The sequence below is a fragment of the Streptomyces sp. NPDC100445 genome (assembly GCF_044759735.1).
In the GTDB taxonomy this organism is placed as follows: Bacteria; Actinomycetota; Actinomycetes; order Streptomycetales; family Streptomycetaceae; genus Streptomyces.
The window spans coordinates 1-115,343 of record NZ_JBIVZV010000001.1; the positions used below are offsets into that span (position 1 = coordinate 1).

A 115,343-nucleotide genomic window follows, 5' to 3' on the forward strand; every position below is an offset into this window, starting at 1 on the left:
GGGGCGGAGAGCCTGAAGGCTCTCAAGTTGGCCTGGCGGCCAACTACGGGCCTGACGGCCCGTTAGGTTGCTGTCGCCGTGCCTGACGGCACGGCTGTATTGTCGGTATCGAGTTGGCCCTGGCGGGCCAACTCGATTAGTTTCCGGGGACGTTGGCGGGCCTGACGGCCCGCTCACCAAAAGAGAGAATGTTCTGCCTGACGGCAGAACAGACACCTGGTGATGCACCCTCCCCTGGCGGGGAGGGGAAGTTGACTGGGCTCAGGTGTCGGCGCCTATCGGCGCCGTAATGTCATAGCGAGGTTGTTGCACAGTTATCTGGGTTGCCTACGCTCCCCTGCCGGAGAGCTGCGATGAGTGTTCCAGCTGACGCCTGACGGCGCGCTGGTTAGTCGGCCTGGCGGGCTTGGCAGGATGCCGGAGTGCCCTCGGTAGCGTCCGAAAGCGTGAGCAATGCCGGCCTTTCCGGAAATGGGACGAGGATGCTACCGGTGCCGCGTGGCGGGCGAGGAGCCTGCGTTGGATCCTGCTCAGGTGTGAGAGCCCGAGGAGCCGCTGAGAAATACGGCGAGCGGGCGGAGAGCCGCCTGTCGACGGCTGTGCGTGCAGGCGTACACCACGGGGTTCCTGCATGCTGGTGTCCAGTAGTTGCACACCGTCCTGGAAGGTGTAGAGACCGACCGATTCCCACAGGGCGGCGATCTTCGCGGCATCGGATCGTGAGCGGTTGGACGGATGGGCCACCACATGAAAATCGGCCGCTTCTTCGAGATTCCGCGCACATGTCTGAGGTGAGGCGGCCTAGTGTCAGTGGGCGCTGCCAAGCTGATCGCGCTCGGCCGGAGCCAGGGCCGAGAGCGGAAGTTGACTCGCAGTGCGGGTGGAAGGGACGTGCGGCGTGGCCTTGAGCGCGACGGCTGAACAGGAGGCGGCCCGGGAGGTGTTCGGCGCGGGCCAGGACGTGGCCTTGGTGGCAGGTGCCGGAACGGGCAAGACGTCCACGCTGGTGATGATGGGCTCGGCGACGCGACGGAGGGGCCTGTACGTGGCCTTCAACAGACCGATCGCGGACGAGGCCAAGGGCCGGTTCGGGACAAACGTGGAATGCCGTACGTCGCATTCGCTGGCGCATCGCGCGGTGGGCCGCCGGTTCCAGGGTCGTCTCGACGCCTCTCGTCATATGCCGCTCAAGCGCACGGCGCAGTTGCTGGGGCTGGACCGGGAGCTGGCGGTGGGCAAGCGGCGGCTGAAGCCGACGACGCTGGCCCGGCTCGTGATGGAGATGGTCCGGCGATTTTGTTACAGCACGGATGAGCAGGTGGCGGCCCGGCACCTGGGGCCGGTGAACGGGCTGGATGAGCAGGGCGCGCAGTATCTGGCGGAGGTGCTGCTGAAGCGGGCACGGTGGGCGTGGGAGGACATCTGCTCCCCTGCGGGAAACCTGCCTTTCCAGCACGACCACTACCTGAAGATGTGGGCGTTGACGCGGCCGAGGCTGCGGGCGGACTTCATCCTGCTGGACGAGGCGCAGGACACCAACCCGGTCCTGGAGGAGATCTTTCTGGCGCAGGACGCGCAGCGGGTGTGTGTCGGGGATCCCGCGCAGCAGATCTATGAGTGGCGGCACGCCAAGGACATCATGAGCGGTTTCCCGGGCCAGCGGCTGGAGTTGACGCAGTCGTTCCGGTTCGGGCCGGCGATCGCGGAAGTGGCGAATCGGTGGCTGCGGGCCGCCGGGTCGACGATGCAGCTGACCGGACACGCCCGCGAGGTATCCGGGCTGGGACGGGTGGAGGTCCCTGATGCGGTGCTGTGCCGGGGCAACGCGGACGCCCTCGCCGAGGTGCTGCGCTTCCTCGACCAGGGTGTGCCGGTGGCGCTGGCCGGAGGCGGCAAGCCTCTGCTGAAGATCGCTGAGGCGGCGATCGATCTGCAGGCCGGCCGGCGGACCTCCCATCACGAGCTGTTCCTGTTCTCGTCCTGGGGCGAGGTGCAGGAGTACGCCGAACAGGACTCGGCGGCCGCCGACTTGAAGGCGATCGTGGAACTCGTCGACGCTTATGGGCCGCAGCAGATCATCGCGGCTGTGCAGCAGATGGTCGACGAGGAGCGGGCGCGGGTGGTGGTCTCCACCGTTCACAAAGCCAAGGGACGTGAGTGGCAGCGGGTGCGGATCGGCGACGGATTCACCCCGGAGTCGGATGCACCAAATACCCGCGGCGTGCATCCGGCGGAGGCACGGCTGATCTACGTAGCGGTGACGCGGGCACGCCAGGTGCTGGACGCCACGGGGATCCAATGGGCCGAAGCCCAGATCCGGCAGGCCTCGCGCGGGTCGGTGACGAAAACAGCGGACGGTGTGCCCCTGGCCGCGCTGTCCCTGACCGGCCAGCTGGAGTACCCGCGCTCGCCGATGTCCCTGTTCCTGGCCCGGCATCTGCCCCGGATGGACCGGCTCGTCAGCACGTATCTGCACTGGGCGCAGGGGCTGGGGCCTGCGGTGCAGCCGATGGATGAGCGCCGCCCCGACTACGCGGCTCTGGGACACACCATCGACTACCGGCTGCGGATCAGCCTCGGCCACGGCCCGGGAGACGCAGTGACCACCGGTGTCCGGCTGCTGGGCAGTGCTCTCCCGCTGGCCGGCGCCCCGGCGGCCGAGACCCGCACCGCCCTGTATGGGGCGGGCATCCAACTGCTCGCCCGGCTCGACGCCCACCTGTCGGGCACGTGCCCGCTGGACGAGCAGGACCTGACCCGGCTGTGTCACGTGGCCGGCTTCTACGAGGCCGTCTACCGCAACGGTGTCTTCTCCCGGCGCCGTAACCTGCTTGCCCAAGCGGATGAACGCACCACCCTGGACCAGCTCACCGCGGCGGTACCGGTGTACGTGCTGGAAGACATCGCCGAGCAGATGAAGCTCGCCGAGCAGCCTTTCACACCGTTGAGGCAACTGCCGAAGCAGCAGCGGGTGTGTGGACCGGTGTTCGCCGGCAGCCGCGACCTCGGCGGGGCCGACGCGGACTTCATCACAGGCGGCATGCTGATCGACTGCAAGGCCACCACCCGCGCCCGCACCCTGCACCGATCCGCGGTACACCAGCTCGCCGGATACCTGCTGCTCGACTACGACGACGCATACGCCATCGACCGGGTCGGCCTCTACCTGTCCCGCCACGGCGCCCTGATCTCATGGACGGTCCAGGAGTTCCTCGATGCCCTGGAGGCCAGGCTTCCTCTGCCCGAGCTGCGCGCTTTGCTGCGCGGGCACCTTCGCCAGGCGCAACGTACGGCGCGGTCCGGGAATGCTTGATCAAACGCCTCGTTGGTGTCATAAGAGCGGGCCCGTCAGGCGCGTCGGCCCCGGTGCGGGGCGGCTTTGAGGCATCAGCTGCAGAAGCAGACCGTCCTCGCCGGTTGCACTTCACACCTGGCTGGTAGCCGCTCACGTGGGCGGGCTGTTCGGTTGCTTCGGGCGTGCGATCTGCGTCTCACGCTGCGGTGTGCGAAGACGCGGGGCGCCGGCCAGTCCCGGTCCGGCTCCCTTCGGGGAGGCGGACCGGGGCCGTGACGTTTTCGCGTGGGAAGAAGCGGGCGGTGATGTCCTGGGCGTGAGCACATGCCCGTGTGGGGGGAGTGGGTGTCAGGAGCCGAACCACTTGGCATCGTCGGCTGCGTCGGCCAGGTAGGCGTCAGCGTCGCCGCGTGCCGCCTTGTCCGCTTCGAGCACGAAAGACATGGGGTAGTCGAACGGGGAGGCGAGAACGGCGGTGCCGGTCTCGGGGGCAAGGCGGGGTACCAGATGTCCTGCCGAGGCGTGGGGGCCGTGTGCTTTGAGCGCGGCCAGGGTCTCGGGCGTGGGGTTGAGGGTCATACGTGCGGTGAGTGCGAAATGAGCGGGCCAGGCCGTTGCGGAATAGGCAGCCATGTCCGCCAGGACGGCATCGGGAAGAGGCTGCAATTGCGCTTCCCGGAGATGTTGTTCGGGGTGAGCAACATAGTGAGCAACTGCGAGGGTGGTGCACGGGGCGAGGGCTGCGGCGGGAGAAAGGGCGTCTGGGGACAGGCGGCGGGCGAGCGTGGCGCCCAGCCGGCTTGAGCTCATGAGGAGGGCGTGGCGTGCGTCCCTGGGAAGGGTCTGGAGGACCTTGTCGATGCGGGGCAGGTGTGCGGTGAGGACGCTTTCGTCGGCAATGGCGAGCAGTCCCAGCGCCCAGGTGGCGCGGGAGAGTGGATCGGTGTGGGCGGTGTACTGCTGGCTCCACCAAGCGGTGCTGGTGCGATTGCTGCGCAGTTCCTGCAGCAGACGGCCATAGTCGGGATCGGGGCCGAGGGGCTGCGAGTTCACGGTGATGTCACCGCCGGTGGTGAAGTTGGTTGCTGCGGCGCCGATCACGGTGATCTCTGCTGCCAGCCAGCACGGACCCAGCAGGGCAGCCAGAGCCCGGGCCGCGTTGCTCCAGGGCGAGGTGGTGCTTTTTTGGCCCTTGCGGAAGGCGAGAGCGGTCTGCAGGGCGTCGAAACGCGCATCGCGTTCTTTCAAGCGGGTCAGGGCGGGCTGGCGCTGCTGGCCGAGCAGTTCAGGGTCGTGGTGACCGACGAGTTCCAGGAGCAGCGGGGTGGAGGTGCCGACCGCCATACGCAGGAAGTTCTGTGGTCGCAGGATACGCAGGAGATCAGCCGCGTAGGTGGGGGTGGAGCAGCTGGCCTCGCTGGCATGGCCGTTGAGGACTGCCTGCACGAGTCGCTGTTCGTGGCGGGAGCCGGGCTCCGGGGCCAGGCCGGCGTGCAGGGCTGCTGCGGCTGCGGTGTCGTCGGCGAGGGCCAGGCGCTTGAGGTCGGCTCCGCTGAGCTGGCCGGCGCAGTGGAACGGAGTGCCGAGGTTGAGCCAGGCTGCCTCCTGGCTGGTGCCTAGCGCCGTCTGCATCTGCGGGTACCACCAGGCGTGGAAGGCATGGGAGTCGTCCAGCAGGATAACGGCGAGCTGTAGGCGCTCGGCGGCCGCCAGGGAGGCGGGGTCGTTCGCCACCTGTTCCAGGATCTCGTCGGCGAGGTGCTGGGCGCCGCGGTCGGCGGTGGGCACGGGCAGGTCGTCGTTGGTGGTCAATTCGTGGTGGATGAAGCGGACGCTGAGGTCGTCGAGGAAGAGTTCGGCGGCGCGGCGCTGGGTGCGGGGGCGGCCGCTGAAGACGCCGTCGGCGAGCAGGACCCAGGCGGAAAGGCGCAGTTGACGCGGGCGGGTGCCCTCGTCGCGTTCTTCCTCCAGGGTCTCTACCAGTCCTGCCAGCTCGTTGGGTTTGGCGAAACCCGCGAAGAAGCGGCTGGTATTGAGCCAGTAGCCTCGGCGCACCAGCTCGCGCAGGACGTCCGCGCGGTCGAAGCCGCGCTGGTCCGCGCCGGCGAAGTCATACAGGTAACGGGCGGCGAAGTACTCTCTCAGCGGCTGCACGTCGAACTCGAAGGTGCCCTGCACCTTGCTCGTCAGCGCCCACACGCGGTCGGTGACCGCGGTGAAGAGGTCATCGACCAGGGTGACGTTCTTGTCGACGCTGAACAGGTAGTTCAGGATCGCCCGCTGCAGTTCGCGGGTGGGTAGTTGGCCGTTGCCGCCGTCCCTTTCCGCGCGGGCCTGAAGGTGCCAGCCCAGGTAGGCGGTGACCTCTTCCAGGTCGTTGCGGTGCTCGTCGACCGCGGCGGTCTTCTCCGCCTCCCGGTCCAGGAAGGTCTCCATGTAGGAGGTGTAGAGGTCGGTGCGGTTGGCGGGCACCGAATTGCCGCGCTTGTGCAACAAGTACAGCAGGATGGTCAGCTGCATGGGGTTGTCGGCGAGCTGAGAGATGTGTGGTTCCGCAGAACGCTGGCGGAAGATCCGTTCCAGCGTGCGGTGCTCTCGGTCCGGGATGGCCCGCGCCCGCGCCCACTTGTGCAGGTAGGTGATGCGCAGTGTCTCGCCTAGCCGGTTCAGAGCGATCGTCTCGAAACGCTCGGGGGTCGGTTCTGCCAGCCCCGCTACATTGGGGCGCGTGGTGACGATCATCTGGGGCCGGCAGGCCGTGCGCAACCGCGCCGTGAAGCGGTCAATCTCCTCGACGACCCGAGCGCGGGTCTCGGGGCGTGCGACTTCGTCCAGGCCGTCGAGGACGATGAGGACGGGCAGTCGCTCGATGATGTCGTTGACCGTGGCGACGGTCGCGGGCAGGCCACCGCTGCGGGCGGTGAGCAGATACGCGATGAAGGACTCCATCGAGCCCTGTTTGCGCAGCACGGTGCGGGCGGGACGGTCCTGGTCACCGAAGGGATCGGCACCGGAGAGCCAGGAGGCGTAGTCCCGCAGGTCGATCCTCAGCGGCAGCCGGGGCTCGGTGAGCGGCGCCCGGCCAAGGGCTGATCTCGGGGTGGTGGCGGGGTGTTCATCGCTGAGGTAGGCGGCGCGGTGGAGCTGGCACAGGTACTGACCGAGGGTCGACTTGCCCTGGCCGGGCTCGCCCCGGACCAGGGTGAAGGGCTGTTGCGTGGTCAGCAGGTAGTCGGCGGCCGCACCCAGGGCATCACTCTGCAAGGTCGGGATGCGGGCCCGGCGCACGGCCGTCGGCATCGCCACCCGCACTGCTTCGACGTCGATGAACAGGTCTTCCAGACGGTGAGAGGTCAGCTCGACCTGCTTGAACTTGACCTTGGCGTCCTCGTCCCACTGGGTGGCGATGACCTTCATCGCCAGGGTACGCAGAGCATGATCGTGAGCGGCCTGCCCCGCCCCATCGATCAGATATCGCACCAGGTCCTGCCCGGCGAGCATGTCCGAGTACGCCCACTTCAGTTCGGTGGGTGCCCCGTCCACGCGGGCATCGATGTCGGCCCGCCACCAGATGCGCATGGGGATGCCGAACTGGGCAGCGTACTTGGCCAGAACAACGTCCACCGTGTCCATGGAGCCGCGCTGCGGAACGGCTGTACCGGCGACTGAGGTCAGCAGGTAGTAGGCCTTGGCGCCCTCTTTCACCAGGCGACGGATGTTGTCAGCCTCGCCGTTGATCGCGGCTTTCAGCCAGGTGACCGGGTTCTGCTGCGGCTTGCTGGTCCACTTGACCTGGTAGATGACGAGTCGGCCAGCGTCTTGCCGGGTGGCGTCGCGGCCGCCATCAGAGTGCCCCACCGGGTAGCAGCGGGTGTCGCTGAAGGTGTGCGCGAGCACGGCGTTGCACAGCCGCTGGAATGTCTTCTCCCCCAGCCGTTCATAGAGGTACCGCCCCTCCGGCGCAGCCTCCGGACCGTGCTCTGCTTGTCTGCCCAACGTCCCTGCCCCCTCCCGAGTGCTCTGATGAGCGGTGCCACTGTATGTCGCGCCACTGACATCGCCGTACCCGGTGCGTTTTCCGGCCCACTCCTGACAAAGTGCCGTTGTGTCACGCCGTGGTGTGAGCCCGGACATGGGGCCACGCAGGTCGGGTCATTGCGGGAGCTCGCATTGTGCCAGGGGTAGTCGTCGCTCTCCCGTCGCCCTGACACACTCCGGTCCACATCTGGCGGGCGGTCCTGGAGCTCACTCGGGCATGGTGCGTCACGGGTGGGGCAGAGCAGAGCGGTCCTGGACGGTGATGTGGAGGGTGTGCAGGGGCTGGGTCCGTGTGGGGCGGATGACTTCGAACCAGTCGGTGCCTTCCTGCGGGTGTTGGGAGATACGGCGGTAGTGGCTCCAGCCGAATCCGATGCCGGTCTGCTACGTGGTGTCGCTGTAGCGGCTGCCGATGACCGCTCCCCCGTGCAGGTAGACGGAGTCGAGGGGGCAGGATGCGGCTTCGAGGTGGGCGAGGGCGGCTGCCGCGGCGCGGGGTCAGTACGCTGCGCGCGTAGGAGCTGAAGACGAGGATCTCGTCGACGATGTCCAGCGGCCAGCCTCCCTCCTCCAGCCGGTCGAGCATCTCGTTCAGGAGGGTGGTGGCGCGCTCGCGTTTCACGGACAACCTCCGCTGGTCGATTCGGATGCCGGCGTCTTGGGCCTGTGGTTTCAGCCGATCTGCCCTGGGACGGCGGGGGCCCGGGAGATGATCGTGCTGAGGGTGCCGGTGTAGGTGGTGCCCAGTTCGGTCACGGTCCCCGGGAAGGGTCCCGAGCCGTGGCGCAGGGCGCTGACGTAGTTCTCGGGCAGGAGTACACGGTCGCCGACTTCGAGCGTGCCGGGGCCCTTCCAGCGGTATCCGTAACCGTCGACGGTGACGGCTTGGTCGCCATCCACCTCGAAGCGGCGGTTCTTGGCGTCGAGTTCTTCCCGCAGGGTCTGTATCTGGCGCTCGAGGTGTTCAACCCGGGCGGCCTGGGCGCGCCGGCTCCACTGTCTTTCCTTCGCCCGGCCGGTCTCAAGTCCCTGCTGGTAGGCGTCCACGAGGGCTCTTTCGTGGTCGGTGGTGTGCAGTTTGCAGGCGAAGCTCGGACCGGAGAACTGCGCACGGCAGGGAGCGCCGGACTTGGTGGGGCGCCCGCAAGGCCGGTGATGTACCTCTTCGAACACGGGAGTTCCTCACATGGTGGTGGAGTGGCGACAGGGGGTAGCGTCCTACGAAGTGGTCGGCTGGGAGATGGCCTGCGGGATGCAGGCGGCGGCAGTGTGGCCCGCCTGGGTGCAGGCTGTTCGAAGCGCTGGAGTGTGGCGTGCTTGATACCCAGGTGGCCGACGGCGTCGTGAAGATCGAGTCCTGCGGCTTCGCGGGCTTCCCGGAGGGATTCGGCGTTGTCGTGCCAGACCTGCGGCGCCCCCTCGACGGTGTCCCGGGCGACGCCGGCCCGGGCTGCGGCAAGGGCGGCCTGGATTCGGTCGGCACGGGGTCCGAGCAGGAACCGGGCCAGCCGGGCAGCGTCGGCCTCGCGGTCGACGCCCTCACTCCAGGGCTGGGAGATCTCTTCGAACACGCGGCCTCGGGCCGTGGCACAGTCCTCGCGCTCACCGGGGCCGGCACCGTAGGTGCCGTGCCGGTCACTGGTACCGGCCAGCGTGCTGTCCCTTCGCGAGGTCCATGGCGCGGGCCTCGTCGTCGTCGGTCTCGATCCCGTCGATGACCGCCCGCACCTGCTGGCGTTCCTGTGGGGACAGGACGCTCGCGAGTGCCTCCCCAGCCGCCTGGGCTTCGGGAGCTTCGAAGGTGTGCGGGCTCCAGGCGTGCATCATCAGGATGATTTCCTGCAGGGCGCGCTGGGCGCGCCGAGCGGCTCCACCAGGGCGCATTCAGGCCATTGACTTGAACCTCTCGCTTCATGTCGGCTGATGGCGTCAACCGGTCCTCCTTCGAGGAAGTGAGGTCGGTGTTTACAGGCCGAGTTCGGACAGCGCTGCTTGCCTGTGTGGGCTGAGGCTAGAGCGGCGGCGGCGCAGGTTGCTCAGCCATTGGCCCAGGCGCACGGGGCCACCTTCGGTCTTCTCGACGTGGCGCTGGGGGACGTTGAGATGGCCTTCTCGTTCTCGGAATGCCCGTGCGGCGGCCAGCCCGCGCTGGAAGGCGCGCTCGCGCGTCGGCAGGTGGCTCTCCCCCGCCGGGGATGCGGACGTGCCGGGCAGGTCCGCGAGTCCCAGCTCCTTCAGCAGGCCCTTCTGTTCGGGGTGAAGGCGGTCGGATTGAGCGCGTTGGACCTCAAGCCACTTCTGTTCGTGGGAAGCCGTCTCGTTGTGCTCCAGGCTCTGACGGGCGGCATGGTAGGCCCGTTGCCAGGTGATCGGCCAGGGCGGGTTCCACCACCGGTCCAGGGCAGCGAGGGCAGCGGCGCGCTGCTCGGTAAGGCTCTCGGCGCGTGTGCGCTGGGTGGCCAGCCAGCGGCCGAGGGGGAAGCCATCATGGACTTCCTCGACGGGGGCGGCGAGGTGGCCGTGACGGGCGGCGTAGGCGGCTGCGTGGGCCAGTGCCCGGTCGAAGGCTTGCTGGCGGGGGTCCCAGATGATGCCGAGGCGTTCGAGGGCATGGACGCGTGCGGTGTCGAGGGTGCCTTTGGTGTACAGGTGGCGTTGCCAGGCGAGCCAGCGGCCCAGGGGGTAGCCGTCGGTGTCTTCATAGGCTTGGGGGACGTCGAGGTGGTGGTAGGTGTGGCGGTAGCTGCGGGCTGCGGCAAGGCCACGGCGCCATTCGGCGCTCTTGGGGGCCAGGATCCGGAGTGAGAGGGCGAGAGCGACTTCATCGGCCTGGGTGGGGCGGTCGAAGCGGAGCCAGGCTTCAGGGTCTTCGGGGGATGTGGTGAGGCGGTGGGTACGAGGGTCTGACAGGCGGGCGTCGAGGCGGTCGTCGTGGGCGCGCAGGGCCTGGATGGTGCGCCACAGCGGGGTATAGGCATCGGCGCCGAGGAGGTCGTCGGGATCTTCGTCCGGGGTGAGGTAAACGGGGACGACGAGGGTGGCCTTCTTGCCGGAGCCGGGCTTTTGGCGCAAGGCACGGCCGACGGCCTGGACGGTGTCGACGGGGCTGTCCTTGGGGTCGGCGAAGACGACGGCGTCGATATCAGGGACGTCGATACCCTCGCCCAACACGCGGGCGTTCGACAGGACGGCTGGCGTATCGGGAGTGGTGTGAGAGGTGAACTCGAGCAGGAGACGGCGGCGGATCTGGGGGGCGTGGCTGCCGCTGATCCAGTCCGCCCAGAGCCCCTCGAGCCGCAGTTCGGCGGGGAGCGCGGCGGCAGTGTCCGTCAGGGTGGTGGCGAAGGCCCGGGCGTCGGCAACGCGGTGGTGGAAGGTGAGGATACGGCGCAGCCGGTGGTCGTGGATGGCACGCAATGCGGCGACCTGGCAGCCGGCCAGGCGCAGGCCGTCGACGCCGGCGCCGGGTCCGGTGGCGAGCCAGTCGCGCAGGTCGTGGTCGGTAACGACGGGAACGAGGATCTGATAATCGGCGAGCAGACCGAGGTCGATGGCGTCGGAGAGGTTGAGGTGGTAGGCGACGGGGCCGAACAGGCTTTCATCGTCCATCGAAGCCACCATCTCTGCACCGTCCCCATCCTGAGCGTCCTCGGGGTCCCAGATGCGGGGGGTGGCAGTCAGGTAGAGGCGGCGGGCGGCGGGGAGCTGGTCGTTGTGGTGGACGGCTGCCCAAGCCTTGCCGAGGCGCCCGGCGGTTCGGTGGGCCTCGTCGACGACCACTAGGTCCCAGGGGGGCAGGTGGTGGTCACGGTGGGCGGTGAGGACGGCGGGCAGGGACGCGTAGGTCGCGTACGCGGTGACCGGGCCGGGGCGCGGTGGGGTGGCCAGGGCGGTGAGCTCGCCGGGGTCGGTGGTGAGGGGGGTGTCGGTGCCGAGCGGTTCGTGGTCGAGGGCCTGGCGTGCGGAGCAGACGGCGATGGTGGCGCCTTTGCGTCCGGCGGCGCGCCAGGAGCGGATCGTCTGGGAGAGCAGGTCCAGTGTGGGCAGGAGGACCAGGACCCGGCCGCGGGGGGCGATGCGGGCGGTGGTGCGGGCGGCGATCAGGGTTTTGCCCGTGCCGCAGGCGGCGATCACGCTCGCGCGGGTGTGGTGGCGGAGCGTGGCGGTAGCGGCGGCGACGGCTTCCTTTTGGTGGGGCCGTAGCTCGATGTCGGGGGCCATGGAGGTGCAGCGCTCCGTGAGGGTCGGCTGGGTGCTCAAGAGGGCGTGGCGAAAGCTCCGCTCTCCTGAGCAGGTTATTCGGCTGCTTCGGTTAGGTGGGCGAGGGTGGAGCCGGTGGGGCCTTTTCGGACGTGGAGGCGCTGGGTGATGCGGCGGCGCAGTTCGGGGACGTGGCTGATGACGCCGACGGTGCGGTCGTGGGCGCGTAGGGAGTCCAGGACGTCGAGGACATTGTGGAGGGTGTCGTCGTCGAGGGTGCCGAAGCCTTCGTCGATGAAGAGGGTGTCGAGGGGGTTGCCGCCGGCTTCGTGGGTGACGACGTCGGCGAGGCCGAGGGCAAGGGCGAGGGAGGCGAAGAAGGATTCGCCGCCGGAGAGGGTGTCGGTCTTGCGGGGGTGGCCGGTCCAGGCGTCGGTGATTTCGAGGCCGAGGCCGGAGCGGGCGCCGTGGGCTGCTTGGTGGTCGGAGTGGCGCAGGGTGTAGCGGCCGTCGGACATCAGGCTGAGGCGGGTGTTGGCTGCGGTGACGACTTGTTCGAGGCGGGCGGCCAGGACGTAGGCCTCCAGTTGCATGCGGACTCGGGTGCCAGAGGCGTTGCCGGTGAGCAGGTCGGCGAGGTGGCGGGCGGTGTTGTGGGCCTGCTCGAGTGCCTGCAGGCGTTCGACGACCTCGGCCAGGGCGGTGGTGAGGTCGGTGAGGTTGGTGGTGCGGGTCTGGGCGGTGCTGGCGGTGGTGACCACTTGGGCGTGCTGGTCGTCTGCTGCCGTGCGCAGGGCTGCCGCAGCTTCGATGTCGGCGGCTGGCTGGGCTGCTGCTTTCTGCAGGACGGGGTCGTCGAGGACAGCTTGGTGGGAGGCGCGGGCCTCGCGCCATTGGTGGATCTCTTCCTCGAGGTCGCCTAGGTCCTGCTCGCTGAGCAAGGCCTGTTCTGCGGTGGCGAGGGTGTCGAAGCCCTGGGAGGTGGCGGCGTCGGTGGCTTCGCTGGTACGGGTGTGCAGGGCCTTGATGGCGGTGGTGGCGGTGCGGGATGCCTCGGCTGCCTGCTCGAGGTGGTCGGCGGTGTGGGTGAGGTCGTCGATGCGGGCCGCCAGGGTGGGGGCCGTGCCGCGGGCGGCGTCGAGTTTCTCGGTGAGCTCTGCTTGCCGCTGGGACAGGGTGTCGTAGCTGGCGTTGCGGGCGGACAGGCCGGCGGTGGCGACACTGTCCTGCTGGGTCATGGTGATGTGTTCGCGGTCCAGCGCGAGGAGTTTCTCCTCGACGGTTCCGCGGTCGGCGGCACGCTTAAGGGCGTCGGCCAGCTGAGCGGCGAGTGCCTTGTGTTCGGTCTTGAGGTTGGCCAGCGGGGTGTCGCCGGCTTCGCCGGTGGCACTGGCGGCGTTCTCGCGAAGCTGCTGCAGCTCGACCGTGATCGCGTCGCGCTGTTGCTGGGCGCGCTGGTGGGTTTCCTCGGCGGCTTGTTCGTCCTCGCGGGTGGGATGTCCGTCGGGAGCCTGGGCGCGAGCCGGGTGGGAGCGGGAGCCGCAGACCGGGCACGGTGTGCCGTCGGTGAGGCCGGCGGCGAGTTCGGCGGCCATGCCCTCGGTGCGTCGGCGGCGGATGTCGATGTGGGCCTGGGCGGCCTGTTCGGTTTCCTTCTGGGCGGCGCCCAGGCGCTGCTCGGTGGTGGTGATCTGTGCCAGATGGGCGTCGCGGCGTTCGGCGGCCGCCACGCGGCCGTTGAGAGTCTCGAGCTGGGTCTGGTGGCGGCGGCTTTCTTCCTCGGCCTCGCGGGCGGCTTCGCGGCGGGCTTGGAGGGTGGTGCGCTGGGTGGTCTCCTGCTCGAGCCAGTGGCGGGCGGTGCGCTGCTGGACGGTGAAGTCCTGCCGTTCGGCGTCGATGCGCTTCAGGTCGGTAGTGAGTTGGTGGAGGGTGGCTTCCTCCGGAAGCAGGGTGTTCAGCACGGCGATGCCGTCGCGTATGCGCTGCCCGGCCGCGATGAGGTCGGCAGTCTGCAGCGTGGCGTGCTCGGGGAGCAGCCGGGTGCGGGCGGTGCTTTCGCTGTCCTGGGCGTGGGTGTGGTCGGCGCGGGCGGTGTTGACGGCGTGCAGCAGTGGTGCCAGCTGCTGGGCGCGCCGGGCTTGTTCCCGGCGCCGGCCGAGGGTTTGTTGATGGGGGGTCTGCTCGTCCAGCTTGTCCAGTTGTTCACGGGCGGTGGTGTGGGTGGTCTGCTGCCTGTGCAGTTCGCGGGTGGCGGCTTCCAGGTTTTGGTGGGTGAGCTGGTTCTTCTTGGCCGTCTCGGCGTCTGTCTGGGCGGCGAGGGCGTCGGCCTGGCTGGCTTGGATGAGGTCTTTGGCCCAGGTCAGGGCGGGGCCGGTCAGGGCGTGCGCGGCGTCGGGTGTGGGGGCGTCGTGCTGGGATTTGAGGTCCGGGCCGGCGGCTTGGTGGATGCGGGCCGCCAGGTGCAGCACTTCGTCGCGGGTGGCGTCGCGGTTCTTCTGGGTGGTGCGGCTGTGGTCGTTCAGCCAGCGTTCGATGAAGGCGTACCGGTCGGTGTGGAAGAGCTTGCCGAGGAGTTCGCGGCGCTTGCCGGCATCGGCGTAGAGGAATTTGGTGAACTCGTTCTGGGGCAGGAGGACCACCTGGCAGAACTGGGTTCGGCTCATGCCGAGCAGGTCTTTGATCTCTTTGCCGGCTTCCTGGTGGGACTTGCTGGAGGCCTCCCAGTGTCCCTGTCCCAGTGCGTCGGTCGTGAAGCGGCTGAGCCGGGTCTCGGCCTTCTGGACGGTGTCACCCGTGCTGTTCTTCTTGGGGCGCATCTGCTGGGGGACGCGGTCGATGAGCATTCGGTGGCCGCCGATGGTGACGTCCAGGGTGACTTGGGTGAGCAGGTCGGCCGGGGCGTGGTGGCTGCGCAGCATCAGGTCGCGGTCGACCGGGGGTTCGCCGTACAGGGCGAAGCAGATGGCGGTGAACAGGGTGCTCTTCCCGGCGCCGGTGTCGCCGTGGAGCAGGAACAGGCCGTCGGCACCAAGAGCGTCGAAGTCGATGGTGTGGGTGCCGGCGAAGGGTCCGATTGCCTGCAGGGTGAGGCGGTGCAGGCGCATCAGACGGTTTCCTTCTGCAGTTCGTTCACGCGGGCGGCATCGACAGCCGTCTGGAGCAGGGCGTGTTCGTCGGGGGTGGGGGCGGTGCCGCGCATGTCGGTGATGAAGTCGCTGGCGATGTCGAGTTCGCTGCGGCCGCGGAGGCGTTCGGTGTAGGTGGGGGTGTCGGTGGCCTGGGCAGGGATGAAGACGCGTTGGTGCTTGAGGCTGAGTGTGTGGGGGAAGCGTCGGCGCAGCCGGGCCATGGCCTCGAAGGGCAGGGCTGGGTCGGTGAGCGTGACCTCGAGCCAGGCGTCTTTCAAGTGTTCGTGGGCGGGGTGGGTGAGGAGGTCTTCGAGGAGGCCTTCGATGCGTTCCAGGCGGTGCGGGGTCGGGCAGGGCAGACGCTTCAGGGTGGGGGCCGTGCCGGGGGTGAGGTCGACCAGGGTGAAGGACTTGGTGTGGGTGGCCTCGGAGAAGGAGTAGGCCAGCGGGGAGCCGCTGTAGTGGACTCGGTCGGTGACTTTCTGGGGGCCGTGGAGGTGTCCGAGGGCGACGTAGTCGATGCCGTCGAAGACCTGCGCGCCGACGTGGGCGACACCGCCGACGCTGAGGTCGCGTTCGCTGTCGGACTCCTCCACCTGCTGGTTCTCGCTCTGGCCGGTGCCGGGGGTGACGAAGGCGTGGGCGATGACCACCGAGCGGGTTCCGGCCGGCTGGCGGCCGGTGAGGTCAGCGTGGATCTTGTCCAGGGCGGCGGTGAGTACCGCGTGGTGGGAGGTGGCCTCCGCCTCCAGCTGGGTGCGGACCATTGACGGCTCGAGGTAGGGGATGCCGTACACGGCGACCGGGCCGTCAGCGTCGGTCAGGAGGACCGGGACGTCGCAGGTGTCCGGGTCGGTGCGCAGGTGGATCCCGGCGCGGGTGAAGAGGCCTGATCCGACGCCGAGGCGGTGGGCCGAGTCGTGGTTTCCGCTGATCATGATGATGGGCACGTCGAGGTCGGCGAGCTGGTGCAGGGCGCGGTTGAACAGACGTACTGCGTCCAGGCTTGGGATGGCCCGGTCGTAGATGTCGCCGGCCACGAGGATGGCGTCGACGTCTTCGGCGCGGGCTGTGTCGACCAAGTGGTCGAGGAAGGCTTCCTGGGCGGGCAGAAGGTCTTCTCTGTGGAACCGGCGGCCAAGGTGCCAGTCCGAGGTGTGCAAGAACCGCATGAGCACAGACAGTAGCTATGGGCATTGCAGTTACGGGCGGTTTTCCTGATAAACGGCGATCAGAGTGGGGGGCCGCGCTGTGTGGGGTCTCCGGCTGCAACCAGCGGCGGACGAGGTCTGCCACCGGGTGGTTGTCAGTGGCAGGAGGCAAGATAGCGGTGGGGGGAAGGAGGATGTGATGTCGACATCGCGTTCTACCAGCAGTGGATCCGTGGTGGCACCGGGCGGGTGCCGTTGGTGTGGGATTGAGGCACGAGGTCACGGCCGGCAGCATGTGGCGGGGGTGGGCTGGCATGCGTGGACGGCTCCGACGCTGCAACAGCGTAAAGAGCGGATGTTGCAGCGTCGTGCCGACCGATCGGTCAGGACGCCAGAGTCTGGATGTCCTTGAAAGCGTCCCTCAGCTGTGGGGGGACGTCCTCGGCGCTGGTGAGGGTGGTCACGAGCGAGTAGAGCATGTCGTCCTTGCCGTCGGGGCTCGTCCGCTCGGCGCCTTCTTTGATCATGGTCAGAACACAGGCGCTGAATTTTCCGCTGCGGTGAGCGGTGAAGTCCTCGGCGGTCCATTCCTGGCCTTCGGGACGCGGCCAATGGGTGTTGGCGGCCACGGCCCACTGGGGGTCGGTGAAGAGCTCCTCGAGTTCGTTGTAGCCGTCGGCTTCACCGATATAGGTGACCTGGGTGGCGAGGTCGAGTCCGGCTCTGATGAGCCGTTCGGTCTTGAAGTGCTTGTTGGTGCGGCTGTCGGCATCGACCATCAGCATGACCGTGCGGTGGTTCTTGACGAGGTAGCCGGCCAAATGGAGGGCTCCCTCGTTATTGCCGCAGGCCCACAAGGCGATGCCGGCCGCCTGGAGGGACAGGCCCTGGGAAAGGCGGAACAGCACGGGCAGACACTGTTGTTCGGTGGGACCTTCCACGGCGAGGAAGCAGCGCTCGTGCAGGAGGACGGAGTTACGCAGTCCCACGGCAGCGGCGATCTGGCCGAGGTGGAAGTCGACGCCGTCGTGGGATTCGTCTGCAAGGCGCTCGACGACGGTTCGGCCTCTGTCGCTGAGGCGAAGGTGGACGACATCGGCGATGTCGACACCATCGATGAGGTTCATGGAGTGGGTGGCGACCACCACGCTGACATGGGGCAGGGCGCACTGCTTGCGGATGATCTCCATCACGGTGCGTTGGTGGCGGTAGTCGAGGTGGGTGTCGGGCTCGTCGTACACGACGATGGTCTGCGTCGGCTCCGGCTCGTCCCCCTCCCCTGCGGCGGCGAGTTCGCTGTTTTCCAGCAGGTTGCTGGTCCATTCCCACACGGCGAGCGCGATCCGGCGGTTGCTCCCCTGACCTGAACGGGTGAGGTCGACCGGTTCGCCGTCGGCCTTGGAGACCTCCAGCGGAGCGCGTTTGAAGCCTCCCTTGAAGGACACTTCCGGCTTGACCTGCACCCCGACGAACTCTCGGCAGTGCCGGCGGATGTGCTGGCACAGGGAGTCGGCTTCCTTCTCCAGACGCTGAGTGATCTCCGTTTCAATCTCCCGCACCCGCCCCTGGAGCGTCTCGTCCTCCAGGTAGGTTTCGTAGCAGCTACTCAGGGCGGTGCGCACCGCGTCGTCCGGGCGCTCGTCCTTGCCTCCGAATGACAGCAGCCGGGGCAGCCGTTCCTGGAGCTCCTTAGGAAGAGCCTGCCACTGCTCGACCTGAGGTGCAGTGGCTGCGTAGGCGGTGACGGCCTGCACCAAGTCCTCTTTGAGGGTTCCCTCGGGCATCAGGGAGAACTCGGCCACCAGCTCCGCCAATTCGCCTTTCAGCAGCCTGGCCACGTCGTGGAGTCGGTTGTCGGCCGGACGGGAACCGTGGTACTCCCACCGGGCTGTCTGGCCTTCTTCGGCGATGCGGCGGATCCGCACGGTCTTCGGCAGGGCGGTGGCGGCTTGCTCACCAGCATCAAGAGTGAAGAAGCCCTCCACCCATGTTTCGGAGCAGCGGTCGCCTGGGGCGTCTCCCGCCTGCTGGTAGGTACGGTCCTCGTCCGTCAGACGATGATGTCCCAGGAGGAAGGCCAGCGCTGTCAGTACAGCACTCTTGCCGCCGTCATTACGGCCGGCCAAGATCGTCGGACTGCTGACGGGGATGTCCTCCACACGAGCCAGGGAACGGAAGCCGCACGCGGAGAAACGAGTGAGGTACACAGTCGACGTGCTCCGAATCTCCCCTTCCCCGGCCGGTAGGGGTGACGTGCGGTGATAGATGGACAGAAGGGGCGCGCGGGACGCCAGCGCAGACCGTCATACTAGAGGTATCCACCACAACAACCGCACGTTTCCCGCTACTTGTATCGACTCAACGCTGCCCGGTCGTGACCGAATATCTGGTTCGCAACCTGCTCCTCGGAGCCTGACCGCGTCCGCCCGGGCATCTCATGAGTGCTGTGAGCCTACTGGCGGGACCGAAGCCCGTCCCTGGACTTGAGGGTGGCAGTGGCTGCGTATGCAGGGGTGAGCCGCTCGGAGTGAGTGGTTACCCCTACCTCCGGAGCTGGCGGGTTGTGTCGCACACGGTTTGTGGGCCTCGAGCAGGAGCGCGCCCCAACCTGGACCAGTGCAAAAGGAGCTTCAACAGGAAGCCGGCGCCCGAGGCCCCCGGCCGGGGGCCGAGCGGGAAGTAGGCGGGACCGAGCGGGGACCCGGTAGTCGAGGTAAGGCCGCCGAGCGGGCAGGAACATGCCTGGGTAGGGCTGAGGCCGAGACGTGGGGTTCTGGGGCGCTGAGGCCGGGGGGGCATCAGCGGCCGCTTGAGTCGTAGGAGTAGGTACTCACACGGGCGCCGGTCGTCTTGTCCAGCATGTGCGGCCTGTTGTCCTTGCTGTCGTCGTAGGTGTACGCCGTACGCGTGACGCCGACCGCCCGACTACGTACCACGGACCGAATCGATCCACCGGAGAACACCATGCACCCGCCGCCCCCGTCGCCCCGATCCCGGCCCGGGGCCGGCCGCCTGTTGCAGCTCCACCGCGGCGACTGCTACATGGCGGGCAAGCGGCACAGGACGGTCGACCGGGAGGAGGCACGGCGGCTGCTCGCCTACGGCATCACCGCCTGCACGCACTGCCGCCCCGACACCGGCCTCGGCATCATCGGCCTAGTACTGCAACGGTGCCCGCGAGCTGGATGCCAGCAAAGCAGAAACGGATCCTCCCAGCTCATCCACCTCAGCCTCGCCGAGATACGACGGCTGATCACCCGCCTCACCGACCGCCGGCCCACACCCGTCGAGCACATCCTGCACTGGTCCACCTGGCGCCGACGACGACAACACCAAGCCCGCACCAGCCACTACAAACGACGCGGACACAGCCCCTGACCTGGCCATCAATCACGACAAGCACCGTTGCAGTACTAGGCGTCGGGGCTCTCGCCGCTGGAATAGATCGGGTACTCGGTGGTGTAGTCCTCGACGGGCGTGGCCATGTCTGCGGTGAACTGGGCGCGCGCCTGTCGGTCCTCGTCGCTGAGTGGTGGGTGCACGGGGTCGGTGGCCGGAGCGCGCCAGAGCTGGATTAGGTGGTGTTCTCCGTGGTCGCCGATTCCGGGGTATGGGTCGTCGGTGTGGCAGTACAGGCGCATGCGTACCCCGTCACCGCCCTCGGCGGTGGGCGGCACCTGCAGGGGTGGTTCGTCTTCGGGCCAGGCGTCCCAGAAGTCGCCCTGCCCGATCATGGCCAGGCAGAGGTCGGGGATGCCGGGGCGCAGGCTGATCTCCTCTGGGGGCTCCCAGCCGTCGTCGGTTTCGGGGGCGGGTGGGGCGTCGTGGACCTGGACGGTCATCTGCACGGGGCCGGTGTCGGTGATGGGCAGGACGACGGCGAGGGCTTCGGTGGCGGGGCCGCAGCGCCAGCCGAACGGCATCTCCCGGGGGAAGTCGTAGTCGTCGTCGAAGCCGATGAGGTAGCCGTGTTCGCCGGCATCGACGGTGAACGTCACTTCACGCAGCAGCATGCAGACCCCTTTTTTTCATCGCAGACGGTGCCCCGCTCCCCGGACGCTGCGGGGAGCGGGTCCCCTTGCTTGGCGGCGAGTGTAGAGGCGACTAGACGATCACGTAGAAGGGATCGCGGTCCATGACGTGCATCTGGCCGCGCCAGGCGGTGATGCGTCCGCCCTGGGCCTTGTTCTCGCTGACCTTCACCCAGGTGATCTCCCGCTGGCCGGCCGCAAGGTGGGTGCCGCCTTCGTAGCTGGAGGCGAAGGGGTACTCGTCGCAGGAGGTGCGGCCGGCGCGCTGCATGTCCGGCGGCGCGGTGCGCGGGCACACTGCCTTGCGGTTCTTGTCCTCCTGCGTCTTGTTGATCATCCAGTGCAGCGGCTTGCCGCCGTAGGGGTCACCGTAGTGGCCACCGCGGGAGCGAAGCTTGCGGATGCCTTCGTCGATGCGGGCAAGGCCCACCATGCTCACGCCGGTGGGGACTTCCGGGATGGCGCAGCCGGCGCGGCTTGCTCGAGTGCTGCCGTAGTAGTTGTCGCAGCGGTAGAGGGCCGAGCCGTAGGAGACGGTGCCGGGGCTGTAGCCGGGCTTGGTGAAGGTGTAGGTGTACGTGGTCTTCGTCTTGGGGTTGATCTTCTTCGGAGCGATGCTGGTCTTGTAGCCGACGTTGCCGTCGGCCGCACTGCTGCTGAGGATGTGCCCCTGCGAGAAGTGGATGGCGGCCTTGGTGCCGCCTCCGGACGCAGCGGCGATGTTGACGGCGACGCCCTTGCCCGCGCGGGTGGTGCGCGCCTTGGAGACGTGGAACTTCTCCGACCAGTTCGAGGAGTTCGTCTTGAGGGTCATCTGGTGCTTGACGTCGAAGTCGACGGTGCCTTCGAGGACCGGCTCCCCGTCGATGACCTTGATGACGTCGACGTGGATGGTGACCCACTCGCACTCATTGAACCGGTTGATCGTGATCTTGTTGATGGTGCAGGTGGCATTGGATGCCGGACGGGCGAGTTCGTTCACCTGGGACTGGGCCGAGCCGATGGTGACCCGCAGCTGTCCAGCGCCGGTGCCGGGCGGGTCGGCCAGAGCTGACGGGGCGGCTGTTGTCAGCAGCCCCAGGGTTACAGCCCCCGTTGTGAGCAGCGCTCTCAGTTTCAACTTGTACCCCCTGTGTTGAACGCAGCCGACAGGGGCGAGCGCCCAACTCCGCGATGCCCCCGTCGCGTTGGCGGAATACAACCACGCCCGACACGCAGAGGGCATGCGATTTGGACTGGTTTAAGCCAAAGAGCAGCCATGAATGACATGTCAGACGGTGCTGTGATCAGCCACGCACCAAGTCCGGCGGGCGCCCACCGCCACAACCAGCCCGCCGTGGTCGTCCGGAAATGCCGCTCGGACCGCCGGCTCTCGCCTTCTGGCCGCAGGTCCCGCCATCCGAGGCTCCAGCGTGCTCCAGGCCGTCGAACGCGGCGACAACTCGTTCGTCCTTGAAAGCGCGAGGCGATATCGCACGCGGTCGTGCTTGCAGGAAGCCGGTATTTCAGCGAAGCCTGGGTCTGCGCTCAGCTTGCCTGTCCGTCATCGATCGGCGGCGGATCTGCCATCGCCAGTCACCCAACACGTCATGTGGCGGCGGTATCTGGTGGCTAGTCATGGTATTCACTCGGGCGGTAGGTTCCTGTCCGGCCGGTGATCACCGGCCGTGGATGTACACGCCGGGCCGCAGCAGGTGGTGGGGGCGACTGTCCCGCCCGGATGCGTCGCGGACCGCAGAACGGGGAGCCCATGACCAGCTACCACCGCGCGCTCGCTTCCGCGGGCGTCCTTGCCGCCAGCGCAACACTCGCCTTCGGCGCGAGTCCGGCCGGCGCCAGCGCCTCAGCCCTTCCCTACGGGCCCGGCCCGCAGAGTCACTACACGGTGCAGAAGCAGCCGGCCCCGGGGACCTGCCACTACCGGCATGACCAGGCGCAGCCGCTACCCGACAGCCGCTGCACCCCGGGCGCGCTGAACCCGAAGGTCACCACACAGACCCTGAAGACCACCATCTGCAATCCGCATGGTTACACCTCGAAGATCCGGCCTCCGGCGTCGGTGACGGGCCGGGAGAAGGTCGCGAACGCCGCGTCGTACGGCTACAACACCGACAAGGCGAGCCTGCACGACGCCGAGTACGACCACCTCGTCTCGTTGCAGCTGGGCGGAGACCCGAATGACCCGCGTAACCTCTGGGTAGAGCCGCCGAGCCCCGGACACCAGCCGGGCGCCGGGCCGAACAACGACAAGGACAAAGTCGAGACGCGCCTGCACACAGCCATCTGCAGCGGACGCGTCGGCCTCGCAGCAACCCAGAAAGCCATCGCCTCCAACTGGGTAACCGCTGAACACCGACTCGGTCTGAAGTAGCGGCTCCACCGGAACGGCCGTGCAGACGCCTGGCCGCCCGAGGCCATCTGCCCGCCCCGGTGCAGGTACGGGGCGCACCGCGCACCGGCTAGCGCCCCTGCCTTGGGGGACTGCTGGCCGCTGGCGGTATCTGCGCCGGTCCTCTGCCGGGCCCCATGGCGGAGGCGCGGTGGCCGCGGGTTCGATGGCGCGGGACTCGACCTCGTGAGACGGGCAGCAATTCGAGGCCGCAAATCCGACTTCCCCTTCCCGGCCGGCAGGGTCTTCTCGAAGATCACGGACAGGGCCGTGGTCTTCGTAACCGCTCCGCCGGGCGGCCCGCCCGGGAACGAGCAGCGGCACCACCCGTTCAGGCGGTAGGTCCGATCATCGGCGCCCAGGCCCGGCCGCTCAGGATCCATGCCCGTGGCCACCCCTGACGACGAGTTACTCGCGCTGGAACGCTCCGCGGAGGAAGAACACGCCAGGCTCACCGGCCTTACCGGCGAGGAGTACGACGCGCAGTGGCGGCGCTGGCGCGATGCCGCACAGCGGGCGCAGGCCGCCGTCACCGCATACGCCGAAGCCACCGGCGCCAACCGCTACAAGCTGGAACAGGCCGTGAAGAAGGCCGTCCGGCATCCGCCGCAGGACCCGGCCGCCGAGCAGCAAGGAGCCGGATAGCCGGCACGGGCTCCTGCCGGGGAGCAGCGGGGCGGCGCGCAGCGCGGCGAACTCCACGCGGACCTGGGTCTTCTGACTGTCAGGCAGCGTTCTCGGACTTGGCCGGAGCGGGCAACAAGTCGTTGAAACCGCTATAAACTCCCGCTGCACTCGTTCATCCCAGAGGGGGGATTCCTTTGCGCGCACGTCTTGTTGCTCCGGCCATCGCCGTCGCTCTCACCGGTGTTCTGTTCAGCGCACCGACCGCGTCCGCGGCCACGCTGCCGTCGACCAACACCGCTCACCACTGCGTCCACCACACCACCGGTCTGTGCGGCTGGACGCACCGCCAGAAGCCCAAGGACAAGTACGAGACCGCCAAGTGCAAGGACGCCTCCCTGTCCTACTCCCGGCACTCGCAGGGCACCTGCTCCCACCACGAGGGCGTCCGCTACTGGTTCAAGTAGAGCGCGCTCTGCCACATCCGTAGAGAGCGTGGGTCAGCACCTGCGCAGGTGACCGGGCCCGGCCTCAGGAAGGCCGGGCGTTGCTGGCGCTGTCTGCACCCCCACGGCCGGTGGATCGGAGGCACGTGGCCTTTGCCCCGCTCCACCGGCCTGGCAGTCGCCGGACTACATTTGCCGGTCGCCTCGCCAGGCCACCGACGTCAGCGCGGCCAGGCCTCCGTTGGCCAGGCCCTTGTAGGTCACCGTCCGGGCTGGTCCCAGTTCGTGTGCGAGGCGTCTGGCCAGGTCCATTCCGTCCTGGAACAGCCGCTCCCACTCAGCGTCGTACTTGCCGTCCTCACGGTCTCGCAGGTCCAGGTTCAACGTGGTGTCGATGTCCTGCGCCCACTTGTACAGGCCGCAGACGAGGTCGTCGGACAGGTCCAGGCCGGCAGGAGGGTCGTCGTCGGGGAAGAAGTCTCCGAAGCCATCGGAGCGCAGCGGGCCATACTTGAACTCGCCCTCGACCGTGATGTCGATCGGGTGCGGTGGGGCGTCGTGACTGTCGCGGTCCCAGTGCAGGCGGTCGCAGCCCCAGCAGACCCACTTCACCGTGCGGTGGCGTTCGTCCCAGTAGCGGACGACCCAGGACGGCCCGAGGTGCCGTGCCAGGCGCTGTGCGGCTGCCAAGCCCTGCTTGACGTGCTTGCGCAGGTCCGGGCGGGAGGTGAATCCCTCGGGCGGGCGGGCAAGCGACCATGAGCGCAGAGCGTTGGCCAGGTCCTCGGGCAAGTCCAGCCCGGAGTCGTCCAGCGGGACGTTGCGGGTGAAGGCATCTACGTCGTCGCAGAACCCGGCATGCTCCGGCTCGTACAGCGGAGACGGTTCGTCCTGGGCGTGTACGAGCACGTGGCGCGGTTCTTCGAAGGTCATACAGGGTTTGCTCCGATCACGAATCCGTTGTCACCCACGCTGATGGCCAGGCGCTGGGACTTGCCGTTGAAGGCGACCTCGTAGATCGGCCTCCCCGCTCCCTGGGTGCCGACCCTGGTGCCCTCGGCCAGAGCCTTCCCTGACGAGGGCGGCCTCGGCGAGCGTCCGGCGGGTCTGCTCCACCGTGTCGCCCCCGGTCGTCTGTTCCGAAACGCTGCCGGCCTTCGGAACCGGTGGAACAACCGGCGGCGCACCCTCGAGGCGGCGGGCACGGCAACGGTGCACGACCGGGTGCGAGAGCCGAGACGATCGGCACGGCGCACCGCCTGGACCCGGACCCTCAGTGCGTCGGCGGCGAGGCGGGCCCGCTCGTGCGGTGAGGCGGTCCGGTTGCGCAGCGTCACCCGCGATCGGGTCCACCAGGCGCTCGCCCAGGGCGTACGCCCGAGCCCGCGCTGCCGGCCGGTCACCCCCCTCTGGGCACCGCGACAGCCGACTCGGCGCAGGCGTTCGGCGGAGCTGCTGCTCGACGGCCGGGGACGTGGGGCTACTGCGCCTCTTGACCATCGCCGGCCGGGCGCTGTCGCAGCACAATCGGACTCAGGGACCGCGCCGTGGAAAGTCCTGCGACGGGCCCTGTGGCGCAGGCCCCCGGTCCGCCCGTTTGTCACAAGATCTACGAGTGCAACTGCGGACAGCGCCACGAGTACAGCACCGACGTCAAAGGCCACCGGTTCCCGCCCCTCCAGGACGGCTGCACCGGCAGCGGCTGGGAAGCTGAAGACTGCTGCGCACCCCGGCGCCTGACCGGCCGGTGCGACGGGCCGCACCTTCCGCAGTCACTCGGCCGGCCGACGGCCCGGGTGGAAGGCGCGCACGGTGACGTAGGAGTTGCCGGGTCTGGACGTTCTCGGGGCACCTCACCTCGACCGGGCCGACATCGGTGAGCACGGTCTTCGCCCCGGGTGCCATTGCGACTGCTGCCGTCATTCTTCCCGGCCGCAGTACGACGAGCTACTGGCACCGTTGCAGTACAAATACAGGGTTTCGCGGTGCAGCAGACTTCGCGTCAAGAGCGGAACCGACAAGAGGAGAAGGGCTCCTTCGGCTGCCAGGCTGACCAGCCCGAGCGGTTCCGTCCAGTTGCCGATGTCGGAGCTGTAATGGGGCAGTCCCGGGCCCCTGGACAGAACGTATCCCAGCAGGGGGCCCGCGGCGACCCCGGCCGCCAGCAGCCATCCCAGTCGGACGACGCCGACCAGAAGCAGCACGGCAGCAACCACAGCAAGGATCTCAAGGACATGGTAGGCGACACCGATGTAGTGGGGATCCCTCGTCGTCGTGACGCCGCCCTGATCTTTTACATGGATGACGGCCACCGCCAGACACAGCAGAGCCCCTGCCGACCTTGCCACCCACGTGGCCTCCCACCCCCCTCGCAGCGCGGTGTGACATGCGACGGCACCTCCTGCTTCCATCGGGAACGCCGTGTCCGAGGCGCCGCGTTCCCGGCTGTGCATGCTGTCTCTCCTGATGGAGCGGACGAGTGACGCGCGAGGGGTGCGTCACGAGGACCGGCCCGCGTGCGCTGACTCGGTCTGCTCAGCGGGGTACTCCCTCGTTTCAATTTCCGTCTCGTTCAGCCACGGCCGCCACCGATCACTACTGAGTGCCGCTGCTCCCCGGCGGCAGCCGACCGGCCGAAGGTCCGGTGTAAGCCCCGTACTGCCACCGGAAAGAGGCCCTTGCTGAGAACGCTGTCAGAGGCGGGACTGCGTCTGCTGGGCGAGCTTCAGGTGGGTCTGCAAGACGGGCAGGTCTTTGCGTGCCTCATCGATGACCTGCTTGTTACTGCCGGTGGAGATCTCCTTCTTCGCATCGGAGATGTCCATCTTGTGATCGCTGATCTCCGTCTTCACGTACTGCTTGTCGAACGCGGTGCCGTGCAAGGAGGCCATGTGCGACAGCTCGGATTGCTCCTTGCTGGTCGGCGTGGTGGGAAGGGCGACCTTCAGCTGCGCGGCGAGCTTCTTCGTGTCCTGGGAAGACTTGGTGTGGTCGGACATCAGTCGCGCGCCGAACTGCTTCACGGCAGCACTGTGCGCGTGGGTCTGCGCCAACTTTCCGCCCTGGATCTCGAAGAGATCCCCGGCCGCCGACGTCTTCATCCAGGTGGTGTCCTGATGTGAGGGCATGGTCGACGGGGACGGGCTGGACGCCGCCAGCGCGACGCCCGGCGACAGCGTTACCGCAGCGATGACGGACACGGTGAGAGCGGCTGTTCTGGGACTGGCCATAGTGCCTCTCCTGAGGAAGAGCTTGTAGGAGGCGGGATCGGTCGCGCTGCTGAGCGTCAGTGCCTCTTCCAGCGAAACCCGGTCGGGCCGCCTGGTCTGTATAGCGCCGAGTACCACCTGAGAAGGACACGATCAGACAGAAACACAAAGAATGCCCAAATAAGCCCGGCGTCGCGCCGAACTGGGAGACGCGCGCCCGGGCAGGGCGACACGGCCGTCGGCAACGACGTGTGGTTCGGCCACGGCGCCACGGTCATGCCCGGTGTACGCATCGGTCACGGCGCGATCGTCGCCGCGGGCGCCGTGGTCACCGGCGACGTCCCCGACTACGGCATCGTCGGCGGCAACTCCGCTCGGCTCGTCCGCACCCGCTACGACGCCGCGGACATCGCCCGGCTCCTCGCCGTGGCGTGGTGGAACTGGCCCGTGCAGCACATCACCAGGCACGTACGGACAATCATGTCGGGGACCATCACCGACCTGGAGGAGGCCGCCGCGCAGCTCGACCGGCCCTGACACCGCGTCCTCGCCACACCGCCCGCACCCGCCCCGTGCCAGAAACGAGTGATCACCCATGTCCGCCGGGGCGGCGACGCAGTCGTCGAGAGCAGACGCCGCGATCGCACGCACAAGCTCTTGGCGTTAATACCCCGACGCATCCGGTGGTGGGCTGCCGCTGCCTCAGCAGACCATTACTGACCTTGAAGGTGGGTTGTCGTAGGGGCTGACGATCGGTGATCGTCGCGGTATGCCGGGTGTATGAGGTATCCGCAGGGTGGGGGTCTGACCGCGGAGAGGCAAGCGTTCCGCGAGCGGGTCCGGATGGAAGCAGCGGTGATGTTCGCCGAGGGGCGGGGCAGCACGGACACTGCGAAGGAGTTACGGGTCAGCGTCCGGTCGGTCCAGCGGTGGCGGCAGGCCTGGAAGGCGGCTGGCCGGGATGGGGTTCGCTCTCACGGCCCGGCGTCCAGGCCGAAGCTGAGCGAGGCGCTGTTCGCCGTGCTCGAGGAGGAGCTGTCCAAGGGGCCGGTCGCGCATGGCTGGCCGGACCAGAGATGGACACTGGCCAGGATCAAAACCCTGATCGGCCGGCGGTTTCACAAGTCGATGACGTTGTCGGGGATCTCGCAGATGCTGCGCCGGCATGGCTGGAGTCATCAGGTTCCGGCCCGTCGTGCCCTCGAGCGCGACGAGACCGCGGTGGCCGGCTGGGTGAAGGAGGTGTGGCCGCACGTGGAAACGCCGCGGCGGCGCTCGGGGCCTGGATCGTCTTCGAGGACGAAGCCGGATTCTCGATGACGCCGCCTACCTCACGCACCTGGAGCCGACGCGGCACCACACCGGTCATCCGGGTACGCGGCCGTTCCCAGCGTCGCTTCTCCATCGCCGCCCTGTGCTGCTACAAACCCGGCGAGCGCTCCCGCCTCGTCTACCGGCCCAGACAACATGCAGATCTTGGCGGTGCACGGTCGACTTGGACACCCCGAAGCACGGCGGCAACGCCCGCCAGGCACAGCCACTGACCAGCACATAGATGATCGCGGCGAACACAGCCTCGTCATCGATGTTCGCGACTCCGCCGCCCTGCGGACGCACCCGCGCCGGCGGCAACAATGGCTCGGCGATCTCCCATAAGCCATCCGGCACGCCCCATCCCCACCGCCCACTCTCCATATCCGAACTAACGATCAACTGACCATGTAGGACACGGTCAAGACGACTCCGAACTTCGTTCTGAAATGATCAATAAGTCTCCTCGCCAGGAGAGCCTGAGACTCCTGTCGACCATGAAGCGCTTTCCCACGCTTGCTCAAACTCCTCCCGACTGATCAGTGAAGCGGCGAATTCGGGCTGACTTGCCACATCCTCGATGGTACCTACTGGAATCTCACTCAAGCCGATTTCTGAAGATTCGTGAGACGCATCGGCCTTCAGTCTTCGCCCGTCCCGATAATGTTGGATCTTGCGGACCTCATATCCGTCATGGCCGATTTCATTATAGAATCTTGTCGGCTCTTCTTGGAAGTCGTGCAGCCACTCAACTTTCCAATATTCCATAACTTAGCTCTTTCCATGGCTGACGATGCGGCCCGTCAAGTCGAGCGGGCCTTGGTTGTGTACCACGAAGACGTCGGGCCGCTCAACTGATCGCATGACCTGAAGTCCGCGAACGTCTACCTCGATGAAGTGACTGAACTTGTGGCCAGCCCAGGGCACCCGGACAAAGGCGTAGGAGAGCTGTCCAGGGGTCTTCGTTCCAGGTTGTATGTCGGAAAGGTACTGGCCATCTCCGAAGCGTGCATCCTTGGGATTGTCTGCCTTCAGGGAGGCGCGCAGTTCTTTACTCTCCAGGATGCCGTTGTAGCCGGTCTCGTTTGTGTAGTGATACAGGGTGCCAAGGTCTTCGTCGGGAACTGGTTCGACACGGTACGGGCACTCGTCCGGTGCCAATCCCAGAGGATCTCCCCATGTATGCGGGTTGTGCACGTACGTGTCGGGGTTGGGTGCTGGTGCGAGCCCGAGTGGGTCTGGGGTGACGTAGCGCGCAACTTCAGGGTCGTAGTGGCGGAAGTAGTTGTAGTGGAGGCCGGTTTCGGGGTCGTAGTACTGGCCGGGGAAGCGTAGGGGGGTGTAGGCGCTGCTGTCGGCGGCCCACGCTGTCGTTCCCCACAGGGTGCTTCGGGTGCGCCAGGCGATGTCGCCGTGTTCGTCGATGAGTTCGCTGGGGGTGCCGACGAGGTCGGTGACGATGGCGAAGAAGCGAGAGTCGATTTCGGCCTGGGGAATCTCGGCTGCGGTAATGCGTTCCGTCTGAGCGACAGGGCGAACGCCCTGGTGGTCCCAGGTGAGAGTGACCGGGTTGGGGAGGTCAGGGGATGTCGTGGTCTGTTCGCAGAGGGTGGTGCCGTCCCAGGTGAAGTCGACACGCTCGACGATGGTTTCGCCGTCCTCTGCGAGCCGGAGTTTGGCCGTGCGTCGGCCTAGTGGGTCGTAGGTGTAGCGCCAGCGGGTGCCGTCGGGGGTCACCACTGACGTCAGATGATCTTCGGCGTCCCATTCGTAGTGCCAGGTGTCGGGTTTGCGGGACAGGCGGGTTTTCTGACGGAGGGTGATGCGGCCGAGGGCGTCGTGTTCGTAGCGGACGTTGCCGGCGCGTGTGATGCGGGTGCCGGCGTAGGTGCGGGTGCCCACTGCTTCCTGGCCGGGGTGGCTGCTCGGCCACTGGGCTTGGGTCTGGTTGCCTGCCTCGTCGTAGGCGTATGTTTCTGTCCAGTTGAACGCGTGGACGGCGGTGACCCGGCCTGCGGCGTCCAGGTCGAAGTGGCGGGAGCCGGGTAGATCGTCGACGATGCCGACCAGGTTGCCGTCGGCGCGGTAACTGTAGGCGCGGTGCATCGTACGCCCGTGGGCGCTTGTCACGGACTGGGTCGTCATTCGGCCCAGTGGGTCGAAGGTGTGGTTGAGGGCTAGGGCTGCGCCGACGTGACGGGTTCGTTCGCGGCCTGCTTCGTCATAGGTGAAGTCGATGGTTCGGCCCGACGTGCGCATGCTGGTGCAGCGGCCAGCGGCGTCATAGGACCAGGTGGTGGTAGCCCCGGTGGGAGTCGTGCGGCTGCTGCGTCGGCCCAGCGTGTCATAGGTGTAGGTGCACGTGCGGCCGTTCACCGTTTCGGAGCGTAGACGGCCGTGGCGGTCACGCAAGAGTGTGATCGTCGCTCCGTCCGGGCCGGTTGCGTGCGCCAGCTCGTCGGTCAAGTCGTAGGCGTATGTCGTGACCAGACCTGCGGCGTCCTTGCGGACCACCTGGCCGAGTTCATTGTGCTCGAAGGACACCGTCTCTCCGAGAGCGTTCCTGCGAGAGGTGAGGCGGTTTGCGTCGTCGTAGGCGTAGGTCAGTGTTCGGCCGTCGAAATCCGTCTCCGTCACCAGACGGCCGGCCGCGTCGTATTCGTAGGTCCAGGTCAGGCCCTGCGGATGCGTGACCTGCGTCAGGCGCAGTTCGCTGTCGTGGGCGAACTCGTAGCGCACTCCGTCCGGACCGGTACGTGCCGTGAGTAGGTCGAAGTGGGTGTATTCGAAATGGGTCACGCCCCCCACGGGGTCGGTGTGGCTGGTGCAGTTGCCCTCTCCGTCGTACGTCCAGGTTTCCGAGGTGCCGTCGGGGGCGGTGCGACGGGCGAGATGACCTTCGACTGTCCATTGCAGTTGCGTCGTGGCGCCGGTTGGGTCTGTGATCGCGGTCGGGCGGCCGAATTCGTCTCTTTCGTATCGGGTGCTCGCGCCCAGTGCGTCTGTGACCATCAGCGGGAGTCCGGCGCGGTCACAGGTCAGTGTCGTCGTGTGGCCCAGGGGGTCGGTCACGGAGGTCAGGTGGCCGGCTTCGGTGTACGCGAAATGCGTTGTCTGCCCGGAGGGGTCCGTCACCGATGTGCGGTTGCCGCATTCGTCGTAGGTCTGGCGTACGACTGTGCCGTCGGGGTTGACCACCTTCACCGGCAGGCCGAGGGCGTTGTACTCCGCCCTGGCTACCCGGCCGTCCGGCCGGACCACTCTCGTGAGGTTGCCCTTGTCGTCGTAGTCGTACGTCGTCGTGTGGCCGAGGGGGTCAGTCTGGGTGAGGAGGCGGTTGTAGCGGTCGCGGCGGTATCGGGTCGTTGCACCGAGCGCGTCGGTCACCGCGACCACCTGCCAGGTGTCGTTGATGAGGTAGCGGCGCGTGTGGCCTTGACCGGTCGTGGCCGTCGTGGTCCGTAGGCCGGTGTGCGGGTCGGGCTCCTCGTAGGACAGGTGCAGGACCATGTGCCCTGCGGATCCCCCTTGGGCGGTGCAGCGGTCGTGTTCGTCGTAGACGTAGGTGTAGCTGCGGTCGTTGGTGTCCGTCCACGAGGTGATCCGGCCGGCTTCGTCGTACGTGAAGCGAAGCGGCAGGCCGGTGGAATTGATGACCTCGGTCAGGTTGTCGTCCGTGTAGGCGTAGCGCTTCAGTTCCTCGCCGGTGGCGGCCAGGTGGACGGCCGTGATGCGGCCGGAATCGGTAGTGACCTTGATGGCCTGGCCGCTGCTGGAAACGACGGCGAGCGGGGTGCCTTGCGCGTCGTACTCGAAGGTGAGCCAGTTGCCGTTGCGATCGTCGATCTGCTCGAGGACCGCAAGGTTGTCGCCACGGTCGGTGAAGTGCCAGGTGCGCCGGGTATGAGAGTCCGTGACGGTGTAGCCTCCGTCGACCCTGTCCAGGGGCCAGCGGGGGCCGTGGCTGGGCTGGGTCGGCACACCGGGGGCGGGGTGCGGGTAGGCCAGCAGGAGGCCGTCTTCGGTGATGAAGACGACGCCCTCGGCGTCGATCTCCAGGCGCTGGTCGAACGTGGAGGCCCAGGACGGGCCGAACCAGCGGCCAAGGCGGTAGCCGGACTCCACCCGACGCTTCAGGGACAGCGGTAGGACACCTGGCAGGGCGACGTCCGTCTGCGGCAAGTACATTTTTCCGGTGGCGAGGTCGATTGGGTCGGTGTCCTCGCTGTGCTTACCCTCGGACCGCGATTCCTCGGCCGGATGTTCGTTCACCCTCTCCCGAGCGGACTTCCCGGCGGCGTTCTCGCCTCCTTCCTCGACCGCGTTGCGAGCGGTCTTGCGTAGCCCCTGTTCCGCGACTCCTTCCGCTCCCTCCTTCAGCGCGAGTCGCAGTCCGCCGCGGGCGAGCCCCGCACCCTTGGTGCCGATGAGCTCCGGGATGAGGCGCCCGACGAACTCCGAGGGATCCTTCTTGAAGCCGTCCACCGCGGCCTGGACGACCCGCTCGGGATGCGCGGCCGTGGAGACCAGGCCGGACAGCGTCATGCTGACGTTCTGCAGGTAGGCGGCCGGATGGGTGAGGTTGTACGGGTCGGTGGGGTTCAGGCCGCGGACGAAGTTGACCAGGCCGGCGGTGCCCTTCAGCGCACCACCGACCACATGGGTGAGTTCGGTGTTGGCGGCCTGATATCCGTCCACGAAGTCGTTGCCCAGGCGCTCCAGCGGCGGCGGCTCGGCGGGAGCATGCGCGAGCGCCGCCTTCACCTTGGCTTCCGCCTGGGAGGCGGCAGTGTTGCGCTGCTTGCGGGCCTCGGCGAGCTTGTGGACAGCAGCCTTGACGTCGGCCTTGCCCGCCGTCATGTCCTGCTTCGGCTTCGGTCCCGGGTCGTCGCCCGCACGGGCCTTGGCGTTGTAGGCGTCGGCTTTGGTCTGGTAGTCGTCGGCCGCGGCCTTGGCCGCCTTCACGCCCTTCTTGTAGAGCTCCACGGCCTCCTTGGCCTGGGCTTGCGCCCACTTGACCGTGTCCGCGTACGACTCCAGGGCTCCCGCTGCCGCGGTGCATGCCTCGGCCGCCTGCGCCCACTTGGTCGGGTGCACGCCGAACTTCTCCCTGAAGGCGTCACCGCCCTCGCCCTGCCAGCCGGAGGAGTCGACTTTCCTCAGTCCCTGGCTGACCTTGTCGAAGGCACCGTGGAAGTCCTTCAGGTGTTTCGCACTCTCACGGATCTTCTCCGGGTGTCCGTGGACGAGCTCGTTGGGCTCCTCGGTCTGGCCGAGCTGCTGCTCGCCGGGAGTGGCGCCCAGGTCGGAGGCAACCTCGTCGCCCCAGTCCTCCACGCTGTCGGCCCAGTCGTGCGCACCGACGTAGTCCAAGGCCCCGCCGAGCTTGTCCGTGCCGTAGTCGACGGCCTCGCCGAGCTTCTTCTTGCCCTCGTCGTAGAGGTGTTCGGCTCCGCCCAGGACGGAGTTGGTTATGTCTCCGACGCCCATCAGCCTTCACCGCCCTGCCGCTGGGCCGCCTTGGCGCGGGCTTCCGGGGAGGGGCCGAAGGTGTCGTCGAGGAACTTGTTGTACTCCTTGTCGGAGACCCCGACCGCGCCGTGCAGGTCCTCGGGGTCCAGGCCCGGCAACGGGCCGATGGTGTGGGAGGTCACGACGTCCCGGCCGGCGTCCTTCCAGCCCTGCTCGCTGTTGGCCAGCGCCTGGTCGAAGGACTTCTTGCTGTAGTCGACGCTCATGCCGGACTTGGCGATGTCGCCCCAGCCCATCTTCTCCACGTCCTCCTCGGAGGCGTACGGGTTGCCGACGGCCGAGTTCGCGACGACCTTGAAACTTCCCTCGACGTACTTATCGGTCTCGTAGTACGTGCCCGCCGACAGGCCCGTCTTGACCGCGAAGCCGTTTCCCTCGTTGATCAGCGAGCGCACGCCCCACTCCCATCGCTCGCAGAACGAGTTGAACTCCCCCGTCAGGCCCTCGTGCCCCAACTCAAGTCCGGACAGCGCGATGTCGCCGAAACCGCGCCCGGCCCCGGCCTCCCCGACCATGCCGAGTTCCTTCAGCTCGCCCAGAGCCTCGGTCAGCCCCTTGGCGATCAGGGCGAGCCCGTCCGTCTTCAGGTCCTTGCCGCCCTCGGTCATTCCGCGTCCCCCGTCCCACTGCCGAAGTCAACCGCCACCTCGTCCGGCACGATCCCGCGCACCGGCGGAAACACCATGCCTTCCTCCCCGTCCGCGCAATCCAGCGCCACCCCGCACGGCACACCGGCCGCCGGCACCGCCACATCCAGCAGACGCGCCCCGAGAACGGTCTGGTACGACCACTCACGCGCCGCCTCACCCCGCACGATCGCGTAACGGGCCAGCGCCTGCTCGTCAGAGAACGCCAGGATGAAACGGACGCCACCAAAATCCGCGGTCAGCAGACCTCGTTCACCCTCCGGTCCCGGCCCGTCCCCGAGCGGCACCAGAACCGGGGTACGGCGGAACTCACCCAGCAGGACGGCGAACTCACGCTTGCGAGCCGCAACCACACTGGCTTCGCGACCGGGTTCCTGGCTATCAACGGGCGGCCGCTGATCTCGCCCTTGTTCTTCGCCGTGCTTCTGCGGAGACACCACCGGCTCCCGCTCGTCCGGCACCTTCGTCATCTCCGCATAGTCAGCGATGCGTGACCGTGGAATCCGCTGCGGCCCGTCGACCGCCCCCCCGTGCTCAGACATACAGCCATCATCACAACTGCGCACAGCGAGTAGCAAACACAGCCATGGATCCGGGTTGAACCAGTCGCAGTTCACCAGGCTGGTGACGTTGGTGCGGCGTCGCAGTGGTGTTGTTCAGCGCGGCCGTACCCGACGACTGCCGCTGTAGGACCGGGTGTTGCTGGTGGCGACGTACGGCACACGACCTGACGTTGCGGCGGGTGGCGCCGTTGTTCGGGGTCTCGTAGTCTACGGCCGCCCCTTCCTCGACCACCTGGCACCGTTGCTGGCCATCTCGCTGACTCGGCGGCACGCAAAGGACACCATCTACATCGTCGACGGCACCCTGGGGCCCACCCGTGATCGCAGCGTGACCGCGTCCAGCAAGAACTACCGCTACTCGACGAACCGGCAAGTCGCGACCGACGCCAACAGCCGCCTCGTGGTGGCGATCGCCCTGCCGCTGCCGGGCAGCCGCAACGACTGCCACCCAACGACTGCTCACCGAGCTGCAAACAGCCGGCGGCCACCCCTACGACCCGCCTTCCGCAGCCGCCGTCCGCTGACGTTGCCGTCAACGCACCGTAGGCCCCTCTCCGATAAATACCGAAGAGGGGACCATGGTCGTTTCTACGGATCGAATATGGGTGGGCTAATTCCCCTCCACCGCAATCCAAAAACGCACTACTCTGCTATCGAGAACCATCCACTGCGCGGCTCTGCCAATCGACCTTGAGAGACCAAGGATCGACAGGATTTGGCGATCTCACCAAGACTCCTTGACGACTCACTTTCAACACTCATCGAGAATCGCCTGACTCGCCAGGAGTCAAAGATCTCCAGTTCGTCATCAAGGAAATCGACGTCCACTTCAGCACCGCCGACCTCAGTGAAGAGACACCCAGAACCATGGAAATTGTATTCTAGACCGTCGCAGATAGTTCCGGACTTTTCCAGGGCTCTCGACCGGTACAGGCGAGCGAGATCAGCCAGTCTCTCAACCCCCGGGTGGCAACGCTGTACAGCACCGCGCACCCGGGCCAGGGCCCGCAAGTACGCCTCGACCTCGCTCGTAGGCTCACCTGTCATCGATACCCCGGCTTCCTATATTTGTTCACTAGACGGTCCGGCCCGACCTCAGCCCAGGCGGTCGTGATGTCATCGGCGCCTCCAGGATATCTGGTCCGGATCTCAGCGTTCGAAAGAATCCTATATGGCACGTCGATGCCTGCGCGCTTCGCAGCAGCGACCCGGTGATGACCATCAAGGATGTACAGGTCGTCTTGGATCTTCGCCACCGAGATCGGCTCACCTTGCCAGCCGTTCTCCTTCATAGAAGCTGTCAGCGTATCGACGTTTTTCTTAGCGGCATTGCCAGACAGAGCCTCAGTACGTCTCAAGCTGAAGGGATCAGCGCTTCCTTCGGTTGCAGCGGGACTCCCCTCGCCTGCAGCGCCGTCTGCTTCTCGAAATGCCTGGCCTAGTTTGTCTGCGCCCGAACTAATCATGGGGGTGCCTAGAGCCAACATCCCGGAGCCGAGGGCTATGACTGGGGCGCCGCCAGGACAGAGGACACCCGTACCGCACATGGTGGCCCCTGTGCCAAGCGCACCTCCACCAAGGGTGTCGATGAACGCTCCGCCGAGCGTTTGGAAGATCCCGCCCCAGAAATTCGCATCCTTGGCCAAGCTCGCCACATAGTTGCTGACGTAAGTTTCGGTGTCAGTAGGACCGGTGACAGGGACACAGCTTTCTCCGGGACCGGAATATTTGCATGAATACCGGGTGCCAGTGCCGGTGCCGGTGCCGGTGCCACCAGAGCTACTCGTGTGTCCGGTACTGCTCGTGTGCGAGGTGCCGGTACCGCCGCCTAGGCGTCCATCCCCATACTCTCGCCCATGTTTCTTCTCCCACTCTTCGACCGACTTTGTGCCGCCGCAGATCCCGTCCTGCATACACACAGCTTCACCAGTGGAGTCACTGGAAGTGACCGGCGTGTTGTTGGCGTAGGAGTAGCCGTTGAGTGACTGGTGCTGGTCCACGGTCAGGAGCGGGTCAACGCTGGTGAACTGACCGATGAGGGGGTCGTACTCACGGGCACCCACGTGCGTCAAGCCGGTGGTGTCGTCGGCCGGCTTGCCGAGGAACGCCTTGTCGTCGGGCCAAGACGTTGGTTTGGTGCCGCGTGGGGCGCCGAAGGGGGTGCTGTAGCGCTTGGCAACCGCGTACGTGCCTGATTCCAGGGCGATGCTGGAGGTGCCGTGGTGGTCGGCGGCCAGGAAGCTGAGTTTGGTACCCGCAATCCCGGTAGTGGCGGTGCGGACCGCGATGGTCTGGCCGTTCGCGGTGTAGTAGCGGGTGCCGGAGGCGGTCTTCGTGGTGCCCTTGACTGTGAGGTGGAGTTCTGTGCCGGCGCCCAGGTAGAGGACGGTTTCGCCGTCGCTTTTGGCGCGTCGGATGAGCAACTCGCCGTTAGCGTCGTAGAGGTAGCTCGTCTCCTTCGTGCCTTCGGTGAGTTTGGCGAGGTCGCCTTCGGTGTTCCAGGCCAGTGACTGCTGGGTTGTCGCCTGAGTCTTTGGGTCCGGAGGGCCGGGGCGGGTGATGGTGTTGCCGCTTGAGTCGTAGGAGTAGGTGGTCGCGCGCGCGCCGGTCGTTTTGTCCAGTGTGTGTGGTTTGTTGTCCTTGGTGTCGTCGTAGGTGTATGCCGTGGACTTGTCACCGGACGTGGTGTGCTGAGTCTCGGTCTTGCGTTGGCCGGCGCCGGTGTAGGTGTAGGACGTCCAGTACGGGGCTGCGCCGTCGAGGTTGGCGGCAGTGCGGCCGGTGCCCGAGCAGTCTGCGGTCTTTGGGGTCCAGGCTTCGGTCAGGCGGCGGTTGCCGTCGTAGGTGAAGCACTGGTAGTCGGCTTTGGCCGTGCCGCCTTGGGTGGTGTTGTCGAAGATGGAGGAGACGTTGCCGGCGTCGTCTTGGGTGAACTTCAGGTCCTGGGTCGGGTAGCTGTGTACGTCGTCGGTGACTTGGGTGCGAGTGAGGCGGCGGGTTCCCTCCTCGTACTCCGAGGTGAGATAGGCCTTTCTCGCTGAGGATGTGCCGTCCGTGCCCAGGCTGAGCTGGAGCAGGTCTCTCTCCGGGGAGAAGCGTGCGTCTTGCAGGTAGCCCGTGGTGCCCTTGGCCGTGAGCTGCTGTCCTAGGGCGTTGAAGGTGTAGGAGATTCCTTCTGCGGGCAGGCCGCCGGCAGCTGGGGCGGAGTACTGGCTGATCGAGCCGTCCAGGTTGTAACCCGTGGTGAATGCGAGTGTGCTCTTGATGTAGCCGCCGGAGACCAGGGGTTCGGTGTCGGGCAGGATGAGTTGGCTGCCGGTCGCGTGGTAGGTCGAGTCGTAGGCGGTGACCTTTTCGGTATACGCCTTGCCGGTCGCGCCGCCGTCGTAGCGTGTGGCGGTGTCCTGCAGGCCCTTGGCGAGTTGGTCGAACTCCCAGGCGGCGAGCTTGTTGGCGTCGCTCTTGTCGGCCTGCCACATGCCCGTCCTGCGGCCTAGCACGTCGTACTCGTACAGGAGCTTCTTCGCCGCGTCGTCGTTCGGCGTGGTGCTGACGATCTGATCAAGGTCGTTGTACGCCGTTGCCGTCTTGCCCTTGTCGGGGTCGGTGGCCGAGACCTGTCGGCCGAAGAGGTCGTAGGTGTAGGACCACTTGGTCTGGTCGGGACCGGTGATCGTCTCCTGCTGGCCGGCAGGGGTGTAGGTGTAGTCGGTGGTCGTGAAGTTGGTGCCGGTCGGTGTCGGTCCGGCGTACTCGCGGCGCTGGGTCGTCTGGCCGAGGGCGTTGGTGAGTACGGCGGTGGCCTGGCCGCCCGTCGGGGCACTGGTGGCGGTGGTGTCCCCGGTGTAGGTGGTGTCGATGGTCCAGCGTGTGACGCCGTGCAGTTTGGTAACGGTCTTCGTCGGTCGGGCGGCCCCGTCGTAGGTGGTGTCCGTCTGGGTGGGCGCCTGGCCGCCGGAGATCTCCGCGGCCTTTGAACTGGGCGGTGAGGTGCTGTCCCAGATGTCGGACTGCTGGCTGACTGCGAGTCCACGGGCGTCGTAGAGGGTCAGGGCGATGAGGCGGCCGCCCTGCGGGGTCGGCGTCTGAATCTGGCGCGAGCGCAGCAGGGAGTCGTAGAACTCGTAGGTGGTGTTGTAGCCGGAGCCGTCGTTCTTGAGGGTGCCGGTGGCCACCCACGACATGTCCGCGCTGGTGACGTGGTAGTCGTAGACGTAGTTCGGTGTCTTGTTCAGTGCTTTGAGTCGGTTGGGCAGCCAGAGCTTGGTGATGCGGCCGAGACTGTCGTACTCGCTCTCGGTGACCTTCCCGTTGGGGTCGGTGGCCTTCAGGGTTGCACCGGTCGCGAAGTCCAGAGCTGTGGTGGTCTTGAACGACTTGGCGTTCTCGGCCTCCGTGGATGTCAATGGACCGGCGTCCGCCGGCACGTAGGTGATCGAGGACGCCACGAGATCGTTGGTGTCCTTGACCGTCTTCGGGCGTCCGAGGGTGTCGTACGTCGTCTTGGAGAGCTTCTGCCAGGCAGGGGTGCTGTCGCTGCCGTAGCCCTTGGCGCGTCCCGTCCAGGTCGCCTCGCCCTTGGTCGGCTTCTGGGTTGCCGACCAGGTGGTGGCCGTCGTGTCGTCGTAGACGGTGGCGGTGTCGGCGATGACGTCGCCGGCGTGCTTGGAGTCGGCAGGGAGGTCGAGCGCCGCGTCCGTGGTGGCGCAGGAGACCGCAACGGTTCGGGTGCGGGAGGGGAGCGAGGTGATGCCCGCGTCGTCGTTGCGTGCGTACCAGGTGCGGGTGCACTTGTCGTCGTCCTGGACCGCGTCGTCGCCGACGTCCTCGACAGTCTCGGCCATGCCGTAATCGTCGTAGGTCGTCTTCACCGTGTGCACCCGGTCGTACGGGGTGATCTTGCTGGTGATGCGGGTGCGGGTGTGAGTGGCGGCGGTGCGCACATAGTACGCCTCGGTGTCCGCGTACGACTTGTGCTGGGTCGCTGTCCGTTTCGACCACGGGTCGTTGATCGTCCCGCCGACTTCTGTGTCGCCGTTGTAGGTCACGGACTCACGGGTGAAGCCCGCGTACTGCTCGGAGTCTGTGATGTCGCCGGCCTTGATGCCGGAGACAGTGACGGTTTTGCGTTTGTCCTTGTCGAGCGTCTTGCCGTCGGCGCTGAGTACGCGGTCGCCGTTCATGCCGCGCAGGTAGAGTGTGGTCTCTTTGCTGCGTGTGCCGTTGGAGACGCCGGTGAGGTGGGTGACCTGCTGGTAGCCGCGCCAGATGGACCAGGTGCGCTCCTTGGCGGGAGTCATCGGGTCCTCGTCGTAGTGCCATGCGCCGCCGCCGGTGTACTGGTAGCTGTGCTGTACGGCTTCGGAACCGCCCTCGGGGTCGGTGGTGGACACCGAGCTGACCGGGTATTTCTGGAACCAGTCGAGCGTGGGGTCTTTCTCGCCGTTAGGTGACCAGTACACCGGGTAGCAGCGCCTGGTGTTCTCGTCCACCTTGGGCTTGGTGCCGGCTGCGGTGCAGTCGGCGTCCATGTAGGTGACGATCGTCTGCGCGCCTGTCTCGGAGATGACGGTCTTCAGCCGCGGCTTGTTCAACGGCAGGATGTCGTCGGCTTTGCCGTCGACGCGGTTGGGCAGCATCACGTGGTCGAACTTGACCGAATTCAGTGAGAGGTCCGTGCCGCGCTTGCCGGTGTGCTTGATCTCGTCGAGCCAGAGCGACTGGTCGGTGGAATCACCGGTGTCACCGGGGTCGAGGTAGAGCTGCTTGAGGGACCAGACGTCCACGGGCTCGAAGTCGGGCGTCGAAGCGGCCGCGTTCCAGGCGTAGGTGGTGATGGCCGTCAGTCGTTTGCGGGTGAAGAACGAAGGACCGACGTTGCCGGTGCACTTGTCGCCGTCCTTGCAGATCGCGTCGAACGGTACGTCCGGCCAGTTGTCCCGGGTGTCCTTGGTCAGCGAGTCGCAGCCGGTGCCGGACGCCAGGCAGCGCTCGTCGTAGGTGAAGACGACCTTGTCCGAGGCGGCCGGCTTCCCGGAGAAGAGTTTGTCGGCGCGCTGGCCGTAGCGGATCTCTTTCAGGTAGCCGCCGCGGGTGTAGTCGGTGCCGGTGTTGTCGTCGCCGAGCTTGTCGTAGTTGTTGTGCTCGGCGGTGTACCAGTAGGACGAGGCGTTGCCGTGGGTGTCCTCGACGTAGTCGAGGTTCCAGCGCCATGCCTGCTTCTTGGCGCGTTCGGCGAACGTGTCACCGCCGGTGAAGCCCGGTTCGACGGGGTCGTCGCCGAAGACGGGGACGGTCCAGACGGAGTTGGTGCGCTCGTCGGTGCCCGCGCCGTCGAGCTTGTTCAGGCCGAAGACGTACTTGGTGCCCTCACCAGTGATGACCGTCCAGTACTCGCCTTCACCGTCGAGGCCGGTGGAGCCTTCGTCGCCGTTGTCGGTGCCGGTGGAGTGGGTGACGGTGGAGGCGTCATCGTCCTTCAGGCGCCACTTGCCTGTCTCATCGTCCTTGACGAGTTCGCTGGCTTTGCCGTTGAGGACGAGGGAGGCGTTGTCGTACTTCCAGCACAGGTCATACTTGCCGTCTTGGCCGTCATCGTCGCAGGAGTTGTACTTGCGCTCGACGTAGGAGGACGTCAGGTCGAAGCCAGTGCCGATCTGGCTGCCTTGGTTGTTGGAATTGGCCGTCTGGCCGTCGACTGCGCCGGAGTCGTAGGAGAGGGACAGGTCCGGCTGAGGGCCGGCCGCAGCTGGGGGGACCCGCAGGGGGTAGGACCAGGTGAAGGAACCGGAGGAACCGCCGGCCTCCCATGTCGAGGAGGCGGACAGGGGCGTCGCCTTGTAGTCGCCGGCGCCCGACTGCGTGCCCGCCGCCAGGGCGAGCAGCATGGGCTGCCGTCCTGAGGCGAGCGTCACCGGCGCCGAGATGGTGTCCTTATCGCGGTTGTTCACCGAATCAAGGGCGACGCGCTTGTGGCACTTGGCTGCGGCGGGGTCCTTCAGAGCGCAGTCCGGCAGGCGCGTGAGCTGGAGGCGTCCTGCCCAGTCACCGCCGTAGGCGGAGGCGAAGGTGGAGTAGTCGATGCCGAGTCGCGTCCTGCCGCCCGCTTGGGGACCGGTGACTTTGAGGACCACTCCCTTGACGCCCAGTTCGGCGGCTGTGTTCTGCTTGAGGACCTCGATGGTGACGGAGTCGGCTGCCTTGCCCTTGCCCGGAGCAGTGGCACTGACCGTCAGCGAGCCTGGGGCGGCCTTGGCTGTGCCCTTGGCCGGCACCGTCAGGACTGCCTTGCCGGCTTTCGGCCAGGTCACCTTGCGCTGCTGATCGTGGCGGGCTCGGGCAGCTGCCGCTTGGTCGGCCTGGGCTGCCTTCTTCACCTCGGCTGCCGCCTTCTTGTTCACCTCGGCGGTGAACGGGCTGACCTTGGTGGCGTGTGCGGGCTTCAGATGCGGACGTCCCAGGGGATCAGTGTCCGCGGCAAAGGCAACGGGGGTAAGCAAGCCGGGCAGGAGTGCCAGGCCGGTGGTTGCGGCGATGCGCCGGGACCAGCGTTGTCCCGGTCTGGTCCCGCGGCCCGCAGAGGGGCGGAGTATGCCATGGGGATTCATGGTGGGTTCTTTCTATGCGGTGCTCGACCGGTTCGGGCCGGGCATGCAGTGGAGAACGAGGAGGAAGAGCGAAGATGGAGAAGGCGGCCGAAGTCGCTATGCACACGGCTGGCGGGGGCGGCCTGCGGTCAGCGCAGGCCGCCCCGTGCAGCGGTGGCGTTTTGTCAGATGCTGTCGGGGGTGTCCAGGACTTGGGACTGGATCTGGTCGAAGTTCATCGCCCCGGTCCAGATCCGTAGGGATTCCAGTGAGCCGGGCAGGTAGTGCCCCGTGGAGCCGCCTGCTGTTCCCCTGCCTGCGGACAGCGTGCCGTTGCCCTGCTGGACCGAAGAGAAGCCGGAGGCGTCCTCGCCGGGCTGCTCGAGTCCGCCCACGAACAGGTGCAGTCGTCCCATGCGGTCTTCCGTCTTTGAGGTATCAGCCGGGTTGGTCCACTGCCATGTCTCCTGGGCGTCGTATACCCCGGTGACGTCCACCCCGGTGTTCAGCTCGGCAAGATCGCTGGCTGCCACTTGGGCGCTCTGGGTGACCTTGCCGTCCGCTCCGACAGCCGTGCGAGTGAACTGCCATTCGTAGGTGTCGGCTGCGGGCTTGATCACCCACAGGGCCCATGAAGACTCGCCGCCGACCGCCTGTCCTGCTACCTGGGCTTGATAGCCGACGGGTTTGGCCGCCAGCTTGTCGGCGTCCAGGCGCACATGGGCGGAGACGGTGAACGAGCCTGTCTCGTCCGTGACCGGGCCGCTCGCCGAGGCATAGCCGGACGTTCCGTCCAGGACGAGGGTGTTGTCGTCGGCATCCAGCGCCGCTCCGGTGGGCGACAGTGCCAGCGCCGGCGCCGGGTAGGGGCTCAGTTCCTTGACCTGGGTGCCGGTCGAGGAAGCGGCATCCCAGTAGGCGACGAGTTCGTCGGCAGCCACACCGTCCTGCGTCAGCTGCGCCTCCTGAGCGACCTGCTCAGGCTTGAGGGCGTACTGCCATACCGAGACCTCGTCGATGCGGCCGCGGAAGTGCTCACCCCACGCACCGTTGGCCAGCGAACGGCCGAATTGCAGACCCGCGGTGGAGGTCCATGGCTGGTACGCGGAAGACAGCGCGTTCAGCACCACTGGCTGCCCCTGCGGGCGGCCGTTGACGAACAGTTGGATGGTGTCGTTCGTCTTGTCCGTGTCATCCTTGGTGTCGAAGACGGCCGCCAGATGCGTCCACGCATTCAGTGGCACGGACCCCGCGTCGGCGATCGACCGTAGGAAGACCGGGTTGTCCTTGACATCGGTGGCGACCCGGTTGAACACCCACTTTTTGTAGCTCGCGGAGTAGTACAGCGTGAAGGCCGATGCGTTTGTGCCGGGCGCGGACAACACCACATGCGTCTGTGAGGCGTCGGTCAGATAGACCCAGGACGAGATGGTGAAGGAGTCCTTGGTGTTCACCGCCGGCGTGGTGGTGGCGGCGTACCCGGAGGGCTGGGTGGCGTCCGATCCGTCGTTGAGCCACAAGGAGTAGTCGGCGTCGCCGCGGCGGCCCAGGCTGGACCAGCCGGCCCCTGCTGTCTGCAGCGTGGCGTCGTGCCTGGTGCCTTCTGTCGCTGTGTCCTTGGCGACCGTCGCTGCTGTACCGGGCGCTGCGTCGTCGAAGTGCCAGCGCCCCACCGCCCCGGGCGCCGGAGCTACCTTGAAAATGAACTCCGCAGGCGTGCCCCACCGGTTGTAGGCGTCCTTCGCCCGTACCGATAGCAGCTGCGTGCCGGACAGTGGTGGCTTCACGTCCTTGACGTCGGCCTTGAGTCCGCCGGTGACCTGCCGGGCAGGCGTGGACAGCAACTTCCACTCATAGGCGGTGACGTCGGTGCGTCCGCTGGTGATGTCGGCGGTGTTGGGCTGGAAGGTGAAGGAACCGGACACACCCGGCCCCCCGCGGCCCTCACAGACCTGGCCGCACTCGGTGTATGGAGACCCGGCCGTGATACGAGGCGCCTTGGGCGCGGTAGAGTCGATCTTGAAGTAGCACCATGAGCTGTAGGGCGACCAGAGGTCACCGCTCTTGCCGCTGTACGACCAGTGTGACTGCGTCCGCGCCTTGTACCGGTACAAGCCCTTGTCCGCTCGATCGGTGGTGCGCATCTTCTCCAGCGTCTCGTCCGGGTCCCAGCCGGTGTCCGGCCTGTGTCCGGTCCACACCTGGTGCCAGGCCGCGTCGTCACCGCGCTCAACCACGTACTCGGCCTGCAACGCCCCTTCCTCGTCGCCCTTGTGGGCTTCGACCTTCGTCTGGACCCGAGCCTGGACCATCGGATCGGTGCGGGTGACGATCAACGGGTCGGAAGAGGACTTGTTGCAGTAGCCCGTATTGCCGTCACCAGGAATGAGTCCCACACCGGTGGGCACGCCCGGCCTATAGGCGAATACCACCTGAAGATCGGCGCTGTCGTCGAACCGCTTCCAGGCTCGCGGGTCACTCTCGTCCTTGGCGCGCAGCATCAGCGTGAGCCGGCTGATCTTGCCGTCCGCGAAGGAGCGGACCGTGCTCGTCAGGTTCTCGTCCGACTCCTTCGCGTTGTCATTAAACTCGATCCACTGGTCAGGCTGATCAGGGCTGCACAGATCGCCGCGGCCCGCCGCTACATCACGGTCACCCATCAGGTCCAGTTGCCTGGGGCCGGGCCACCGAGTGCCCTCGGAGATGTTGTCGGTGCGGACCAGGTCCACCCAGTGCGGATCACAGTTGAACGACCACGTCTCCTTCGCCCGGAAGGTGGCATCGAGGACGTGCTTGCCGGCCAGTTTCGTCGGTGCGAACTCGAAGTACATGCGGTCGACGTAGCCGCTGCCGCAGTAGTAGCCGTCGGCGTTACCGCAGTTGCCGACGCCCTTGTCGCCGTCGAACATCCAAAACTTGTCGCCGTCGGAGGACAGCTTCGTGCGCTCGGAGACGCCCAAGCCGACCGACGGATCGATGTAGACGGGGTAGACCGTCCCCTTGCCGCGCAACAGGTTCAGGTCCGGGTGCACGGCGACCGAATCGTCATCGACCTTCACCGGCAGTACTGCGGTGGTGTCGCCTTCACCAGGGTGCGTCGGGTCGTCCTGTGTCTGAGCGGTGGCGCTCGCCGAGCCCTCGGTACGCATCAGCTGTGTCTGCGGGCCCGATGCTTTGTCCCCGGCAGAGTCCCACATCTGGCCGGCCGGGCCACGGAAGACGGCGTTGCCGTTGTCGTCGATGGCCCGCAGGCCACCGCCGACGCCGGGCACTACGGTGAGGCCGTCTCCGGACGCGCCGAGTTTGACCTGTTCCAGCGCCGGGTTCTGCGCCGCCGCCGGCGTCTTGACGACAAGTACTTCTCGGTAGCTCTCGGCCGTGGCCGTCAGCTGCAGGTCCACACCGTCGAAGACGTTGGCGTAGGTCGCGGTGGGACCGTCCAGCGTCGGTTCCGGCAGATCACCAGGCCATCCCAAAGTGACCGATCGACCGTCCTTGCCCAGCTGGATCATGCCCGATCCCGGGCCACCACCAGAGAAGGACAGGTCCACTACGGCGCCCTTGGGAGCGATCCTGCCGTCCGTACGGCGCTCCAGCACCGGATCGACCGTTCCCCATCCGCCGTCCTTCTCCTTCACCCGCTGGGGAGTGGTGGACTGCGTCAGCGTGAACGAGCCGTCCGGGTTCGCCTCGGTCGTGGAGTATTCGGTGCGGTCCGCCGTCACCTCCACCTGTTCCCCCGACGCCTGCGCCTGGGCGGACGCCGTGGGCTCGCCCACCACCCCTGTGCCCGCATCGGCAGCAGCCGCCGACGCTCCGGACGCCGTGGCCTGTATGACTGGCAGCACCGTCAGGAGCAGAGAGGCCGCGACGCCCCCCAAAGAGGCACTACGTAACCTTCTCGATCTCCGCAATTTCCCCACATGGTCCCGCCGCTTGCCCACGCCATCCACCCCCGGCACGCCAGTCATAAAGATCCCGCAAAGTAAAAGCACCGCTACCGAGAGGGGTCAATCAACTGTGACTCGGGTCACATAACTATGGCTGAATAGCATCTGACCTGCGCAGATAGCTACGCCTCACGATTCCCGCGGTCCCAATAGGGTGCATCCCCCACATCCTGTACCGCACCTACCAACGCACTTGAACAGCACGAAAAGCCCGCAAACACATCCACGCAGCCGCTCCTTCTTGGCACCGCCACAACCCCACCCACCGAGCGGCAGGGTGCAGGCCGCCACCGAGGGCAACTCCCGGGTGTTGCGGGGACAGGTACTGGCGTGCACTCATTGCCGTCCGGATACTTGCCACTCGGGTTGCTGGACTGAGCTGGTACCCAAGGTGGTCAGCTCCTGGCCGGTGCGGCGCCCGCGCCGAACGGTGGGATGTCGCCGAGGGTGACGTCGAGGCGGAGCCGAGCCAAGTGCGCTGGATGCCTCCAAGCTCCCCGGGGCGACAGCGGTCAGGCGCTCCAGGAACGGGCGGCAGCAGGTGTGGCGCGTGCTCGTGAAGGACCTCCAGCCAGCCCGCGGCCGGGCCGGAGCGGAAGAAGTACGCTCCGCGTGCGGGTCCGCCCAGCCGGCCAGCTCCCGAGCCCCCTTCTCGCCCGGGCCCGTAAGCGCGGCCAGCTTGAGAACCCGCGCTTCCCGGCCGGACATCGGCACCACCAACTCGGGAGCAGGTCACCCGCGGGTGCGGTCTGGAGCCGGGCGACGCCGCCAGCATCCGCTTCAGGAGCCTGAGTCCGGCCACCGCCGACGCGCAGCCGCTGTTGTCCGGCCGGGAGCGCGAGGTCGAGCGGTTCCTCGACCTGCAGGTGATGCTCGCGGCCTACGCCGGCGCGCCCGTACTTCGTGTCGGCCGCCGAGGCGTTCGACGCCGCCACCGGCCTGCCGCCGGAATGCGGGGCGCAGCTGCGGGTGACGGCCGAGGCCGTCCTGGTCTTCCACGACGGCGTCCCGCTGCCGGCCGTCATCTCCGACGACGAGGCCCTCCACGCCCACGCCGCCGCCCACTTCGGCGCTCACCGCACCGCCCCACGAAGTCGCCCAGGCTGCCTACTCCCCACCGGCCGGCGGGGGCCGGGCAGGGCGCCTGCCCAGTGCCGCGACTGGCGGTGCGCCCACTGGACCCACAACACCCGCGTCCACGTCCTCGACGAACACGGCCGGCCCTCCGGCCCGGTCTACGGTCCCGACGCCATCGAGGGCGTGACCTTCACTCGGCGCCGGACCCGGGTGAAGGGAATCTGGGTCAACCAGCACCTCCCCCACGCCCAGGCCGGGCCCCGGTCTACGCGGTGGATCCGCAGCTGGCCCGGACCACTGCGGACGCCATCTGACCGACCGCCGCCCCTCGACCGGCCCAGGAGCAGGTGCGGGCGGCGTCGATCCCCCGGCGCGGCTGCCGCGCGGAGGCGGTACGGAGGCCGGGCGGCGCCTGGGGCTAGCGCGCAGGCCAGAAGGCGGTGAACCGGTCTCACGCGAAGATCCGGGCACTCATCGAGCAGGCCGCCGCCCCCTCAAGGCCTGGCGGCTCCTTCGCAAACTGCGGTGCTCGACCACCCGGATCACCACCCTCGTCCAGGCCCATCCCCACCCCTTCATCCGACCAGCTCAGAGTGAAGGCGGGAAGGGCTCACTGATCACGTAGTGCGGTACCAGTCTTCACCGTTGCTGGCGAGCGTGCTGCGCAGGTAGGTCTCCAGGGACGGCGCGATCCAGGTGCGACTGTCTGTCTCGTGGTCCCAGGCGAAGATTTCATCACGGGCCGGTGTACGCACGAAGGCGAACTGATCTCCGCCGCCGTTGTCACCGAAGAACATGAGGGCGTCGAACGGCATGTACAGGTTGCGGAACTGCTCGTTGCCGCGGAATGACAGGTTTTCTTCGAGGACCTTTTCTGCGGTCCAGATCACCTCGGTGCCATAATTGGCTTCGATCCCGTCAGTCTCCGCCAGGAGTTCACGCAAAGGGCCGGGGAGTGGCTGCCCGAGCTGTTCCTCGATCGCGGCCAAGGCGTCGGGGGTTGCAGGGTCTTGCAGCTCTACATCGGCATCGGGGAATTCTGAGGCGAGCTCTCGCCACATGAGGCGTTTTCTCCAATACTGGTGATATTACCTGATGCGGGGACTGAACCAGTGTCCCAGCATATCATCGACTTTAGTGACATGATCGAGGATCTCTTGGCGCGTGGCGGTGGGGTGAGTTCTGTAGAACTCGTTCCAAGAGACACGTATCTCACTGAGATGGATTCTACTGTTGATATCTCCCTTGGGGATGCCGCGCAGGTTTTCGAGGGAGTGCATTTCGTCCGCCTTGAACACGCCCGGATAGCGTTTGAGGACTTGCTGTTCGATGGCGTGATGGACGACGACTTTGCCTTTAAGTTCTGGGTGTGCGTTGAAGAATGTCTGTTTGTAGTTGTGGTTGGTGGTGCTGCCGACGGACGCTTCTTCTCGTTTGGGGATGTCCTTGCCGAGTGGGGTGGTGTTGTTGTCCTTGGCGTTTTGCGCTGCCGACTTGCAGGGGGTGAGGCCCAGGGGGTCGGCCCACAGGTGCGGGTTGGGGACGTAGGAGGCCGGGTTGGGGGCGGGCGCGAGGCCTAGGGGGTCGAGGGTGAGGTAGCGGGCGGTTTCGGGGTCGTAGTGCCGGAAGTGGTTGTAGTGGAGGCCGGTTTCCGGATCGAAGTACTGGCCTGGGAAGCGCAGGGGTGTGTAGGCCGTGCTGTCGACGGTCCATGCTGTTGCTCCCCACAGCGTGCGTCGCGTCTGCCAGGCGATGTCTCCGCGTTCGTCCACGAGGGCGCTGGGGGTGCCGACGAGGTCGGTGATGATGGCGAAGAAGCGGGCGTCGATTTGGTCCTGGGGAGCGTCGGCGCTGGTGATTCGTTCTGTTTGGGTGATCGGGTGTAGGCCGTGGTGGTCCCAGGTGAGGGTGACGGGGTTGGGGGCTTGTGCTGAGACGGTGGTCTGTTCGCACAGGGTGGTGCCGTCCCAGGTGAAATCGGTGCGTTCGATGACTGTTTCGCCGTCGGTGGCGAGACGGAGTTTGCTGGTGCGGCGGCCGAGGGGGTCGTAGGTGTAGTTCCAGCGGGTGCCGTCCGGGGTGATCACCGAGGTCAGGCGGTCTTCGGTGTCCCATTCGTAGCGCCAGGTGTCGGGCTTGCGGGAGAGCCGGGTCTTTTGCCGCAGGGTGACGCGGCCCAAGGTGTCGTGCTCGTAGCGGACCGTGCCGGCGGCGGTGAGGCGGGTGCCGGCGTAGGAACGGGCGCCGGTGGCTTCGTGTCCGGGGTGGCTGGACGGCCATGAGGCGAAGGTCTGGTTGCCTGCTTCGTCGTAGGCGTAGGTCTCGTTCCAGTTGGCGGCCTGGATGGCGGTGACGCGGCCGGCAGGGTCCAGGGCGATTCGGCGTGGGCCGGTAGAGGGGTCGTCGATGTGGGTGAGGTTGCCGTCGGCGCGGTAGGAATAGCCGCGCTGCTGGATCGGCTGGGGCCGGCTGTCTGCCGCGATGGTCTGGGCTGTGAGCCGTCCGGCGCGGTCCCACTGATTCGACCAGTGCAGATTGTTGCCGATGCGGCGGGAGACTTCCCGGCCCACGGCGTCGTAGGTGAATTCGACGGTGCGGCTTGCAGCGATCATCTGCGCTGGGCGCCCGGCTGCGTCGTAGCGCCAGGTGGTGACGGCGCCAGTCGGTGTGGTGCGCCTGCTCAGTCGCCCCCACTGGTCATAGCTGTAGGAGACGGTACGGCCGTTGACGGTTTCGGAGCGGAGGCGGCCGAATCGGTCGCGCAGCAGGGTCAGGGTGCAGTCGGGGCTGATTGCTTGGGCCAGTTGGTCGGTGAGGTCGTAGGCGTACTCGGTGATGTGGCCTTGGGCATCCTTGCGGGTGACCTGGCCCAGGAAGTTCCGTCGGTAACGGATGACCTGTCCCATTGCGTCGGTCCGCGATTGCAGGTTGCCCGCCGCGTCGTGGGTGTAGGCGAGGCGGCGACCGTCGAAGTCTGTCTCGGCTGCCAGATTGCCCGCGGCGTCGTACTCATATCTCCACGTCAGACCCGCCGGGTTGACGACGCCGGTCAGGCGGAGCTCCGTATCGTGGAGGAACTCGTAGCGGCTGCCGTCCGGTCCGGTGCGTGCCAGGAGCAGATCGAAGTGCGTGTACTCGTAGCGTGAGACGCCTCCCAAGGGGTCGGTGTGGCTGGTGCAGTTGCCTTCGCCGTCGTAGGTCCAGGACTCCACGGTGCCGTCGGGGGCGGTGTAGCGGGCGAGGTGGCCTTCGAGTGTCCATTGCATCGCTGCCACGGCTCCCACCGGGTCGGTGACAGCGGTGATGCGCCCGAATGCGTCGTGCTGGTAGCGGGTCACGGCGCCGAGCGGGTCTGTCACTGCGATGGGCAGGCCGGCGGGGTTGGTGTCGATGGTGGTGGTGTTGCCCATCGGGTCGGTGACCGCGGTGAGGCGTCCCGCCTCGTCATAGGCATAGCGGGTTCTCTGCCCTGCGGGGTTGGTGTCCGATATGCAGTTGCCGCGTTCGTCGTAGGTTCGCCGGATGATGGTGCCGTCCGGGTTGATCACCTTCACGGGCAGGCCGAGGTGGTTGTACTCGGCGCGTGCCGCATGTCCGTCGGGGCGGGTCACGGTGATGAGCCGGCCGGCCGCGTCGTACTCGAGGCGCATGGTGTGGCCGAGCGGGTCGGTGTGCTCCAGCAGCCGGTTGTGACGGTCGCGTACGAAGCGGGTGACGTTCCCCAGGGGGTCGATGCGGGCGATCACCTGGTCACGGTCGTTCATCACGAAGCGCGTGTCGTGGCCGAACGAGTCGGTGATCGTGGTGGTGTGCTGCCCTTCCTGCTCCTCGGTGTAGGTGAAGACCGAGCGTTCGTGTCCGGCTTCCCCGGACTGGTAGGTGCAGCGGTCTTGCTCGTCGTAGGCGTAGGTGAAGGCGCGGCCGTTGGTGTCGGTCCAGGACACGATCCGACCGCGTTCGTCGTATCCGAACCGTGTGGGGATGCCGCTGGATTTGACGACGTCGGTCAGATGCCCGTCGGCGGAGTAGCCGTAGCGCACAAGCTCCTGGTCGCCGCCGTCTGCTGCCGCGCCGGCAAGGGCGAGCGTGCGGATGCGTCCTGCCGAGCTGTGGAGCACAAGGCGGTAGCCGCCGCTGTGTGCCAGGGCACGGGGAGCACCGTGCTCGTCATACTCGAACTGGATCCAGCTGCCGTTGCGGTCGTCGATCTGGTCCAGCACCGCGAGGTCGTCGCCGGCGTCGGCGAAGTGCCATCGTCGTCCGCTCTCGGGGTCGATGAGCAGGTAGCCGTCGTCGGAGCGATCCAGTGACCAGCGGGCGCTGCCGTGCCGGGGCAGGGTCGGCACGCCTGGGGCGGGGTGGGGGTAGGTCAGCAGGAGGCCGTCTTCACCGATGAACACGACTCCTTCAGCGTCGATTTCCAGGCGCTGGTCGATGGTCGAGGACCAGGTGGGGCCGAACCAGCGGCCCGAGCGGTAAACCGAGGAGAACTCTCGCTTGAAGACGAGTGGGAGACCGGCTGCAAGCTCGATGTCTGTTTGGGAGAGCAGCACGCTGCCGGTGGCGACGTCTACGGGGTCTTCTTCGCACGTCAGCTCACCGGGTTGCCGTGAGGTGGCGTGCGGACGCTCTTCCGCTGCTTGGCGGGCTCCACGGCGCGCGGCGTTCTCGACGCCTTCCTCCAGCCCTTCCTTGGCGGCCGTCTTCAGGCCGAGTCGCAGTCCGCCGCGTGCCAGGCCTGCACCCTTGGTGCCGATGAGTTCGGGGATGAGACGGCCGATGAACTCGGAAGGGTCCTTCTTGAAGCCGTCCACGGCGGTTTGGACGACCCGCTCGGGATGCGAGGCCGTGGAGACCAGGCCGGACAGCGTCATGCTGACGTTCTGCAGGTAGGCGGCCGGATGGGTGAGGTTGTAGGGGTCGGTCGGGTTCAGGCCGCGGACGAAGTTGACCAGGCCCGCAGTGCCCTTCAGAGCGCCGCCGACGACGTGTGTGAGTTCCGTGTTGACCGCCTGGTAGCCGTCGGCAAGATCGTGGCTGATCCGGGACAGCGGCGGCGGCTCGGCGGGGGCGTGCGCGAGCGCGGCCCTGACCTTGGCTTCCGCCTGGGATGCGGCGGTGTTGCGCTGTTTGCGGGCCTCGGCGAGCTTGTGGACGGCGGCCTTGACGTCGGTCTTGCCCGCCTCCATGTCCTGTTTCGGTTTCGGTCCCGGGTCGTCGCCCGCGCGGGCCTTGGCGTTGTAGGCCTCGGCCTTGGTCTGGTAGTCGTCGGCTGCGGCCTTGGCCGCCTTCACGCCCTTCTTGTAGAGCTCCACGGCCTCCTTCGCCTGGGCTTGCGCCCATTTGACGGTGTCCGCGTACGACTCCAGGGCTCCCGCTGCTGCGGTGCACGCCTCAGCTGCCTGCGCCCACTTGGTCGGGTGCACGCCGAACTTCTCCCGGAAGGCGTCACCGCCCTCGCCCTGCCAGCCCGAGGAGTCGACCTTCCGCAGTCCCTGGCTGACCTTGTCGAAGGCGCCGTGGAAGTCCTTCAGGTGTTTCGCGCTCTCGCGGATCTTCTCCGGATTGCCGTGGACGAGCTCGTTCGGCTCCTCGGTCTGACCGAGCTGCTGCTCGCCGGGAGTGGCGCCCAGGTCGGAGGCGACCTCGTCGCCCCAGTCCTCCACGCTGTCGGCCCAGTCGTGCGCACCGACGTAGTCCAGGGCCCCGCCGAGCTTGTCCGTTCCGTAGTCGACGGCCTCGCCGAGCTTCTTCTTGCCCTCGTCGTAGAGGTGTTCGGCTCCGCCCAGGACGGAGTTGGTTATGTCTCCGAGGCCCATCAGCCTTCACCGCCCTGCTGCTGGGCCGCCTTGGCGCGGGCTTCCGGGGAGGGGCCGAAGGTGTCGTCGAGGAACTTGTTGTACTCCTTGTCGGAGACCCCGCCGGCACCGTGCAGGTCCTCGGGATCCATACCAGGCAACGGGCCGATGGTGTGGGAGGTCATGACGTCCCGGCCGGCGTCCTTCCAGCCCTGCTCGCTGTTGGCCAGCGCCTGGTCGAAGGACTTCTTGCTGTAGTCGACGCTCATGCCGGACTTGGCGATGTCGCCCCAGCCCATCTTCTCCACGTCCTCCTCGGAGGCGTACGGATTGCCGACGGCCGAGTTCGCGACGACCTTGAAACTTCCCTCGACGTACTTATCGGTCTCGTAGTACGTGCCCGCCGACAGGCCCGTCTTGACCGCGAAGCCATTGCCCTCGTTGATCAGCGAGCGCACTCCCCACTCCCATCGCTCGCAGAACGACTGGAACTCCCCCGTCAGGCCCTCGTGCCCCAACTCAAGTCCGGACAGAGCAATGTCGCCGAAACCGCGACCGGCCCCGGCTTCTCCGACCATGCCGAGTTCCTTCAGCTCGCCCAGCGCCTCGGTCAGCCCCTTGGCGATCAGGGCGAGCCCGTCCGCCTTCAGGTCCTTGCCGCCCTCGGTCATGCCGCGTCCCCCGTCCCACTGCCGAAGTCAACCGCCACCTCGTCCGGCACGATCCCGCGCACCGGTGGGAACACCATCCCTGCCTCCCCGTCCGCGCAGTCCAGCGCCACCCCACACGGCACCCCGGCCGCCGGCACCGCCACATCCAGCAGACGCGCCCCGAGAATCGTCTGGTACGACCACTCACGCGCCGCCTCACCCCGCGCGATCGCGTAACGGGCCAGCGCCTGCTCGTCGGAGAACGCCAGGATGAAACGGACGCCGCTCAGATCCTCGGTCAGCAGACCTCGTTCACCCTCCGGACCCGGCCCGTCCCCGAGCGGCACCAGAACCGGGGTACGGCGGAAATCACCGAGCAGAGCGGCGAACTCCCGTCTGCGCGTCTCAGCCCCTGCATCTTCGCGATCGGATTCCTGAATGTGTACCGGCGGCTGTTCGTCAGGTCTTCCATCTTCGACATCGTGTTCCCCTGAAGGCGCCTGCGCCTTCCGAGCGGTTGGCGACATCGTCATCTCCGCGTAGTCAGCGATGCGCGACCGTGGAATCCGCTGCGGCCCGTCGACCGCACCCCCGTGCTCAGACATGCAGCCATCATCACAACTCCGCACAGCACGCAGCAAACAAGCCGTGGACACGGGCGGCGGGCACGGCCGTCAGCTCCACCGCAGGATTGCGGTGTCGCAGGGTCAGGGCCACGCCCCGGGCAGCGAGCCGACAGCCGGGCCGACGCGGGACAAGAAACCGGGTCGCAGAGTGCAGGCCAGGTCAGGTCGGCTCGGGAGGGGAGCACCACGAGGGCGGGAAGCCGGCCACGCGTGCACCGACCGGCGAAGCCGGCCGTGCCGGAGTGGATCGTCGAACTCGGCATCGGGGTGGGTCGGCCGCCGGTGCAACTCCATCGCGACGACTGATACGTGGCCGGCAAGCGGCGCCAGACGGTCGACCGGGAGGAGGCACGGCGGCTGCTCGCCGACGGCTGCAGCGCCTGCATGCACTGCCGCCCCGGCACCGTCCTCGGCATCATCGGCTCCGCGACTTCTCCCTTGGTCCGGCCCGGTGGGTGATGGGTTCCGGGATGCCGCCGGGGCGGACTCAGGGTGGGGGCCGTGGGTGCTGGCACGCTCCCGGGCGCCTTCCTGGACCCTGGCGAGAACGGCCTCGGCGAGCGTCCGGCGGGTCGGCTTCACCGTGTCAGCCTCGGTCGTCCGCTCCGGTACGCGGCCGCCCTTCCGCTTCGAGCGAAACGGCCGCGGGCGCGACGTCGAGGCAGCGGACACGGCGGCGGTGCGCGGCTGAGTGCGGGAGCCCAGGCGGTTCGCGCGACGCACGGCCCGGACCCGTACCCTCAGCACGTCGGGCGGCGAGGCGGGCCCGCTCGTACGGAGCCTCGGACCGGTTTCGGGTCAGCGGGCGCAGCACGGCGTCCTCGGTGTCGCGTGGGTGCAGGGCGCGCGGGTCGGCGGTCATCATCCGGCCCCGGCCGATGGGGCGGGTGTAGTCGTCGACGACCGCCTGCACGATCTGTTCATCCAGGCCCGCGGTGGAGCCGGTTCAAGCGCCACCACCTGCTCGCCGAAGCCCGCCGCCACCCCTCCTACATCCTGCGCGGCCGTGGCGGCCGGGGCAGCGGGTGGGATCGAGGCCCCGGTCAGCGTCCTGCGCTCTCAGATGTGGGCGCGCGGGACATGAGTTCACGCACGGCCTCATGGGGCGCCCGGGCGCCGTGGATCATGTCGACCACGGTGCGAGTGATCGGCATTTCCACGTCGTGATGCTCGGCCAGACCCTGGACGGCCTGGCAGGAGGCGACGCCTTCCGCCGTCTGCGTGGTGGCGGCCCTGGCCTCCTCTACGGTCAGCCCGCGGCCGAGGTGGTGGCCGAACGTGTGGTTCCTGGAGAGCGTGGAGGAGCACGTGGCGACGAGGTCGCCCATGCCCGCCAGTCCGGCCAGGGTGAGCGGACTCGCGCCCATGGCGACGCCGAGCCGGGTGGCCTCCGCCAGGCCTCGTGTGATGAGCGACGCTTTCGCGTTGTCGCCCAGCCGCATTCCGTCGGTGACGCCGACGGCCAGCGCGATGACATTCTTGATCGCTCCGCCCAGCTCACAACCGATTACGTCGTGGTTCGTGTACGGCCGGAAGTACGGCGTGTGACATGCAGCCTGGATGCGCGCGGCGGTCTCCTCCGCGGAGGAGGCCACGACACTGGCCGCCGGCATCCGGGCGACGATCTCCCCGGCCAGGTTGGGCCCCGACAGGACGGCGATCCGGTCCGGTCCGGCCCCCGTCGTCTCCGCCAGGACCTCACTCATCAGCCGGCCGGTGCCCAGCTCGATCCCCTTCATGAGCGACACGAACACCGTGCCCGGCTCCCACAACTTCAGCTCCCGCCACTCCTCAAGCAGCGGGCGGACCTTCTGCGCGGACACGGCGAGGACCGCGATGTCCGCTCCGCCGGCGGCCTCCCCGGGGTCGGTCGTCGCCCGCACGGTGCCCGGCAGCTTCACCTGGGGCAGGTAGTCCGGGTTGCTGTGCGTGGCATTGATGGCGTCCACCAGCTTCGCCCGCCGCCCCCACAGGGTGACTTCACAACCGGCGTCGGCCAGGACCATGGAGAACGCGGTCCCCCAGGACCCGGCTCCGTAGACGGCAACGCGACGAGACATACGGTTGACTCCTTCAGTCCTCGGGGCGCCTCAATGTAACGGTGACCGCCAGCCGCTCCGCGAGCGCCGGCCCGCGCGTCCTCGCCTCCGTCAGCATGCTGTCGACCTGTACGTTCCCGAGCTGCTCGCGCACCATCGCCTCGTGCTCGATCCACAGGCGGTAGACGCGCTGCCACATCGCGGGCTCGTGCGGCCTCTCCTCCTCCGCGTCGAGGATCAGGCCGGTCTCGGCCGCCTGCTCCTTCCAGAGCGGCAGCGTCGGGGTCACGCGGGACCGGCCGGAGGTGACGATCGCGCGGGCGCCCGGCTTGAGGACGCGCCGGATCTCCTGAAGCGCCCTTCTGCGGTCCGACTCGAAACCGAGCGCGTCCACACAGATCAGCCCGTCCGCATACCGCGCGGGCAGGCCAGTCGTCGCGATCGAGCCGACATGGAACTGCGCCCGCTCCGGCGGCAGCCAGAACTCCGGCACCCGGCCGTACGCCAGCGTGACCGCCGTGGTGGAAACGTCGACGCCGGTCACGTAGACCGCCAGCGCCCGGGCCAGCCACAGGCCGACACCGCCCGTCCCGCACCCGAGGTCGACCAGCCGTTGCCCCGGCTGCAACCGCAGATGCGCCACCGTGCCGAGCAGCGGCCAGTCACAGGAACTGGACGCGTCCACGTCCTCCGGGTAGACGTCGCCCATCGCCGCGGCGTACAGGTCGCTCACGATCGTGCTGCCGGCGCGGGCCGTGTACATCGCGTCGTACACCAGGCCCAACTGCCTTTCTGCGGCGGTCAGCAGCGGCTCAGCCAGCCGCTCCCTCGTCCGCGGGATCGAGCGGGTGATGCGCATCTCCATGCCGGGGCTGATGACCTTCACCGCTGCGTACGCCTCCGCCTCCCGCAGGGTCACGGCGATCGGCTCGTGCCCGGTGATCCCGGTAACCCGCGTCACCGTCTGGTGGAGGAGGCGGGTCACGTCGGGTTCGAGGTCGAGGGCCGGGCCGGTGCAGTCCGCCCAGGTGCCGGCGGGCAGGTCGGCCAGCTCCGGCCGTCCGGGCTGCGCGGCGAAGGCGGCTTCGTGGGAGTCGAGGTCGTCACGGGTGCCCGCGATGCAGGTGAGGCGGGACTGCGCGGCCTCCGTCAGCGCACGGGACAGGGCGATCTCCGGCAGGCCGTGGCAGCCGGACCCGGCGAACACGATGGGGTAGTCCTCCGACCAGATGTAGGCCGCGAACACCGGGATGCCGTACGGGTTGCCGACGTGGACGATCTCCAGCCACATGCCGGCGTCGAGGAACCTCCGGATCAGGTCGGCACAGTACGGGTCGGTGACGGAGGCCGGGTCGACCAGCGTGCGCCGCCGCCCGCCGGACACCCAGTCACGGTGCAGGACATCCCGCTCCACGACCTCCAGGAGCGCGTGCAGCGTCGCCTCGTCCCGACTGTTGCCGCATGCAAGGCCGTTGCTCGTGACCGTGAACACCTCCGGCCGCACCGGGCCGTGGTGCATCTCGCGGCGAAGGAGGTCCGCCGGCACCAGGACCTCCGCCATGGTGTGGAGGCCGCGGCCGGCCACCCAGTCCAGGGGGATGTCGGCCAGGGCCGGGTGCTCGACCTTCACCGGCAGCGCGGCCATCGGATACGGCAGGCGCAGCTCCCGGTGCGTGGCCCGCGCCGCCACCGTGACCGGCCGCTCCGCGTGCCACAGCTCTGCGGCCTCCAGCACCGCCGAGATCTTCGCGAGGAGGTCGTCGGCGCCCTTGCCCTGGGAGGTGACCAGCGTGTGCGCGGCCGGCCGGACGGCCGTCCAGACGGGGATACCGAGGTGATCGAGGCCGGTGAGCCGGGCGACCCGGCTGATACCTAGGTGCCGGATCGCCGGCGCCAGCGCTTCCCAGGTGTCCTCCGACGTGCGGGTGCGCAGAGTGCCGGGCGTACTCGCGTTCATCGGGCCGCCTCCTGGTCCTTGAGGAAGCCGAGCAGGAACGGGCGCGCCGCGTCGACGGCCTCCCCGACGCCCTGCAACCCGCGCAGCCACGCCTCCTCCTCCAGCCCGTCCGCGCCAGTCCCCCACACCGCGGCCAGCATGTCCCGCACCACCTGCTCCTTGATCGCTTCCGGGAAGAAACCGTGATGCGTCCGGCCGGCCTGCGCGGTGACGGCCGCGTACCGGGCGACGTCGGCCCGGTCCTCCTCCGTCTCGTGCACGAGCAGGCGCGCCGTCACGGTCGGGTCCGTGAGGTCCGTACGCGGCTGGGTGACCGCGCAGGCGAGTGCCGGCGGTAGCTCCGGCACGCCGTAGCTGCTCAGGTGCTCCCACCACACCTGCGGGAACTGCGAGTCGAAGATCTGCTGAAAGTGGACGCGCAGCAGGGTCGGCAGCCGCCCGTGGTCCGTGTCCTGGGCGGCGGCCCGGTTGGCCCACTGCCGGAAGCACCGCGTCTGCCAGATAAGGCCGTCCACAGGCTCCACCGGCGTCGACACCAGGTCGCGCGCCAGGGCGACGGCAGACAGGGCGTCCGTCCGCTTCACGTCCCCGAAGTGCCGGTCTGCGGCCAGTGCCTCCCTCAGCCACCGGGCGAACTCCGGGGCCTCTCGGCGGCTCACCAGCCGCACGGCGTCCCAGGACCGGTGCGCGTAGTAGACGCCGGCCAGGACATGGATCAGCCGTTCGGCCTGGTTCTTGTCCAGGACGCGCTGAGACAGGCCCATGGCGACGACCTGCCGCACGCGCACCAGCGGCCAGGTGCAGGCGCTCCGGTCGGCGTCGGTGGACTGCGCCACGGCCACCTCGTCGTCGCCGCTCAGCAGGCCGGTCGCGTAGGCGTGCCAGACGGAGCCGACGCCGATCATGCCGCAGTCACCCAGCTCTGCGGCCCGCAGGGCGCCGATGCTCGCCGCGCCGATGACACGGACGCCCCGGCTCAACGTCCAGATGATCTCCTTGTGCCGCACGGCCGGCGAGTGGTGGTAGACGCCGTCGATGATCACGACGGTGTCACCGGTCTTGATCTCGAACAGGTCACCGTGTGCGATGGGTGGCCGGACCCGCAGGGCCCGGTCCTGTAGGGCGGGGTCGTCCGGGCTCAGCGTGGGCCCGGTGAAGACGTGAATCACGATGGTCTCCAGGGGTGCGCATGGGACGGGCGCCCGGCCACCAGGTGACCGGGCGGCCGCTGAGCCGGTCAGAAGGTAAAGCACTCCTGCTGCTCCACGTCCTCACTGCGGACGACGGCGGCGGTGTCGACGAGGTCCTCTACAGAGGTCGCCTCGGCGACCTGCTCCGTGGTCTCCGCGGCTTCCTTGGCCTTCGACATGACTCGATCCCTTCACTCGGTGATGACCCGTGAGGCGGGGTGCCTCCCGGGGGCCTGAGGGGCCCCAGCCGTACGGGCGGCCGGGGCCCTGGTCCCGGCGACGGTCACCCCCAGAAGACGCCGGGAAGATGGCCCGCCCCGGGCCGGGACCTTCCGCGGGGAGGAGGCGGGAGGCCGGGCGCCGGACTTTCCCTCGCGCCATGCCGGCGGGGGCGGGGGTTCAGAGGCGGGTCACAGCAGGCGCACCACGGCCGCCGCAGCCAGGCCGCCCAGCATGAGGGCGTAGGCGCCGGCGGCCAGCGCCAGGCGCGGGTGCCGTTCGCGGATGAGCCGCCACGCCTCGCGGCCGGTCCGGCCGTCGGCGTGGGCCCGGATACCCAAGCCGGTGAACGACAGGGACACGACCTGTGCGGGGGTGGCGGTCCTACCGTGCTGGGGGTGCATGGTGCTCCTCGGTACGTGGGGGCGGCCGGCGTTGTCCTCGCAGCCGGAGGCTGAGGTGGGGCAGGGGCGGCGGCCCATCACGTGCTGCCAGAACCTGCGCCCCACGGCGTCCAGGCAGGGGGCGCACAGGTTGAGGGGGCGTGCTGGCCCTCCGCCTGAATCGGGCCGACCCACACAACGGGCACGTCGGCGGCCTCGCAGCGCCAGCAGTCGCCGGTGAACCACGCTGTCACGGCGTGTCGGAGACGACGGCCAGGGCGAGCAGCACGCCGAGCGCGATCACTAAGAACGCGTACAGCGCTTGGGCCTGAGGGGTGGCGTATATCGGGACGGTGGGGGTCGGCTGTCCGGCTGGCGGTTGCTCGGGGTCTAGGTCGGCCCAGACGCGTTTGCCCCACGGCAGCAGGTCAGTGCCCCACTTGGTCGAGACGGCGTCGATGATGGCCAGTCCCCGGCCGTCCACGGCATCCTCCGTGGACGGCAGCAGCGCCGGCAGGGCACGGCTCATGTCAACGACGGCCACCTGCACCATTCCGGCGGCCAGGCGACGGACCGTCACCCGGATCGTCGTGGATGGGGCGTGCCGCACGGAGTTGGTCACCAGCTCCGTGACCACCAGCTCGGCCACGTCGATCAGGCCGGTCAGCTGCCAGTCGGCCAGGGCCTGCCGCACGAGGCGACGGGCGACGGGTACGGACTCCGGCAGGCGTGGCAGGCTACGGGTCGCGGTAGGCACCTCGGCCAGGGGCGCAATGTCGCGAAGCACCAGATCACCCATAACGCGGTGTCTCACCGGCGAGCCGGTAGCGGCCCGTGTGGACGAGCTGTGAAACGGCGTCCGAAGCGGCCAGGTCTGCGGCGCTGTCCATCTCCACGCACCAGTAATGGCCGTGGTCCGGGCTGGTAGCGTCCAACGCCGGCACGCCCAGAAAGTGGCCGCGCCCCATGAACTCCGTGTCGTCCCGGGCCTGCTCCCACTCCTCGCGCAGGCCGGTGGTGTTACCCACCAGCACGTAGTAGCGCAGGGTCGTCAGATCCGCGAAGACGAGGCCGCCGAGCAGGGCCCGGTACGGGTACGCGTCCACGTCCCGGGAGACGTCCGTACCGGCCACCACGTGCACCAGGGCGGCCCTGATACGGACAGCGCCGAAAATGCCCCCGCAGCGCAGGAGCGCCACCCCGTCCGTCTTCCACTCCCACCGGGCCCGGTCCCGGTCCTCGGTCGCCGTGAGGAGCCAGTGCTCGACGGCCAGGCGACGCTCGGCGCCACTCACAACGTCGCTTCTGCCATCTGGTGGTGACACCGACTGGTGGTGAACCTGCTGAACGAAACCCATGTCTCGCGGCCTCCCAAGTAGCCTGATTCAGGGACAGCCACGACCGTACGTAGTCCCGCGCTACCCCTGAACTGACCACGAGTACAGGTGGTTACGGGCAAACCACCAGGATTGGACTGCTCATGCAGCCAAGTTCTCGGCAAACCCTGACCAGGGGTACGGGCCAGGCTGCGCGGCCTCGGACGGGCCTGCTCAGCGGGTACGTCCTGCGGGTGATCCGCGAGCAGCAGGGTTACACCCAGGACGAGACGGCCGAGCGGCTCAGGGTGTCCACGGACACGATCGCCGGGTGGGAGACCGGTCGCCGTCCCCTCACGGCTGTGCCTATCGGCCAGATGCTCGGCTTACGCCACCAGCTCATGCAGATGGACACCTCCCCCGTCCTGCTCCAGGCTCTGGAGCGGGCCCTGGAGGCGGACGTGCTGCTGGCCAGCGTCCTGGACGAGGACACCCCCGTCGAGGAGAGCCCGCTGGGCGCCATGGTCATGCAGCGGGAGCTCGCGGAAGTCCTGGTGTGGCCGCTCAACGGCATTGCCCCCGGCTCCGTCCGCGCCCTACCCCGGCCGGCCCGCGCCCGCCGAGGCCCCGCCCCGACCGGGCCCCAGCTCACCGCGACCGAACGGCAAGCCTTCTTCAAGACCATGCGGGCTACGGCAGAACAGGCGCGCGGGCCCGGGCAGTTCCTGCTGCGCCGCCAGGCCCTCTACCTGTCCGGGTACGACCGGGAGGCGGACACAGCCGACTGGCTGGCCCACCAGCAGCGCACTGAACGCCCCGACGACTGGCTGACGGCCTGGCTCAACAACCGCTCCGTGGCCGCGGTCGCCGCTCGCCACGGCGACCGTGACCGCATGGCCCACTTCATCGACACCGCCCTGCAGGACGATGACCCCGGCGAGGCCGCCAACCTGGCGTACTGGGCGTACTGGGTGGGAGAGGCACCCGTGCCCCAGCTTTCGGACGACTTCATCGCGGACGGAACCCTGGGCCACTGGCACGGTGACAGGCTCCTCGCCCACCTCGTGGCAGGCATCGCCCCTCAGCACGGTTACGTGGACCTCAACATCCACAGCGTGTGGGCCCTGCTCCAGGTCCGCCCCAACCTGCTCCGGTCCGGCCAGGCCGCCCGCACCCTACGCGAGAGGCTTCCGATCATGTTGGATAACGGGGACCTCTCGTCGCGCGCGCGGCGGGAGCTGGAGAGCATCCAGTACGCGATCCGCCTCGCCGAGGCGTGAGAGGAGCCCGACCGTGTCCAACGACCAGGACCTGACGGCGGTAGCGCGCTTCCTGTACGAGGCGGGGACGCTCAAGAACACCAAGCGCTCCGGGTGGTGGATGGCCGGCGTCAAGGACCCGGAGACAGTAGCGGATCACTCCTGGCGCACCGCCCTCATCGCAACGATCATCGCCCAACTGGAGGGCGCCGACCCAGCCCGGGCCGCGTTCCTCTCCGTGTGGCACGACTCCCAGGAGACCCGCACCGGCGATGTCAACCACCTGGGCAAGAAGTACACGCAGGGCGAGGTGGACCCGCGCGCCATCACCGCCGACCAGGTCGCCGGCATGCCCGAGGGCCTGGCCGACGCCATCCGCGCCCTCGTCGGCGAGTACGAAGCCAAGGAGAGCCCCGAGGCCACCTGCGCCAGGGACGCGGACAAGCTGGAGTGCATGATCCAGGGCATCGAGTACCGCGATCAGGGATACGTCAACGCGCAACGGTGGATCGACAACAGCCGCGGCCGGATCACCACCAAGAGCGGCCAGGCCCTGGCGGACGCCGTACTCGAAACCGGCTCCCTTGACTGGCTGCGGACCGCGCTCGGCGAGACACCGCGCTGAACCACCAGGCCCGGGCGAGTGCCAGACCTGGCCCATAACCTGGTGGTATGCCCACCCGTCCCCCACACTGCGGGCTCGCCTGCACATCCGCAGACGACATCAACAAGGCGATCCGGAACCTTATGAGCCAGCCAGCCAACCCCGAGCGCAGCGAGCAGTGGGCGCGGCTGCTGGAGCGGTGGGCGGACGCAAGGCCAACGGGCGGCAGCTCCTAGAGCGTGTCTATTTGATGGGTTGGTCAGTTGATCGGATGTGTCCGTCCGATTAGTGATCACTGATGCGGTGTGGGACCGGATCGAGCCGCTGATGCCGACCGATCCGGTCCGCGGCCGGCGATGGGCCGACCACCGCCGCACCGTTGTTCCGGCCATCGCCGTCGCTCTCACCGGTGTTCTGTGCAGCGCACCGACCGCGTCCGCGGGCCACGCTGCCGTCCACGAACACCGCTCACCACTGCGTCCACCACAGCACCAGGATGTGAGGCTGGACGCACCACCAGAACCCCTAGAGGTTGTCCCGTAACCAGTAGGTGGTTGGTGCGTTGGTTGGGTATGGGTGGGGTGATCTCTGCGGATGATCCGAAGTGGATCGAGCCGTTCTCCGGGCTGACCGAGGTGCAGTTCGCCAGGCTGGTGGCGCTGGTGCGGCGCCGTGGCGGCGATGTCCAACGCGGTCGTCCCTGGCGACTGCCGCTGGAAGACCGGGTACTACTGGTGGCGACGTACTGGCGCACGAACCTCACATTGCGGCAGGTGGCGCCACTGTTCGGCATCTCGAAGTCTGCGGCCGACCGCATTCTCGATCACCTGTCGCCCTTGCTGGCCATCTCGCCGGCCCGACGGCCGCGCAAGGACACCGTCTACATCGTCGACGGCACCTTGGTGCCCACCCGCGACCGCGGCATCGCCGCCTCGAGCAAGAACTACCGGTACTCGACCAACCTCCAGGTCGTCATCGACGCCAACAGCCGCCTGGTCGTCGCGATCGACCTCCCGCTGCCCGGCAGCCGCAACGACTGCCGGGCCTTCACCGAGTCCGGCGTGGACCAGACCTGCCGCGGAGCCCCGACCATCGCCGACGGCGGATACCAGGGCACCGGCCTTCTCATCCCACACCGCAAGCGACGACGTCAGACCCGCCTCAGCCCGCAGCAGGAAGCGGAGAACGCCGTCCACCGCCCGGCGCGAGCCCGGGTCGAACGCGCTCCGTCACGGTTGAAGAACTGGAAGATCCTGCGGGACTGCCGCCTCAAAGGCAACGGCGTTCATCAGGCGATGCTCGGCATCGCCCGGCTCCACAACCTGGCCCTCACTGGATAACTCACACCCCTTACGGGACAACCTCTAGCGCACCGAACAGGCCCGCGCCCACGCCGGCCTCCCTGAGCCCGACCCGAAGACCACGCTCGTCGTCGAACATTGGGACTACCTCGGCTCGGGCTACAGCCCCGGCGCGAGCCTCCTCGCCGCCTCCGTCTGGCACCGCAAGGAACTGGAACGGCAGTTCGCGGCCGAAGGGGGCTGTTGATGGCCTCGCCCCCGCCCACCGTCCTCCGCACCGAAGCGGTCCCGGCCCTGGCTCTCCTCACAGTGCCCCAGGTGATGGTCCGCCTCCAGATCGGCCGCTCCGCCGTCTACGACCTGCTCCGCACCGGCCAGCTCGCCTCGATCACCCTCGGCCGCGCCCGCCGCATCCCCACCCACGCCCTCACCGACTTCATCCGCACCCGCCTCAAACAGGACGCCGCCTGATAACCACACCACGCCCTACTCCGCCTCGCCGCTCCCGTACCCGTGCGAACGGCGACGGGACCGTCTACCAGCGCAAGGACGGACGCTGGGAAGCCGCCGGATACGTGCTGGCCCCCGGCAATACCCGAAAGCGCGTCCGCGTCTACGGCGCTACCCGTAAAGACGCGATGACCAAGCTCACCGAGAAGATCGCCGCCAGCAACCGCGGCCTCCCCGTCGCGGCGGCCGACAGTACCGTGAGCGCCTACCTCGCGTACTGGCTGGACGGCGTCGCCGTGCACCGTCTGCGGGAGAACACCCACACCCGCTACGCCGCCTCCATCCGCCTCCACCTCAACCCCCGCCTCAGCGCAAAGAAGCTCGCCCGACTCACGACCCGCGACGTCCGCATCTTCCTCGACGGACTCCGCACCACCTGCCAGTGCTGCGCCCAGGGACGCGACACCCACCGGCGGTCCTGCTGCGCCATCGGGCAGTGCTGCGAGAAGCGGCTGTCACCGCTGACCGTGACGTACGTCCACGCGGTCCTCAAATCCGCCCTGGAACACGCCGTCCCGAAGACGAACTGCCACGCAACGTCGCCCGCAACGTCAAGACCACCACGCCCCGCCCCCGGCGCTTCCAGCCCCTCACCGCCGCCGAAGCCCGGCAGTTCCTCCAGTCGGCCGGCGACGATCGGCTTCATGCTCTGTACGAACTCGCCCTCCGCACCGGACTCCGCAAGGGCGAACTCCTCGGCCTCCACTGGGAAGACCTCGACCTCGATGGCGGCACCGCAACCATCCACCGCTCCCTCCAGCGCACCCGCAGCCAGGGCCTGACCGTCCTGCACACCAAGACCCTCGCCTCCGAACGCCGCATCGCGCTCCCCACCGAGTGCATCACCTCCCTGAAGATCCACCAGGATCGGCGGCAGGAAGAGCGTCAGGCGGCCAGAGCGGGCTGGACGGACAACGGGCTCGTCTTCACGACCGTGAAGGGCGGCCCCCTCGACCCCGGCAACCTCACCCGCCGCTTCCGTCGCGTCCTCCACAGCGCTGGCCTTCGGACGATCCGCTTCCACGACCTCCGGCACTCGACCGCCACCCTGCTCCTGGAACAAGGCGTCGATCTCGTCGTCATCAAGGAACTCCTCGGCCGCGCCCACATCGGCGTCTACGCCCACGTCCGACTCCGCCTCCAACGCCAGGCCATCGACGCTCTGGGCCACGTACTCGGCCTTACCGACGACCCCAATGACCCACCCGCCGCAGCCGTCGTCCGCTGACGTTGCCGTCACCGTTGCCGTCAAACACACCTGAAGCCCCACCGGAAATTAATCCGGTGGGGCTTCAGATTTACTGATGAAACCCTAGGACCACCATCGAGTCCTCTTCATTTCAACAGTTCGAAATTGGGTCACGATGACGATTTGAATCGCTCTACATCTCGACGGATCGGGCCAACCCGGGGAACTCGATCCCACCACCATTCGCCATTCGATCGCTCACCACCATCGAGGCGACGAACAATTCCAGATTCATCAATTTCAGTGAGCTGCGTAAATCTGGAGTCGACATCATCGAGTGCCAATCTGAATCCCTCAAGGAAATTCGAGTCGATGTTTTTCATGCCACGAAATACGAAGCTTCTGAGCGCGAGGGCGGCAATCAAATCATAGACGCCCCACACCGTCCTGTCAGAATCTGGTAGCCCAACCTCTGCCTCGATCCTGAGAACGTGATTGCGCCAGCTCTCCAGCAGCTCAACTAGCCCTAGAGCCCGCTCCGGGGCGACTGGAACTGAGACGCCTTCCAGTCGACGAATATCCATATCCGTCAGGAAGCATCCGAGCCATTCGCCTCGCTCGCTAGTATTCATTCATTCACCTGCCAGGGTAATACGACGTGGACTTCCACGGCATATCCCAGTTGATAATTACGCGGACGCCATTGTGGTCAAACCTTGACGAGTTCTGCCCGTCCAACTGGCGCGGGCCGGCCTGTCGAAGCGTCGTCTCAACTTCCGTGGCAGACGGACGCCCCATTGCCGGATTCCCCCCACCCGTGTGCCCGTTCACGAACTCAACCATCTCGTCGAGACTGTAGTCACTTCCGTGGAAATCCTCGCCGCCGAGACGGTCTCCATTTTTGCCGCCAGCTGGCACTCCACAATTCGGACCGGAATTGTGAACCAGGACCGGAGTGGCCCCCGCCAGCACATAGTACGTGTGGAGGTCGCTGACAGTGAGGTTGTACATGTCCGCGGCGCCGGTGCGAACTGTGACGGCGATGATCCGGACGTGCTCGTCAGCAGCGGTGTTGAGGAGGTGGCCCGGCTTGAGCTTGCTGGCCTGTACCCAGGTGTGGGTTGTGTCGTCCCAGAAGGGGTGAAGGGAGGTGGTGCGGAACGTCAGGTTCTTTCCGTCGGAACCCCGTACGTGCACATTGACCAGGTCGTCGTCATGGTTGACGAAAGCAGCGGTGACCTTACGAAGCCCTTTATGCTTTCCGTCCCTAGGGTCTGCGCTTTCGACGCGGTCGCCAGGTTTCACCTTGCCGATCCGCTTGGACTTGCCGTCCGCCATGAGGACCGGGGTGTCAGGGTCGAAACTGCACGGGCCGCCGGTCGACGCGCCTCTGCGGGCCCCGCGGCCGGCCACCCGGCTGGCTTGTCCGTTGCCGCCGATGAGGCCGCTGTTCACGCCGGCAGTGACCAGGTCGACGGGGTTGAACCAGTTATCTCCGCAATCCCATCCGGAATCGCAGGAGAACATCTTGCCCTTGACCCGCTGGTAGGCGTTCGGATCGGATTCGCCGTCGCCGGGGGCCATACAGTTGTAGTCGCCGGGGCCCGCGTTGCAGACGTAGTTGACCCACTTGTTGAATCGTGCGGCGACCTCGTTGACATGGGGGTTGTCGGCCGGCATGTAGACGCCGGGGTAGATTTTGACGTTCCACTCGTCGTGGATCTTGACCATGTTGTTCGAGTCGCCGTTGGCGGCAGCCGGCAGGGGGGCCGTGTACCCGGCTCCGCTGTATCCGGGAGCTCCTACTCCACCGGCGCCGCGTGGCGCCTTCTTGACATATTCCTTCTTTCGGCCGCCCGAGCCGGTACCGCCGATGGGGTAGCCGATGCCGCACAGGTCGGCCATGCAGAGACCGGATGGGTCGCTGCTTGTGACGGGGCTGTTGTTGGCGTAGGCGTAGGCGTTCAGGCTTTGTGGGTCGGTCGCGGTCATGACCGGGTCGACGCTGATGAACCGGCCGGTCGTCGGGTCGTATTCGCGGGCGCCGAGGTGGGTGAGGCCGGTGTCCTTGGTGTCGTCGGTGCCGCCGACGAAGCCTTTGGTGCCCGGCCAGGTGGTCGGCTTGTTTCCTCGGGTGCCGCCGAAGGGCAGGGTGCGGCGCTGGGTGAGCTTCTGCGTGCTTGCATCGACAGCGAGTTGGGCGGTGCCGTGATGGTCGGCGAGGGTGAACGAGACGGTGCCGTCGTCCTGTTGGACGGCTTGGTTTCCACCGCCGAGGTCGAAGTAGCGAGTGGCTCTGGGGGTGCTGCTGCCCTTGGGGAGGGTGATCTCGGTGGCGCCGAGGTAGAGGGTGGTTGCGGTGGGCGTGCGGGCGATGAGCCGGTTGCCTGCAGTGTCGTAGACGTAGTCGGTGGTCTTGCCGCCCGCCGTCACCTTGGCGAGGTGACCTTCCGGGTCCCAGGTGAGGTTCTGGGCGTCCCCGTTCAGGGTGCGGGTCGTGGTGTTACCGGTCTCGTCGTACTCGAAACTGTCCTGGATGGTGCTGGTGGGCCCGGTGGTCGTCACCGAGGTCAGGGCGTGCGGCAGGGTCTTGCCCGGGTCGGGGTAGGTGTAGGTCTGCTTGGTGTTCTTGGTGGCGTCGCCCGTGAGGTCGTGGACCGTCTGGGTGCGGCGATTGCCGACCAGGTCGTAGGTGTAGGAGTGCCAGTAGGGGGCCGGTCCGCCCAGGCTGCTGCCGGCTGCGGCGCAGGCGGTGGTGTTCTGCGTCCATGCTTCGGTCAGGCGACGCAAATAGTCATAGGTGAAGCACTGGGTGTCGGTGCCGTCGCGGGAAACATCCGACACGGATGAGATGTTGCCGGTTTCGTCGTAGTGGTACGTGCTGTTCTGGTCGACACCTGTGATGTCCTGGCGGTCGACGCGAGACGTGGCGAGGCGTTGGGTGCCCCATTCATAGGCGTTGGTGGCCCAGACGTGTTTACCAGCGTTGTTGGACAGTTCGAACTGCAGGGGTTTGCCGGTGAGGCTGTAGCTCGTGGTTGCCTTGATGCCCTGGCTTCCATCAAGGGCGGTCGGGCGCAGGGTGGCGTCGTCGTAGGTGTAGGCGACGGTTGCTGCGGTCAGGGCGCCCGCCTTCGGATAGCCGATGCCGGCTGTGAGCCCCGAGACCTTGTAGGAGGTGGTTGAGATGTACGTGCCGGCCAGTTCCTTTTCTGCGGCCGGGATGGTGACCGAGGTGCGCAGCGGCCGGTAGAGGCGGTCGAAGGCGACGACCTTATTGGTATAGGCGTTGCTGCCGTCGTAGCGGGTGGATTCGGCGAGCTGGCCCTTGGCGCCGCTGACGGTGTCGTAGACCCATTGGGCGTGCAGGGTGCCGGTGGGGGACTTCTCCCTCACCTCGGTCTTGCGGCCGAGGTTGTCGTAGCCGTACCACAGCTTCGGTGTGTCCGGGCGGTCGTCGGTGGTGGTGTCGGGGCGGGCGTCGTCGCTGGTCGTCAGCTGGCCGCGGTCGTCATAGGTACTGAGCGTGGTGCCCTTGTCGGGGTCGGTTGCCTTGATCTGCTGGCCGAGCAGGTCGTAGGCGTACGACCAGGTGTTGCCCGCAGGGTCGGTGACCTTCTTCAGTTCGCCGCGTGGTGTGTATTCGTAGTTGGTGGTGTCGTAGGCGGCGTCGGCGTTTCTTGCGTGGAGTTGGCGCAGTGCCGTGGTGCGGCCCCGTGCGTCGACAAGGGTGGTGGTGGCGGTGCCGCCCTCGGGCGGGATCACGGTGGTGCGATCTCCGCGGTAGATGGCGCTGCTGGTGGACAGCACCGGTCCGCCGTCGCCGTTGCCCGCGATCTGTCTGGCCTCGGTCTGCCGTCCCAGGCCGTCGTAGGTGTAGCGGTTCTGGGTTTCGACGTCGAGGGCGTCCTTCGGTTCGGTCAGAACGGTCGTCGGCAGCTTCTGAGAGAAGTACGTCTGGAATTCCTTGGCCACCAGGCCGCGTTCGTCGTAGAAGGTGTCGGCCAGCAGGCTGCCGCCGTTCGGGCCGGGGTCCTGGGTCTGGCACGGTCGTAGGAGGCCGTCGTAGAGAGTGTAGGAAGTTCGCTGCTCCCCGTTGTTGCCGAGGGTCTTGGTGCCGACGGCCACTGGGCCCTTGTCGCTGTTGGTGTAGGTGAACTCGTAGGACGGTGTCTGGCCGGTGAGGCGATCGGCGAGCCACACCTTGGTGGAGCGGCCCAGCGCGTCGTAGGCGAAGCTCGTCACCTTGCCGTTGGTGTCGGTCTGGGCCTGCGGCAGGTTGCGCAGGACGTCATAGGTGACGCTGGTGGTCTGTGCGGTGGTCGAGTCACCCGTCTTGGCCGGCGGTGTGGTGACGGTAATCTTGGTTGCGAAGCCGGTGGTGGGCTCCGGTGCGGTGGTGGTGGTCAGGCCGTCGGGGCGCGCGGTGCGCGTGAGGGCTCCGGCAGCGGTCACCTTGACGTCCGCGGTCAGGTCGGTAGTGGCGCGCTGGCGTCCGTAATCGTCGTAGGTGGTGCCGGACTCCAGGTAGACGGCGGTGGCGCCGTCGTACTGCTTGAGGACCGCGGTGTTGGTCGGGTCTCCCCTGGTAGGAGCTGCGTCGTAGGCGCCGCCGTCGTAGGCCGTGCGCACGTCTGAGATCACGTCGTCCGGCCGGACAGCCGTGTCGGAGCAGGACGTCGCCACCGTCTCGACCCGGGAGGGCAGGGTGAGGATGTTGGCGGTGGAGTTCGTGGCGTAGGTCGTGCGAGTGCAGGTGTTGTCGATCTTGGTGCTGCTGTCACCGGCGTCGTCGATCTGTGTGGCGCGTCCGGCGACGGTGTCGTAGGTCGTGGCCGTGGACGTGGTGCGCCAGGAGGTGCCGGCACCGTCGTCCAGGGAGGTCCAGGTTTTAGAGCTGGCGGTGCGGGTGAAGTTGGCGGTAACGGTGCCCCAGTCCCTTTCCTTCTTCGCTGTCTCGTGATGCCAGGGCCTGTTGACGGTCTTGGCCAGGATCGTGCCGTCGGGGCCGGAGTAGGTGACCGTCTTGTAGTTGAAGCCGGTGGCCTGTGCCTCATCGGTGATCGGGTCGCCTTCGCCGTCGCCGAGGGTGAGGGCGACGGTCTTGGTACCGCCACTGGTGTTCTTACGGTCCCCGTCCATGCCGCGCAGGAAGTAGCTGTCCTGCTGGCTCTTCATGGCGGAGGCGCCGCCCTGGCCGCCGGTGCGGACACGGACGTGCCCGTACCCACGCCACTGGGACCAGGTCTTGGACTTCTCCTTGGTCAGACCGTCGTCATCGTCGTAGTGCCAGGCCGCGCCGTCGAGATATTCGTAGCGAGTGACCTGGTCAGGCGAGCCGCCGGTGCGGTCGGTGGCAGTGACGGAGGTGACGACGTACTTGTTGAACCATTTCCGTTCGGGGTCGTCTGTCGAGCCGCCGCCGATGTATTGCGGGTAGCAGCGGGTGGTGTTGGTCTCGGGCGTGGGCAGAGTGTCCCAGTCGCAGGCCGCAGCGGAGTAGTTGACGTCGATCTGGCCGCCGAATTCGTCAGCGACCGTGGAGAGGCGGTCCTTGATGAAGGGCGGGTAGCCGTCGCCGGTCTTGTCCAGCCGGTTGGCGAGCTGGGTGTAGGCGAAGGTGGTCTTGGGCAGGGCGATCGCCGGGTCAGTGGCGCGTCCAGTGTGCTGGACGGAGTCGAGCAGCAACTGGTAGTCGGTGTCGGACATTCCCCAGCGGTGGGCCAGTTTCCACGAATCGACGTCGTGGTAGGTGGTGCCGTTGTAGACCTGGGTGGTGACTTCGGTGAGCCGCTTGCGGGTGAAGAACACTGGTGCGAAGCGGCCCTTGTCGCAGTCCTTGCCGGTGTCGCAGTTCAGGTCCCAGGGTGTGTCGTACCAGTAGAAGGCGTCGGCGGAGATGTCCGAGCAGGTCGTGTGGGGGTCCGGCAGGCAGCGCTCACTGCTGGTGAAGTTGACCTTGGCGAGGGACTTGGTGCTGTATACGGACGAGGATTTCAGTCCGTATTCGATGCGGTCGAGGGTGCCGCCACGTACGTAACGGGTGTTGTCCTTGGCCTCGAGGTTGCGGCCGTAGGAGTTGGTTTCCTTGTCGTAGTAGTAGGCGATGGCGTTGCCGTGGACGTCGACCGCGTAGTCGAGGTTCCAGCGCCAGGCCTGCTGGCAGTAGGAGTCGGCGAAGGTGGCGGCGTGGCAGGGTTCGTCGGAGTCGTCGCCGAAGACGGGTGCGGTCCAGGTGGAGTCGGTGGTTTCCTTCCCGTCGGTCCAACCGGGTAGGCGGTTGTAGCCGAAGTAGTACTTGGTGCCGTCCGGTGTGGTGAGCCGCCAGTACTCGTTGTTGTCGTCACCGTTGCCACGGTCGCTGGACGTCAGGTGGTCGATCTTCGTGCCGTCGTCCTCCTTGAGCTTCCAGGAGTCCTTGCCATTGGGGACGAGTTCGCCGCCCTTGCCGTTGAAGGTGATGAAGGCGTTGTCATAACCCCAGCACAGGTCGCCCGGCTTACTGCCGTCCGCGTGCTTGACGCCGTCGTCGGAGCATGGTTTGTAGCGGCGCTCGATGTAGCCGGACCACAGGTCGAAGCCGTCTCCCACCCAGGACGCCTGGTTGTTGGTGTTGCTCGTACGACCGTCGACTGATCCGGAGGAGTAGGACAGGCCTACTTTGGGGGCGAGTCCACCGGGGACGGCGGGGGCCGGCATGTCGTAGGACCAGGTGAAGTCGCCGGTGTTGAGGCTCGTGTTCCAGGTCGCCGAGGGGGAGAGCGATGTCGCCTTGTAGTCGCTCTGCGCGCTTCCCGTGCCGGAAACAGCCGCGAGCACTGTGGTCGTTCCGGCAGTCAGGCTCACGTTCCGCGCGGTCAGGGTCTGCTTCTCCGCGTCATTGACTGTGGTGAGCGGTTTCGTGGAGTGGCAGGCAGCCTTGTCCGGTGTGGTGAGTGCGCAAGCGGGGAGCTCGACGATGGTGAGACGGGAGGCGTAACCGCCGCCGTAGGCGTCGGCGAAGCCGGAGTAGTCGAGTTGGGCCTGGACGCGGCCCGCCTGCCCGGCCTTCGTCTCGGTCTTGGAAGGATTCAGGGTGAACAACAGGCCGTCGACGCCGGCTTTCTGTGCCGCCTTGTGGCTGAGCAGGCGTGCCTCGACATTCCCGCGGAAGGGTTTTTTCCGGGCCGTGCCCTGGGTGTCGAGTGTCAGCGGCAGACCGTGGGCACGAACGGAGGCCGTGGGGATTCCCGTACTGGCGTCGGGGAGGCGCAGTACCGTCGACGCCGCCTTGGGCCAGGTGGCATCGGGAACTGTCTGCGGCGTCCGCGGCCCCTTCATCACGGGGCGCGGCTTGACCTTGCCCGTCGTGGTGGCGACCGGGCGCTCGGAGGTGGGCAGGGCGGGTCGCCCCTTGCCGTTGTCGGCGGCGAGAGCCGGCTGCGTCACTCCCTGCAGGAGCGTGCCCACCATGACCGTGGCCGAGGCCAGTGCGAGGCATCGCCGCATTCTTGCGAACTGCCTGCTCGATCTGCCGTTCATCGTGTCCTTCGTCCTTCGCTGCGGTGCTCCGCGTGGGTGCCAAGCGCACGGTGGCGGAAGTGAAGTTGGATGCCATGCCGGGAAAGGGAGCCCGGGCGCGGCCGGGGTGGGGGCCCTGCCGACGAGGGCCCAGCGCTCTTTCAGCCGCTGCCAGGAACGTCGGTTGCCATTCCGGGCTGTCCCGTGGCCAGCGTCTCGATCTGCGCGTCTGACAATGTGCCTTGGAAGGCCCACACGCCGGAGACAGCGCCCGGCCAATACTCGCCCCAGGTAGTCGTTCCGGTCTTGGCCCGGCCGAGTTGCATAGGCTGTGCCGCTTTGAAGGCCAGTACGTCGTCTGCCCAGGACAGCTTGTCCGTGCACGAGGAGTCGTCTGCGTCCCCGTCACCGTCGGCGTCCTTGCAGACGACTTCTTCCTGCTCACCATTGACGTACAGCGTCAGGTGTTTGGAGAAGCCGTCGTAGACCAGAGCCAGGTGCGTCCATTCGGTGGGGCTGTAGAACTGGCTGTTGTCGACCTGAGTGAGGGTGGCGCTGCTGCTGTCGGCCGAGGCCATCGCGATGCGCCATCGCCCCGGGTCGGAGCCTGGTGTGTTGCTGGGTTCGTAGCGGACCGTGAAGGCGCTCTGGGTTGCGCCGGGGACACTGAGCAGGGTCACGCCCTTGCTGGGGATCGCTGCCGCCTGGGCCCATGCGGTGACGGTGAAGCTGGCGCTGGTGTCCACGGGCACGGTGGATGTCGTTCCGTAGTCGTTGACGCCGTCGAGGGTGACGCCGCCGTCGACCCAGCCGGCGTCGAGGTGGGCGCCGCCGAAGAGGGTCATACCGTTTTCCGACGCGGAGGCGTCGGGTGTCACGAGCGGCGAGCCGGATGCCGTCTCGAACGTCCAGCGCCCCTTGACCAACGGCCGCTGTCGGAACAGTTGCTGGATCTCCTGCGCGGACGTGGGCCGGTCGAAGAGCCGGATGTCGTCGATCTGGCCGGGGAAGAATGAGCCGGGCTGGCCGTCGTAGGAGCCTGCGCCTATCTGTACCGCGCCGCCCGCGTACCAGTTGGCCTGGAGGTCTGTTTCTCCGGCCTTGGTGCCGTTGACGTACAGGATCAGTTTGTCGGCGACCGTGTCGTGCACCGCGACCAGGTGGGTCCAGGTGTCGCCGTAGGCGGTCTGTCCGTCTGCTTGCATGGCGCGGATGGGGGTGGCGTCGGTGGAGTCGGCGGAGTACTCGTTGGCCGCCCACCGGTCGTAGGTCTTGGAGTAGTACAGCTCCAGACCCGCGCGGTGGGCGCCTGCCTGGGTGGCGACGATCGCCGCGTGGTCGGGTTTGGTCTTGGGCAGTTTCGCCCAGGCGGAGATGGCGAAGCTGCTCTGGTTGTTCAGGACCGGCCGTCCGGTGGTGGCGTAGTCGTCGGTTCCGTCCAGTGTCAGCGCTTTGCCGGCGATGCCGGTCTGCCCGGGCTTGGCGCCGTTCATGAGGGTGGCGTCCGGTACCTCTGCCCTGCCGGTCAACTGGGTGGCATCGGCCGGTTCGTCCATCGCGAACGCTGCCCGGGCTGGGCGGCCCGCGGTGAGGGACGACTTGCCGTACAGCTGGGTCACCTCGGCAGCCGAGAGCGGCTTGTCGAAGATCTGCACCTCGTCGATCGCGCCGGGGAAGAAGTTCGTTCGGCTGCCGTTGAGGCTTGCCGCGCCGAACTGTAGGCCTCGCCGTGCGTCCCAGGGGGAGCTGTAGTTGGCCGTGCCCGCGAGCTGGTTGTTGATGTACAGCTTCAGTTCGTCGCTGCCGGAGCTGTAGGTGCCCACCAGGTGGGTCCATTCGCCGGCTTTCACTGCGCCCCCGGTGGAGGCCATGGCCGTCACACTGCTCGAACCGGGCGTGTCGGAGGTGTGTTGGCTGAACACCCATCGGTCGTAACCCGCGGAGTAGTAGATCTCGAAGCCGGGCGAGTTGTTCCCGGGCTGGGTCACCGCGACGGCCGCATGGTCGGGGACGGCGGCAAGCTTGACCCAGGCCGAGACTGAGAAACTTCCCGAAGTGTCGATGACGGGAATGTCGGTGGCTGCATAGTCGTCCACCCCGTCGAACGACACCGCCGTGCCCTTGGCTCCGGGGACGTTCGGTTTGGCTCCGCCACCCAGCAGTACCGTGCGTTCGGGTGCCGTCCCTTCAGCCGTTGGTGCACCGGCGGAATCGTCCAGTTGCCACATCCCGCGCTCCGGTTGTCCGGTCTTGACGCGGAAGCGATACGTGCGGATCTCACTGGCGTTGCCCGCCGCATCGAACGCCTTGGCGGTCACGAAGTTCAGTCCCGGCTTGGACGGAAGCACCTTCGCGGTTCTCGCAGCACCTGCCGACGTGGTGAGGGTGTTCTTGGACGACGGGTCTTCGTTGACGCCGAAGTAGTACTTCGTCACATCGCTGTTGGCGCCCTTGAGTTCGAAGGACCCGTATTTCCCCACGCCGTCAAACCACGGGTCATCGGGGTTCTCGGGGTCTGACGCCGGGTACTCGCCGGACGAGATGGCCGGCGCCTTGGGCACGGAGGTGTCGTAGACGAAGTAGCAGCCGGTCGAGCCTCCGGTGTACGACCACGGCGAGTACTGCGCGCTGTCGTAGGAGCGGACGTACCAGCTCACCGTCTTGTTGGACGGGATCGACGAGGGCAGCGAGACCGCGAAGTTCGAGGCCGACTTCTTGTAGGTGGTCAGTGGCGGCTTCCAGCGAGCGATCGTGCCCTTGCCGTCTCCGGCGTCCCACTTCGCCTGGAACTGCACCGCCAGGGCATCACCGTCGGGATCGATGACGTCGTTCGCGTAGATCTTGCCCAGGGTGCGTATCCGCGGAGCGTCCGACGGCTTCTTGCATGTACCGCCGTACTCCATCTCCAGCTGCGACATCTTGATCTGCTGCGGCGGCCGGTTGTACTTCACTCGCAGATAGGCGTCGTCGGAGAATCGCTTCCATCCGTACTCGTCGGACTCGTCGCCGGCCCGGAGGCCGAAGGTCATCGTCGGCCACTTCTTGTCGACGGCCTGCTGCACGGCCGATCTGACATCGAACTCGGCGTCCTTTGCCGCGCATCCTTCGAATCCGTAGGCGAACGACTTGGTCCCCAGCTGGTCGATCCAGAAGCCGGACTCGTTCTGGGAGTTCCATGTCGTCGAGGACGAGATGCCTTTCGTCCGCCACAGCTGGACACTGCGCGCGCTGCAGGAGGCCGACCACGTGTCACGTACGACGAACTCGGCCGACAGGACGTCCTTGCCCGCGTACTTCGAGACGGGAATCTGGTAGAAGAGCCGCTTCGTGTCGTAGGGCTTGCAGTAGTACCAGCCGCAGTAGCCCATGCCGGCGTCCGGGTCACCGTTGAACTTCCACTGCGGGGACGACGCCCAGTACTTCGACGCCACGGTCCAGGATGTGGCCTTGGGCGCGTCCCACTTGGGGTCGATGAACACCGGATACACGGTGTCCTTTCCGCGGAGGACCTCGGTGTCCGGCCTCAGCACAAGCGCATCCTGGCTGGGAGGAACCTCCACATCGACGGGAGCCAGCTTGCCCGACTCGGTCGCGCCGGGCTCTACGTCGTCGGTAGAGCTCCTCGCCGCCTTGGAGTGTGCCAAGGGTTGCGCAGTCGCCGCTTTCTGCGTCGAGGCGCCTGTGCTGGAGTCCCACATCAGCGGCTGCGCCGCCTCGAACACCGTACCGCCGGCGCCCTTGTCCACGGCCTGGAGACCACCGGCGCCGGTCTCCTTCACCTCCATGCCGTCGGCATTCAGTCTCAGGCGCAGTTCGGCCAGTTCCTTGCTGGAAGCCGCCTCGGCCGACTTAACGACCAAGAGCTGGGTGAAGCCGTCCTGTTGTGCACCCAACCGCAGGTCGACACCCGTCAAGACGTCCGGGTAGGTGGCCGTGTCCCCTTGAAGCTGAGGAGCGGGCAGCTTCCCCGGCCACGATAAGGTCAGTTCACGCCCGGCCTTGGTCATTCTCACCATCGGGCCATCGCCACCGCCGGAAAATTTCAGGCCGATGGTTGTGGCCTTCGGCGCGACCATCCCGTCGTCCATCTGTGCGAGGTCGGTATCGATGGGCTTCCACACACCATCGACGCGTGCGCGCACGGGGCGCAGGTGCTCGCGCGCCTGAAGCTTGCCGTCCGGGTCGGCGAAGACCTCGCTGCTCTCCCCTCTCAGAGAGGCGATCTCCACGGGCTGGCCTGTCTGCTTGGCGCGGGACACCGCCTCAGCCTCGGTGGCAGCGGAAGCTGTTCCGGTATCTCCCGCATCCAAGGCATGTAACGCCTGACCGGCCGACGTCTTGCTGTCGGCAGCACTGGCCGCGTTTGCTGACGGAAGCAGGCCCAATAACACTGCGGCACACACCGCAGCACCAGTGAAGCTCCATCGTCTCCGCACAGGCATGACACACCCTCCCCACAGGGCCTCCCCAGACCCTGCCCCCGCTGTGACCGATCTCTTACAGATCGTGCACACGACGGTAAACAAGAGATCAAGCACAGGTCTAGGTGGCCACAAGCGGGCATCACGCCACAGAGGAGCCAAAGAACCCAGAACATCTAGTGCCGTGAGTCACATCAATGGCGGTCGAGTGCGGGCATCCATCGCCGTAAATGGTTCCTAGCCGACATTTGAGTAGCTTTCCTCACAGCACACTGAACGGACGGCACGAGGTCCCGACCTCGTACTCCGCAAAGTGGATTTTGCCGGTACCACGGGCCTTCCGTGATCTCGCTGACCGGACGGGCCGCGCGGTCAGGAGCCTCTGCTCCGGCTGAGCTGTGGCCCCGCTGGTCGCCTCGCTCCCTACGCTGACCGGCCGGACGGACGAGCCGGTCGGCAGATGCTGGCAGACATCAGAGTGGACTGCCCAGCGCCTCTGAGGCGACCTGCAAGGGTCATCTCCAGTCGGCGCCCGCCCGGATCGTCGACGCGGACGGCACGCTGGTCCCCACCGGCGACCGGGCCGTGGCCATCCTCAGCAAGGACTACCGCTGCGCCACCAACCACCAGGTGGTCCTCGACACAGACCCCCGCCTCGCCGCCATCGCCATCGGCAAGCCACAGCAAGGCAACCGCAACCACTGCCGGCGGCACCCCATGGTGATCGCCGACAGCGGCTACCGCGGTACCGGCCTGGTCATCCCGCGCCACCGCCGGCACAAGCAGGTGCTGCGATAGCCGCGAAGGTCCTTTCGTCCAAGCCCTTCTCATCACTGGGTGTCTGGGCGCACTTGGGCCACGGCGGTACGCCGGAAGCCTGCCGACGTGACGCCCATATCAGAGTGATCCGTCCGACGCCTGCTGGGGATTGATCAAACGGTTCTTTACGGCCCGGCACTTCGAGCGTCGCGGCAGACCCAGGGGACTTCGGCCGGCCGCCGGAACACGACCTGCACCACATCACGGACGCGATCTTGTACGTGGACCGCACCGGCGCCGGGTGACCGAACTGATGCAGGTCCTCACGCATGGCCGCGGGAGCCGGGTACGTGAAGAACACGAGGTCCGCGTTTTCCTCGACGGACTGGACGTTCGCGACGTGCCCGGATCCGCAGCGAGAAGGGCATCCGCTGGGGCGGCAGGCTTCTCGAAGCCGCAGTCTGACCCGGCCCGGCGAAACCCCTGCGGTCACAGCATTAGCTTCGGCTGCGCATCATCGACATCAGCAGCCTGTGGGTCTCGTCATCGGCGGCGACCACAAGCCCACGGCCTGCCTCACCTATCGGGGCCCCGTCGATGCCGGTGACGACGCAGCCAGCAGCCCGGCACAAAGCGATGCCGGCCGCGAAATGCACGCTCCCGGAGAGGTCGCCGCCATCGGTGACATACGCGGCGCGCTTACCGGCAGCAACCCAGGCCAACGCCAGCGTCGTGGACACGACCCGAGGCCGAAAACGTTCGACGAAATCAGGATGGGCCAGCAGATCCACGGCCCGGAATCCGGGCGCACTCGGGAACCAGGGCGGCTTCAAGTTCCCGGTAGGAGTGGGCTGTCGGTGATGCCCCAGATCCAGATGGCGTGTTCGGGTGCGTCTCGGATCGCTCGGGTGGTCTTGGCGATGTTGTCCGCTCCCAGCAGCCGCAGCCTGCCGATGGCCAGGTTCCGCAGAGCGGCCATCGCCCGCGGCGCGCTGCCGGTGTGGACGGTGGAGGCGTCCTCGGCGAACACCACGTCTCTGACATGGTGGCTGGAATTTTCGATTCCCCAGTGCCCGCGCACATATCCGCCCAGGTCGGCTGGGTGGCCTGGTGGGTATCGAGGCTGGTGACGGCGTAGACCGTCTCCCTGGTCTGCCGCTTGCCGCTCTCCTGGCGGCGCCGGTGGATACGCAAGGCCAGCCGCGCTTGTGGGAAGGCGATCCCGCCCAGGCTCGCCGCGATGGCCATGGTCTTGACCGAGCGGGACTCCCGCCGCCCGTGCCCGGTGCCGGAGACGGTGTGCGCCACGGGCACTTGTTCCCATGGCAGGGCCTTGAGCTGGGCCGACGCGGTCGGCTGGTTTCCCTTGATCACCGCGATGTAGTGGGCCTTCTTCTCCTGCACCAGCCAGCGCACCTGGTCCTTGACGCTGTGCAGGGCGTCGAAGGTGACCACCGTGCCGGCCAGATCGAGTGGTTGAAGCAGGGGGCGGAAGGCGGCCGTTTCGTTGGTCTTGGCCCCCACCTCCCGCTGGGCCAGGGTGACAGCGAGGCCGTGGGTGACGGCGGACAGCAGGTGCCGGTGGCGCTGCTGCCGGTGCGCGGAGCCGGACAGCGCCTTGCCGTCCACCGCGATCGCCGGCCGTGGCGCCGAGCCGGTGGCGCCGACGCCGGTGTGGTCGCCTTCGGCCAGGTAGGCACCGATCACGGCGTCCAGGGCATCGCCGTCGAGGGCGGCCAGGAACCGGGTGAGGGTGGCATGGGACGGGGCGCGTCGACGTCCGGGCAGGTGCCGGCGGATGCCGAGTTGTTCCAGCACCGTGGTGGTGGCGCGCTGTCCCCACTCGGTGATCTCGGTGATGGTCCGGGCTCCGGAGACGACTGCGCAGGCGCAGATCAGCAGCAAACTGACCAGGGGATACCACCGCCCGCGACGCGAACGCGGGTCGGGTACCCGCTGGAGGTGGGCGCGCAGACGGCCGGTGTCGTGCTGGTGGAGGGCACCCAGTTTCGCCAGGACGGCAGGGACCGGGGAGGATGGAGCGGCAGGCACGGGACCTCGATGTGATCAGCTGGCGTAGACACCCTGATGATCACCGGTCTCGTGCCTGTGCTGCTGCCACGTCAACTCCCCCTGGGCGCGGACGATCTACGCGATCCCGGAACTTGCAACCGCCCTGCTCGGGAACGGCGGATCCAGGTTGACGTCCACCAATCGGGTAGCGGGCGAGGGCGTCAGTGGTGCGTCGTCGACCCCGTCGTACCGCCCCCAGGCGGTTCGCCCGTCGGTGAAGAAAACCTCGCCGCTGAACGGGTCGGCCACGGCCGCCGCCCCGTCGCGCAGTGCCATGTTGACGGCCACCAACATGTTGCCGACGGCGTAGTTCAGCGTGCCGCACAAGGGATCCACCAACCACTGGCGCACAGCGTTGGCGGCGCCCTGCTGCCCGCCTTCCTCGCCGAGCACCGCGTCATCGGGCCGTGCGGCACGGATGACGCCGAGGATCATCATCTCAGCCTCCACATCGGCGGCGGTGGCAAAGTCCCCGGCACCCTTGTCGATGCGTTTGAGCCGCCGGCCGTACATATTGCGCACCACGTCCGCGCCAGCCCGCGCTCCGGTTATCGCGACCGCAGCATCGTCGAAGCCCGCGTATGCGTTGATCACGCCGTGCAGACTATCGAGGCGAAGCTACCGCCCCGGCGTACCTTCCCGGTCAGAGCACTACAGGGCGCTATCGGCGGTGCGGGCCGCGTAACGGTCCCGCGCCTCCACCAACAGATCGCGGCTGTCCCTCATGCGTTCCGAGGCGGCGAGGAGATTCAGGAGCACCTGCCTGTACTGCTCGATTTCGCCGGCCCGGCTGAGATACATGGCGCTGTCGATGAGTTCGATGTAGACCAGCTCCGACGGTCCGCCGTCGCCGAACGTCAGGTGCGTGATGGGGTAACTGGGGGCGACACTGGCGCTGCGTTCGAACGGGATGATCCGGATGTTGATCCCGTCTCGCTGTGAGAGTTCGATCAGGTGGTCGAGCTGCTCGCGCATCACGCCGGGGCCGCCCACCGGACGCAGCAGGATCGCCTCTTCCAGCATCGCGACGATGCTGGGCCGGCGGGGGGACCACAGGATCCGCTGCCGGTCCAAGCGCAACTTCACACGCCGCTCGATCTCCTCAGCGCTGGCGCCCGGCAGGCCGTTGGAGACAAGGGCGCGCATATAGCTGCGGGTCTGCAGCAGTCCGGGAACCACGTGATTCTCGTAGGAGGCGATGCGGGTGGCCCCGGCTTCCAGACCGATCAGACGCCTGAGCCAATTGGGAGTGACGTCACCGTACTTCTGCCACCAAGCGTTGTTCTTGGCCTGCTGCAACAGCCCTTCGATCTCATGGGCCTGATCGCTCGAGAACTGGTAGAAGGCAACCAGGTCCCTGATGTCCCGCTCCCGCGGAGGGCTCTCGCCCCGCTCCAGACGGCTGACCTTGGACACCGACCCGCGGATCACGGGAGCGACGTCACGCAACGACAGGCTGCGCTCCTTGCGGGCCTGCCGCAAGGTCTCACCGAGCAGACGGGCCGCGATCTCCGGCCGCGCACTGTGCCCGGTGATCGGCACAACGGCAGGCTCAGCGCTGTCCTCACGCACCGCAGAACCGTCGGACATGCACGCCCCCCTGCGAAAAAGCCTTGAACCCGGGGCCAGTTTCGCAGACTCCGACTGGGCATGTCCGACGGTTGCCGTCAGAGCGCTCAGCCAGTCAGACTGTCGAACTCGCCGGCCTTGACTCCCACGAGGAACGCGTCGACCTCCTCGGCCGTGTAGACCAGCGCCGGCCCCTGCGGGTCACGGGAGTGACGCATCGCCGCTCCCCCACCCGGCAGAGCCGCCACTTCGACACAGTTGCCGCCTTGAGCACTGCTGCGGCTGCTTTTGAACCACATCACGTCCTGGATCTCACCGGCCGGAACTCCGTTGCGGTACTGCATTGCTGTCACCATCCCGTTTCGGTCGACGTCATCTCCCACCGAGCGAGGAGCACGAGGCTCTGCGCACACGGGCCGCTGCATTGCCGGACCATGGGAAGTGCAATCCCATATGCAATTGCATGGGGTGGGGTGCGAGGATCGTAGCCGCTCCGACGGGCTGCGCGGTGTCCCCCGAAAGTGGTCTTCAGGCGTGCGCTTGTCACCCATATGGGCAGGTGGCCACGCTCAAGGGCAGGCTCGCCTGACGCCTTGGCCCGTGCAGACGGGAGAGACCGTCATCGGAGCAGTCGGCAGCGTGGTGCGCGTTCCTGCCGGCCCACCGACGCGGTAAATCCGTTCGAACCGCGAGCTGTGGTTGTCCTGTGCGGGGCCAACGCCCTCGTGCAAAGGTGCTGCCGTGCTCGTGCGCGGCCGACCGCAGGAGAAGGGCACGTTCGGAGGCGAACCGAGGGGTGTTTCGCACGGCCTCGACACTCGCGACAAGTACTGCCATCGGTGCTTGACCTGCGCAGAGGCGAGCGGCAGGCGCTGGCCGCACAGAGGCCGGGTTCAGGCGTGTTCGAGGGTGAGCACCGTGTCGGCTCCCCTGGCCACGCGGCGCATCGTTTCTCCGGGCTGGAGTGCCTTGACGGCGAGTTGGTAACCGTCGGATCCGTCGTCACAGGAGGTGAGTCCACCGAGTCGGGTGCGGAAGACAACGGGTTCACCCTGGGCTGCGACGGTGTATCCGCGTCTGCGATACCAGCGCATGACGGGGAAGGCACCGATCCGGACCTTGGCGAGAGCCAGGCGGGTTCCGTCAGCGCGTGCGGCGTGCTCGGTTTCCTCCAGCAGAGCTGTACCGATGCCGTGGTGGCGGTAAGGCTCTGCGACGGCGAGAAGCTCGATCTCGGTGAGTGAGTGGATCAGGCCGTTGCGCTGAGCCGGCGGATGTGCGCGCAGCCAGCGTATGGGCGGAGTGGCATACAGCATCCCGCGATAATTTCCCCGACCCTGGCGATGCGGCACTGTCCTTGACCATAGGGCAGTGGGACACACCCGCCGTGCTCGTCGATGGCCGCGGCCAGGACCGCGGGCACCGCTGCACTGTCGAGGTGACTGCCGAGAGCAAGAGCCCCGAGGGCTGCTGCCGCATGTCCGTCTCCTTGCACAGCAAGGGCGATCGAGGCGGAGCCCCCACAGGCCTGTCCGGTCATGACCGCACCCTACGACAGGCGTGCCGAGGCCCCCGTCCCAGCGAAGACAGACAGGCCCATGCTGCGCACTGGGCTGAGAGCGCACCGTGCACGCGCCTGCGTGCCCGGCCTTCGCACAACACTCGGTTGGGTCGGCCGGGTGGCCGGGAGCGGTTCAGGCCGGTGGCTGAGCGCCGGTCATCTGGAGGCTGGAGGCTGCCAGGTACGGACCTCGAGGTGGAGGATGCGGGCATCGGGCTGGATGCGACCGGTTTCGGTGAGCCACTGCTGGACGGCGGCGGTGACGTCACCGCCCGCGGTGTCGACCCGGCGGGCGAAATTGGCTGCGTCCAACCCGCCGGTCCGGGCGGAGCCGTAGGAGCGTTCTTCGGTGTGGTCGGCGCGTTGGATCACATCCCGGCGGATCCCTGGTGAATCGGTGCGGCTGCCGGAGGGATGCAGGTAGCCGGTCCTGGCCAGGCGGACGGTGAACGCCAGGCGCAGACCGCGGCGGGCGGCTTCGGCGATCAGGGGCCGCAGGCGGGCGGAGCCGGAAGCGATGGCCTGAGCACCGACGCGCCCGGTGCCGGTGCCGGTAGGGGTGATCAGGACGGCTTTGCCGCGCACACGGGCTCGGGCGCCGGAGGCGGTGGTGCGGCGCGTGATGTGACGGGTGGCGATGGCTCGGAGTCCGGGCAGGTCGGTGATGCCGCCGGCCTCGACCGCGGTGAGGACCTCGCGCAGGGCGGGGACGAAGGCCGCTCCCTTGTTCTTGGTGTAGAACTGCGACACCAAAGAGGGGTCCCGGTCGATGATGCGGGCGATGTCGCGTTTGGTGTACCCGGCCGCCTGGAGCCGGTCGGCCAGGCGGGCCGCCTCGTTCACAGCTGTGCGGCCGGTGGCCCGGCGTCGGCGGCGCGGCATCAGGACTCCCGGTTCGTGGTGAGGGCGGTACGCCCGGCGTCCCGCAGAGCGAGGAGCTCCTCTTCACTGGTGGGGGCTGGCAGGGGGCCGGTGAGGTGGCCGCGCAGAAGGTAGTCACCGGGCTGGTGATGGTAGGGCCAGTCCTGCGCATCGGTGAGGTAGAGGGCGTCGGTGCGAAAGGCGACCACGCTGCCGGGCGGGGTGTGCAGGGCACCGGCGTAGGCGTTGTCGTCGCGGTGGCGCTGGGTGAGCAGGGCGGCCCGGGCACCGGACCAGATCGCGGCGGCCCATTCGGGATGGGCGTTGGGATCACGGCTGAACCCGGTGGGCTTCTGCCAGGTGATGCGTTCGTCGTCGAAGGCGATGATTTCGGCGTCCGCGGGCACGTCCCGTTCGGCGGTGCGGGCAGTGGTGCCGGTGACCATGCGGGGGCGCTGAGCGAAGGAGCCGATGCCGTACAGCAGGATGGAGCGCACAGCGCGCGAGGCCAGGTGAGCTGCGCGGGCCTGCTGGGCATCACCCTGGAAGTGGGCCTGGGCGGAGAGGTTCGCCCAGGTCTCCTTGAGTTTCCTGGCCCAGTCGTCGAGGGGCTTGCCGTCGTCCCACAGGATGCCGTCCAGGATGTCGATCTTCCACGGCTGGATGGGGTTGGTCAGGGCCGTGTGGATCTCGGGGCCGCCTGCCCAGGTGGTGAAGGTGGTTCCGGGCTGGGCGGGGTAGTGCCACGTGCGGTCGCCGGGAGCGGGCGCCGGCAGCAAGCCGACGTGGTTCCAGGTGTCCGGGACGGTCACGCGGATCTGCCAGTGCCCGCACCCGTACAGGGCCCGCAGCTGCTCCTTCTCACTCCACGCGGCGAAGGTGGTAGCGGTGATGCGGCGTGGGGTTCCGACGGGGGATTTCCAGGTGTGCTTGGCGTAGGCGAAGGTGCGGTCGTACTCGACGAGCCGGGGCAGCTGCTCGGAGACGCGGGGCGGGGTGATCAGTTCATTGCGGCCCTGACCTGCGGTGGCGTGCAGCAGACCGCGGAGCTCCTCGGACAGGACGGGGAAGCCGTCGGCGTACTGACCGCGCTGGGGGATGGTGCGTGTCCACAGGTCGCGGCCGGTCTGGGAGGGGGAGCCCATGATGACCGCATCCGACCAGTGACGGCGCAGCGCCTGCCACAGCAGGACGAAGGCGTCGCGGATGACGGCGGGGTCGTCGCCGTCGGTGTCGAACCACTCCCCCACCGAGCGGATCTCGACATGGTGGTCGCCGCTCTCGCGCTGGTAGCGGCCGACGGGGTTGCGGGCGTGGACGAAGTGCCCGGCCATCCGGTCTTTGCCGCGGCCGGTGTCGGTACGCCAGCCTGGGGCCGGTGCGTTGAGCCAGGCGGCGACGGCGTCACGGAGGTAGGGGTAACGGTCGGCTTCGCGGTGCCAGGGATCACCGGCGGTGACGTAGATCCGCTCCACACCCTCAGGGACGGCGTGGAAGACGGCGGTGAGGAGGTCCGCGGCCGTGGCGGCGCCGAGGTCGAGGTGGTGGGTCTGCTGGCGGTGGACCAGGACGCCGGTGGTGGTGTCGAGGAAGACGGTGGAACGGGCCTGCTGGGTGAAGTTCGGCCGGGTGGACGCCAGGCCCTGGGTGTGGGCGAACCAGGCGTCACTCGCTGCCCCGTGGGGGATCGACGGGAGGGCACGCGGCGCGTCGGGGGCTGCGGGCTTCGCGGAGGCAGAGTCCTCGGCGGGAGCGGCCGGTGGGGATGCGGCGACGGGCTGTGCTGGTGTGGCGGCGGCCGTCGCGGGCGCCACCGCTCCCGTCTGGGCGGCGAGGTGGGGCGGAGTCTCGGTGCCGTCGGTGATGGCTGGGGCGTCCGGCTCGGAGTGGGACGGGGTGGCCTCGGTTGTGGTGAGGCGGTCGGGGGCCAGCGCGGGAGCCAGGCTGACGACGTGAGCCAGGCTCAGTCCGGCCGCCGGGGCGATCCGTTCCGCCTTCGCCTTCTCGTACCCGGCCAGCTGCGTGATCTGCCTGTCCCGCTCGGCCTCCAGCCTCGTCAGCGCGGCCCGGGTTTTTTTGATCTCGTCCCGTACGGTGCGCAGTTCGGAGAGGGCTGCGGTGTAGCGCTGTGCGTCCATCAGGCTTCCTTGTCCGGACGGCGGGCGGCGGGTGCGGGGACGTAGGCGATCGCCCCGCCCGAGTGCGAGACAAGCCGGCTGCCCAGCAGCAGATCAGCGAGTATCCGGTCGGCCTGCGAGGAGGCAGTCACGTGATGGACGGGCGTGGCCAGATCGGTGACGTGGCCCGCCAGCCGCGCGTGAGGGAAGGCATAGCGGCCCCTAGCGTTCTTCTCCCAGCCTTCCAAGCCGGTCAGCACGGCCACCACGTAACCCGACAGGGTCACGGGCAGGACCCCGGCGGCCGCCACGCTCGGCGCATCGCAGCGCCACCAGCCGCGCAGCGCCTTGAGGACGTCCTCGGGGGCGAGGGAGGCTGCGAAGCCGATCCAATTCCGGTCTGGTTCCTGTACCTGCTTGGCCGCGCCGACCCGCAAAACGGCGATCTCTCGAGCATCCAGCCGATCCAGCGGGGCGTGTCGGCGCTGGCCGAGTGCCTGGACCACGTTGAGCGGAACCATGACGCGCACGCCACGACGGGACAGGCCCGGCAGGAGTCCGGCGTGCACGAGACGGCGGAAGGTGGTGATGGCGCAGCCGAGTTCCTGGGCTGCCTGCCCGGTCGTCAGCAGCATCCCACCCGCCCCCTCCATGTAAACTCTGATATCTGATTCGGCATGAAGGTTAGCGGAGTCCTGAGAGACCGTCCAAGACCGGCTGACCGGATACCGCACATGACCCCCCAGACCTCCTCCCTGCCGTCGGCTCCCTGCGGAGACGGACCAGGCAGCCGGTCGGGTCATCACCGCGTATATGGGAGCAAACGATCACCCCGGGGGGGTAGCGAATCGGGATGAGGAGGCCGATCTCCGTCAGGCTGTTTTCACGGCGGACTCACCGGGGCATTCTGCCTGAGGGGGTCGATCCGGTTGGTCGGCGCTGTTCAGTCGGCCGGACGGCCCGCTCCCCCGCAGCTGGTACGCGGTCTTTACGCTGAACGTCGTTGCGCACACCATCTGTTACCAGGGGATGCGACTGGCACGCGCCAGCCGACGACCGTGGCGATCCTGAACAGGGGGCACGGATGGGCGTCTTGTGGAAGCTGGAGCCGGCGACCGCGGCCAAGCACCGGTTGTACCAGCGGTACCTGGACGCCTGGTGGCCGATCCTGCTGCAGACCTCCCAGAGCACCAGCTACTCCCGGCCCCGGGTCACACTCCTGGACGCGTTCGCCGGCCCGGGCCGCTACGAGGACGGCGAGCCGGGCTCGCCGGTGTTCATCCTGGACCGCCTGCTCGGCCATCACGCGGTCGACCGCATGCACCTCAGCCCCCGGCGAGTGCATTTGATATTCATCGAGAAGGACCGCGCGCGCCACGAGCACCTCATGGCGGAACTCGTCTCCCGCTTCGGGCCGCTCAAGGAACTGCCGGTACGGGTGGAGGTCCGGCGCGGCGAAGCGGGCCGCGACAGCCTCGCAGTCCTCGACGAGCTCGGAGCATGGGGCCACCCGATCCTGGGGATCTTCGACAGCTGGGGCAGCGTCAACGTGCCGCTGCACGTGATGTCCCGCATCGCCGGCAACCGCTCAAGCGAAGTCATCACCACCTTCGGACCCAACTGGTTCAGCCGCCGGGAGGAGCTCAACGCCGACATCCTCGACACGGTCTTCGGCGGCCGCGGCTTTTGGACCGCAGCCGCCGACGAACTGGGTCCCGACGAGAAGTGGCGCGTGTGGCTGCGCACCTACCGGGATGCGCTGCGGCGGGCCGGCTTCGGCTACCAGCTGCAATTCGAACTCGTCCCCCGCACCGGGCAGCCCCTCTACCTCGTCTTCGGCACCGGCAGCACCGCGGGCCTGAAGGCGATGAAGGACGCCATGTGGAAGGTCGACGACCTCGACGGCGAGAGCTTCCGCGACCCCCGCACCCGAGGCGCCAAAGCGGACGGCCAGCTCGACCTGTTCCAAGCCGCAGGTCTGATCGACGACGAGCTGGCCGAACTGGTCGCCCAGCACCTGAGCGCCGGGGCCACCACCGTGGAGGCGATCGGCGAGTGGCTGCTGACGGAGACCGCCCGCTGGATGCCGAAGCACGCCTTACAGGCGGCCCGGCAGATGCGGCAGGACGGCGTGATCGCCGTCCAGTCCCCGGGCAAGCTCACCACGAAGAGCCGGATCAGCCTGCAGGCACAGGTTCGGGCGTAGGCATCTGGTCCCAGGTCCGGCCCTGAAGGTGCCGACCGGATGCCTTCGGGGTCCGACCGCCCCACTGCTTGAAGAAGAAGGCCACACCGGCCTGTAGGCAGGCGTCCCGGATCCCCGTGACCCACTCCTGCTCCATCGGGCGGAAGCGGGGGCCGGACTCGCCTCCGGCGATCACCCAGTGAATGCCTGTCAGGTCCAGCCCGTCCAAAGGCCCGAGCAGCGGCTCGCACGACAGGAACCGCACCGCGGCCGGAACCCGCCGCAGGTCGTCGACGCGCGGCAGTTCCTTCGCGCTCTCCACGGACACACCCATCCACAGGTTGGCCGGCCACTTGAGCCGGTCGGCGACCTGCCGCAGCCGGCGCGCCCGCTTCGTCAGCACCTGATACGTGTGCTGCGGGGTCTGCGCGATGACGTCGAAGACCTGCTCGACGTAGTCCAGCGGGACGCGGGCGTGGAAGAGATCCGACATCGAGTTCACGAACACCGTGCGCGGCGCCTTCCAGCCCAGCGGCACCCGCAGCGCGTCCGGGTGCACGGTCAGACCGAAGCCGGGGCCGGAAGTGCGAGGGTCACCGTCGTTCTGGTACTTCGCCGACCCCATGGCCTTGAGCCGCTTCGCCAGCGTCAGCGCGTAGCAGTTGTCGCATCCGTCCGAGACCCGGTCGCAGCCGGTCGTGGGATTCCACGTCGCCTCGGTCCACTCGATCGAACTGCGGTCACTCACCCGTCGACTCCCCATTCCCTGCAGTCGCGGCCGCCCGCAGGCCTGGCCGTCCAGCCCATGGCGTGTCCAACGAGCCATCCGGCCGCCAGACATCGGCATCCAACCACCCGTCACCGCAGGCCATCACAGCTTCCCCTAAATAGAACGCGCGTACCCCTGTCTGTGGTGTTGCGCGCGATACGAACCAGCCATTCACCTCGGGCGCCGCACCCTTCTTCGACCATGCCCGGAGAACGATGAGACCGGGCCTACGACGCCGCGACCGTCGAAACATTGAACGACTCGAAGAGGGACCTCGCGCCGTGCAGGCGGGCGGGCCGCAGCAGCATCCACCCACCTCCAGGCGCGCCGGTTTACGGTCTTCAGTACCGCCGGTTTTCGTGCGGCGGCTATCCGGCGCCGGTTCCTGCCGCCGCCTGGCGTGTCCAGCCGGGACAGCAGCTCCCTGTACGGAAGCACACCGCCACTGTACTCCGTTATCGTCATAGTGACGACAATGAGGTACAGTGGCCGTTGCGGGCTGCACGAACCGGTAGGGGGCCCGGGTAGCGGAAGGAACTTGTATGGCCGCCGATGATGAGCTCTCCAGTAGTTACGGCATGCCCGCGCATCCAGCTGCGGCGTTTGAGACCTTCAGCGAATACGAGATGGCCCGGGCGTTGCGGACCATCACCGGTCACCTCTTCCACTACACCAACACCACGGCGGCCATCACCGGCATCCTGGCCACGGGCACCCTGCGCCTCTCGCCCTACGAGTCGACCAATGACCTGTGGGAATCGCAGCCGCACTACCCGGTGCTCAGCGCGCATCACGACGACAGGGGCCTCGACGCCGGTTTCTCCCTCTTGGAGGAGATCGACCGGCAGCTGCGTCTGCACACCAAGGTCGGATGCCTGACACAGGATCTGGCCCTGCCGGCCCACGTGTTCAATCCTGACGCGCTGCGGGGATGGGCTCACCTGTCACTGTGGGCGCACTACGGTGACAGACATAAGGGCGTATGCCTCCGGTTCGACCGGGCCAAGCTCGTCGAGTCCTTCCTCAAGCACGCTGCTCCTGCGGCCTTCGCCTTCCACGGCCCAGTCCGCTACCTCAGCAGCCAGGATAGTCCACCGACACGGGGCATCGACGTCGGGCAGGTCGCGGAATTCGGAGCGGACGCGGTCGCACTGGCCTATGCGGAGGCCAACAAAGACGTGCTGTTCTTCCGCAAACACTTCGACTGGGACAGCGAAGCCGAGTACCGGCTCATCATGGTGAACCAGTCCACCGACTTCGACTACGTCGACATCCGGGACGCGCTCACCGGCGTAGTCCTAGGCAGCGCTTTCCCCCAAGGGCGCGTGCAGGAGCTGCTGGAGGCCCTGAGGCCCTACCCCGACGTCACGGTGGAGAACCTGCAGTTCCTCAACCGCAGGCTGCACAGCTTTCCCTTCCAGGGCTCGGTCCCCCAGGCTCGTCCGCTCTCCTCCCGAATCTGGCCTGCCGCACGGCGGGAGGGCCCGCTGGCCGAGCGTCTGCTCGCGCTGCGCCAAGCCGAGACAGAGGCTGAAAGGCGCCGCCAGGCTGCCGCCCTCCTCGTCCAGGAGGCCTTGGCGCAGCTGACAGAAGGCGGTGCGAGGCTTGCCTCGCAGTTGAGTCAATGGCCGGAAACCGAGGTGGGCAGCTACTCCCGCACCACGGCGGTGCCCGAAGGCCTGCGCGCCCGAATGCCCGGAGTCCCCGGAGAGGTCATCCACTACGAACGCGGCTTCCTGTGCGTGGTGGAAAACCTTCCCAGCCAGTCATACACACTGACCGCATCGGCGGCCATCCAGGTCCTGAACGGCGAACGCCTGCGACTTCATGCCGCCGTGGACACCGAACACTGGCTGACCGACGGGAACAGGCGCGAAGAATTCTGGCGAAGTGAGCGGGAAACTGACGCAGCCGACGCGGACGCATCGGTGGCCGCGCTTTTGAGGGAGCTGAACAGCGCTGTACAGCACGCCCGCAAGGTATTCGACCAGATCCGCGGCGTCGGCACTGCACAGACAGAGGAACCATCATGACGCCCGTTTCAGGCCGAGGCTGCCAGGCTCTGCAGAGGTCCTGATCCGGCAGCTGGGACTGGCGCGGACAGGCGGCTACCGCCGTGACGCTGCATCGACGGTTGGTCCGACGCCTGGCACGTGGTGATTCAACACCGCCGACCACACAGCGCTGACGAACCGGCCGGCGCAGCTGGACGGGATGCTTCGGGTCTCGTCTCGAGAACGCCGGGTCGGAAGGAGCACCGCTCCCGTCCTGCGGCTCCAAGACCTGCCGCCAGCCCAGCCGCCCGTTGTGGGTCCAGACCCTTGTCGAGATCAACCTCTTGACCATCGCCGAGCGGGCAGCCGCACGTGGGTCAGGAGAGCAGATCGCTGCGCAGCGCATCGAACTCGTCGTGGGGCAGATCGCTGCGCAACGCTGCTGGCTGGTAACGGAGTTGAAAAGTGTGAGCGTGGCTGTCGTCCATCCAGTACACCGTCATGGCGGACAGCATGCTCTGCTTCACCCATCTGGTGCGGGCGGGCGTGCCTGCGTCCTGATCGATGATCCATGCCTCGACTTGTTTCGGCAGCCCGAACGTCAGCGTGTAGGCATCCGGTTTTGCCTGCGGGCTGACTCGCCAAACGGGGTGCGGTGCGAGGGGATCTTGAAGTCGACGCAGGCGCACGGCGTGGGTTGGGTGGCCGCGAGCGTAGTCGACGAAAGCGTTGAGGTTGTCGGAGGCGAGACCGAGGACGAACGGGGCGGCGGGGAAGGCCAGGACGAGTCCGAGGGTCGACCGGCTGTGCAGGCTGCTCGCGAGAGCTGTCAAGGGGGCTGTCACTGACGGCTGGGTGGCTGCTGGCCCGTCCGACATGTCCAGCAGCAGCCGGCGCAGGAAGTTGCGCATTTGGTAGACCTTCGGGCGCTCTGCCGCAGGCATCGCATTCATAGCGGCGTGGACGGCCTGGGCCGTGTCAGCCACGATGGTGCGCAGGTTCGCGAAGTCCGGCATGGACAGGTCGACCAGGGATATCTGGTGGGCGAGCGCGAACTCCTGTGCCTCCTTGCTGAACCCGGAGGTCGAGAAGATCGCGTAGCTGTAGCGGTAGCGTGTCGCGGGCCGGCGCGGGCCGTCGGCGACTGCCACGGTGGTCATTACGTTCTCGTTGACGTCGTGCACGACGCCGTGGCCGTTGCGGACCGTGGACAGCCGCACCCTCGTCTGTGTGAACTTGGCCTCGACGAACAGGCGGACCGGCAGCGAGAAGGGCGGCACGTACCGGAACTGGCCCAGTGTGTCGGCCTGATGCCAGGCTCCGCGGCCTCGCACTACTAGGCCGTGGTTGCGCTCCTCCAGCACCTTCCAGGGTTTCTTGTCCTGATCGTCCCGTGCGGTGAGAATCTCATATCCACTCGACCTCAGCATCCAGGCCAGAACTTCCTCGAGAAGGTACCCACGCAAAGCAGCCTCTGTGATCACCCCCGGACCCTATCCGCCCGGTGCGGCACCGGCCCGCCGTACGCCAACTGGATCGTGCGCGCCCTGAGTTCGATTTCTGCTCATAGCGGCGGGCCGCCCTACACCACGCGGCGTCGGTGGTCACGGCCCCATGATGGTTGCCGCCGAGCCGTCTATCGGCATGCCGGGCACAAGTTGTCGTCGTTGTCCTCGTATGGCACGTCGGCCGGAACAAGGTGAGCGGTCCGGCACGAGGTGCACAGATCTCCCCCGCAACTGCGACAGCCTACGTAGCGCCCACCCGCGTACTCGTAGCGCCGCTTCTCGATGTACGGGTCGTTGCACCTCTCTTGCCGTTCCGGCTCGGTGTTGGAGCGGTGTGAGGCACCGGAGCGGGGGTGTGGGATGCGGCGCTCTGGTGTCGCATCAGGCTTGGGCAAGCTGAGGACCGGCACGGGGGTGGCTGCCTCGGCGCACTCGGCAGCGGTGAGGTGTTGCGGATAGCCATCCACTTGCTGGCTGGCCAGGTTTCCGCACAGCACGCAGGAGGCGTGCGGTGGCAAGGGTTCGGTGGAGGTGTCGGGCGCCAGTTGGTTGAGGGCGAGGTGGGGATCGGCGGCGGCTTGGGTCTGGTCGGCGGCACAGGTGTGGGCGTGTGTGAGGAAGTAGGCGTAGGCGTCGCGTGCGGGTCCTTGTGGCTCGGCGTGCCCCTCTTCCCATGCGTGGAGTGTGGCGGGGCTGATACCGATCGCGTGGGCTACTTCATCAGCGGTGAGGGCGAGGCTGGTACGCAAACGGCTGCGTTCGGCGGGCTCTGGCAGAGGACGGCGCGTGGCAAGGAGGTCATCGATCGCGGGGTATCTGCTCATCGTCTTCTCTTTCTCGATATGGCGGAAGGCGGGGGTTGAAAGGAGGTTGCGAGCGCTGGTGGCGTGCGGTGCCGTCTCCGTCTCAGGTCCGTCAATCGAAACTCTCGCTGGTGCCGCTCGCCAGGACGTTGCTGGTCCCCCCCCCCAGCCGGGGGCCGATGTTTGGGGTGCGGGAGGTACTCGCCGAGGGCTCGTATGAGGCGCGGTAGGCGGGCGCGGCAGCCAGGGATGGAGTCGATGGCAATATACCCGTAGGAGACCCGCCTCGCCGGCTTCTATAGGTCCCTCGCATTTCCGCCCATGGCGCACAGCACTGGAAGGGTGAACCTGTCATGGGCGGTGAGCGGGCGCGTGCGCCATATGTGCGGGGCCAGGGCCGCGGTAGCGGCATTGGCCCCAACAGGGCAGGCATGCAAACGGCACTACGACCCTGTTGTGACCTGGCACGGATGGCGTGCCGGACACGTCTCGAACCTAGAGCGGGATCGCAGGGGGAAGTGATTCTTTCGGTCTTTTGTTCCTATGCGTGGCCCGGACGCAACGCGTGTAGCACGCGGCGTCCGTCGTCTGTCTGCACCCGACGGGCCCTGACTGGAAGCCCAGCTCGCCACTGGTCACCGACAGGATGTTTTCCCCTCATCTTGGCGTTCGAAATGCCATCAGCGCAGGTCAGACCGCATTTTGGGCGGGCAAGGGTGGAAGCTCTGATTCGCATCCTTGCGCAGGAGGCGGGGCACTGTAGAGGCAGGGTCTGACAATGCGTCGATGCGGCCGGTGCGGCGGATATGGCGCGAAGTTTCGGCTACCACCCGGTACTGCAGCGAGACGCTGCATGTGCTGCCAGAAGGGTGCGCCAGGATGCTTCTATGAGTCTCACCTCGTCCCTCAAGGAACCGACGTCGGCGATGTCGCGGTTCCTCACCGAGCATCTGCCTGGTGTCGATGGCCTGTTATCTGACTACCGCAGGCGCCTGGTTCGTTATCCGGCGCCGGTGGGCCCCACCGCCGGCGCGGGACGGCGGCCGGAGTACCGGATGCTGGGTCACACAATCGACCACCGGCTGCGCATCAGTCTCGGAGCGCCCACCGGCCAGCCGATCAAAGAAGGGGTCGTGCGGGCGGCTATCGACGACGGCTGGCCAGCTCCTGACGTCATCAGCACGGTGCAGGCAGCGGGCGCGGTGTTACTGAAAGAACTGGACCAGTACACAAGCAGCGACGGCCAGCCACTGACGTTCGACTCCGAGACGGAGGACCGTTTGGTGCGGCTGTGCCACGTCGCCTCGAGCTTCGAAGCGATCTTCCGCCACGTGGGATGGATACGCGGCAACAGCCTGGGCTCCACCCAGCCGGGCGCGACGCTGGATGAAATCGTCGATGCCGTGCCGCCTTACATCGTCGACGACATCCGCCAGCAGATGACGTTGGCCGCACATCCCGGCCCCTTCGAGGGTCTACGGCAGTTACCCGCCGCGCAGCGCATCTGCGGGCCCACCTTCGACGGCAGCCTCCATGTAAGGGGAGCCGACGCCGACTTCATCCTCCGCGGCCAGTTGATCGACTGTAAGGCCACTATCCGCCCCGAGCGGATGGGCCGCGCTGAGCTCTACCAGCTCGCTGGCTACCTTCTGCTGGACTACAGCGACAGCTACTCCATCGACTCCGTGGGGCTGTATCTGTCCCGCCAGGGCGCCCTCATCGACTGGAACGTCGCGGACTTCCTGGGCTTCATGGGCGCGCAGCTCGAGCTGCCCGACCTGCGCGCCGCCTGCCGGTACGCGCTGACCGATGGCGCGGCCGGGACGCCCCCGCCGCCGGAGGACCACCGCCGCCCGCTCCCCCGCCCGCGCAACGCACCCCCGGTCCAGGACACGCTCTTTGGCGACCTGCCCTGATCCGCTGCGGCTACTCCAGCCGGCCCTACGGCAGCCGGTAAGCACAACGGACAGCGAGTGGAATGGCTCTTGCCTGCCTCCTGTGAACGCTCATGCCGACGGCCGCTGCGCAACAAGATCGGCTGGGCACTCGGCCCAGGGGCGAGGAACTACACGAGAGCTGAATGCCTTCGCGGGCAAGTCCGCAGCCGGTATGCGGCTGCAGGAAGGCACCGCTGGGAGTAAAAGCCGCCGCGCGCAGCCCTGCCAGGCTCAGAGGGAGTCCTGCCCGCGTTCCGGGCGACGACAGCGCTCCCATCGGTGATGGCGCTGGAGCCTCTCTGCTTCCGCTCCTTGTAACCGCGCACCTTGTTGGTATCAGCGCGGTGTGGGAGCCAAGGCTCGCCGTCGTGGGCCCGACTGACTCCACCACGGCATGTGTCCAGACGCCTGCCCTGTTCTCCAAGCAGTGCCTTCCATCCCGTTTTCCCTGCATACATGAGAGTTGTTCGTGATCCCTCTGTCTTTCGAAGCACACCACCAGACTGATCCCCTGCCGCCACCGAGCATCGGGCGTCGCTTCGCTGATCCGGCCCACATGACCGCACGCTTCATCCGTTCTGACGGCACCGATCACGAACTGCCCTGGCTGGAGGCGGCTGGAGAACAGCGGCTGGAGGAGTGTCTGCCGGTGCGGCGGTTCCCCGTAGGCAAGGGGCGGCGCTCGGCGCCGGGCTGGTACTGGTCCGCGACCGACAGGTGCCTGGTGCACCACGGCTTCAAGGCCATGCGCACGCAGCTCATGATGCTGGACCACGATCCGATGGTGACGGCTCTGGCCTGCCGGCCGGTGGAGCTGTCGTGGCACGGCCGGGGCGGCAGGACCGTGTCGCACGCGCCGCACCTGATGGCACGTCTGGCGGACGGCAGCGGATTGCTGGTGGATTGTGCGAGCCGGTTCGGGGCGGGGCGACGACTGGTTTGGAGGGCCGCACACCTGGAGGGTGCTGCGGCCACCGCAGGCTGGCACTACCGTCTGATCGCACCGCCGCAGCCAGTGGTGGAGGCCAACGTGCGCTGGCTTGCCGGCTACCGGCATCCGCGGTATGCGCAGGACCGGTTGCCGGACGTGGCCGAGTGTTTCCGGGTGCCGACGGCGCTGGCCGAGGGGGTGCGGCTGCTGGGTGAACCGATCGCGGTGTGGCCATCGGTGTTCCACGCCATGTGGGTGGGTGTCCTGAGCGTGCCGCTGGAGCGCCCGCTGCACGAGCGGACCGTCGCGGTGGCATGCGCGGAGGATGGGCAGTGAGCCGGCCCCTGCTCAGGCCCGGCACCGTCGTACGCTACGGCGGCCGGGAATGGACCGTTGCAGGCATCGAGACATCCTCGGGGTCCAGTGCGCGGATCTGGCTGTCCGGGACAGAAAAGCAGGACGGGCAGGACACACTGGCAGTGTTCGGGCTGGCGGAGTTGCTCGGGGATGCGTCGTTCGCACCGGTCGGGAGTCCGCCAGGTCTGCGGGTACCGCAGAAGGGCCTGCTGTCGACGGTGTCCGAGGTCGAGCAACGGCGTGCGTTCGAACTGGAGCGGCACGTGCGTGAGGTGGAGACCGGGCGTCCCGCCCCGAACGGCACGGCGTCGGTGAGACCTGAGTACGATCCCGCGTCCACCACGCTGGCCCAGCGTGAGCAGGCGAAGGCCGATGAACTGTCCGCGCAGGGCTGGGCGGACGTGAGCCGGGCGACGGTGCGCAGGTGGCGTGCGCGCTACCACGCGGACGGGGTGTGGGGGCTGGTCAAGAAGCGTCGCAGCTCGGCGCAGCTGGTCCGCGCAGATCCCCGGTTGGTCGAGGCGCTGCGCGCCCTGCTGCCTGTCGAGGCTTCCCGCTCCCGGTCGCGAGGGTGGAAGAAGCGGATGCGCGGGGAGGTGCAGTGGTGGCTGGACGACCACCACGGTGAGCAGGGCCGGCGGACGGTCGAGGTGCCGCCGCAGTCCACGTTCAACAGGCTCCTCGACACAGTGGAGGCATCCCTCGGATTGAAGGGAACGGTGGCGCAGCGGCGTGCCCGCGCCGCCCGTCCGGCCCCGCCGTTCACACCGACGCTGGCGCTGCGCCCGGGTGAGATCGTGATGCTGGACAGTTCGCCGCTGGACGTGCTGGTGTTCCTGGACGACGGGGTGGTGGGGCGGCTGGAGCTGACCATCGCCGTGGATGTGGCCATGGGCGGTCTGTGGGGGGGGCTACGGCCGGCGGGGAGCAAGCTGACGGACGTGGCGGTGTTGCTGGCGCAGATGATGACGCCGATGGTGATGCGGCCCGGCTGGTCCGCAGCGCTGTCGATGGCCTCCTCGGTCGTGCCGCACGAGCGGCTGACCGGCATCGACGAGCGGCTGAAGGACGCGGCGGCCCGTCCGGTGATCGTGCCCGAGACGGTCGTGGTCGACCAGGGCAAGGTGTTCGTCTCCCCGGCCACCCGGGCCGCGTGCGAGAGCCTGGGGATCTCGCTGCAGCCGGTACCTCCGGCGAACGGACCGGCCAAGGGCCATGTGGAGAGGTCGTTCGGCTCGGTCAATTCGCTGTTCTGCCAGTGGCTGCCCGGCTACACCGGTTCGAACGCGAGCGAGCGCGGCTCCAAGGTCGAGCAGGAGCCGCTGTGGACCGCGGCCGAACTCCGGGCACTGTGGGAGGAGTTCCTCGTGCACTGGCACCACCGCCCGCATGCGGGACTGCGGCATCCACTGATGCCGAAGAAGGCTCTCAGCCCGAACCAGATGTGGGCGGCGCTGCTGCCCGTCGCCGGGTACGTGCCGGTGCCTTTGTCGTCGGACGACTTCGTGTAGCTGCTGCCGGTGCGCTGGCAGCCGATCACCGATGCCGGTATCCGGTTCGACTACCGCACCTACGACGGCAGCTGCCTCAACGGCCATCGCGGGAAGGATTCCGGGGTCGGCCGGAAAAGGGCCTGTGGGAGGTGCACTACAACCCATACGACCCGGTCCGAATCTGGGTCCGGCTGCCGGAGGGTTTCCGTGAGGTGGCGTGGATCCACGCCACCTCGGTCGCCCTGCCGTTCACGCATCACGTCTGGGAACACATCTGCAAGGTGGTCGAGCGCACCGCCCGCGTGAGGAACACGAGGCCGAACTGGCCCTGGCCCTGGACGCCTTCCTCAGGCGGGCCGCGGGCAAAGAGAGGCTGTCCACCGTGGAGCGGCGGGTGATGGCGAAGTCGCGCGCCTCTGAGACCGTGTCGGTGCCCGCGGGCGAGATCAACGTACTGGACGTGCTCGCCCCATCGTTCGGGCTGGCCGGTGTGTACGCGGCGCCCGATCCCGATGACGAGACCCTGCCGGACGAGGACGGAGATGGGGACGGGGAGGTCGTCGGTGACGGGCCGGGGACCGGCGATATCTCGGGAGGGTCTCTCATCCTCAGCGACCAGGATCTTGAGGAGGACCAGTGGCTGCCCTAACTGTTGCCGCAGGCCGCGACTTCTCCGACGGCGATGTCACTCCCGGCGCGGTCACCGACTGCGTCCGGTGGCAGGAATACGTCTGCCGTCTGCGGAGGACCGCCGCACCAGTGGACGACCCGTCCTGGGATCAGGCGAGGCTGCTGGACTACCACTCGGAGTTCGTCACCCTCAAGACGCCTTCCATGGAACGCGCGAAGGCAGAGCTGAGGGTCACCCTGCTGGTGAACAACAAGCAGCCGAGCACGGCCCGGCGCGGCCTGATCGTGTCCGGGCCGCCGGGGGCAGGAAAGTCAACCACACTCATGGAACTGGGCCGGTCCTTCGAACTGAGCGAACGGCGCCGCCGGCCGGGTCTTGAGGGCTCCATGCCCGTGCTGTTCGCTTCCGTCCCGCCTACCTACACGCCCAGGAACCTGGCCAAGGTCCTCGCCCGCTTCGCCGGCATTCCCCTCCACGACCGGATGACCGAACACACCATCACCAACGCCGTGTGTCACGTCATGTTAGAGAGGGGCACCCGGCTGGTGTTCATCGACGACGTACACCTGCTCAACACCCGTACCCGGCCCGGCGCTGACACCTCCGACCAGGTCAAGACCCTTATGGAACGAGTACCCGCGACGTTCGTGCTGGCCGGTGTCAACGTGGAGGACTCACCGCTGCTGACCGGGCCCCGTGGTGCCCAGCTCGCCGCCCGCTGCAAACTTCTGCGCACTCCCCCGCTGCTCAACGGCACCCCGGAGCAGAAGAAGATGTGGCACTCGCTCCTGGGCGACATGGAGGGGGCGCTGCGCCTGGCCCACCACCGGCCCGGAACGCTGGTACGCCACGCCGCCTACATCCATCTGCGAACCGGCGGCGTGATGGCCAGTCTCTCCCTCCTCATCAGGGAGGCCGCGATCCGCTCCATCCTGGACGGAAGCCTCGCAATCACGAAGAAACAGCTGTCGCAGGTGCTCCTCGACGTCCAGGCCACGAACGCAGCGCGCACCACCCGCCGGCAACGCCCCGGCAACTGACCGGCGCGGCGGAAGGCCCCCACCCGACTACCCGCTGCGGGGCTGCCCTGTCGCCCCCCTTCCCGTGCCGACGGGTCGCTCATCCATGGCCGCGCCCCTCTGCCCACCCTGCCCTCAACACCCACGCGCAAAGGACAATGCCGGTGCAAGCCTCCGCCCACACTCTTGTTCGTATCCCGCCCGTGGCTGGGGAACTGACCGGCTCCTGGTTCCGCAGGATGGCCGCCCCTTACGGCCTGCCCGCCCAGGACTTGCTGCGGGGCATCCTGAGCGGCGCGCACCAGGCGCAGGTGACGGGCACCCCCGGCAGCGGCCTGGAACTGTTCCTCAACACACCCGCGCGAACAGCCCTGACCCGCTCCACCGGTCTTCCCCTGCCCCGGCTCACCCGCCTGCTGCCCGCTCTCGCCGCCCCGCACGGGCGGCTCGCAGATGACGAGAACCCGCGGGCGGCCTGGTACATGCCGGGCGAGGCATGGGTGGGGGCCTGTCCTGCGTGTACCGGGCGGGCCTGGCGGCCCGGACAGCCTGTTCTGATGTACCCGGGAACGGCCAGGCACGTCTGCCAGCGTCACCGGCGCTGGCTCCTCGCGCATCCCGGGAGGCCGGCGAGCATTCCGCTGGAGACTCTGCCCGAGATCCTCACTGCTCACCGCCATCACTTCGCTCTCACACGGGCCCGTCCGGATGCGGCGAACGTGGTGGCCCTCGCCGCGGCGGTGGTGTGGTCGTGGCAAGTACAGGGGTGGAGATCCGAGGCGGTCTGGCAGGACCGTGTACGCCGGCTGGCCGCGGTCACGGGATCCATGCCGACAGCCGTGGTACCGCATGCCCTGGTGTCCTACCCGGAGACGATCGCCGTGGCCCGGCTGCTCGGCGCTCCGCGCTGGCAGCAGCGACTGCGCGAGACCGCCACAGTCCAAGGAGCAGGCGCCGCAATGGAATTGCTGCTCGGGGAAATCAGCCGCCGGGCTGGCAGGCCGTGGCTCGCGGACTGGCTGATCGCCTACACCCGCACCAGACCCAGGACGGCCGCACAAACCGATCCCCTCGATCGGTGGCTGCACCGGCTCACCGCTGCGGACGGCCCCGAAAGCGATGGCTTGTGGACGGTGCACCGAGCGGCCGTACGGCCCACCGAGTACAACGACCGCATCGGCTTCCTCACCGACCGCCGTCCCCGCAGCATCTACGAAGAGGCCGGGGCAGCCTTCCTGACCGGTGGCTGGGAACCGGTGCCCTCACCGCGGCCCAGGCTGGCGCCGTGCCCGTGACATCTGCCAACCCCGTCCCCGGCTCCCTCACCAGCCCACTCCGCCCCGGCCGTATCTCGCTGGCGTCCGCAGGCCACCACACCCCGCCCGCTCATCCCTCGCACACGAAGGAGACACATACCCATGGCATCGATCAGTTCGGAGTACGCCAACCAGTTACTGGCGGAACTCACCGAGGGCTGTCCCGTCCCCGCAGCGCCCGCCTCGCTGTCCCGCTACACCTTCCAGATCAGCAACCACGTCCTCATCGGAGACACCGCCGTGCGCGGCTACAAGTACAAGGGTCGGTGGCGGCTGGACGACCGGGACATCCGCGCGGCCGGCAACCGACTCGCGTCGCTCCCTTTCGACCCCGACGACCTGGTCGACGCCCGTCTCTCGTCCGCCGAGCACAACCAGACGTGGCGCTCACAGATCCACCGCTGGTTCGAGCACATCTCCTACCAGGACCAGAGCGCCAACGGCTGTCGCTGCGAGGGACAGCAGCCGTGCAGCGGCACCCGGCCCAACCGCTACGGGCTGGGGTGTGGAGCGACCTTCGAGCAGGTCAAGGAACGCTACGGCCGTTCGCCCATCGCGTGCACCAGCCCACTGCCGCTGCTGACGTGGTCCGGCACCACCTGGATGGTCCCGCGCGCCTACGCCGCCCTCCTCGACCGGGCGGACCAGATCGCCGCCGAGTGCGTCGAACAGGCCGCCCGATGCAGCCGCTGCAACGCCACCGGAGACGTCTGGAAGTGGCGCACGTCGAGCAACAGCGGCTACACCACCCTGTGCCCCGCGTGCGCCGCCTCCGTCGCCCGCCCCTACAAGGACCACCTGCGCGGTCGGCTGTATGCGTCGCTGCTGAATAACTCGCAGCCGGAGGCGTTCTTGTGCCGGTTGTGCCCCAGTCCGCGACAGGCCGTGTACTGGGACCACTGCCACGCGCACGGATTCGTGCGCGGGCCGGTGTGTGCCAGCTGCAACACCTACGAAGGCGGCGGCTACAGGTTCATCCACCGGTCGGGTGCGGTCCGCCACCTCCTGCTGTGCGACGGCTGCCGCCGCGACAGGACCGTGCCGCCGCGCCACCAGCCCGACATCGTGCTGCAGACGTTCGTGCCCGACCCTCACGGCCCGTGTGCGAAGCGGCCCCACTCCGCGTGGGGTGCGATTCAGGAAGACGGATCGATCCGTTTCCGAATGCACTGCTGGCAGTGCACATCTAACCCCCAGTGGGAACAGGTCGTGCCAGCCGCTCAGGTCAGGCAGCTGGTACGGGAGTTCGTCGACAAGGCCCTGGAGGCCGGTACCGACGGCCCCAGCCAGGAATCCGCCTGACGGCCCGACGCCTCATCGCTTCTGTACTTGAACTTCTCTCCCCCGAGTCCGCCCGTGGGCCGGGCGCCCGGCAGAACGCAGCCAGACGCCGCCTTCTGCCGGGCACCAACGAAACGCGACACGTCATGGCTTGCACACTTCGAACCCGACCGCCGAGCGGGCGAGAGAAGCCTGGGGCTTCTCCCGCCTGGCCAGGGTGACCTGGCAGTCCGGTTGCACGGTCCCGCTACCCGCGCCGACATGAGCAGAGCGAAGCACCGGACCGCAGTCGCTACATCGGGGTGTCCCACCCAAGGAAGAGGCCGCCGGGTAAGGCTGGGCCAGCCGTACCCGGCGGTGCCGTTATTCAAGCCAGTCAGGGGGGATGAGGGCGTTGCGTTTGCCGTCGCTGTCGGGGCGCCAGTTGCCGATCACAGCGTCCTGGTACCAGGTTTCAGCCAGGTTCGCGTGGTCGCAGACGATGATCTGCAGGGCTCCCTTGTTGAGCTGTACCACGTCGTTGAGGAGCTGGAAGTAGGCGGTGACGGTGGTCCAGTCGGCGTCTTGGATGGTTGCGGCGTCGCGGGGCTTTTCTGGGAAGAACGCCTGGGTGGGTTGATCGAACATGAGGAAGCCGGGGACCGGCCGGTTGTTGCGGCGCAGGTAGGTGTGGAGAGCAAGGTGGGCGACGAGGTGGTAGCCGATGTGGTTCTTGGCGCTGCCGATCCGTGTCAGGGGCAGGCGTCCTGCGGGTCGTCTCAGGATCACGTTGAGCAGTTTGAGGCTGATCCCTACTTCGGTGGCGTCTACTGCTCCTCCGAGGTTAAGGCGCTTTGCCCAGGCGGTCGTGCCGACGGCGATGTCGGCGAGCCGGCGTTCGGTCTCGGCGGTGACGTCGTCCTCGTCGATGAGCTGTTCCAGTGTGGCGGCGTGTTCCTGGGCCAAGGCCAGGTCGTTGCGCAGCCGGGTGAGGTCGCTGTCGGTTCCGGTTCGGGTGAGTGCTTCGGCGATCCTGCCCTGGATGTGTGCGACGCGTAGGTTCTGTTCCTGCAGGTTGCGCAGGCGTTCGTCGCTCGCCAGTAGTTCTCTAAGCTGGGCGCCGTTCAGTCTCAGGCGTTCGGTGACGCGGCCGCGCTCGATCTGGAGGGCGTTTCGGTGCTCTTCGCGGACGGGCTGGAGGGTTTGCGCCTGGGCGAGTTCCTGCGCGAGGTGGTCGGTGAGAGCGGTACCAATACTTGACGCCCGGGGATGCGAGCCCGATCACGACTCCAAGTCGCCGACGTCACGGCGTCGCTCAGCTAGGTATCGCTTCACCAGCTCAACAAGGAGTTCGCCCTCGCCGAGTTGTGTCTGGTACGCCGCTCTGCGAAACGCCTCGCGCTCCTTGCTCGCGAGGATCATCGTCGGTGCAAAGACCCACGCGTCGGGATGCTTCCATGGGCAGCACATCCAGCGGACGCATGTATCCGCCTTGGTCTCGCGAACCTTCGGCGTTGTCCACGGCTTGTGTGGGTAGCTCTTCAACTCCGCCTCGCAGCGTTCGAGCACTTCGAACATGCCCGCCTTGTTCGTGTGCTTCTCTTTGCCGTAGTGGTGACGGAACCAGTCGCGTCGGTCGGTGTCGGCGATCTCTCTCTGGGCTCGCTCCACGCGCCCCGGAATGCCGCGGTATACCTGGGGACGCATCGGCTTCGTGCTGAAGCCGGCCTTCGGGAAGAGGTAGCTCAGGTCCATGTCTGCAGCCCACCTCTTCGCAGTGCGCTTGCTCTTCCGCTTGTTGCAGCTCTCACATGCCGGGACGAAGTTCCACCAGATGTCTGCCCCGTTGTCCTTCACCGGCTCCTCATGATCCAGCGTTGTCGCGCTCTTCCCGCAGTACACACAGAGTCCCTGGTGCGCGGTGAGAACCATCAGCCACACCCATGTCGGCTGATCAGCACGGCTCCCCCGTGGAATTGCAGACTGTGCGGTAGACACGTTCACCCTTGCCGTTGTTGGAGCAGAGGAGGAACAGTAACGGCGGCCACTGACAAACGAGGCACCAGAGGTCGCTTTCATCGGGGCTCCGCAGCCTCAACCAGCTGATACAGGCCCGGCGCCGTCGCAGGGGCACCGGGGCGAGCGGGTGTTCGTCCCGGTCCACAACAGCAGGAAGTGGTCGTGGAGGCGCTGGTCTCGTGTGTTGGGACCATCCCTGCGCGTGCAGGGAGCAGTTGAGGCGCTGCATCTCCTGGACGGCCACGTTGGAATCATCCCCCCGCACGCGGGGATGGTCCCGGCGCGGTCTGCAGCTGCCGACATCTCCTCAACCGGGCCGCAGCGACTTGGCATCGGGGGCCCGAGCGTACGGACGAAGGGTAAGCCGGAGGCTAAGGCTGGGATCGCGAAGTACCCATGGGCGACAGCGACTTGTGCCAGCGTATGTGGCGCGATCTAGCCGAGGAGGCCCCATTTGGCCGACCGACCGGAGCAGAGAGTCCGACTGCGGCTCGCTCGCCGACGGACAGCGCCCCAGGTGGTACGGGCGCGGGTACCGGAACCGAGAGTGCCCGAGCCCGACATACAGCTCTCCCCAGCCTCAGTCCCCGAGCCGGACCCAGAGGCGGAGCCAGACCCGGAGCCCGCAGCGCTGAGTGTGCGTGAACGTCTGCGGAGGGCCGGGTGGGCGCACGCCATCACGGTCAGTGGAGCGGGACTTGCCGCTGTCGCGGCGATCGGCGGGCTCTGGGCGCAAGCTGTTGCCACGTACTGGACCCAGCAGACCGCCCGGGACCAACTCAGCCAGTCGAGAGAGGACAGCCAGCGCGAGGAGCAGGCCCAGGCATCACAGGTCACGTTCTGGGTACAGGACTCGAAATCGGGTGGGGGACCTGAACTCCATGTCCTGAACCGTTCACTCGACCCGGTGACGAGCGTCCGCCTCGGAGCTCGTCGCTTCGCCGTAGGGTCCTACTACGGCTTTCCAGGCGGTCACGATCTACCTCCATGCACTGAGGAGGTCTTCGATACCCAGAAGATGTTCCTGGTCCCCTCGCTGGATCAGGTCACGCGGAAGGGCCAAGAGCGCTTCACTTCGGCGCGGGCCGCGTTCACGTACCTGGGGTTCGTCGACAGCCACGGAAGAAGATGGGGTCGATTGAAGACCGACCTGGTCGACATGAGCGACAGTGAGATACTGATCGACCCGGAAACGACGCTGACGGACGCCCGTGGAAAGGTCGTGTTGGGCGAGCCTGTCGTGAAGACGGCCGACAACTGTGGCAACGACCACGGATGAGCCGAACCGAGCGTAGTCCCGGAAGCCCAGCGTGTCGCTGGTCACGGCCCCCGCTGTCCCGAGATTTCACCCCAGCTCCCGCATAGTCGGCAGAAGAACGTCCGGCAGACCCTGATCATCAAGATCCGCCGGTCCAGACGAGGGCCCCGCAACCGCGAGCGCGGGGCCCTGTCCGCTTCCTGCTCGCGCAGGGTTCCCACAGGGCCGCCGCACGGGACAGCGCTGGAACAGGGGCCCCGGACCACCTGCTTGCAGCGCGCCGTGGTGCGGCCAGCGGTACGGACCATCCGGCGCAGATCGCCCGGGTCGACGGCGTCAGCATGGAGCGGGCCCGGTTCCACCAGCCCTTGTCCGCCTCCTCCCCGCCCGATGCCGGACGATGAGATGGCAGGCCCTGATCTCGACGTCGGACAGCGGGGCGTTGTCGATGACGCGCAGCGCGCGCAGGGTCGCGAAGTGTGCTTCGAGCGTATTGCTGGGGTGGCCTCGGTCGCCGAGGTCGGACAGGTAGGAGGCGACGGCGTTGGGTTCGTCTTTCGCCCAGGCGTACGCCACGCACCACAGGTTCTAGGAGCGCCATCGGGTGGCGTGGGCGTCCCGGGAGTTCTGCGGCACTGCGGTAGTGAGCTTGTGAGGGGCGGACGCGGGAATCCGCTCGTCGCCGCGCGTGCGCACGTCGGGTTCCGCGCGCTGTCGACGGGCAATCGGGGTGCGGCCGGGAACGAGGACGAGCTCGGCCGACGTCATGACGCGAGCTCGGAAGTTGTGTTGAGGGGACGCTGCATCCTCATGTCGTCTCCTGTAGCCGGGCCATGCAGGCGGGACAGATGTCGAAGTCGTTCGTCTTGGGGTCGATCAGGGAACCGCAGCCTTTTCTGCACCAGATAAGGGTGTCAAGAACGACGGCGCAGCTCATGCACAGGTACATCAACCAGCCGTCGCGTTCGACGTCAAAGATGGTCGGGGTGTCACACGTGGGGCACCAGTAGAGCTGCGGTTCCTCGTTGTCGAGGGGGTCGACCGCCTTCTTGCGCACCATCTCCGCATAGACGTAGTCGGCGGCGGCGCATTCGGCATCCGTCCACGAGCGGTAGCAGAACCGGCAGGAGAGCGGGACCCCGGCGACCAGGGCGGGCATGCCGCAGTCCGGACAGAGGACCGTGGCGTCCGTGCACGGGGCCAACGCCTCCTTGAGCCCGTTCATCCGGGTCTGGATCAGCTTGGTGATCGTGCCCAGGCGGTGCCGCACGTCGTCCATGGCCGCCTCCACCTGGACCCTTTCGGGCGCGTCCAGGTGAGGCAGAAGGTGTTCGTGCAGGAAGGTGAGCAGGAAGTCCAGCACGGTGGCCGCCTGCGCCTCCACCGCGGGAGCAGACTGCGTCAGCCCGTAATGTTGTAGGGCGTTGCGGGTCTGCCCCAGCTTGGCGACGGCGGCAAGATGCTTGCTGTCCAGGTCCAGTCCCACCACCTCACGCAACCGCGTGAGGGTCTCGTCGATGCCGCAGCTGGCGAAGGAGCCGATGGGGACCCGCTCGCGCAGCGGGCCCTTCTTGGTCTTTCGCAGCTCGGCTGGCAGGTCCTGGACGATCAGCGTCCAATGCGCCTGCTGGAGGCGGGCCTTGAGCAAGACCTCGGTGCCGGCCTGGAGGTGCAGGACGGCGTACTTCAGATCGCGCGGCGTCGGCTCGCCGGACAGCTGCTCCACCACGCTGGCCAGGTAGCCAGTCCGTTGAGGACGGGCGGGAAGTCAACGTGCTGGGCCGGGCCGCCCGGCACCGACTCGGGGCGTTGCCCAGGCACTGAGGAGCTGCTCGGCGAGTACGGCTGATGGCCGTGCACGGGCCGTCCTGTGCCCTGCGGAATCTCCCCCGTCATCGTTCCCTCCCCCGTTTCCGGCGCCCCGGCCGAAAGTTCTTGCACCCGCAGGTTGCCCGCTGGCGTCAATTGTGTGGCCCGGCTGGTTTCTGATTCCGGGTAAGGAGAGCGTATCCGGAACCTCTCACCTCCCAGTTTCGCCTGCTCGCCGACAGCTCGGATCCGGGCGTGGGAAAAGTTCGCCGCTTCCCACCGGCGGCCCCGGTGGGGGAATCGGATCGTGCCCCGAGCTCCCTTGGTGCCCTTGTCGGCCCAAGTTCCGGACGCTGGCTTCGTGAGAGCGTCAATGATCCCGTGGGTTCGTGCGGCCCCGATGTCGTGGACGGCGCCTGGCAGGGCGGGCGCAACCCAGAGATGACGGATCGGCGCTGACCTGGACATTCACGCCGTGGCGCTTATGGGATAGGCGCCGCCGTGCCGAGGAGCTCCACTGGTCGCAGTCCGTGCCCTACCGTGCCGCGCCTGCGAGGCGTTCCTTTTTCTGGCGCCACAGATCCGCAGCCCACTGCCCTACCGAACGCAGCATCACGACTTCGCTACACGCTGGGCAGGCAGTCGCCGAAAGGCCCACGATCGCCGCTATGAGAAACTCCGTCCTGGCGGGCGCCGCAGCGCTGACAGCGATCGTTGCCCTCACCGCATGCGGGAGCAGCAGCGAGAAGCGCACGTCCTCGTACGCCTCCGGCAGCGTCACCGCTCACTGCCTCGCTGAGCACTGGCCGCAGCCGATGCCGGACATGCGTGGCAAGCACTTCGACCCTCTCGGCAAGGACCTGGAGTGTTTCGACAGCGTCAAGGCCCTGGCCCCTGATGGGCACGACGTAATGAATGACGCGGCCGACGAGACCTCGTCGTGGACCGTGGCTTCGAGCAAGCCGGCCACCGGCGTCAAGGTCCGTATGACCACGCTGATCACGCTCGTCCTGCGCCCCAGTGACTGATGCGTCGCTCGGCCTTGGGTCCGACCCGCCCGCGGTCGAAGCCCGCGTGCGCCGTGCCCCTTCTTGAGGTGTTCCTTGATCAGGCCTCGGCGGTCCTTCAGGACGCGGGCGAGGTTGATAATCGCCGACCTTCTGCTGTCGGCTGACGTCTCGCGGGCAGACGTCCCGAAAGAACCCCGGGCTGGTTTCCCGACGGCACCGGCCGGGAGTATGCCGGGCGGATCGCGGGGCGTTGTCAGTGCCGGACTGTACGTTCCGGTGGTGACGACCTGATCCGGGGTGCAGGAACATCTGTAGCCAGGGAGGGCATCTGTCGGCTGACGCCGTGAGCCGACCGCAAACGATGACGAGGTGCAGTGAACGACCATCGGTTCGAGCAGCTCCTGGAGTTGGGGCGCCGCAACCAGGACATCATCGAGCTGGCCCGTCACCACTGCAGCAAACTGCAGTTCCGGGCTTCCGGTGGGCATGGCATGGCCGAGGCTGCCAGCGGGCTGCCCACCGACATGCGCGAGATCTATTGCGACGTGGGCGGTCTCGGCCCTGCGGCCCACAATCTGCAGCTCATCGCCGGGGACTACGTCCGCGAGCACTGCCGTGAGTGCCCCTCCCGCGCGGCGTCGGGACGGATGCCGAACCTGCTCACTGTCGTAGAGAGCGAAGATGCCGCCGCCGAGCGGCGGCGGCAGGAGAGCGAAGCCGCTGAAGCGGAGGCTGTGCGACGGGCACGATGGCGGCGCGATACTCGAACGGCGCTGCTGGCGGCGAGCGGAGCGGGCACGCATCAGCTGCGGGAGGATCTCAACCTCATCGACGCGCCGTGCACTGCCGACCGGGCCCCGGCGGTCGCGGCGGCGCACACGAGGCTGACCGCTGTGGCGCGCCGCGCGCCGGAGCTCTTCTCCGGCGAGCTCATCGGCCAGTTTTTTACTCTGGTACGTGAGCAGCACGAGGACAGACTGCTCGTCCCGCTGCGGTACCTGGCGCGTGCAGGGGTCACTCCGGCAGACCGGGTGGCGGCGCTGGCCTGCGAGGTGCTCGCCCTGCGGCCGTCGTCCGAGGCCGCAGCGTGTCTGGTCGATTTCCCTCGTTCCTACCGGTCCGAGGACATGACGCGGGAGGTGATCCTGTCGTGCGTGCGGCTGGTAGCCGGTCCAGTGTTCACCCGGACGGGGCGCCGGGAAAGCCCGGAGTCCGGGGATCCAGCCGGTCTGGTCGCCGCGACCGATGCAAACCTGCCCGCGGTGCTGAACGTGGTCGTCGACCTGCTGACCACGTCACCGCCCGACCGGCCCTCTGTGCTGGTGATCCCGCCCGGCAGCGCCGTGCGCACCACTGGTGACGTCGCCCGGGCGATACGGGATGCCGAGGCGCGTCGACATCAGGGAGGGGTGGCGGCACGGGTGTTGCTGGCCGGTAGCCGGTGTATGTGGAAGGACGTGGCCGGGCCGCTGCTCCAAGCGCTCGCCGTCCCGGACGCCGACCACTTCGACCTTCTGCCGTCCCATGAAGTCGCAGCGGCGGTGGCGGAGGCGATGCTGAGTGAGTTCGATGCGGTCATCGCCGATCTGGGCCGCGTCGTTCCCGCTTCGTCCGATCACGCTGAGCGGCTGGTGGGGTGCCTCGAGCACTGCCGGAGACTGCTGTCCCGGGACGACCCGTTCTTGCACCGGGAGATCCCCGAGACGGTGTGCGAGAGCCTGGCCCCGCGGCTGTGCCAGGCAGCCGTCGGTCTCCTGGACGACCGGTGGGGATTCGAGGCCCGGTTCCAGGTCGCCACGCTGGTGGATGACCTTGCGAAGCAATTCCCGGCGGCGATGGCCGTCCATGCGGACGCTCTGCTGGGCCACATGCTCCTGATGCATGCCCCGTCGCAGGACTCGAGTGTCTTCGTGCACCCCTCTCCCATGGGTGTGCCCCCGGCGCTGGAGCGTTTGAGCCGGAAGCAGACGGTGCAGTCCAGCGTGCGGGAAGTACGCAGCGCTCTGGCCCGTTGCGCGTCGCAGGATCCGCTGGGGGTGGTGGAGGCCGTTTTGGAGGCGGACTTTGCCGCCGGTCGGTCCGCGCATGCCGGGAAGCAGGATCCACGCGTCCTCTGGGTTCAACGGGACTGTCTGGAGCTGGTGTGTCGGATTGCCGCCGAGTACGGCCAGCAGCCCGGTGTGGTGGCCCGGGTCCTGCCGCTGCTGTACCGGCGCCTGCTCGGCGAGGACGCCCTGCTGCGGGCTGCGGCGGTGAGAGCCTGGGCTTTGCTCGCCGCACGACACTCGCTGCCGGGGAGCCTGGCCGACTGCGGGCCTGCGCTGCTGCAGGACCCCTACCTGGCCGTCCTGCGGGCCCTGCTGATCCATGGGCGCTCGCTGCTGCACGAGAGGGACATGTGGTCCCTGATCGTCCTGGCTGCGCGGATCGTCGACGCCTATCGCAATGACGAGAACGAGCACGACCTCGTGGCGCTGGCTCTCGACGTCCTCTACAGCGAACGCACGCGCTGGGACGCCGACCAGGTTCCCCAGGTCGAACTGTGGATTCTCGACCATGCCGCGGCGCTGCCCGCGCGCGAGGCTGAGCGGATGGCCGACCGGCTCGGGTGGAGCAGCAGCGCCGCGCACAGCAAGCAGATGGCCGCCGTGCGAATGGCCGTGCTGCACGATCCTTCCCTCAACAGCCCCTTCACCGATCACGACGACCTGCGGTTTGTGCACTTGATGGAAACGGCCGGCGGGGGCGTGGACCTGCCCTACGAACGGTTCGAGAAGCTGGTCCGGCCGGACTGGACGGGTGGTGCGCTGCTGCTGGTGGAGTGTCTTCAGAGGTTCGGCCGCTGGGGCGATGCACGTGCACTGGCCCGCCACATATACGAGCATCTGCCGCCGGTGCCCGCCTACGATGGGCACCGGGACCGGCTCGAGCCCGTGCTCGAGCACACCGCCCTGCAGGCCGATCCGTCGCTGCAGTCCGGGCGCACACCCGTGTGGCCGGTCCCGGCGCCCGAGCCCGGAGAGCGGTTTGGCTTCACCGCCCAGAGTGACCTGATGGTGCACGCTCGTCTGGCGTTGCGCGGCGAACTGCTGCACGAGGCCGCCGGCTCGGGCGTGACCGATCCCTCGACCCGGCATCTCCTGCCGGCGTCGGAGCGGCTGGATGAGATCGCCGCCCGTGTGGAGCAGCTGCATCAGCAGGCGACCCCCACTGCCGCATTCCTGCGTGCATGGGCCGAGTCCCTGCGGGTGGCCTCGCACCTGATGCAGGCCCACGGAGCGCTACGGCAGGCGGACCTGGACCGGGAACGAGCGCATCGTCAGGCGGCGTTCCTTCGCGCGGAGGACCTGCAAGAACGCCTGGACGGCGACGATCCGTTGCACATGCCGCTGCTGGGGTGGCTGGAGCAGGTCCACGCAGCGGCCATGCGAGGCGACCGTCTCGCAGCCGCTCTGGCCGATGTGCCGGTTCCGCTGCAGGCGGCACGCGGCTGTTCCCGGATCAGCGGTTACGGTCCGGCCGAACCGGTGCTGGCCAGGGAAGAGGATCCGGTGGTGGTGTGCCTGTTGTGGCTCGATGACCGCCGCGTCACCCACGGCCAGGTCGTCCATCGCTCGCGGGCCTACACCCTGCGCGTCGAGTTCCGCATGGACGTCTGGCCGTCCTGGGCCGACCGTCTGGACGTCGAGCTGCTGTCGGTGCTCCGTCCCGACGAGCTCGTCGTTCCGTCGTTCCGTCTGGCCCGCTCCATGGCCACCGGCGGGACGGGCCGTGAAGACGAGGGAGTGTCGGTGCGCGGTGAGGGCACTCTGGTCGTGCGCTTCGCGCTCGGTGCGGGCCAACCCGCCCAGACCGTCCGGGTGGTGGCGCGCTTCCGGTCGGCGGACGGCAGCAGGCTCTGCACGGCGGACCTGGCCGGCTACCCCGAGCTTCGGCTGCGTCCCTTCGACTCCACCCGCGACGCGCTCACTGCACTCCCCCAGGTCGACGCTCGTCTGCTGGCCCTGCACGAGAGGGTCCGGGAGTTCACCGACGACGAGGAGACCCTGCAGGCGTTCGGCCGGCTCCTGGCCGCCGTCACCGCAGTGGCCGCCGAACTCACCTATGACCAGTTGTTCCGGCGTGGCCGGAACGTGTCCGAGGCCCGCTTCCACGACGAGGTTGACCGGCGCCTGAAACAGGACCCGCTCCTGGGCGGCCGGGTCTCCCGCGCCACCCGGCAGGGTCTGGGCATCACCGACGTCGTCCACGACAACGTGACCTGCGAGCTGAAAGTCGAGCGTCACAAGGCCTTCGACGTCGACCGCTCCCGGCGGTATCTGGGTCAGCCCACCCAGTACGCGGCGGCCGTCCAGCGGCAGTTGTCCATCCTGCTGGTCTTGGACGTCACCAAAAAGCAGCAGCCGGTCGGGGTGCAGGAGAACTACCTGTGGCTGATGCGGCCCGACCTGCACGCAACCGAAGACGCCCCCGCGCCAGCTCTGGTCGCCGTGGTCATGGTCAACGCCGGGCTCATCGTGCCCAGCAGCTGGTCGCGCCGCACCATCACCGCCGAGGAGATCGATCTGGATGCCCCTCGCGTTCCTCCTGTCGCGGACCTTCAGCCAGGGGAACCGTCGTGACGGCTTCCGCGTAAGGCGCGTCGGCCGGTCGACAGCGTCCCTGTGGCGGCCTCTGCCTGTCAGAAATTCCGGGATGGTAACCACCGGGCCGGCCCGCTCACACTGCGCGATGGCCGAACTTGAGCTGGGGCGACAGCAGCCCCGACGTCAGCGGCGCTTCACGCGGTTGGTGTCGGCCCTCGCGAAATCCCCGGGCTCTTCGTCCATCAGCAGACCGCCGGGATCCACCAGCGGCGCCATCACTGGATGAAGGTCGTGTCCGGCAGGATCGTCCTGTCCGTCGTGCCATCGTGCAACCGCCCGGCCCGCGCCCGCAACCAGGTCAGCGAGCTGGAGAGAGGGGTGGTCCACCGAACGGCCCCGGACCAGATTTTCGAGGTGGTTGCCGCTGATGAGACCGTGGACGACTCCCACGGCCATGGCCCCTCGCTCCAGGACGTCGAGTTTGTCATCGGTCAGCAGCCGCTGGTCGTCCGCGAGGACCTGGAGCTTGCCGCCGTAGCGCATCGAGGCGTGGAGAATGACCGTGGGCACGGCCGTGACGAGGGGGTCCATGGAGTCGTCGAGCAGTCCGTGCTCTCCGGTCGGTGTGGCCTCGGCGGGACGCTCACGGGCGAACTCCTCGGCTTCTGGGCGGGTCGTGCGCAGCAACTCCAGGACTTTCGCCGCCTTCTTCGCCTGGGGCGCTTTGCGCCGGCGGGCATAGGCGTGGGACTCCCGGAAGACGGTGAAGAGATCGTCGACGCTGACGTGGTCGCCCGTGCGATTCCTCTTGGAGAAGAAGCCCACGGCCGTGGCGATGAGCCGGTCGAAGCCGTCACGGCCCAACGCTCGGGGCCCTTCGGTAGCCAGGTCCAGGGCCAGCTGCCGGGCCACACCGCTGCTGACGATGTCGTAGCCGATGGCGTTGAACCGCTCCTCCAGCAGGAGGCTGACGAGCTTGGCCGCGACAAAGTAGTGCTTGTCGATCACATACACCGAAGCACGGTCGCGCAGCGGCCCGCCGGTGGCCAGAAGTTCACCCAGGAGCCGGCGGCGCTGGCTGGCTCCCCCGCCGGCGAACATCTTTTTGGAACTTCATCTCTGGCGCCGACTTCTGTATCCCCGCCTCGCGTCGCAGGGTGTCCAGGACCGCGGCGGCATCGGCATCGTCGATGGCCACCGAGCCCAGGATCATGTAGCGGTCGCCGTTGTGGAGCTGATCACCGTCATAGCTGGACTCGTCGATGGCGATCCACCGGCCGGTGCCGGCATGGTCGTCGGTGGGCGCCTGGCGGTTGCGGCGGCTGAAGTTCGCTCCGAGCAGTCCGGTCCCGGAGTTCGGCGCATGGTCACGTTCGATC

Annotated in this window: 73 protein-coding genes and 12 pseudogenes (1 of these 85 running past the window's edge); 31 read left to right on the forward strand and 54 right to left on the reverse strand. The window is 67.6% G+C overall.

Features of this window, described 5'->3' with window-relative positions:
- Nucleotides 1-898: 898 nt before the first annotated feature.
- A complete protein-coding gene (locus ACIQVT_RS00005) occupies nt 899-3,313 on the forward strand; it encodes a UvrD-helicase domain-containing protein (RefSeq protein WP_403745419.1) in 2,415 nt (804 codons plus the stop codon).
- A 330-nt stretch (nt 3,314-3,643) separates the two neighbouring features.
- Here ACIQVT_RS00005 and ACIQVT_RS00010 read toward each other — a convergent pair whose 3' ends face one another.
- The 8 genes from ACIQVT_RS00010 to ACIQVT_RS00045 all read right to left on the reverse strand — a co-directional run bounded on the left by ACIQVT_RS00010 (nt 3,644) and on the right by ACIQVT_RS00045 (nt 18,748).
- Nucleotides 3,644-7,291, reverse strand: coding sequence for an NACHT domain-containing protein (locus ACIQVT_RS00010; RefSeq protein ID WP_403745420.1), 3,648 nt, complete (start codon nt 7,289-7,291; stop codon nt 3,644-3,646).
- A 714-nt stretch (nt 7,292-8,005) separates the two neighbouring features.
- The gene (locus ACIQVT_RS00015; RefSeq protein WP_403745421.1) at nt 8,006-8,380 is read right to left on the reverse strand and encodes a hypothetical protein; all 375 of its coding nucleotides are present in this window, start codon (nt 8,378-8,380) and stop codon (nt 8,006-8,008) included.
- Between the two features lie 588 nt (nt 8,381-8,968).
- On the reverse strand, nt 8,969-9,160 hold the full coding sequence (locus tag ACIQVT_RS00020; protein ID WP_403745422.1) for a hypothetical protein: 192 nt from the start codon (nt 9,158-9,160) through the stop codon (nt 8,969-8,971).
- Between the two features lie 138 nt (nt 9,161-9,298).
- Complete coding sequence (locus ACIQVT_RS00025) at nt 9,299-11,554, reverse strand: Helicase associated domain protein (RefSeq protein WP_403745423.1); 2,256 nt, start codon at nt 11,552-11,554, stop codon at nt 9,299-9,301.
- Between the two features lie 74 nt (nt 11,555-11,628).
- Nucleotides 11,629-14,637: an AAA family ATPase gene (locus tag ACIQVT_RS00030; protein WP_403745424.1), complete on the reverse strand. Its 3,009-nt coding sequence runs from the start codon at nt 14,635-14,637 to the stop codon at nt 11,629-11,631.
- Nucleotides 14,637-15,833: an exonuclease SbcCD subunit D gene (locus tag ACIQVT_RS00035; RefSeq protein ID WP_403745426.1), complete on the reverse strand. Its 1,197-nt coding sequence runs from the start codon at nt 15,831-15,833 to the stop codon at nt 14,637-14,639. The genes ACIQVT_RS00030 and ACIQVT_RS00035 overlap by 1 nt, the downstream gene beginning before the upstream one ends.
- A 362-nt stretch (nt 15,834-16,195) precedes the next feature.
- A complete protein-coding gene (locus tag ACIQVT_RS00040) occupies nt 16,196-18,019 on the reverse strand; it encodes an ATP-dependent nuclease (RefSeq protein ID WP_403745427.1) in 1,824 nt (607 codons plus the stop codon).
- A gap of 591 nt (nt 18,020-18,610) precedes the next feature.
- Nucleotides 18,611-18,748, reverse strand: coding sequence for a hypothetical protein (locus ACIQVT_RS00045; RefSeq protein ID WP_403745429.1), 138 nt, complete (start codon nt 18,746-18,748; stop codon nt 18,611-18,613).
- Nucleotides 18,749-18,854: 106 nt separating this feature from the next.
- Between ACIQVT_RS00045 and ACIQVT_RS00050 the strand changes: the two are divergent.
- Nucleotides 18,855-18,899: pseudogene (locus ACIQVT_RS00050) on the forward strand (hypothetical protein); the annotation flags it as partial.
- A gap of 326 nt (nt 18,900-19,225) precedes the next feature.
- Here ACIQVT_RS00050 and ACIQVT_RS00055 read toward each other — a convergent pair.
- A complete protein-coding gene (locus tag ACIQVT_RS00055) occupies nt 19,226-19,825 on the reverse strand; it encodes a hypothetical protein (RefSeq protein ID WP_403745431.1) in 600 nt (199 codons plus the stop codon).
- Nucleotides 19,826-19,916: 91 nt separating this feature from the next.
- On the reverse strand, nt 19,917-20,963 hold the full coding sequence (locus tag ACIQVT_RS00060) for a NucA/NucB deoxyribonuclease domain-containing protein (protein ID WP_403745432.1): 1,047 nt from the start codon (nt 20,961-20,963) through the stop codon (nt 19,917-19,919).
- 630 nt (nt 20,964-21,593) lie between these two features.
- Between ACIQVT_RS00060 and ACIQVT_RS00065 the strand changes: the two genes are divergently transcribed.
- The 3 genes from ACIQVT_RS00065 (at nt 21,594) to ACIQVT_RS00075 (ending at nt 23,323) form a co-directional block, all read left to right on the forward strand.
- A complete protein-coding gene (locus ACIQVT_RS00065) occupies nt 21,594-22,214 on the forward strand; it encodes a hypothetical protein (protein ID WP_403745433.1) in 621 nt (206 codons plus the stop codon).
- Nucleotides 22,215-22,619: 405 nt separating this feature from the next.
- A complete protein-coding gene (locus ACIQVT_RS00070) occupies nt 22,620-22,877 on the forward strand; it encodes a hypothetical protein (RefSeq protein WP_403745435.1) in 258 nt (85 codons plus the stop codon).
- Between the two features lie 176 nt (nt 22,878-23,053).
- Nucleotides 23,054-23,323 (forward strand): DUF3761 domain-containing protein, encoded by a 270-nt coding sequence (locus tag ACIQVT_RS00075; protein WP_403745437.1) that lies wholly within the window; start codon nt 23,054-23,056, stop codon nt 23,321-23,323.
- Between the two features lie 165 nt (nt 23,324-23,488).
- On the opposite strand, the gene ACIQVT_RS00080 is transcribed toward ACIQVT_RS00075, so the two are convergent.
- The 3 genes from ACIQVT_RS00080 to ACIQVT_RS00090 form a co-directional block, all read right to left on the reverse strand.
- Nucleotides 23,489-24,235 (reverse strand): hypothetical protein, encoded by a 747-nt coding sequence (locus ACIQVT_RS00080; RefSeq protein ID WP_403745439.1) that lies wholly within the window; start codon nt 24,233-24,235, stop codon nt 23,489-23,491.
- 986 nt (nt 24,236-25,221) lie between these two features.
- Nucleotides 25,222-25,755 carry a hypothetical protein gene (locus tag ACIQVT_RS00085; RefSeq protein ID WP_403745441.1) on the reverse strand — a complete coding sequence of 178 codons (534 nt, stop codon included), beginning with the start codon at nt 25,753-25,755 and terminating at the stop codon, nt 25,222-25,224.
- 240 nt (nt 25,756-25,995) lie between these two features.
- A complete protein-coding gene (locus ACIQVT_RS00090) occupies nt 25,996-26,532 on the reverse strand; it encodes a DUF4142 domain-containing protein (RefSeq protein ID WP_403745443.1) in 537 nt (178 codons plus the stop codon).
- Nucleotides 26,533-26,727: 195 nt separating this feature from the next.
- Between ACIQVT_RS00090 and ACIQVT_RS00095 the strand changes: the two are divergent.
- The 3 genes and pseudogenes from ACIQVT_RS00095 to ACIQVT_RS00105 form a co-directional block, all read left to right on the forward strand.
- Nucleotides 26,728-27,048: pseudogene (locus ACIQVT_RS00095) on the forward strand (CatB-related O-acetyltransferase); the annotation flags it as partial.
- A gap of 243 nt (nt 27,049-27,291) precedes the next feature.
- The gene (locus ACIQVT_RS00100) at nt 27,292-27,831 is read left to right on the forward strand and encodes a winged helix-turn-helix domain-containing protein (protein ID WP_403745445.1); all 540 of its coding nucleotides are present in this window, start codon (nt 27,292-27,294) and stop codon (nt 27,829-27,831) included.
- A pseudogene (locus tag ACIQVT_RS00105) lies at nt 27,828-28,013 on the forward strand (IS630 family transposase); the annotation flags it as partial. The gene ACIQVT_RS00100 and the pseudogene ACIQVT_RS00105, both read left to right, overlap by 4 nt.
- Here the strand turns inward: ACIQVT_RS00105 and ACIQVT_RS00110 are convergent.
- The 5 genes and pseudogenes from ACIQVT_RS00110 to ACIQVT_RS00130 all read right to left on the reverse strand — a co-directional run.
- Nucleotides 27,967-28,206 (reverse strand): annotated as a pseudogene (locus ACIQVT_RS00110) (transposase); the annotation flags it as partial. The pseudogenes ACIQVT_RS00105 and ACIQVT_RS00110 sit on opposite strands and share 47 nt — an antisense overlap.
- Nucleotides 28,207-28,275: 69 nt before the next feature.
- The gene (locus tag ACIQVT_RS00115) at nt 28,276-28,590 is read right to left on the reverse strand and encodes a DUF6881 domain-containing protein (protein WP_403745447.1); all 315 of its coding nucleotides are present in this window, start codon (nt 28,588-28,590) and stop codon (nt 28,276-28,278) included.
- A gap of 3 nt (nt 28,591-28,593) precedes the next feature.
- Entirely contained in the window at nt 28,594-33,312 is a 4,719-nt protein-coding gene (locus ACIQVT_RS00120; protein WP_403745450.1) for a putative T7SS-secreted protein, read from the reverse strand.
- Complete coding sequence (locus tag ACIQVT_RS00125; RefSeq protein ID WP_403745452.1) at nt 33,312-33,962, reverse strand: hypothetical protein; 651 nt, start codon at nt 33,960-33,962, stop codon at nt 33,312-33,314. Before ACIQVT_RS00125 ends, ACIQVT_RS00120 begins: the two co-directional genes overlap by 1 nt.
- Nucleotides 33,959-34,543, reverse strand: coding sequence for a hypothetical protein (locus tag ACIQVT_RS00130; RefSeq protein WP_403745454.1), 585 nt, complete (start codon nt 34,541-34,543; stop codon nt 33,959-33,961). Before ACIQVT_RS00130 ends, ACIQVT_RS00125 begins: the two co-directional genes overlap by 4 nt.
- Nucleotides 34,544-34,559: 16 nt before the next feature.
- Between ACIQVT_RS00130 and ACIQVT_RS00135 the strand changes: the two are divergent.
- Nucleotides 34,560-35,021, forward strand: a pseudogene (locus ACIQVT_RS00135) (IS5/IS1182 family transposase); the annotation flags it as partial.
- Between the two features lie 185 nt (nt 35,022-35,206).
- On the opposite strand, the gene ACIQVT_RS00140 reads toward ACIQVT_RS00135, so the two are convergent.
- From ACIQVT_RS00140 to ACIQVT_RS00150, 3 genes are all read right to left on the reverse strand, one after another.
- On the reverse strand, nt 35,207-35,611 hold the full coding sequence (locus tag ACIQVT_RS00140) for a DUF6896 domain-containing protein (RefSeq protein ID WP_403745456.1): 405 nt from the start codon (nt 35,609-35,611) through the stop codon (nt 35,207-35,209).
- Nucleotides 35,608-42,171, reverse strand: a complete 6,564-nt coding sequence (locus ACIQVT_RS00145; RefSeq protein ID WP_403745458.1) for an RHS repeat-associated core domain-containing protein — start codon at nt 42,169-42,171, stop codon at nt 35,608-35,610. The genes ACIQVT_RS00140 and ACIQVT_RS00145 overlap by 4 nt, the downstream gene beginning before the upstream one ends.
- Before the next feature lie 164 nt (nt 42,172-42,335).
- A complete protein-coding gene (locus ACIQVT_RS00150) occupies nt 42,336-45,932 on the reverse strand; it encodes a LamG-like jellyroll fold domain-containing protein (protein WP_403747807.1) in 3,597 nt (1,198 codons plus the stop codon).
- Between the two features lie 1,670 nt (nt 45,933-47,602).
- On the opposite strand from ACIQVT_RS00150, the pseudogene ACIQVT_RS00155 reads away from it, so the two are divergent.
- Nucleotides 47,603-47,802 (forward strand): annotated as a pseudogene (locus ACIQVT_RS00155) (hypothetical protein); the annotation flags it as partial.
- On the opposite strand, the gene ACIQVT_RS00160 reads toward ACIQVT_RS00155, so the two are convergent.
- Genes ACIQVT_RS00160 through ACIQVT_RS00175 form a run of 4 tightly spaced genes read right to left on the reverse strand, consistent with a single transcriptional unit; the run spans nt 47,795 to nt 54,230 of the window.
- A complete protein-coding gene (locus ACIQVT_RS00160; protein ID WP_403745460.1) occupies nt 47,795-48,238 on the reverse strand; it encodes an SMI1/KNR4 family protein in 444 nt (147 codons plus the stop codon). The pseudogene ACIQVT_RS00155 and the gene ACIQVT_RS00160 overlap by 8 nt on opposite strands.
- A 27-nt stretch (nt 48,239-48,265) precedes the next feature.
- Nucleotides 48,266-52,996 carry a putative T7SS-secreted protein gene (locus ACIQVT_RS00165; protein WP_403745462.1) on the reverse strand — a complete coding sequence of 1,577 codons (4,731 nt, stop codon included), beginning with the start codon at nt 52,994-52,996 and terminating at the stop codon, nt 48,266-48,268.
- Entirely contained in the window at nt 52,996-53,646 is a 651-nt protein-coding gene (locus ACIQVT_RS00170) for a hypothetical protein (RefSeq protein WP_403745464.1), read from the reverse strand. The genes ACIQVT_RS00165 and ACIQVT_RS00170 overlap by 1 nt, the downstream gene beginning before the upstream one ends.
- On the reverse strand, nt 53,643-54,230 hold the full coding sequence (locus ACIQVT_RS00175; protein ID WP_403745466.1) for a hypothetical protein: 588 nt from the start codon (nt 54,228-54,230) through the stop codon (nt 53,643-53,645). The genes ACIQVT_RS00170 and ACIQVT_RS00175 overlap by 4 nt, the downstream gene beginning before the upstream one ends.
- Before the next feature lie 330 nt (nt 54,231-54,560).
- Between ACIQVT_RS00175 and ACIQVT_RS00180 the strand changes: the two genes are divergently transcribed.
- On the forward strand, nt 54,561-54,710 hold the full coding sequence (locus tag ACIQVT_RS00180) for a DUF6233 domain-containing protein (protein ID WP_403745468.1): 150 nt from the start codon (nt 54,561-54,563) through the stop codon (nt 54,708-54,710).
- A gap of 584 nt (nt 54,711-55,294) precedes the next feature.
- On the opposite strand, the gene ACIQVT_RS00185 is transcribed toward ACIQVT_RS00180, so the two are convergent.
- The 7 genes from ACIQVT_RS00185 to ACIQVT_RS00215 all read right to left on the reverse strand — a co-directional run bounded on the left by ACIQVT_RS00185 (nt 55,295) and on the right by ACIQVT_RS00215 (nt 61,334).
- Nucleotides 55,295-56,311 carry an NAD(P)H-dependent glycerol-3-phosphate dehydrogenase gene (locus tag ACIQVT_RS00185; protein WP_403745470.1) on the reverse strand — a complete coding sequence of 339 codons (1,017 nt, stop codon included), beginning with the start codon at nt 56,309-56,311 and terminating at the stop codon, nt 55,295-55,297.
- Between the two features lie 13 nt (nt 56,312-56,324).
- Nucleotides 56,325-58,247, reverse strand: coding sequence for a YcaO-like family protein (locus ACIQVT_RS00190; RefSeq protein ID WP_403745472.1), 1,923 nt, complete (start codon nt 58,245-58,247; stop codon nt 56,325-56,327).
- Nucleotides 58,244-59,416: a TfuA-like protein gene (locus ACIQVT_RS00195; protein ID WP_403745474.1), complete on the reverse strand. Its 1,173-nt coding sequence runs from the start codon at nt 59,414-59,416 to the stop codon at nt 58,244-58,246. The genes ACIQVT_RS00190 and ACIQVT_RS00195 overlap by 4 nt, the downstream gene beginning before the upstream one ends.
- 68 nt (nt 59,417-59,484) lie before the next feature.
- Nucleotides 59,485-59,616, reverse strand: a complete 132-nt coding sequence (locus ACIQVT_RS00200) for a hypothetical protein (RefSeq protein WP_403745476.1) — start codon at nt 59,614-59,616, stop codon at nt 59,485-59,487.
- Between the two features lie 231 nt (nt 59,617-59,847).
- The gene (locus tag ACIQVT_RS00205) at nt 59,848-60,060 is read right to left on the reverse strand and encodes a hypothetical protein (protein WP_403745478.1); all 213 of its coding nucleotides are present in this window, start codon (nt 60,058-60,060) and stop codon (nt 59,848-59,850) included.
- A gap of 229 nt (nt 60,061-60,289) precedes the next feature.
- Nucleotides 60,290-60,826 (reverse strand): ATP-binding protein, encoded by a 537-nt coding sequence (locus tag ACIQVT_RS00210; RefSeq protein ID WP_403745480.1) that lies wholly within the window; start codon nt 60,824-60,826, stop codon nt 60,290-60,292.
- A gap of 4 nt (nt 60,827-60,830) precedes the next feature.
- Nucleotides 60,831-61,334: a hypothetical protein gene (locus ACIQVT_RS00215; protein WP_403745482.1), complete on the reverse strand. Its 504-nt coding sequence runs from the start codon at nt 61,332-61,334 to the stop codon at nt 60,831-60,833.
- 173 nt (nt 61,335-61,507) lie between these two features.
- Here ACIQVT_RS00215 and ACIQVT_RS00220 point away from each other — a divergent pair, with 173 nt between their 5' ends.
- The 6 genes and pseudogenes from ACIQVT_RS00220 (at nt 61,508) to ACIQVT_RS00245 (ending at nt 66,257) form a co-directional block, all read left to right on the forward strand.
- Complete coding sequence (locus tag ACIQVT_RS00220; RefSeq protein ID WP_403747810.1) at nt 61,508-62,635, forward strand: helix-turn-helix domain-containing protein; 1,128 nt, start codon at nt 61,508-61,510, stop codon at nt 62,633-62,635.
- Between the two features lie 13 nt (nt 62,636-62,648).
- Entirely contained in the window at nt 62,649-63,239 is a 591-nt protein-coding gene (locus tag ACIQVT_RS00225) for an HD family hydrolase (RefSeq protein ID WP_403745483.1), read from the forward strand.
- A gap of 252 nt (nt 63,240-63,491) precedes the next feature.
- Nucleotides 63,492-63,599: pseudogene (locus ACIQVT_RS00230) on the forward strand (IS5/IS1182 family transposase); the annotation flags it as partial.
- A gap of 191 nt (nt 63,600-63,790) precedes the next feature.
- Nucleotides 63,791-64,558, forward strand: a complete 768-nt coding sequence (locus tag ACIQVT_RS00235) for a transposase (RefSeq protein ID WP_403745486.1) — start codon at nt 63,791-63,793, stop codon at nt 64,556-64,558.
- 207 nt (nt 64,559-64,765) lie between these two features.
- On the forward strand, nt 64,766-64,990 hold the full coding sequence (locus ACIQVT_RS00240; RefSeq protein ID WP_403745488.1) for a helix-turn-helix domain-containing protein: 225 nt from the start codon (nt 64,766-64,768) through the stop codon (nt 64,988-64,990).
- Nucleotides 64,990-66,257 (forward strand): annotated as a pseudogene (locus ACIQVT_RS00245) (tyrosine-type recombinase/integrase). Before ACIQVT_RS00240 ends, ACIQVT_RS00245 begins: the two are co-directional and overlap by 1 nt.
- A 131-nt stretch (nt 66,258-66,388) precedes the next feature.
- Here ACIQVT_RS00245 and ACIQVT_RS00250 read toward each other — a convergent pair.
- The 3 genes from ACIQVT_RS00250 to ACIQVT_RS00260 form a co-directional block, all read right to left on the reverse strand.
- A complete protein-coding gene (locus ACIQVT_RS00250) occupies nt 66,389-66,850 on the reverse strand; it encodes a hypothetical protein (RefSeq protein ID WP_403745489.1) in 462 nt (153 codons plus the stop codon).
- A gap of 4 nt (nt 66,851-66,854) precedes the next feature.
- On the reverse strand, nt 66,855-73,739 hold the full coding sequence (locus ACIQVT_RS00255) for a polymorphic toxin-type HINT domain-containing protein (protein ID WP_403745490.1): 6,885 nt from the start codon (nt 73,737-73,739) through the stop codon (nt 66,855-66,857).
- A 140-nt stretch (nt 73,740-73,879) separates the two neighbouring features.
- Nucleotides 73,880-77,977 carry a LamG-like jellyroll fold domain-containing protein gene (locus ACIQVT_RS00260; protein ID WP_403745492.1) on the reverse strand — a complete coding sequence of 1,366 codons (4,098 nt, stop codon included), beginning with the start codon at nt 77,975-77,977 and terminating at the stop codon, nt 73,880-73,882.
- 747 nt (nt 77,978-78,724) lie between these two features.
- Between ACIQVT_RS00260 and ACIQVT_RS00265 the strand changes: the two genes are divergently transcribed.
- Complete coding sequence (locus tag ACIQVT_RS00265; protein ID WP_403745495.1) at nt 78,725-78,937, forward strand: hypothetical protein; 213 nt, start codon at nt 78,725-78,727, stop codon at nt 78,935-78,937.
- 130 nt (nt 78,938-79,067) lie between these two features.
- A pseudogene (locus tag ACIQVT_RS00270) lies at nt 79,068-79,194 on the forward strand (IS5/IS1182 family transposase); the annotation flags it as partial.
- Nucleotides 79,195-79,395: 201 nt separating this feature from the next.
- Here ACIQVT_RS00270 and ACIQVT_RS00275 read toward each other — a convergent pair.
- The 9 genes and pseudogenes from ACIQVT_RS00275 to ACIQVT_RS00315 form a co-directional block, all read right to left on the reverse strand.
- A pseudogene (locus ACIQVT_RS00275) lies at nt 79,396-79,734 on the reverse strand (inositol monophosphatase family protein); the annotation flags it as partial.
- Nucleotides 79,667-80,950: an ISAs1 family transposase gene (locus tag ACIQVT_RS00280; RefSeq protein WP_403745497.1), complete on the reverse strand. Its 1,284-nt coding sequence runs from the start codon at nt 80,948-80,950 to the stop codon at nt 79,667-79,669. The pseudogene ACIQVT_RS00275 and the gene ACIQVT_RS00280, both read right to left, overlap by 68 nt.
- Before the next feature lie 126 nt (nt 80,951-81,076).
- Nucleotides 81,077-81,565, reverse strand: a pseudogene (locus ACIQVT_RS00285) (inositol monophosphatase family protein); the annotation flags it as partial.
- A gap of 57 nt (nt 81,566-81,622) precedes the next feature.
- Nucleotides 81,623-82,561, reverse strand: coding sequence for a helix-turn-helix domain-containing protein (locus ACIQVT_RS00290; protein ID WP_403745499.1), 939 nt, complete (start codon nt 82,559-82,561; stop codon nt 81,623-81,625).
- Nucleotides 82,562-82,647: 86 nt separating this feature from the next.
- Nucleotides 82,648-82,884 carry a DUF397 domain-containing protein gene (locus ACIQVT_RS00295; protein ID WP_121785193.1) on the reverse strand — a complete coding sequence of 79 codons (237 nt, stop codon included), beginning with the start codon at nt 82,882-82,884 and terminating at the stop codon, nt 82,648-82,650.
- Nucleotides 82,885-83,433: 549 nt separating this feature from the next.
- Nucleotides 83,434-83,856, reverse strand: a complete 423-nt coding sequence (locus ACIQVT_RS00300; protein WP_403745501.1) for a GNAT family N-acetyltransferase — start codon at nt 83,854-83,856, stop codon at nt 83,434-83,436.
- Between the two features lie 401 nt (nt 83,857-84,257).
- Nucleotides 84,258-84,983 (reverse strand): helix-turn-helix domain containing protein, encoded by a 726-nt coding sequence (locus ACIQVT_RS00305; protein ID WP_403745503.1) that lies wholly within the window; start codon nt 84,981-84,983, stop codon nt 84,258-84,260.
- Nucleotides 84,983-87,100, reverse strand: a complete 2,118-nt coding sequence (locus ACIQVT_RS00310; protein WP_403745504.1) for a hypothetical protein — start codon at nt 87,098-87,100, stop codon at nt 84,983-84,985. The genes ACIQVT_RS00305 and ACIQVT_RS00310 overlap by 1 nt, the downstream gene beginning before the upstream one ends.
- Nucleotides 87,100-87,714 carry a helix-turn-helix domain-containing protein gene (locus ACIQVT_RS00315; protein WP_403745505.1) on the reverse strand — a complete coding sequence of 205 codons (615 nt, stop codon included), beginning with the start codon at nt 87,712-87,714 and terminating at the stop codon, nt 87,100-87,102. The genes ACIQVT_RS00310 and ACIQVT_RS00315 overlap by 1 nt, the downstream gene beginning before the upstream one ends.
- Before the next feature lie 449 nt (nt 87,715-88,163).
- Here ACIQVT_RS00315 and ACIQVT_RS00320 point away from each other — a divergent pair, with 449 nt between their 5' ends.
- Complete coding sequence (locus ACIQVT_RS00320) at nt 88,164-89,285, forward strand: three-Cys-motif partner protein TcmP (RefSeq protein ID WP_403745506.1); 1,122 nt, start codon at nt 88,164-88,166, stop codon at nt 89,283-89,285.
- Here ACIQVT_RS00320 and ACIQVT_RS00325 read toward each other — a convergent pair.
- Nucleotides 89,257-90,012, reverse strand: coding sequence for a DUF5131 family protein (locus ACIQVT_RS00325; RefSeq protein WP_403745507.1), 756 nt, complete (start codon nt 90,010-90,012; stop codon nt 89,257-89,259). The genes ACIQVT_RS00320 and ACIQVT_RS00325 overlap by 29 nt on opposite strands.
- A 563-nt stretch (nt 90,013-90,575) precedes the next feature.
- Here ACIQVT_RS00325 and ACIQVT_RS00330 point away from each other — a divergent pair.
- Nucleotides 90,576-92,066 (forward strand): DUF2971 domain-containing protein, encoded by a 1,491-nt coding sequence (locus tag ACIQVT_RS00330; RefSeq protein WP_403745508.1) that lies wholly within the window; start codon nt 90,576-90,578, stop codon nt 92,064-92,066.
- A 338-nt stretch (nt 92,067-92,404) separates the two neighbouring features.
- On the opposite strand, the gene ACIQVT_RS00335 is transcribed toward ACIQVT_RS00330, so the two are convergent.
- Nucleotides 92,405-93,511: a hypothetical protein gene (locus ACIQVT_RS00335; RefSeq protein ID WP_403745510.1), complete on the reverse strand. Its 1,107-nt coding sequence runs from the start codon at nt 93,509-93,511 to the stop codon at nt 92,405-92,407.
- Between the two features lie 152 nt (nt 93,512-93,663).
- Entirely contained in the window at nt 93,664-94,359 is a 696-nt protein-coding gene (locus tag ACIQVT_RS00340; protein WP_403745512.1) for a helix-turn-helix domain-containing protein, read from the reverse strand.
- 866 nt (nt 94,360-95,225) lie between these two features.
- On the opposite strand from ACIQVT_RS00340, the gene ACIQVT_RS00345 reads away from it, so the two are divergent.
- From ACIQVT_RS00345 to ACIQVT_RS00375, 7 genes are all read left to right on the forward strand, one after another.
- Nucleotides 95,226-96,254: a hypothetical protein gene (locus ACIQVT_RS00345; protein WP_403745513.1), complete on the forward strand. Its 1,029-nt coding sequence runs from the start codon at nt 95,226-95,228 to the stop codon at nt 96,252-96,254.
- Between the two features lie 577 nt (nt 96,255-96,831).
- Nucleotides 96,832-97,542, forward strand: coding sequence for a TnsA-like heteromeric transposase endonuclease subunit (locus tag ACIQVT_RS00350; protein ID WP_403745514.1), 711 nt, complete (start codon nt 96,832-96,834; stop codon nt 97,540-97,542).
- Nucleotides 97,539-99,074, forward strand: a complete 1,536-nt coding sequence (locus ACIQVT_RS00355) for a transposase (RefSeq protein ID WP_403745515.1) — start codon at nt 97,539-97,541, stop codon at nt 99,072-99,074. The genes ACIQVT_RS00350 and ACIQVT_RS00355 overlap by 4 nt, the downstream gene beginning before the upstream one ends.
- Nucleotides 99,075-99,273: 199 nt before the next feature.
- Entirely contained in the window at nt 99,274-99,705 is a 432-nt protein-coding gene (locus ACIQVT_RS00360; RefSeq protein WP_403745517.1) for a hypothetical protein, read from the forward strand.
- Nucleotides 99,693-100,727, forward strand: a complete 1,035-nt coding sequence (locus ACIQVT_RS00365) for an ATP-binding protein (protein ID WP_403745518.1) — start codon at nt 99,693-99,695, stop codon at nt 100,725-100,727. Before ACIQVT_RS00360 ends, ACIQVT_RS00365 begins: the two co-directional genes overlap by 13 nt.
- 137 nt (nt 100,728-100,864) lie before the next feature.
- On the forward strand, nt 100,865-102,001 hold the full coding sequence (locus ACIQVT_RS00370; protein ID WP_403745519.1) for a TniQ family protein: 1,137 nt from the start codon (nt 100,865-100,867) through the stop codon (nt 101,999-102,001).
- A 123-nt stretch (nt 102,002-102,124) separates the two neighbouring features.
- Nucleotides 102,125-103,324 carry an endonuclease domain-containing protein gene (locus tag ACIQVT_RS00375; RefSeq protein ID WP_403745520.1) on the forward strand — a complete coding sequence of 400 codons (1,200 nt, stop codon included), beginning with the start codon at nt 102,125-102,127 and terminating at the stop codon, nt 103,322-103,324.
- A gap of 342 nt (nt 103,325-103,666) precedes the next feature.
- Here ACIQVT_RS00375 and ACIQVT_RS00380 read toward each other — a convergent pair whose 3' ends face one another.
- On the reverse strand, nt 103,667-104,248 hold the full coding sequence (locus ACIQVT_RS00380; protein WP_403745521.1) for a DUF3732 domain-containing protein: 582 nt from the start codon (nt 104,246-104,248) through the stop codon (nt 103,667-103,669).
- 315 nt (nt 104,249-104,563) lie between these two features.
- Nucleotides 104,564-105,214, reverse strand: coding sequence for an HNH endonuclease (locus ACIQVT_RS00385; protein ID WP_403745523.1), 651 nt, complete (start codon nt 105,212-105,214; stop codon nt 104,564-104,566).
- Between the two features lie 634 nt (nt 105,215-105,848).
- Here ACIQVT_RS00385 and ACIQVT_RS00390 point away from each other — a divergent pair.
- Nucleotides 105,849-106,580, forward strand: coding sequence for a hypothetical protein (locus tag ACIQVT_RS00390; protein ID WP_403745524.1), 732 nt, complete (start codon nt 105,849-105,851; stop codon nt 106,578-106,580).
- 315 nt (nt 106,581-106,895) lie between these two features.
- On the opposite strand, the gene ACIQVT_RS00395 is transcribed toward ACIQVT_RS00390, so the two are convergent.
- The 3 genes and pseudogenes from ACIQVT_RS00395 to ACIQVT_RS00405 form a co-directional block, all read right to left on the reverse strand.
- Nucleotides 106,896-107,135: a hypothetical protein gene (locus ACIQVT_RS00395; protein ID WP_403745526.1), complete on the reverse strand. Its 240-nt coding sequence runs from the start codon at nt 107,133-107,135 to the stop codon at nt 106,896-106,898.
- Nucleotides 107,136-107,367: 232 nt separating this feature from the next.
- Nucleotides 107,368-108,288: a hypothetical protein gene (locus tag ACIQVT_RS00400; protein WP_403745528.1), complete on the reverse strand. Its 921-nt coding sequence runs from the start codon at nt 108,286-108,288 to the stop codon at nt 107,368-107,370.
- A gap of 305 nt (nt 108,289-108,593) precedes the next feature.
- A pseudogene (locus tag ACIQVT_RS00405) lies at nt 108,594-108,855 on the reverse strand (IS5/IS1182 family transposase); the annotation flags it as partial.
- 181 nt (nt 108,856-109,036) lie between these two features.
- Between ACIQVT_RS00405 and ACIQVT_RS00410 the strand changes: the two are divergent.
- Entirely contained in the window at nt 109,037-109,396 is a 360-nt protein-coding gene (locus ACIQVT_RS00410) for a hypothetical protein (RefSeq protein WP_403745532.1), read from the forward strand.
- A 356-nt stretch (nt 109,397-109,752) separates the two neighbouring features.
- On the forward strand, nt 109,753-114,000 hold the full coding sequence (locus tag ACIQVT_RS00415) for a hypothetical protein (protein ID WP_403745534.1): 4,248 nt from the start codon (nt 109,753-109,755) through the stop codon (nt 113,998-114,000).
- Nucleotides 114,001-114,147: 147 nt separating this feature from the next.
- Here the strand turns inward: ACIQVT_RS00415 and ACIQVT_RS00420 are convergent, their stop codons facing one another.
- Both ACIQVT_RS00420 and ACIQVT_RS00425 read right to left on the reverse strand, forming a co-directional pair.
- Nucleotides 114,148-115,065 carry a hypothetical protein gene (locus ACIQVT_RS00420; RefSeq protein WP_403745535.1) on the reverse strand — a complete coding sequence of 306 codons (918 nt, stop codon included), beginning with the start codon at nt 115,063-115,065 and terminating at the stop codon, nt 114,148-114,150.
- Nucleotides 115,019-115,343 carry the 3' portion of a hypothetical protein gene (locus ACIQVT_RS00425; RefSeq protein WP_403745537.1) on the reverse strand. 2 nt of this gene lie beyond the right edge of the window, so the window shows 325 of its 327 coding nt (coding positions 3-327); its start codon straddles the right edge of the window (only 1 of its three bases is visible, at nt 115,343); it ends in the stop codon at nt 115,019-115,021. Before ACIQVT_RS00425 ends, ACIQVT_RS00420 begins: the two co-directional genes overlap by 47 nt.

Coding starts and splice junctions, on each gene's coding strand:
- ACIQVT_RS00370 (WP_403745519.1), top strand. CDS start 100,865: ATGCCGGTGCAAGCCTCCGCCCACACTCTTGTTCGTATCCCGCCCGTG.
- ACIQVT_RS00290 (WP_403745499.1), bottom strand. CDS start 82,561: ATGTCCGACGGTTCTGCGGTGCGTGAGGACAGCGCTGAGCCTGCCGTT.
- ACIQVT_RS00025 (WP_403745423.1), bottom strand. CDS start 11,554: ATGGCCCCCGACATCGAGCTACGGCCCCACCAAAAGGAAGCCGTCGCC.
- ACIQVT_RS00300 (WP_403745501.1), bottom strand. CDS start 83,856: ATGCTGTATGCCACTCCGCCCATACGCTGGCTGCGCGCACATCCGCCG.
- ACIQVT_RS00130 (WP_403745454.1), bottom strand. CDS start 34,543: ATGTCTGAGCACGGGGGGGCGGTCGACGGGCCGCAGCGGATTCCACGG.
- ACIQVT_RS00090 (WP_403745443.1), bottom strand. CDS start 26,532: ATGGCCAGTCCCAGAACAGCCGCTCTCACCGTGTCCGTCATCGCTGCG.
- ACIQVT_RS00165 (WP_403745462.1), bottom strand. CDS start 52,996: ATGGGCCTCGGAGACATAACCAACTCCGTCCTGGGCGGAGCCGAACAC.
- ACIQVT_RS00375 (WP_403745520.1), top strand. CDS start 102,125: ATGGCATCGATCAGTTCGGAGTACGCCAACCAGTTACTGGCGGAACTC.
- ACIQVT_RS00030 (WP_403745424.1), bottom strand. CDS start 14,637: ATGCGCCTGCACCGCCTCACCCTGCAGGCAATCGGACCCTTCGCCGGC.
- ACIQVT_RS00020 (WP_403745422.1), bottom strand. CDS start 9,160: ATGATGCACGCCTGGAGCCCGCACACCTTCGAAGCTCCCGAAGCCCAG.
- ACIQVT_RS00315 (WP_403745505.1), bottom strand. CDS start 87,714: ATGCTGCTGACGACCGGGCAGGCAGCCCAGGAACTCGGCTGCGCCATC.
- ACIQVT_RS00420 (WP_403745535.1), bottom strand. CDS start 115,065: ATGTTCGCCGGCGGGGGAGCCAGCCAGCGCCGCCGGCTCCTGGGTGAA.
- ACIQVT_RS00250 (WP_403745489.1), bottom strand. CDS start 66,850: ATGAATACTAGCGAGCGAGGCGAATGGCTCGGATGCTTCCTGACGGAT.
- ACIQVT_RS00235 (WP_403745486.1), top strand. CDS start 63,791: ATGGGTGGGGTGATCTCTGCGGATGATCCGAAGTGGATCGAGCCGTTC.
- ACIQVT_RS00240 (WP_403745488.1), top strand. CDS start 64,766: ATGGCCTCGCCCCCGCCCACCGTCCTCCGCACCGAAGCGGTCCCGGCC.
- ACIQVT_RS00410 (WP_403745532.1), top strand. CDS start 109,037: ATGAGAAACTCCGTCCTGGCGGGCGCCGCAGCGCTGACAGCGATCGTT.
- ACIQVT_RS00310 (WP_403745504.1), bottom strand. CDS start 87,100: ATGGACGCACAGCGCTACACCGCAGCCCTCTCCGAACTGCGCACCGTA.
- ACIQVT_RS00120 (WP_403745450.1), bottom strand. CDS start 33,312: ATGGGCGTCGGAGACATAACCAACTCCGTCCTGGGCGGAGCCGAACAC.
- ACIQVT_RS00080 (WP_403745439.1), bottom strand. CDS start 24,235: ATGACCTTCGAAGAACCGCGCCACGTGCTCGTACACGCCCAGGACGAA.
- ACIQVT_RS00295 (WP_121785193.1), bottom strand. CDS start 82,884: ATGCAGTACCGCAACGGAGTTCCGGCCGGTGAGATCCAGGACGTGATG.
- ACIQVT_RS00340 (WP_403745512.1), bottom strand. CDS start 94,359: ATGAGCAGATACCCCGCGATCGATGACCTCCTTGCCACGCGCCGTCCT.
- ACIQVT_RS00170 (WP_403745464.1), bottom strand. CDS start 53,646: ATGACCGAGGGCGGCAAGGACCTGAAGGCGGACGGGCTCGCCCTGATC.
- ACIQVT_RS00190 (WP_403745472.1), bottom strand. CDS start 58,247: ATGAACGCGAGTACGCCCGGCACTCTGCGCACCCGCACGTCGGAGGAC.
- ACIQVT_RS00175 (WP_403745466.1), bottom strand. CDS start 54,230: ATGTCTGAGCACGGGGGTGCGGTCGACGGGCCGCAGCGGATTCCACGG.
- ACIQVT_RS00035 (WP_403745426.1), bottom strand. CDS start 15,833: ATGCGGTTCTTGCACACCTCGGACTGGCACCTTGGCCGCCGGTTCCAC.
- ACIQVT_RS00305 (WP_403745503.1), bottom strand. CDS start 84,983: ATGCCGCGCCGCCGACGCCGGGCCACCGGCCGCACAGCTGTGAACGAG.
- ACIQVT_RS00085 (WP_403745441.1), bottom strand. CDS start 25,755: ATGCACAGCCGGGAACGCGGCGCCTCGGACACGGCGTTCCCGATGGAA.
- ACIQVT_RS00255 (WP_403745490.1), bottom strand. CDS start 73,739: ATGAACGGCAGATCGAGCAGGCAGTTCGCAAGAATGCGGCGATGCCTC.
- ACIQVT_RS00350 (WP_403745514.1), top strand. CDS start 96,832: ATGACCGCACGCTTCATCCGTTCTGACGGCACCGATCACGAACTGCCC.
- ACIQVT_RS00330 (WP_403745508.1), top strand. CDS start 90,576: ATGGCCGCCGATGATGAGCTCTCCAGTAGTTACGGCATGCCCGCGCAT.
- ACIQVT_RS00385 (WP_403745523.1), bottom strand. CDS start 105,214: ATGGTTCTCACCGCGCACCAGGGACTCTGTGTGTACTGCGGGAAGAGC.
- ACIQVT_RS00055 (WP_403745431.1), bottom strand. CDS start 19,825: ATGCTGCTGCGTGAAGTGACGTTCACCGTCGATGCCGGCGAACACGGC.
- ACIQVT_RS00065 (WP_403745433.1), top strand. CDS start 21,594: ATGACCAGCTACCACCGCGCGCTCGCTTCCGCGGGCGTCCTTGCCGCC.
- ACIQVT_RS00145 (WP_403745458.1), bottom strand. CDS start 42,171: ATGAATCCCCATGGCATACTCCGCCCCTCTGCGGGCCGCGGGACCAGA.
- ACIQVT_RS00205 (WP_403745478.1), bottom strand. CDS start 60,060: ATGCACCCCCAGCACGGTAGGACCGCCACCCCCGCACAGGTCGTGTCC.
- ACIQVT_RS00160 (WP_403745460.1), bottom strand. CDS start 48,238: ATGTGGCGAGAGCTCGCCTCAGAATTCCCCGATGCCGATGTAGAGCTG.
- ACIQVT_RS00115 (WP_403745447.1), bottom strand. CDS start 28,590: ATGGAATATTGGAAAGTTGAGTGGCTGCACGACTTCCAAGAAGAGCCG.
- ACIQVT_RS00140 (WP_403745456.1), bottom strand. CDS start 35,611: ATGACAGGTGAGCCTACGAGCGAGGTCGAGGCGTACTTGCGGGCCCTG.
- ACIQVT_RS00320 (WP_403745506.1), top strand. CDS start 88,164: ATGGGCGTCTTGTGGAAGCTGGAGCCGGCGACCGCGGCCAAGCACCGG.
- ACIQVT_RS00185 (WP_403745470.1), bottom strand. CDS start 56,311: ATGTCTCGTCGCGTTGCCGTCTACGGAGCCGGGTCCTGGGGGACCGCG.
- ACIQVT_RS00200 (WP_403745476.1), bottom strand. CDS start 59,616: ATGTCGAAGGCCAAGGAAGCCGCGGAGACCACGGAGCAGGTCGCCGAG.
- ACIQVT_RS00345 (WP_403745513.1), top strand. CDS start 95,226: ATGAGTCTCACCTCGTCCCTCAAGGAACCGACGTCGGCGATGTCGCGG.
- ACIQVT_RS00125 (WP_403745452.1), bottom strand. CDS start 33,962: ATGACCGAGGGCGGCAAGGACCTGAAGACGGACGGGCTCGCCCTGATC.
- ACIQVT_RS00100 (WP_403745445.1), top strand. CDS start 27,292: ATGAGGTATCCGCAGGGTGGGGGTCTGACCGCGGAGAGGCAAGCGTTC.